General features: G+C 66.8%; 103 protein-coding genes and 2 tRNA genes. 53 read left to right on the top strand and 52 right to left on the bottom strand.

Translation table 11 applies throughout. The features are described 5' to 3' along the window. Nucleotides 1–22: 22 nt before the first annotated feature. From AC13FN_RS13505 to AC13FN_RS13465, 9 genes are all read left to right on the top strand, one after another. Nucleotides 23–1,213 carry an argininosuccinate synthase gene (locus AC13FN_RS13505; RefSeq protein ID WP_049435090.1) on the top strand — a complete coding sequence of 397 codons (1,191 nt, stop codon included), beginning with the start codon at nucleotides 23–25 and terminating at the stop codon, nucleotides 1,211–1,213. A gap of 132 nt (nucleotides 1,214–1,345) precedes the next feature. Then, nucleotides 1,346–2,434 carry an acetylornithine deacetylase gene (locus AC13FN_RS13500; RefSeq protein ID WP_049435089.1) on the top strand — a complete coding sequence of 363 codons (1,089 nt, stop codon included), beginning with the start codon at nucleotides 1,346–1,348 and terminating at the stop codon, nucleotides 2,432–2,434. A 25-nt stretch (nucleotides 2,435–2,459) separates the two neighbouring features. Then, nucleotides 2,460–3,788 (top strand): acetylglutamate kinase, encoded by a 1,329-nt coding sequence (locus AC13FN_RS13495; protein WP_049435088.1) that lies wholly within the window; start codon nucleotides 2,460–2,462, stop codon nucleotides 3,786–3,788. A gap of 3 nt (nucleotides 3,789–3,791) precedes the next feature. After that, nucleotides 3,792–4,394 carry a GNAT family N-acetyltransferase gene (locus AC13FN_RS13490; protein WP_010486646.1) on the top strand — a complete coding sequence of 201 codons (603 nt, stop codon included), beginning with the start codon at nucleotides 3,792–3,794 and terminating at the stop codon, nucleotides 4,392–4,394. Further along, nucleotides 4,391–5,344 (top strand): N-acetyl-gamma-glutamyl-phosphate reductase, encoded by a 954-nt coding sequence (gene argC / locus AC13FN_RS13485; RefSeq protein ID WP_217013810.1) that lies wholly within the window; start codon nucleotides 4,391–4,393, stop codon nucleotides 5,342–5,344. Before AC13FN_RS13490 ends, argC begins: the two co-directional genes overlap by 4 nt. A 20-nt stretch (nucleotides 5,345–5,364) precedes the next feature. Continuing rightward, nucleotides 5,365–6,660, top strand: coding sequence for an argininosuccinate lyase (gene argH / locus AC13FN_RS13480; protein ID WP_482985019.1), 1,296 nt, complete (start codon nucleotides 5,365–5,367; stop codon nucleotides 6,658–6,660). Further along, on the top strand, nucleotides 6,660–6,923 hold the full coding sequence (locus tag AC13FN_RS13475; RefSeq protein ID WP_054172185.1) for a YciI family protein: 264 nt from the start codon (nucleotides 6,660–6,662) through the stop codon (nucleotides 6,921–6,923). The genes argH and AC13FN_RS13475 overlap by 1 nt, the downstream gene beginning before the upstream one ends. A gap of 11 nt (nucleotides 6,924–6,934) precedes the next feature. After that, entirely contained in the window at nucleotides 6,935–8,092 is a 1,158-nt protein-coding gene (proB, locus tag AC13FN_RS13470) for a glutamate 5-kinase (protein ID WP_217013807.1), read from the top strand. Then, nucleotides 8,089–9,360: a glutamate-5-semialdehyde dehydrogenase gene (locus tag AC13FN_RS13465; RefSeq protein WP_482985020.1), complete on the top strand. Its 1,272-nt coding sequence runs from the start codon at nucleotides 8,089–8,091 to the stop codon at nucleotides 9,358–9,360. Before proB ends, AC13FN_RS13465 begins: the two co-directional genes overlap by 4 nt. A gap of 140 nt (nucleotides 9,361–9,500) precedes the next feature. Here AC13FN_RS13465 and pgaD read toward each other — a convergent pair whose 3' ends face one another. The 10 genes from pgaD to AC13FN_RS13415 form a co-directional block, all read right to left on the bottom strand. Beyond that, nucleotides 9,501–9,971 carry a poly-beta-1,6-N-acetyl-D-glucosamine biosynthesis protein PgaD gene (gene pgaD / locus AC13FN_RS13460; RefSeq protein ID WP_054172182.1) on the bottom strand — a complete coding sequence of 157 codons (471 nt, stop codon included), beginning with the start codon at nucleotides 9,969–9,971 and terminating at the stop codon, nucleotides 9,501–9,503. Next, nucleotides 9,968–11,224, bottom strand: coding sequence for a poly-beta-1,6-N-acetyl-D-glucosamine synthase (gene pgaC / locus AC13FN_RS13455; RefSeq protein ID WP_010486660.1), 1,257 nt, complete (start codon nucleotides 11,222–11,224; stop codon nucleotides 9,968–9,970). The genes pgaD and pgaC overlap by 4 nt, the downstream gene beginning before the upstream one ends. A gap of 1 nt (nucleotide 11,225) precedes the next feature. Continuing rightward, on the bottom strand, nucleotides 11,226–13,112 hold the full coding sequence (gene pgaB, locus AC13FN_RS13450; RefSeq protein WP_482985021.1) for a poly-beta-1,6-N-acetyl-D-glucosamine N-deacetylase PgaB: 1,887 nt from the start codon (nucleotides 13,110–13,112) through the stop codon (nucleotides 11,226–11,228). A 1-nt stretch (nucleotide 13,113) separates the two neighbouring features. Continuing rightward, the gene (pgaA, locus tag AC13FN_RS13445; protein ID WP_482985022.1) at nucleotides 13,114–15,141 is read right to left on the bottom strand and encodes a poly-beta-1,6 N-acetyl-D-glucosamine export porin PgaA; all 2,028 of its coding nucleotides are present in this window, start codon (nucleotides 15,139–15,141) and stop codon (nucleotides 13,114–13,116) included. A gap of 342 nt (nucleotides 15,142–15,483) precedes the next feature. Beyond that, nucleotides 15,484–16,689, bottom strand: a complete 1,206-nt coding sequence (locus tag AC13FN_RS13440) for a CynX/NimT family MFS transporter (RefSeq protein ID WP_043400972.1) — start codon at nucleotides 16,687–16,689, stop codon at nucleotides 15,484–15,486. Between the two features lie 222 nt (nucleotides 16,690–16,911). Beyond that, nucleotides 16,912–16,988, bottom strand: a tRNA-Pro gene (locus AC13FN_RS13435). 140 nt (nucleotides 16,989–17,128) lie between these two features. Next, nucleotides 17,129–17,205, bottom strand: a tRNA-Pro gene (locus AC13FN_RS13430). Nucleotides 17,206–17,261: 56 nt separating this feature from the next. Further along, nucleotides 17,262–17,378: a cytochrome bd-I oxidase subunit CydX gene (gene cydX, locus AC13FN_RS13425; RefSeq protein WP_005410354.1), complete on the bottom strand. Its 117-nt coding sequence runs from the start codon at nucleotides 17,376–17,378 to the stop codon at nucleotides 17,262–17,264. Nucleotides 17,379–17,431: 53 nt separating this feature from the next. After that, the gene (gene cydB, locus AC13FN_RS13420; protein WP_217013795.1) at nucleotides 17,432–18,583 is read right to left on the bottom strand and encodes a cytochrome d ubiquinol oxidase subunit II; all 1,152 of its coding nucleotides are present in this window, start codon (nucleotides 18,581–18,583) and stop codon (nucleotides 17,432–17,434) included. Between the two features lie 15 nt (nucleotides 18,584–18,598). After that, complete coding sequence (locus AC13FN_RS13415) at nucleotides 18,599–20,188, bottom strand: cytochrome ubiquinol oxidase subunit I (protein ID WP_197578438.1); 1,590 nt, start codon at nucleotides 20,186–20,188, stop codon at nucleotides 18,599–18,601. Between the two features lie 228 nt (nucleotides 20,189–20,416). Between AC13FN_RS13415 and cydD the strand changes: the two genes are divergently transcribed. Both cydD and cydC read left to right on the top strand, forming a co-directional pair. Next, complete coding sequence (gene cydD / locus AC13FN_RS13410) at nucleotides 20,417–22,162, top strand: thiol reductant ABC exporter subunit CydD (protein WP_217013793.1); 1,746 nt, start codon at nucleotides 20,417–20,419, stop codon at nucleotides 22,160–22,162. Then, nucleotides 22,159–23,832 (top strand): thiol reductant ABC exporter subunit CydC, encoded by a 1,674-nt coding sequence (gene cydC / locus AC13FN_RS13405; RefSeq protein ID WP_043401483.1) that lies wholly within the window; start codon nucleotides 22,159–22,161, stop codon nucleotides 23,830–23,832. Before cydD ends, cydC begins: the two co-directional genes overlap by 4 nt. An 88-nt stretch (nucleotides 23,833–23,920) precedes the next feature. On the opposite strand, the gene AC13FN_RS13400 is transcribed toward cydC, so the two are convergent. The 11 genes from AC13FN_RS13400 to ccmA form a co-directional block, all read right to left on the bottom strand. Further along, on the bottom strand, nucleotides 23,921–24,265 hold the full coding sequence (locus AC13FN_RS13400) for a DUF1294 domain-containing protein (RefSeq protein ID WP_043401485.1): 345 nt from the start codon (nucleotides 24,263–24,265) through the stop codon (nucleotides 23,921–23,923). After that, the gene (gene metX / locus AC13FN_RS13395) at nucleotides 24,266–25,378 is read right to left on the bottom strand and encodes a homoserine O-acetyltransferase MetX (RefSeq protein ID WP_482985023.1); all 1,113 of its coding nucleotides are present in this window, start codon (nucleotides 25,376–25,378) and stop codon (nucleotides 24,266–24,268) included. Between the two features lie 180 nt (nucleotides 25,379–25,558). Continuing rightward, nucleotides 25,559–26,548 carry a tetratricopeptide repeat protein gene (locus AC13FN_RS13390; protein ID WP_054172175.1) on the bottom strand — a complete coding sequence of 330 codons (990 nt, stop codon included), beginning with the start codon at nucleotides 26,546–26,548 and terminating at the stop codon, nucleotides 25,559–25,561. Continuing rightward, nucleotides 26,542–26,991 carry a cytochrome c-type biogenesis protein gene (locus tag AC13FN_RS13385; RefSeq protein WP_049435070.1) on the bottom strand — a complete coding sequence of 150 codons (450 nt, stop codon included), beginning with the start codon at nucleotides 26,989–26,991 and terminating at the stop codon, nucleotides 26,542–26,544. The genes AC13FN_RS13390 and AC13FN_RS13385 overlap by 7 nt, the downstream gene beginning before the upstream one ends. A gap of 4 nt (nucleotides 26,992–26,995) precedes the next feature. After that, the gene (locus AC13FN_RS13380; protein WP_049435069.1) at nucleotides 26,996–27,613 is read right to left on the bottom strand and encodes a DsbE family thiol:disulfide interchange protein; all 618 of its coding nucleotides are present in this window, start codon (nucleotides 27,611–27,613) and stop codon (nucleotides 26,996–26,998) included. Nucleotides 27,614–27,621: 8 nt separating this feature from the next. After that, on the bottom strand, nucleotides 27,622–29,541 hold the full coding sequence (locus AC13FN_RS13375) for a heme lyase CcmF/NrfE family subunit (RefSeq protein ID WP_217013790.1): 1,920 nt from the start codon (nucleotides 29,539–29,541) through the stop codon (nucleotides 27,622–27,624). Continuing rightward, nucleotides 29,542–30,003 carry a cytochrome c maturation protein CcmE gene (gene ccmE, locus AC13FN_RS13370; protein ID WP_054172173.1) on the bottom strand — a complete coding sequence of 154 codons (462 nt, stop codon included), beginning with the start codon at nucleotides 30,001–30,003 and terminating at the stop codon, nucleotides 29,542–29,544. After that, nucleotides 30,000–30,188, bottom strand: coding sequence for a heme exporter protein CcmD (locus tag AC13FN_RS13365; protein WP_019336397.1), 189 nt, complete (start codon nucleotides 30,186–30,188; stop codon nucleotides 30,000–30,002). The genes ccmE and AC13FN_RS13365 overlap by 4 nt, the downstream gene beginning before the upstream one ends. Next, nucleotides 30,185–30,955, bottom strand: coding sequence for a heme ABC transporter permease CcmC (ccmC, locus tag AC13FN_RS13360; RefSeq protein ID WP_010486688.1), 771 nt, complete (start codon nucleotides 30,953–30,955; stop codon nucleotides 30,185–30,187). Before ccmC ends, AC13FN_RS13365 begins: the two co-directional genes overlap by 4 nt. A 43-nt stretch (nucleotides 30,956–30,998) precedes the next feature. Beyond that, complete coding sequence (gene ccmB, locus AC13FN_RS13355; protein WP_006456616.1) at nucleotides 30,999–31,694, bottom strand: heme exporter protein CcmB; 696 nt, start codon at nucleotides 31,692–31,694, stop codon at nucleotides 30,999–31,001. Then, nucleotides 31,691–32,320 carry a heme ABC exporter ATP-binding protein CcmA gene (ccmA, locus tag AC13FN_RS13350; protein WP_049435067.1) on the bottom strand — a complete coding sequence of 210 codons (630 nt, stop codon included), beginning with the start codon at nucleotides 32,318–32,320 and terminating at the stop codon, nucleotides 31,691–31,693. The genes ccmB and ccmA overlap by 4 nt, the downstream gene beginning before the upstream one ends. A gap of 196 nt (nucleotides 32,321–32,516) precedes the next feature. Between ccmA and AC13FN_RS13345 the strand changes: the two genes are divergently transcribed. The 3 genes from AC13FN_RS13345 to AC13FN_RS13335 all read left to right on the top strand — a co-directional run bounded on the left by AC13FN_RS13345 (nucleotide 32,517) and on the right by AC13FN_RS13335 (nucleotide 35,022). Then, complete coding sequence (locus AC13FN_RS13345; protein WP_197644610.1) at nucleotides 32,517–33,665, top strand: pyridoxal phosphate-dependent aminotransferase; 1,149 nt, start codon at nucleotides 32,517–32,519, stop codon at nucleotides 33,663–33,665. A 12-nt stretch (nucleotides 33,666–33,677) separates the two neighbouring features. Then, nucleotides 33,678–34,484 carry an amidohydrolase gene (locus AC13FN_RS13340; RefSeq protein WP_482985024.1) on the top strand — a complete coding sequence of 269 codons (807 nt, stop codon included), beginning with the start codon at nucleotides 33,678–33,680 and terminating at the stop codon, nucleotides 34,482–34,484. A 103-nt stretch (nucleotides 34,485–34,587) separates the two neighbouring features. Further along, nucleotides 34,588–35,022, top strand: coding sequence for a hypothetical protein (locus tag AC13FN_RS13335; RefSeq protein WP_054172169.1), 435 nt, complete (start codon nucleotides 34,588–34,590; stop codon nucleotides 35,020–35,022). On the opposite strand, the gene AC13FN_RS13330 is transcribed toward AC13FN_RS13335, so the two are convergent. Continuing rightward, nucleotides 35,009–35,302, bottom strand: coding sequence for a hypothetical protein (locus tag AC13FN_RS13330; RefSeq protein WP_197578430.1), 294 nt, complete (start codon nucleotides 35,300–35,302; stop codon nucleotides 35,009–35,011). The genes AC13FN_RS13335 and AC13FN_RS13330 overlap by 14 nt on opposite strands. Nucleotides 35,303–35,658: 356 nt before the next feature. Between AC13FN_RS13330 and AC13FN_RS13325 the strand changes: the two genes are divergently transcribed. Then, entirely contained in the window at nucleotides 35,659–36,066 is a 408-nt protein-coding gene (locus tag AC13FN_RS13325; RefSeq protein ID WP_010486702.1) for a hypothetical protein, read from the top strand. Between the two features lie 111 nt (nucleotides 36,067–36,177). Here the strand turns inward: AC13FN_RS13325 and AC13FN_RS13320 are convergent, their stop codons facing one another. Then, entirely contained in the window at nucleotides 36,178–37,305 is a 1,128-nt protein-coding gene (locus tag AC13FN_RS13320) for an MFS transporter (protein WP_217013787.1), read from the bottom strand. A gap of 90 nt (nucleotides 37,306–37,395) precedes the next feature. Here AC13FN_RS13320 and AC13FN_RS13315 point away from each other — a divergent pair, with 90 nt between their 5' ends. Further along, a complete protein-coding gene (locus AC13FN_RS13315; protein ID WP_032129778.1) occupies nucleotides 37,396–38,184 on the top strand; it encodes an AraC family transcriptional regulator in 789 nt (262 codons plus the stop codon). A 116-nt stretch (nucleotides 38,185–38,300) separates the two neighbouring features. On the opposite strand, the gene AC13FN_RS13310 is transcribed toward AC13FN_RS13315, so the two are convergent. From AC13FN_RS13310 to AC13FN_RS13300, 3 genes are read right to left on the bottom strand one after another with little or no spacing between them, the layout of a single operon-like run. Beyond that, nucleotides 38,301–39,935 (bottom strand): pseudouridine synthase, encoded by a 1,635-nt coding sequence (locus tag AC13FN_RS13310; protein WP_049433686.1) that lies wholly within the window; start codon nucleotides 39,933–39,935, stop codon nucleotides 38,301–38,303. Continuing rightward, on the bottom strand, nucleotides 39,928–40,803 hold the full coding sequence (gene scpB, locus AC13FN_RS13305) for an SMC-Scp complex subunit ScpB (protein WP_049433687.1): 876 nt from the start codon (nucleotides 40,801–40,803) through the stop codon (nucleotides 39,928–39,930). Before scpB ends, AC13FN_RS13310 begins: the two co-directional genes overlap by 8 nt. A 13-nt stretch (nucleotides 40,804–40,816) precedes the next feature. Beyond that, entirely contained in the window at nucleotides 40,817–41,731 is a 915-nt protein-coding gene (locus AC13FN_RS13300) for a segregation and condensation protein A (protein ID WP_049433688.1), read from the bottom strand. 375 nt (nucleotides 41,732–42,106) lie between these two features. Between AC13FN_RS13300 and AC13FN_RS13295 the strand changes: the two genes are divergently transcribed. The 10 genes from AC13FN_RS13295 (at nucleotide 42,107) to AC13FN_RS13250 (ending at nucleotide 55,987) form a co-directional block, all read left to right on the top strand. After that, on the top strand, nucleotides 42,107–42,406 hold the full coding sequence (locus AC13FN_RS13295; RefSeq protein WP_032129789.1) for a YciI family protein: 300 nt from the start codon (nucleotides 42,107–42,109) through the stop codon (nucleotides 42,404–42,406). Next, nucleotides 42,403–42,678 carry a BolA family protein gene (locus AC13FN_RS13290; RefSeq protein WP_434060509.1) on the top strand — a complete coding sequence of 92 codons (276 nt, stop codon included), beginning with the start codon at nucleotides 42,403–42,405 and terminating at the stop codon, nucleotides 42,676–42,678. The genes AC13FN_RS13295 and AC13FN_RS13290 overlap by 4 nt, the downstream gene beginning before the upstream one ends. Before the next feature lie 149 nt (nucleotides 42,679–42,827). Continuing rightward, entirely contained in the window at nucleotides 42,828–43,865 is a 1,038-nt protein-coding gene (locus AC13FN_RS13285; RefSeq protein WP_032129774.1) for a LacI family DNA-binding transcriptional regulator, read from the top strand. Nucleotides 43,866–43,941: 76 nt separating this feature from the next. Continuing rightward, nucleotides 43,942–47,022: a TonB-dependent receptor gene (locus AC13FN_RS13280; RefSeq protein ID WP_049433689.1), complete on the top strand. Its 3,081-nt coding sequence runs from the start codon at nucleotides 43,942–43,944 to the stop codon at nucleotides 47,020–47,022. 250 nt (nucleotides 47,023–47,272) lie between these two features. Continuing rightward, on the top strand, nucleotides 47,273–48,877 hold the full coding sequence (locus AC13FN_RS13275; RefSeq protein ID WP_049433690.1) for a glucoamylase family protein: 1,605 nt from the start codon (nucleotides 47,273–47,275) through the stop codon (nucleotides 48,875–48,877). A 4-nt stretch (nucleotides 48,878–48,881) separates the two neighbouring features. Continuing rightward, the gene (locus AC13FN_RS13270; RefSeq protein WP_049433691.1) at nucleotides 48,882–50,222 is read left to right on the top strand and encodes a sugar ABC transporter substrate-binding protein; all 1,341 of its coding nucleotides are present in this window, start codon (nucleotides 48,882–48,884) and stop codon (nucleotides 50,220–50,222) included. Beyond that, nucleotides 50,219–51,100 carry a carbohydrate ABC transporter permease gene (locus tag AC13FN_RS13265; protein ID WP_049433692.1) on the top strand — a complete coding sequence of 294 codons (882 nt, stop codon included), beginning with the start codon at nucleotides 50,219–50,221 and terminating at the stop codon, nucleotides 51,098–51,100. Before AC13FN_RS13270 ends, AC13FN_RS13265 begins: the two co-directional genes overlap by 4 nt. Then, nucleotides 51,097–51,933 carry a carbohydrate ABC transporter permease gene (locus AC13FN_RS13260; RefSeq protein ID WP_006378064.1) on the top strand — a complete coding sequence of 279 codons (837 nt, stop codon included), beginning with the start codon at nucleotides 51,097–51,099 and terminating at the stop codon, nucleotides 51,931–51,933. The genes AC13FN_RS13265 and AC13FN_RS13260 overlap by 4 nt, the downstream gene beginning before the upstream one ends. Continuing rightward, on the top strand, nucleotides 51,930–55,097 hold the full coding sequence (locus tag AC13FN_RS13255; RefSeq protein ID WP_054172166.1) for a discoidin domain-containing protein: 3,168 nt from the start codon (nucleotides 51,930–51,932) through the stop codon (nucleotides 55,095–55,097). Before AC13FN_RS13260 ends, AC13FN_RS13255 begins: the two co-directional genes overlap by 4 nt. A gap of 2 nt (nucleotides 55,098–55,099) precedes the next feature. Continuing rightward, nucleotides 55,100–55,987 (top strand): endonuclease/exonuclease/phosphatase family protein, encoded by an 888-nt coding sequence (locus tag AC13FN_RS13250; protein WP_197644627.1) that lies wholly within the window; start codon nucleotides 55,100–55,102, stop codon nucleotides 55,985–55,987. 266 nt (nucleotides 55,988–56,253) lie between these two features. Here the strand turns inward: AC13FN_RS13250 and rne are convergent, their stop codons facing one another. Then, entirely contained in the window at nucleotides 56,254–59,526 is a 3,273-nt protein-coding gene (rne, locus tag AC13FN_RS13245; RefSeq protein ID WP_217013779.1) for a ribonuclease E, read from the bottom strand. A 407-nt stretch (nucleotides 59,527–59,933) separates the two neighbouring features. Between rne and AC13FN_RS13240 the strand changes: the two genes are divergently transcribed. Next, nucleotides 59,934–60,908: an RluA family pseudouridine synthase gene (locus AC13FN_RS13240; RefSeq protein ID WP_482985025.1), complete on the top strand. Its 975-nt coding sequence runs from the start codon at nucleotides 59,934–59,936 to the stop codon at nucleotides 60,906–60,908. A 406-nt stretch (nucleotides 60,909–61,314) separates the two neighbouring features. On the opposite strand, the gene zupT is transcribed toward AC13FN_RS13240, so the two are convergent. The 3 genes from zupT to AC13FN_RS13225 all read right to left on the bottom strand — a co-directional run bounded on the left by zupT (nucleotide 61,315) and on the right by AC13FN_RS13225 (nucleotide 62,986). Beyond that, on the bottom strand, nucleotides 61,315–62,124 hold the full coding sequence (gene zupT, locus AC13FN_RS13235; protein ID WP_010486740.1) for a zinc transporter ZupT: 810 nt from the start codon (nucleotides 62,122–62,124) through the stop codon (nucleotides 61,315–61,317). Nucleotides 62,125–62,222: 98 nt separating this feature from the next. Next, nucleotides 62,223–62,639: an energy transducer TonB gene (locus tag AC13FN_RS13230; RefSeq protein WP_010486743.1), complete on the bottom strand. Its 417-nt coding sequence runs from the start codon at nucleotides 62,637–62,639 to the stop codon at nucleotides 62,223–62,225. Continuing rightward, nucleotides 62,636–62,986 (bottom strand): 4a-hydroxytetrahydrobiopterin dehydratase, encoded by a 351-nt coding sequence (locus AC13FN_RS13225; RefSeq protein ID WP_005417612.1) that lies wholly within the window; start codon nucleotides 62,984–62,986, stop codon nucleotides 62,636–62,638. The genes AC13FN_RS13230 and AC13FN_RS13225 overlap by 4 nt, the downstream gene beginning before the upstream one ends. 90 nt (nucleotides 62,987–63,076) lie before the next feature. Between AC13FN_RS13225 and AC13FN_RS13220 the strand changes: the two genes are divergently transcribed. Continuing rightward, complete coding sequence (locus tag AC13FN_RS13220) at nucleotides 63,077–63,676, top strand: NfuA family Fe-S biogenesis protein (protein ID WP_010486746.1); 600 nt, start codon at nucleotides 63,077–63,079, stop codon at nucleotides 63,674–63,676. Between the two features lie 10 nt (nucleotides 63,677–63,686). Then, nucleotides 63,687–65,453 (top strand): hypothetical protein, encoded by a 1,767-nt coding sequence (locus AC13FN_RS13215; RefSeq protein ID WP_217013776.1) that lies wholly within the window; start codon nucleotides 63,687–63,689, stop codon nucleotides 65,451–65,453. Between the two features lie 105 nt (nucleotides 65,454–65,558). On the opposite strand, the gene AC13FN_RS13210 is transcribed toward AC13FN_RS13215, so the two are convergent. Together AC13FN_RS13210 and AC13FN_RS13205 are read right to left on the bottom strand one after the other, a co-directional pair. Further along, nucleotides 65,559–65,972, bottom strand: coding sequence for a barstar family protein (locus AC13FN_RS13210; protein WP_049434829.1), 414 nt, complete (start codon nucleotides 65,970–65,972; stop codon nucleotides 65,559–65,561). After that, complete coding sequence (locus AC13FN_RS13205) at nucleotides 65,972–66,424, bottom strand: guanyl-specific ribonuclease (protein WP_043401539.1); 453 nt, start codon at nucleotides 66,422–66,424, stop codon at nucleotides 65,972–65,974. The genes AC13FN_RS13210 and AC13FN_RS13205 overlap by 1 nt, the downstream gene beginning before the upstream one ends. Nucleotides 66,425–66,644: 220 nt before the next feature. Here AC13FN_RS13205 and AC13FN_RS13200 point away from each other — a divergent pair, with 220 nt between their 5' ends. After that, on the top strand, nucleotides 66,645–67,256 hold the full coding sequence (locus AC13FN_RS13200; protein ID WP_005410310.1) for a superoxide dismutase: 612 nt from the start codon (nucleotides 66,645–66,647) through the stop codon (nucleotides 67,254–67,256). Nucleotides 67,257–67,357: 101 nt separating this feature from the next. Here AC13FN_RS13200 and AC13FN_RS13195 read toward each other — a convergent pair whose 3' ends face one another. Next, a complete protein-coding gene (locus tag AC13FN_RS13195) occupies nucleotides 67,358–68,206 on the bottom strand; it encodes an endonuclease/exonuclease/phosphatase family protein (protein WP_197644642.1) in 849 nt (282 codons plus the stop codon). Between the two features lie 162 nt (nucleotides 68,207–68,368). On the opposite strand from AC13FN_RS13195, the gene AC13FN_RS13190 reads away from it, so the two are divergent. Then, complete coding sequence (locus AC13FN_RS13190) at nucleotides 68,369–69,934, top strand: POT-type proton-dependent oligopeptide transporter (protein ID WP_019336733.1); 1,566 nt, start codon at nucleotides 68,369–68,371, stop codon at nucleotides 69,932–69,934. Nucleotides 69,935–69,941: 7 nt separating this feature from the next. Then, a complete protein-coding gene (locus AC13FN_RS13185) occupies nucleotides 69,942–70,568 on the top strand; it encodes a rhomboid family intramembrane serine protease (RefSeq protein ID WP_010486760.1) in 627 nt (208 codons plus the stop codon). A gap of 43 nt (nucleotides 70,569–70,611) precedes the next feature. On the opposite strand, the gene AC13FN_RS13180 is transcribed toward AC13FN_RS13185, so the two are convergent. After that, entirely contained in the window at nucleotides 70,612–70,797 is a 186-nt protein-coding gene (locus AC13FN_RS13180) for a hypothetical protein (protein WP_049453088.1), read from the bottom strand. Between the two features lie 185 nt (nucleotides 70,798–70,982). On the opposite strand from AC13FN_RS13180, the gene AC13FN_RS13175 reads away from it, so the two are divergent. From AC13FN_RS13175 to cfa, 3 genes are read left to right on the top strand one after another with little or no spacing between them, the layout of a single operon-like run. Next, the gene (locus tag AC13FN_RS13175; protein ID WP_006455911.1) at nucleotides 70,983–71,285 is read left to right on the top strand and encodes a GNAT family N-acetyltransferase; all 303 of its coding nucleotides are present in this window, start codon (nucleotides 70,983–70,985) and stop codon (nucleotides 71,283–71,285) included. A gap of 37 nt (nucleotides 71,286–71,322) precedes the next feature. Then, nucleotides 71,323–72,204, top strand: coding sequence for a DUF3298 and DUF4163 domain-containing protein (locus AC13FN_RS13170; RefSeq protein WP_197644649.1), 882 nt, complete (start codon nucleotides 71,323–71,325; stop codon nucleotides 72,202–72,204). Between the two features lie 19 nt (nucleotides 72,205–72,223). After that, a complete protein-coding gene (gene cfa, locus AC13FN_RS13165; RefSeq protein WP_054172157.1) occupies nucleotides 72,224–73,339 on the top strand; it encodes a cyclopropane fatty acyl phospholipid synthase in 1,116 nt (371 codons plus the stop codon). Nucleotides 73,340–73,431: 92 nt separating this feature from the next. On the opposite strand, the gene AC13FN_RS13160 is transcribed toward cfa, so the two are convergent. After that, nucleotides 73,432–75,600: a M3 family metallopeptidase gene (locus tag AC13FN_RS13160; protein ID WP_217013774.1), complete on the bottom strand. Its 2,169-nt coding sequence runs from the start codon at nucleotides 75,598–75,600 to the stop codon at nucleotides 73,432–73,434. 130 nt (nucleotides 75,601–75,730) lie between these two features. Between AC13FN_RS13160 and AC13FN_RS13155 the strand changes: the two genes are divergently transcribed. After that, entirely contained in the window at nucleotides 75,731–76,210 is a 480-nt protein-coding gene (locus AC13FN_RS13155) for a glutathione peroxidase (RefSeq protein ID WP_049434839.1), read from the top strand. 35 nt (nucleotides 76,211–76,245) lie between these two features. Here the strand turns inward: AC13FN_RS13155 and AC13FN_RS13150 are convergent, their stop codons facing one another. The 5 genes from AC13FN_RS13150 to AC13FN_RS13130 form a co-directional block, all read right to left on the bottom strand. After that, on the bottom strand, nucleotides 76,246–76,803 hold the full coding sequence (locus tag AC13FN_RS13150; protein WP_230080607.1) for a TlpA disulfide reductase family protein: 558 nt from the start codon (nucleotides 76,801–76,803) through the stop codon (nucleotides 76,246–76,248). A gap of 111 nt (nucleotides 76,804–76,914) precedes the next feature. Continuing rightward, a complete protein-coding gene (locus tag AC13FN_RS13145) occupies nucleotides 76,915–77,694 on the bottom strand; it encodes a ferredoxin--NADP reductase (RefSeq protein WP_049434844.1) in 780 nt (259 codons plus the stop codon). 79 nt (nucleotides 77,695–77,773) lie between these two features. Beyond that, nucleotides 77,774–79,645, bottom strand: a complete 1,872-nt coding sequence (locus tag AC13FN_RS13140; protein ID WP_197644655.1) for an ABC transporter ATP-binding protein — start codon at nucleotides 79,643–79,645, stop codon at nucleotides 77,774–77,776. Nucleotides 79,646–80,087: 442 nt separating this feature from the next. Further along, nucleotides 80,088–80,537, bottom strand: a complete 450-nt coding sequence (locus AC13FN_RS13135) for a carboxymuconolactone decarboxylase family protein (protein ID WP_054172155.1) — start codon at nucleotides 80,535–80,537, stop codon at nucleotides 80,088–80,090. 36 nt (nucleotides 80,538–80,573) lie between these two features. Then, a complete protein-coding gene (locus AC13FN_RS13130; RefSeq protein ID WP_197644657.1) occupies nucleotides 80,574–81,470 on the bottom strand; it encodes an RNA polymerase sigma-70 factor in 897 nt (298 codons plus the stop codon). Between the two features lie 147 nt (nucleotides 81,471–81,617). Here AC13FN_RS13130 and AC13FN_RS13125 point away from each other — a divergent pair, with 147 nt between their 5' ends. The 4 genes from AC13FN_RS13125 to AC13FN_RS13110 all read left to right on the top strand — a co-directional run bounded on the left by AC13FN_RS13125 (nucleotide 81,618) and on the right by AC13FN_RS13110 (nucleotide 84,753). Next, nucleotides 81,618–83,135: a FumA C-terminus/TtdB family hydratase beta subunit gene (locus tag AC13FN_RS13125; RefSeq protein ID WP_180866331.1), complete on the top strand. Its 1,518-nt coding sequence runs from the start codon at nucleotides 81,618–81,620 to the stop codon at nucleotides 83,133–83,135. 117 nt (nucleotides 83,136–83,252) lie between these two features. Next, the gene (locus tag AC13FN_RS13120; RefSeq protein WP_217013771.1) at nucleotides 83,253–83,648 is read left to right on the top strand and encodes a hypothetical protein; all 396 of its coding nucleotides are present in this window, start codon (nucleotides 83,253–83,255) and stop codon (nucleotides 83,646–83,648) included. 75 nt (nucleotides 83,649–83,723) lie between these two features. After that, entirely contained in the window at nucleotides 83,724–84,059 is a 336-nt protein-coding gene (locus AC13FN_RS13115; protein ID WP_049434852.1) for a hypothetical protein, read from the top strand. A gap of 58 nt (nucleotides 84,060–84,117) precedes the next feature. Continuing rightward, on the top strand, nucleotides 84,118–84,753 hold the full coding sequence (locus AC13FN_RS13110; protein WP_049434853.1) for a glutathione S-transferase family protein: 636 nt from the start codon (nucleotides 84,118–84,120) through the stop codon (nucleotides 84,751–84,753). Between the two features lie 73 nt (nucleotides 84,754–84,826). On the opposite strand, the gene arsC is transcribed toward AC13FN_RS13110, so the two are convergent. From arsC to AC13FN_RS13095, 3 genes are all read right to left on the bottom strand, one after another. After that, on the bottom strand, nucleotides 84,827–85,168 hold the full coding sequence (gene arsC / locus AC13FN_RS13105) for an arsenate reductase (glutaredoxin) (RefSeq protein ID WP_043401582.1): 342 nt from the start codon (nucleotides 85,166–85,168) through the stop codon (nucleotides 84,827–84,829). Next, nucleotides 85,168–86,322 (bottom strand): phospholipase A, encoded by a 1,155-nt coding sequence (locus tag AC13FN_RS13100; RefSeq protein WP_049434855.1) that lies wholly within the window; start codon nucleotides 86,320–86,322, stop codon nucleotides 85,168–85,170. Before AC13FN_RS13100 ends, arsC begins: the two co-directional genes overlap by 1 nt. Before the next feature lie 119 nt (nucleotides 86,323–86,441). Then, nucleotides 86,442–86,927: a DUF456 domain-containing protein gene (locus AC13FN_RS13095; RefSeq protein ID WP_010486801.1), complete on the bottom strand. Its 486-nt coding sequence runs from the start codon at nucleotides 86,925–86,927 to the stop codon at nucleotides 86,442–86,444. 235 nt (nucleotides 86,928–87,162) lie between these two features. Here AC13FN_RS13095 and AC13FN_RS13090 point away from each other — a divergent pair, with 235 nt between their 5' ends. Next, nucleotides 87,163–87,372 carry a cold-shock protein gene (locus tag AC13FN_RS13090; RefSeq protein ID WP_010486802.1) on the top strand — a complete coding sequence of 70 codons (210 nt, stop codon included), beginning with the start codon at nucleotides 87,163–87,165 and terminating at the stop codon, nucleotides 87,370–87,372. Nucleotides 87,373–87,444: 72 nt separating this feature from the next. Here the strand turns inward: AC13FN_RS13090 and AC13FN_RS13085 are convergent, their stop codons facing one another. Both AC13FN_RS13085 and AC13FN_RS13080 read right to left on the bottom strand, forming a co-directional pair. Then, entirely contained in the window at nucleotides 87,445–87,939 is a 495-nt protein-coding gene (locus AC13FN_RS13085; protein WP_010486804.1) for a glycine zipper 2TM domain-containing protein, read from the bottom strand. 136 nt (nucleotides 87,940–88,075) lie between these two features. Beyond that, complete coding sequence (locus AC13FN_RS13080; RefSeq protein WP_054172151.1) at nucleotides 88,076–88,510, bottom strand: hypothetical protein; 435 nt, start codon at nucleotides 88,508–88,510, stop codon at nucleotides 88,076–88,078. Nucleotides 88,511–88,590: 80 nt separating this feature from the next. Between AC13FN_RS13080 and AC13FN_RS13075 the strand changes: the two genes are divergently transcribed. Further along, nucleotides 88,591–89,415: a tRNA threonylcarbamoyladenosine dehydratase gene (locus AC13FN_RS13075; protein WP_010486808.1), complete on the top strand. Its 825-nt coding sequence runs from the start codon at nucleotides 88,591–88,593 to the stop codon at nucleotides 89,413–89,415. Nucleotides 89,416–89,448: 33 nt separating this feature from the next. Here AC13FN_RS13075 and AC13FN_RS13070 read toward each other — a convergent pair whose 3' ends face one another. Then, entirely contained in the window at nucleotides 89,449–90,222 is a 774-nt protein-coding gene (locus AC13FN_RS13070) for a TatD family hydrolase (protein ID WP_217013767.1), read from the bottom strand. After that, nucleotides 90,219–90,437, bottom strand: coding sequence for a DUF6116 family protein (locus tag AC13FN_RS13065; protein WP_010486812.1), 219 nt, complete (start codon nucleotides 90,435–90,437; stop codon nucleotides 90,219–90,221). Before AC13FN_RS13065 ends, AC13FN_RS13070 begins: the two co-directional genes overlap by 4 nt. Before the next feature lie 163 nt (nucleotides 90,438–90,600). On the opposite strand from AC13FN_RS13065, the gene AC13FN_RS13060 reads away from it, so the two are divergent. From AC13FN_RS13060 to AC13FN_RS13010, 11 genes are all read left to right on the top strand, one after another. Further along, nucleotides 90,601–91,443 carry a glycine zipper 2TM domain-containing protein gene (locus AC13FN_RS13060; RefSeq protein ID WP_100447141.1) on the top strand — a complete coding sequence of 281 codons (843 nt, stop codon included), beginning with the start codon at nucleotides 90,601–90,603 and terminating at the stop codon, nucleotides 91,441–91,443. A 124-nt stretch (nucleotides 91,444–91,567) separates the two neighbouring features. Next, complete coding sequence (locus AC13FN_RS13055; RefSeq protein ID WP_049434866.1) at nucleotides 91,568–92,116, top strand: GNAT family N-acetyltransferase; 549 nt, start codon at nucleotides 91,568–91,570, stop codon at nucleotides 92,114–92,116. Nucleotides 92,117–92,271: 155 nt separating this feature from the next. Then, nucleotides 92,272–92,928: a glutathione S-transferase family protein gene (locus AC13FN_RS13050; RefSeq protein WP_043401620.1), complete on the top strand. Its 657-nt coding sequence runs from the start codon at nucleotides 92,272–92,274 to the stop codon at nucleotides 92,926–92,928. Between the two features lie 77 nt (nucleotides 92,929–93,005). Continuing rightward, the gene (locus tag AC13FN_RS13045) at nucleotides 93,006–95,285 is read left to right on the top strand and encodes a thiamine pyrophosphate-dependent enzyme (protein ID WP_217013764.1); all 2,280 of its coding nucleotides are present in this window, start codon (nucleotides 93,006–93,008) and stop codon (nucleotides 95,283–95,285) included. A 3-nt stretch (nucleotides 95,286–95,288) separates the two neighbouring features. Next, a complete protein-coding gene (gene asnB / locus AC13FN_RS13040) occupies nucleotides 95,289–97,232 on the top strand; it encodes an asparagine synthase (glutamine-hydrolyzing) (RefSeq protein ID WP_197644666.1) in 1,944 nt (647 codons plus the stop codon). Between the two features lie 66 nt (nucleotides 97,233–97,298). Continuing rightward, complete coding sequence (locus AC13FN_RS13035) at nucleotides 97,299–97,859, top strand: NADPH-dependent FMN reductase (RefSeq protein ID WP_043401598.1); 561 nt, start codon at nucleotides 97,299–97,301, stop codon at nucleotides 97,857–97,859. 212 nt (nucleotides 97,860–98,071) lie between these two features. After that, nucleotides 98,072–99,502, top strand: a complete 1,431-nt coding sequence (locus AC13FN_RS13030; protein ID WP_010486827.1) for a replicative DNA helicase — start codon at nucleotides 98,072–98,074, stop codon at nucleotides 99,500–99,502. 173 nt (nucleotides 99,503–99,675) lie between these two features. Continuing rightward, nucleotides 99,676–101,919, top strand: a complete 2,244-nt coding sequence (locus AC13FN_RS13025) for a TonB-dependent receptor domain-containing protein (RefSeq protein ID WP_217013761.1) — start codon at nucleotides 99,676–99,678, stop codon at nucleotides 101,917–101,919. Further along, nucleotides 101,919–103,511, top strand: a complete 1,593-nt coding sequence (locus AC13FN_RS13020) for an alkaline phosphatase D family protein (protein WP_482985026.1) — start codon at nucleotides 101,919–101,921, stop codon at nucleotides 103,509–103,511. The genes AC13FN_RS13025 and AC13FN_RS13020 overlap by 1 nt, the downstream gene beginning before the upstream one ends. A gap of 174 nt (nucleotides 103,512–103,685) precedes the next feature. Further along, on the top strand, nucleotides 103,686–103,898 hold the full coding sequence (locus tag AC13FN_RS13015; RefSeq protein WP_010486834.1) for a hypothetical protein: 213 nt from the start codon (nucleotides 103,686–103,688) through the stop codon (nucleotides 103,896–103,898). Beyond that, a complete protein-coding gene (locus AC13FN_RS13010) occupies nucleotides 103,895–104,152 on the top strand; it encodes a hypothetical protein (RefSeq protein WP_197644678.1) in 258 nt (85 codons plus the stop codon). Before AC13FN_RS13015 ends, AC13FN_RS13010 begins: the two co-directional genes overlap by 4 nt. A gap of 153 nt (nucleotides 104,153–104,305) precedes the next feature. Here the strand turns inward: AC13FN_RS13010 and lpdA are convergent, their stop codons facing one another. The 5 genes from lpdA to AC13FN_RS12985 all read right to left on the bottom strand — a co-directional run bounded on the left by lpdA (nucleotide 104,306) and on the right by AC13FN_RS12985 (nucleotide 112,394). Then, complete coding sequence (gene lpdA / locus AC13FN_RS13005; RefSeq protein ID WP_008264626.1) at nucleotides 104,306–105,742, bottom strand: dihydrolipoyl dehydrogenase; 1,437 nt, start codon at nucleotides 105,740–105,742, stop codon at nucleotides 104,306–104,308. Nucleotides 105,743–105,805: 63 nt separating this feature from the next. Next, a complete protein-coding gene (gene sucB, locus AC13FN_RS13000; protein ID WP_482985027.1) occupies nucleotides 105,806–107,008 on the bottom strand; it encodes a dihydrolipoyllysine-residue succinyltransferase in 1,203 nt (400 codons plus the stop codon). A gap of 40 nt (nucleotides 107,009–107,048) precedes the next feature. After that, a complete protein-coding gene (locus tag AC13FN_RS12995; protein ID WP_482985028.1) occupies nucleotides 107,049–109,880 on the bottom strand; it encodes a 2-oxoglutarate dehydrogenase E1 component in 2,832 nt (943 codons plus the stop codon). 186 nt (nucleotides 109,881–110,066) lie between these two features. Further along, nucleotides 110,067–110,963: a GNAT family N-acetyltransferase gene (locus AC13FN_RS12990; RefSeq protein ID WP_197644681.1), complete on the bottom strand. Its 897-nt coding sequence runs from the start codon at nucleotides 110,961–110,963 to the stop codon at nucleotides 110,067–110,069. Nucleotides 110,964–110,972: 9 nt separating this feature from the next. Further along, entirely contained in the window at nucleotides 110,973–112,394 is a 1,422-nt protein-coding gene (locus AC13FN_RS12985; protein ID WP_482985029.1) for a ribosomal protein uL16 3-hydroxylase, read from the bottom strand. Nucleotides 112,395–112,650: the final 256 nt, after the last annotated feature.

Below are 112,650 nucleotides of genomic sequence, written 5' to 3'. Positions count from 1 at the left end.
AACCTGATTGGACATTACCCCCATGAGCAAAGACGTCGTTCTCGCCTTCTCCGGCGGCCTGGATACCAGCTTCTGCGTGCCGTACCTGCAGGAGCGCGGCTACAACGTGCACACCGTGTTCGCCGACACCGGCGGCGTGGATGATGAAGAGCGCGATTTCATCGAAAAGCGCGCCGCCGAGCTGGGCGTGGCCAGCCACGTTACCGTCAACGGTGGCCCGGCCATCTGGGAAGGCTTCGTCAAGCCGTTCGTGTGGGCCGGTGAAGGCTACCAGGGCCAGTACCCGCTGCTGGTCTCGGACCGCTACCTGATCGTCGATGCCGCGCTGAAGCGTGCCGCCGAACTGGGCACCAACATCATCGCCCACGGCTGCACCGGCATGGGCAACGACCAGGTCCGCTTCGACCTGGCCGTGAAGGCCCTGGGCGACTACCAGATCATCGCGCCGATCCGCGAGATCCAGAAGGAACACACCCAGACCCGCGCCTACGAGCAGAAGTACCTGGAAGAGCGTGGCTTCGGCGTGCGCGCCAAGCAGCAGGCCTACACCATCAACGAGAACCTGCTGGGCCTGACCATGTCCGGCGGCGAGATCGACCGTTGGGAAGCCCCGGGCGAGGGCGCCCGTGGCTGGTGCGCACCGCGGAGCGAGTGGCCGGAACAGGCCCTGACCGTGACCCTGAAGTTCGTCGAAGGCGAAGCCGTCGAACTGAACGGCAAGGCGCTGCCGGGTGACCAGATCCTGGCCCAGCTCAACAAGCTGTTCGCTCCGTACGGCGTTGGCCGCGGCGTCTACACCGGCGACACCGTGATCGGCCTGAAGGGTCGCATCGTGTTCGAGGCGCCGGGCCTGGTCTCGCTGCTGGCCGCGCACCGCGCGCTGGAAGACGCCGTGCTGACCAAGCAGCAGAACCGCTTCAAGCCGGACGTGGCACGCAAGTGGGTGGAGCTGGTGTACGAAGGCTTCTACCACGACCCGCTGAAGACCGACATCGAAGCGTTCCTGAAGTCCTCGCAGGCCAAGGTCAACGGTGAAGTGGTGCTGGAAACGCGTGGTGGCCGCGTCGACGCAGTGGCGGTGAAGTCGCCGCACCTGCTCAACACCAAGGGTGCCACCTACGCGCAGTCGGCCGACTGGGGCGTGGAAGAGGCCGAGGGCTTCATCAAGCTGTTCGGCATGAGTTCGACGCTTTACGCGCAAGTCAACCGCTGAGCGGTTGACCACGCATTCCACCTCAACCCTGCGCCGTTGGCGCGCCCCCTTCAACAAGAAGGGGGCTCTCCACCAGACGCATTTCGGTAGCGCCGGGCCATGCCCGGCGGAATCCCACAGGATTGTTGATTCATGCTTGAACAGACGCTCGATCACCTGCAGGCGCTGGTGTCCTTCGACACCCGCAACCCGCCGCGTGCGATCACCACCGGTGGCATCTTCGATTACCTGCGCGCGAACCTGCCCGGCTTCAACGTCGAGGTGATCGACCATGGCGCCGGTGCGGTCAGCCTGTACGCCGTGCGCGGGACGCCGAAGTACCTGTTCAACGTACACCTGGATACCGTGCCCGATTCGCCGCACTGGAGTGCCGACCCGCACGTGATGCGCCGCCTGGACGACCGCGTGGTCGGTCTGGGCGTGTGTGACATCAAAGGCGCGGCCGCCGCACTGGTGGCCGCAGCCAATGCCAGCGACGGTGACGCGGCCTTCCTGTTCTCCAGCGATGAAGAAGCCAACGATCCGCGCTGCATCGCTGCGTTCCTGGCCCGTGGCCTGCCGTATGAAGCGGTGCTGGTGGCCGAGCCGACCATGAGCGAGGCGGTGCTGGCGCACCGTGGCATCAGCTCGGTGCTGATGCAGTTCGCTGGCCGCGCGGGGCATGCCTCGGGCAAGCAGGATGCCGCCGCCAGCGCGCTGCACCAGGCCATGCGCTGGGGCAACCGCGCGCTGGACCATGTGGAATCGCTGGCGTCGGCGCGCTTCGGCGGGCTGACCGGCCTGCGCTTCAATATCGGCCGCGTCGAAGGTGGCATCAAGGCCAACATGATCGCACCCGCTGCCGAAGTGCGCTTCGGTTTCCGTCCGCTGCCGTCGATGGATATCGATGCGTTGCTGGTGACCTTTGCCGGTTTTGCCGAACCGGAAGCGGCGCTGTTCACCGAAACCTTCCGTGGCCCCAGCCTGCCGGCCGGTGACATCGCCGAGGCCGAGAACCGCCGCCTGCTGGCACGCGACGTGGCCGATGCGCTGGAGCTGCCGATCGGCAATGCCGTGGACTTCTGGACCGAGGCCTCGCTGTTCTCGGCCGGTGGCTACACCACGCTGGTGTTCGGCCCGGGTGACATCGCCCAGGCCCACACCGCCGACGAGTTCGTGACGCTGGAGCAGCTGCAGCGCTACACCGACGCCGTGCACCGCATCATCGCCGCCGGCGCCTGATTCTTCCCTTCTTGACGAAACCGAAATGTCTCCTGCCCTCCAGCCCCACCGCCAGACCCGCCAGACCATCGTGCGCCTGCTTTCCAGCATGGCCAGCGCGAAGGAGATCAGCCAGTACCTCAAGCGCTTTTCGCAGCTGGACGCCAAGCGCTTCGCCGTGGTCAAGGTCGGCGGCGCGGTGCTGCGCGACGACCTCGACGCGCTGACCTCCTCGCTGTCGTTCCTGCAGGAGGTCGGGCTGACCCCGATCGTGCTGCACGGCGCCGGCCCGCAGCTGGATGCCGAGTTGTCGGCCGCCGGCATCGAGAAGCAGACCGTGAACGGCCTGCGCGTGACCTCGCCGGAAGCGCTGGCGATCGTGCGCCGGGTGTTCCAGCAGTCCAACCTGCGCCTGGTCGAGGCGCTGCAGCAGAACGGCGCGCGCGCCACCTCGATCACCGGTGGCGTGTTCGAGGCCGAGTACCTGGACGTGGACACCTACGGCCTGGTCGGCGAGGTGAAGAAGGTCAACCTGGCACCGATCGAGGCCAGCCTGCGTGCCGGCTCGATCCCGGTCATCACCAGCCTGGGTGAAACCGCCGGCGGCCAGATCCTCAACGTCAACGCCGACTTTGCCGCCAACGAACTGGTGCAGGAGCTGCAGCCGTACAAGATCATCTTCCTGACCGGCACCGGCGGCCTGCTGGACGAGCAGGGCAATGTGATCGATTCGATCAACCTGTCGACCGAGTACGACCACCTGATCGCGCAGCCGTGGATCCACGGCGGCATGAAGGTGAAGATCGAACAGATCAAGGATCTGCTTGATCGCCTGCCGCTGGAATCGTCGGTGTCGATCACCCGTCCCGCCGACCTGGCCAAGGAACTGTTCACCCACAAGGGCTCGGGCACGCTGGTACGCAAGGGCGAGAAAGTATTGCGCGCCACCGCCTGGGACGAACTGGATCTGCCGCGCCTGAAGGGCCTGATCGAATCCAGTTTCGGCCGCATCCTGGTGCCTGACTATTTCCAGAAGACCAAACTGCTGCGTGCCTATGTCAGCGAGAACTACCGCACCGCGGTGATCCTCACCGACGAGGCAGAGGGCGTGTACCTGGACAAGTTCGCCGTGCTCGACGACGCGCAGGGTGAAGGCCTCGGTCGTGCGGTCTGGAACGTAATGCTGGAGGAAACCCCGCAGCTGTTCTGGCGCTCGCGCCATGGCAACCCGATCAACCACTTCTACTACGCCGAGTCCGATGGCTGCTACAAGCAGGATCAGTGGAAGGTGTTCTGGTTCGGTGCCGATGGCATCGACCGGATCAAGACCTATGTCGATCATTGCGCGCAGCGCACCCCGAGCCTGCAGGGCTGAGCGATGAGCAACCTCGATGCCTGGAACACGGTTCCCACCCTGCGCGGCCAGCACGTAACCCTGCAGCCGCTGCAGATGGAGCACGTGCCGGGCCTGCGCGATGCGCTTGAAGGCAGCGGCCTGGACCAGCTCTGGTACACCCAGGTGCCGTCACCGCAGCGGGTCGAGCACTATGTGCAGGCCGCGCTGCAGGCGCAGGCTGAAGGCAAGGTGCTGCCCTTCGTGATCCGCGATGCGGCGGGTGAGATCATCGGCAGCACGCGCTTCTACGACATGGATGCCGGCGTGCCCAAGCTCAGTCTCGGCTACACCTGGTACGCGCCGCGCGTGCAGCGCACCGGCGCCAACACCGAAGCCAAGCTGTTGCTGCTGCAGCACGCCTTCGAGGCCATGGGCTGCATCAGCGTGGTGCTGGAAACCAGCTGGTTCAACTTCACTTCGCGCACCGCCATCGCCCGCCTCGGCGCCAAGCAGGACGGCGTGCTGCGCAACCACAAGCGGCATGCCGACGGCACGCCGCGCGACACCGTCATCTTCTCCATCATCGATGCGGAATGGCAGGGCGTGAAGCGCCACCTGCAGTACCGCCTGGACAGTCACGCATGAACGATTCGACTTTCACCCTGGGTATCGTCGGTGCCCGCGGCCATACCGGTGCCGAGCTGATCAAGCTGGTGGCCGCCCATCCGCGGCTGAAACTGGCTTTCGTCTCCTCGCGTGAGCGCGCCGGGCAGCGCCTGTCCGATCACCATCCGGAATTCCAGGGTGACCTGCAGTACGAGAACCTGGACGCCGACGCGGTGGCCGCCAAGGGCGTGGATGCGGTGATCCTGGCCCTGCCCAATGGCCTGGCCGCGCCGTTCGTGGCCGCGCTTGAAGCTGCGAAGCCGGACACTGTCATCGTCGACCTGTCGGCCGATTACCGCTTCGACAACAGCTGGTACTACGGCCTGCCGGAGCTGACCCGTGGCCGCTACAACGGCCAGAAGCACATCAGCAACCCGGGCTGCTATGCCACCGCGATGCAGCTGGCGGTGCATCCGCTGCTGGACCTGCTGGCCGGCCCGCCGCAGTGCTTCGGTGTCTCCGGCTACTCCGGTGCCGGTACCACGCCGTCGGACAAGAACAACGTCGAACTGCTGGCCGACAACCTGATGCCGTATGCGCTGACCAACCACGTGCACGAGCGCGAAGTGTCCGTGCAGCTGGGCGTGGCGGTCGAGTTCATGCCGCACGTCGCGCCGCATTTCCGTGGAATCACGCTCACCGCCAATCTATGGCTGAACCGGGTGCAGACCCGCGAGCAGATCGTCGAGCGCTTCCAGCAGGCCTATGCCGGCGAACCCCTGATCGAAGTGGTGGATGAAGCGCCGTGGGTCAGCCGCATTGCCGGTCGCCACGGTGCCCAGGTCGGTGGCTTCACCCTGGCCCCGGGCGGCAAGCGGGTCGTGGTGGTGGCGACGCTGGACAACCTGCTCAAGGGCGCGGCCACCCAGGCCATGCAGAACCTCAACCTCGCGCTGGGCATCGACGAACTGACGTCGATCCCGCACTGAACACGTATTCCGGAGCCCCCATGGCAGACCTTCTTTGGCAGAAGCCCGGCGTCGCCGTCGACGCCCAGATCCAGACCTTCCTCGCCGGCGACGACGTGATCCTTGATCGCGAATTCTTCCTGCACGACATCGCCGCCAGCGCCGCGCATGCACAAGGCCTGCAGCACATCGGCATCCTCAGCGCCGACGAGCTGGCCGGCCTGCTGCGCGAACTGGAGATCCTGGCGCAGGACTTCCGCGAAGGCCGCTTCGTGCTGGATACGCAGTACGAGGATGGCCACTCGGCGATCGAAGCGCGCCTGACCGAACGCCTTGGTGATGCGGGTCGCAAGATCCACACCGGCCGCAGCCGCAACGACCAGATCCTGGTCGCCACCCGCCTGTGGCTTAAGGAGAAGCTGCAGCGCGTGGCGCAGCTCAGCGCCGAGGTGGCCAAGGTCGCGCTGGACCGCGCACAGGCCGAGAAGGATCTGCCGATTCCCGGCTACACCCACATCCAGCGTGCCGTGGTGTCCTCGGCGGGCATGTGGTGGGCCGGCTGGGCCGAGGCCTTCATCGACAATGCCATCCGCGCCCGTGACACCCATGCACTGATCGATGCCAACCCGCTGGGCACCGCCGCCGGTTATGGCGTCAATCTGCCGCTGGACCGCGAACACACCACCGCCGCGCTCGGCTTTGCGCGCATGCAGATTTCGCCGATCTACGCGCAGCTGTCGCGCGGCAAGTTCGAGCTGGCCGCGCTGGAAGCACTGGGTGGTGCCACGCTGGACCTGCGCCGCATTGCCTGGGACCTGTCGCTGTTCACCAGCGCCGAGTTCGGCTTCGTCGCGCTGCCGGCGCAGTACACCACCGGCAGCTCGATCATGCCCAACAAGCGCAACCCGGATGTGATCGAGCTGATGCGCGCCACCCATGCCAGCGTCGCCGCCGCACGCACTGAGATCGAACAGCTGCTGTCGCTGCCGTCGGGCTACCACCGCGACCTGCAGTCGTCCAAGGGCGCCATTTTCCACGGCTTCGGCCGTGGCCTGGCCGCGCTGGAGCTGCTGCCGGCGCTGCTGGCCAATCTGGAGTGGCGTGACGACAGGCTGCGCGCAGCGATCGACTCGGGCATGTATGCCACCGACGTTGCCGTGGAAGCGGCCGTGGCTGGCGTGCCGTTCCGCGAGGCCTACAAGGCCGCTGCGGCCGGTGCCGATAGTGCAGGGCACGGGCGCACGCCGGAAGGCAGCCTGGCCGCCCGTGTGTCGCCGGGTTCGGCAGCCGACCTGCGCCTGGATGAACTGCGCGCGCGCTGGCAGGCGCTGTCCTGATGGCGGGCACGGTCTACCTGGTGCTGGCCATGCGCCGGCCCGATTTCAATGCCGCCGCCGTGCAGCCGCACCGTGACTTCCTCGATGCGTTGCAGGCGCAGGGCAAGCTGCAGCTGACCGGCGGCTTCGCTGATGGCAGCGGTGGCGCCTATGTGCTGTGCAATGTCGAGAGCCTGGCGCAGGCGCAGGCCATCATCGCCACCGATCCGCTGGTGACGATGCAGGCCTCCGACCTGACCGTGCACGAATGGAACACCCGCTGAGAGCCTGACCGATGATCCAGCACGCTGCCCATGTCGCCTCGCCGTTCCCCGAACAAGCGCTGCCACCATGGCGGCGTGCGGTGCTGAAGGTCGGCAGCAGCCTGCTGGCTGCCGATGGCGGTGGCCTGTCGCCACGCCACGCGCTGGGCCTGGCCCAGTTCGTCTCGGCCAATGTACTGGCCGGGCGCGAGGTGGTGATCGTGTCGTCCGGCGCGGTCGCTGCCGGGCGCGCGATCCTGCCGCGGGCCGATGAGCCCGGTGCGGCGATGGCGGCGCGGCAGGCGCTGGCCGCGCTCGGCCAGGCCCAGCTGATCGGGCTCTGGCAGCGCTTCTTCGAGCGCCCGGTGGCGCAGGTGCTGCTGACCCACGACGACCTGCGCAACCGCCGCCGCTACCTCAACGCACGCGCTACGCTGAGCGAACTGCTGCGCCTGGGCGCGTTGCCGGTGGTCAACGAGAACGACACCGTGTCGGTGGACGAGCTCAAGCTCGGCGACAACGACAACCTGGCTGCAACGGTAGCGGCACTGGTCGATGCCGATGCGCTGTTCATCGCCACCGACATCGATGGCCTGTGCAGCGCCGACCCGCGCACCGTGGCCGATGCGCGGCCGTTGCACGACGTGCCGGAACTGAGTGACGAGGTGCTGGCGATGGCGGGCGGCGCCGGCTCGCGTGCCGGTACCGGCGGCATGCGGACCAAGCTGGAAGCGGCGGCCAAAGCCGGTCGCCTCGGTATCGAAACCTATCTGTTCAATGGCCGCAGTGGCGATGTGGTGCGCGCGCTGGCACAGGATCGCCTGTTCGGCACCCGTATCCACGCCGCGCGCAGCCGCGAGGCCGCACGCAAGCACTGGCTGCGGCACGCGCCGCTGGTCGAGGGCGCGATCGTGATCGATGCCGGCGCGGCGCAGGCCATGCGCGAGAAGGGCGCCTCGCTGCTGCCCGGTGGCATCACCGGCGCGGAGGGCGTGTTCCGCCGTGGCGACATGGTGCAGGTGTGCTGGAACGCGCCGCAGGGCCGTGTCTGCGTCGCGCGCGGCGTCAGCCAGTACGCGGCCGATGATGTGCGCCGGATCGCCGGCCGCCATTCGCGCGACATCGAGGCCGTGCTGGGCTACAACTACGGCGGCAGCGTCGTCCATCGCGACGATCTGGTGCTGCCATGACCGGTTTGAAGGACTCCCCGATGAGCGACATCGAAACGCAGGTGCGTGCCTGCCGTGACGCGGCCCAGATCGTTGCCGGCCTCGACAGTGCGGCCCGCCGCACGCTGCTGCTGGCCATGGCACAGGCGCTGGAAGTGAATGCCGGGCTGATCCTTGCCGGTAATGCACGTGACCTCGCCGCCGCGCGCGACAAGGGCGTTGGCAGCGCCATGCTCGACCGCCTGACGCTGGACCCGGCACGCTTGTTCGCGATGGCCGAAGCCGTGCGTGAGGTCGCCGCGCTGCCCGATCCCGTTGGCCAGATCACCCGCGACGATGTGCGTCCAAACGGCATCCGCGTGCAGAAGGTACGCGTGCCGCTGGGTGTGATCGCAATGATCTATGAGGCGCGCCCGAACGTGACCGCCGAAGCGGCTGCGCTGTGCCTGAAGGCCGGCAATGGCGTGATCCTGCGCGGTGGCTCCGAAGCGATCCATTCCAACACAGCCATCGCCCAGGCGTTGGCGGGCGCGCTCAAGGCCAATGGCGTGCCACCGGCGGCGGTGACCGTGCTGACCGACCTGCGCCGCGAAGCAATGCTGGAACTGCTGCAGCTGCATGAACTGATCGATCTGGCGATTCCGCGCGGCGGCGAAGGCCTGATCCGCTTCGTTGCCGAGCATGCGCGGGTGCCGGTGATCAAGCACTACAAGGGTGTCTGCCACCTGTTCGTGGATGCCAGCGCCGACCTCGGCAAAGCCATCGATCTACTGGTGGACGGAAAGTGCAGTCGTCCGTCGGCCTGCAATTCGCTGGAGACCCTGCTGGTGCACCGCGATGTGGCCGAAGCGTTCCTGCCGCGCGTGGCACAGGCGCTCGGCGAGCGCGGCGTGGAGCTGCGCGCCGACGCGGCTGCGCAGCCGTTGCTGCCGGGTAGCACCGCAGCCACCGATGCGGATTACGCCGCCGAGTTCCTGGATCTGGTGCTGGCCGTGCGGGTGGTGGATGACCTCGATGCGGCCATCGCGCACATCCGCCGCTATACCTCCGACCACACCGAAGTGATTGCGACCGAAGACGCGGGCCACGCCGAGCGCTTCGTCAGCGCGCTGCGCTCGGCGGTGGTGATGGTGAATGCCTCATCGCGCTTTTCCGATGGTGGGCAGTTGGGCCTGGGCAGCGAGATCGGTATTTCCACCACGCGCCTGCACGCCTACGGCCCGATGGGCCTGGAGGCACTCACCGTCGAACGATTTGTCGTGCGCGGTGAGGGGCAGACGCGCAAGTAGATCCACGCCATGCATGGATGCTCTTCGCGGTAGACCCCGGTGCCGACCAAGGTCGGCACCCACCAGGCCCAAGCGCCGACCAAGGTCGGCATCTACCAAGGCAAGTTCCGACCAGGGTCGGCACCCACCGGGTTGTCGGGCTACACCACCTCGCGGCGGATGCCGATCGGCCGCGCGTGATCGTCCATGTGCAGCGTGGCGGCCTTGCAGCCGAGCAGGCGCTCGGCCAGGCCGGTGCTGGCCCCCAGGTCGGCGGCCACTTCGTTGAGGCTGGCCAGCGGCCGCGGCAGGCGCCGGTCGTGGCCACGGAAGCGCGCGCGGTTGTACTCGGCCCAGCCGATCAGCAGCACGCTGGCACACAGCAGCATCAGCGGCAGCGCCACCAGCACGTACGGGTCGAACTGGTTCTGTCGTTCGTACAGCTGCCGCCAGGCCAGCTGTCCACCGATCAGCCACGACACCAGGGTCACCAACGGTGCCCACAGGTAGAAGTAGAACCCCCAGAACGCGAGGGTGACGAAGCCCCAGGCGGTGCGCTGGAAGCGTGGTTGGCGATGCGGCTTGCGGATCATCCGCGAGTCGAAGCGGTTGGACGGGCGTTGTGCGTTCATCGGATCCCCCGATCGGGACTGGTCCAGGTGGCGCGCTTGCTGCGACGGCGCAGAAGGGTTTTCGGCAACGCCACCAGGGTGGTGGAAAGGCTGATCAACCAGTACGCCATCGGGTACCAGATGACCCAGAAGTAGTTGCGTCCAATCTGTGTTTCGTAACGACGGTCGATGATCAGGCTGCTGGCGAACTGCAGCAGGCAGACCAGGGCCAGGATCACGCCATGCCATTCCGGCAGCAGGCTGGCGATGTGCAGCTGCGGGGGCAGTTCGATGAACTTGCCCAGCGCCCATAGCACCACGATGAACAACATGGTGTAAGCCCAGATCACGCTCAGCACGTACTCCAGCAGTACGCCCCACATGCGCCGCTCCTTCCAGTGCAGCAGCGAGCGGGCGTGGCGCAGCATCACCTCCACGCCACCCTGGGCCCAGCGCAGCCGCTGCCTCCACAGCCCCTTCAGCGTTTCCGGCATCAGGATGAAGCACAGTGCGTTGGGTTCGTAGCGGATGTCCCAGTGCGCCCGCTGCAGGCGCCAGCTGATGTCGATGTCTTCGGTCACCATGTCGTCCGACCACCAGCCGACCTGGTGCAGCGCGGTACGACGGAAGCCGGCGATCACGCCGGAGATGGTGAATATGCGCCCGTACACCCGCTGCGCGCGCTTGATCATGCCGATGATCGAGGAGAACTCGGCCACCTGCAGGCGCCCGAGCAGCGTGGAGCGGTTGCGGATGCGCGGATTGCCGGTCACCGCGCCGACCCGGTTGCCGCTTACCAGGTGCCAGATCATCCAGTGCAGCGCGTGCTCCTCCAGCATCGCGTCGCCGTCGATGCACACCAGGTACTCCGAACGCGCGGCGAGTGCACCCATGCGCAGTGCATTGGCCTTGCCCAGGTTGCGGTCCAGGTGCAGCACGCGCAGCCGTGGGTGCTTTGCCGCCAGGGCGTCCAGCCGCGCACCGGTGTCGTCGCTGCTGCCGTCGTCGATGGCGATCACTTCGTAGTCGGCCGGGTAGCGCTGCGCCAGCGCCGCGCCGAGCGTGTCGTCGAGGTTCGCGGACTCGTTGTGACAGGGAATCAGCAGGCTCGCGAACGGTGGATCGACCATCAGCGGCGGGTCGTTGCGCGGACGCGAATGGCGTTCGCGCCGGAAGTAGTAATACAGGCCGCCCGACATCCAGAAGAACGCCATCACCATCGGGTAGTAGAAGGCGAACTGGAACAGGACCTGCAGCAGCGGATGCATGTCCATGTCACTTCTCCGGGTACGGGAAGTTGCCGGCGGACATGGCCGCGCGGGCATCATGGGTGGAGGGCTGGTCGGCGATGAAATCATCCGGGTACCAGGCGAAGTGATGCACCCCCTGGGCCTGCAGCTGGCGGATCTGCGCGCGCAGGCGTTCGGCGGGAATTGGCTGGCCGCTGCGCCAATCCACGGTCTGCAGTTCGAACAGGGTGTGCTGCAGCTGGGGGTCATGCGCGCGCACAGCGGCCAGCAGCTGGTCCAGCCAGCGCTCGGGGTGCTTGCTGCCTTCCATCCACGGCATCGCCATCAGCGCGGTCTGGTCGTAGGCCTTGTTGAACAGGTCCAGCCGCTGTGCGAACCAGGCTTCGCTCTGCGGGCGCAGCACCGGCTCGGCATACAGGTTGCGTACCGTCGCCAGCTTCGGTCGCCAGCGCTGCGCACTGTCGCGCAGGGCCAGGGTGAAGTCGATCAGCGCCTGGGTGCGTGCGCTGCCATCACCGCCGGCCGCCAGCGTCGGCAGCTCGGTGTCGCGCAGGTAGCCATCATCATGGAACAGCAGGCCTTCGAAGTAGGAATTGACCGCCAGGTCCTCGTAGATGTCGAGCATGATCTGGCGCGCTTCCGGCTTGGTGAAGTCCAGCCGGTACATGCCGTCATGATCGCCGTTGTGGATCGCCAGCGCTTTGCGCTGCACCGGGTCGGGAAGCTCGAAACCCAGCACCGGCAGCCACGCATACACTTTCACGCCCGCGCGTGATTTCAGCTGCCAGGCGACACGGCTGAACAGGTCCGCGCGCACCGGCATGTGCCGGTTGGGAAAGTACAGTGCGTCGGCGGTGTTGTTGCCGTCCGGGTCGGCGAAGGCCTGCAGATAGACGTGGGTGGGTGAGATGCGCTTGACCCGCTCGACAAGTGCATCGAGGTTGCGCGCCTGCTGTGCCGGGTCCGGGTCATACACATCATCCAGGTCGACCTGCAGCGCACGGATGCCATCGAGTGCAACATCGCGGCGCAGCTCGAAGGCCAGCCCCTCCACGGTCGGGTTGTCGCTTACCAGAAAACGCGCCAGCCCGTGCAGGTCGCTGGCCACCGGTGTGCTGCGGCCTTCCAGATCGAAGGACACCGGCATGCCCAGCTGCTCGGCAATGTCGTTGCTCAGCTGGTTGTAGGCGGCGTAGGGCCAGACGATGGCGCGCGGGCGCACGCCCAGGTGCTGCTGGATGCGCTGCACGCTGCGGCCGAGATCGGCGCGCAGGCGCTGCTCGTACTGTGGCTCGCTTTCGTAGCTGTGCGTGGCCGGGCTGTAGATGCGGGTGACCACCGCCGGCGTCGAGTTGCCCTGTGGATTGGCAAGCACCCCGTGATGCAGATCGTCGGTATGGCTGGCCACCTCGATCAGGCCGCTGTCGTGCATCTGCTTCAGCTGTGCCCAGGTGATGAAGTCGTCGCGGCCGAACGGGCGGTAGCCATAGTCGATGGTGCGGCCCGGTGCCATGTCCACGTAGTCGGTGATCACCGCCACCAGCGCCGGATAGCGGTAGGCCTGCAGCAGCGGGAAGGCCTTGTCGTAGACGCTGCGCAGGCCGTCATCGAAGGTCAGCAGTACCGGTTTCGGAGGCAGCGTGGCGCGTCCCTGGGAGGCGTCGATCACCTGCGACAGCGACACTGGGTGGTAGCCGTGTGCCCCCAGCCAGTCCAGGTGGGCGGCGAAGTTCTGCGTGCTCACCGCATAGGTATCGGCATCCCCCTTGGCTGCGACCTGGTCGCGGATGTCGTGGTAGCTGAGGATCAGCAGGCCGTTGTCGATCGCATCGAGATGCAGGGCCTGCTGCGCGAAGGCCGGCGGCGCAGCCGACAGCAGCAGGAGCACGATCAGGCGCAGGATGCGGGTCATGTCAGTCTCCCCAGCGCAGTGCGGCTTCGAAGCCGATATGGCGTTCGCGATGGCCGTCGTAGACCGGCCGCGACCAGCGCACGCCATACTCGAACACGCGGCCCTGGCCCAGCTGCCACTCGTGCATGTACGACACCGACGGCACCAGCGCACTGCCGAAGCCGTCCTGCCAGTAGTCGCCCAGCGAGACGGTCAGCCGGTGCCGGAAGTGGCGTTCGTAGTGGCGCCACAGCTGCTGGTCGATGCGCAGGCCGATCTCGACCATGCGGTCGCGCTTCGGGTTGAAGTAGGGGGCATCGTCGCGGCTGCCCCGGCTGGTGTAGGCACTGGCCAGGCCATCGATCAGCCACCGTGGGCGGGTCAGCAGGCGCTGTTCAAGGGCGGTGCTGAACAGTTCGCGATGGTTGCCATCGTCGTAACGGAAGCGACTGGCGCCGAACACCCAGTGCGTGCGTTCGCTGCGCCGATAGTCGACCTGCGCACTGACGCTGTCAGCGGTGATGCCGGCCACGCGCGCCTGCATCGATGCTTCCGGATCATTGCGTGCGGCGATCAGTCCGGCATGCCAGTAGTCGTTGAACTGCCAGCCCACGCCGACGCGCAGCCCGGTATCGCCAATGTGGTCGTTGGCGCGCAGTACCGCTGCTTCCGCATCCAGCCGGCTGAAGCGGTAGCGTACGCCCGCGCCCAGCCACAGCGGGTCGATGCGCTGGTCCTGGAAATCGACCGAGCGCCGGTCGGCGAAGGCGAACAGCCGCCAGCGATCGTCGAGTACGGGTGTCTGGACCTCGATGCCATAGCGGCGGTCGTCGTTGCCCAGCGGCGAGGTGCCACCACCGCCGGAACTGCGTCCGATGTCGGTCCATGCCTTCAGCTGCCAACCGCGATGCGCGCGCCAGGCCTGGTCCATGCGTTCGACGGCGGGCTGGGTGGGGTAGCGTGCAAGCAGATCGTCGTGCAGCGGTCGCGCCAGGTCATCGCGCTGCAGAGCGACGTAGGCTTCCTGCATGCCCAGCCGTGGCTCGATGTCGCGCGGGTCCAGCGCATGCGCCATCTGTTGCCGCTGCAGCGCCCTGCGTGGCCAGCCGCGCATCATGTAGACGCTGCCCAGCGCACTCTGCAGGCCGCCGTTGCCCGGTGCGATGTCGACCATCGATTCCAGATCGCGCTGCGCGGTGGGCAGGTCACCGCTGTAAGCGCGCACCATCGCCAGGTTGAGGTCGGCCTCGTAGCGCGACCAGTTTGGATACGGCGACTTTCCGTTGCTCCAGCGCCAGGCAGGTTCCTTGTCGCGCCATGCCTGCAGCAGGTCGACGGCCTTTTCCTGCTGCTCGCTTTCCAGGTAGGCGTAAGCCAGTTCCGAATGCGAGGCGTCGCGCGTTGGATCGCCGGCGACGGCCGCCTGCAGCACCGGAATGGCTTCCTCAGGATGCAGGGTGCCCATCAACGAATCGCCCACTGCGGGCAGCACATAGTCGGGCAGGGCATGGCCTTCGGCCTGCAGTGCGCGGGCTTCCTCGCGCACCTGCGCATGGCGGCCCAGCCGGTTGAGCAGGATCAGCCGGTCCAGGCGGATGCGCAGTGGCGCCTGCGCGGGTGGGGTGCCTTCGGCGCCCAGGTAGCGCTGCATGCGCGCCAGGGTTGATTCGGCCTCTTCCAGCCGGCTGTCTTCGCTGCTGCTGTAGGCCAGGCTCCAGACCACCAGCTTGGCCAGGTAGTCGCCTTCGATGCGCTGCTTCTGTGCAGCGTCGAACAGCTGCGGGCGCTGCTGATACAGCTCCCAGGCGCGCCACGCATTGCCGATGTCGCCCAGGGTCAGTACGCGCAGCTTGAACAGCAGATCGTCGTTGGGCTGCTGCTGGCTGGCGCGCTCGATGGCGCCGAGGGCATCCAGCCAGCGGGCCTGGTCGCGGTAGCGGCCGATCTCGGCCAGGGCCGCCTCGCGGTCGGGCGGGGCAGCACTGCTGGCCCAGGCCAGGGCGGTACAGGCAAGGCCGACGCAGAGCGCCAGCCGGCGGTGGACAACCATTGGGGACCCCCTTGGCTTCCGAACCAGATAACCTGAAAAATGTGACGCACATCACATGCCAGATTTTGGGGTGGCCGTGGCCTGCGTCACTCCCCTCGCGAACTCCCATCCAGCAGGGATGGGCGGAACCAGGACAGCGACCTGCAATGTCTTGTCTGAAACGAGAGTCCCTCGCGCACCGAGTGGTGGCCTGGGCGGCGCTGCCGCCCCCATGCCCGATGCCGGCACGCGGCAAGGATGGGCATTCGTGGGCACTATCCGCCCGGAATTGTCAGCCCGGCGTCAAAATGCGCAAACGGGCTGACGAGCGGTAGGTGGGGCCGGTTGCTGGCCCCATGCGGCTTACCAGAGGTCTTCCAGCTTGCGCGGCTTGCAGGCCACCCAGGAAGCGCACAGCATCAGGGTGGCGCAGCCGAACAGGAAGCTGAACGGGATCGTCCAGCCGTCGCTGACGGTGTGCAGCCAGCCGACCAGGAACGGCCCCAGGCAGCTGAAGCTGTAGCCCACACCCTGCATGAACCCGGACAGCGCCGCCGAGCCGGTGGGGGTGCGGGTGCGCAGGTTGATCAGGGTCAGGGCCAGCGGGAAGGTGGACGGACCGACGCCGAGCAGGCAGGCCCACAGCAGCGGGGCCTTCATCGGTGCCAGCAGCAGGCCGGTGAAGGCGATCACGAACGAGAAGAAGCCGATCAGCACCAGCGGGAACGGGTTCTGCAGGCGCACCGCCATCGACGGGATGACCAGCGACGGTAGCAGGCCCAGTGCCGAGAACACGGCCACCATCACGCCGCCGAACGCGGGCGTGCCACCGGCCTCGACCACGATGCGCGGCAGCCAGGTGAACATCGAGTAGGTCATCAGCGAGGTCATGCCGAACATGAGCGTCATGCTCCAGCCTAGCGACGTGCGCCAGACCTTGCCATGCGGCTGCGCGGTGGGGTCGGTGGCGTCGGCCTGCGGCTTCGGCGCGCGCTTGGCCAGCACCAGCCAGGGCAGTGCGGCGGCCAGTGCCAGCAGCGCCCACATGCCCAGCGACACGCGCCAGCCGGCAGCGTTGGCCATCGGCACCGCGAGCAGCGCCGGCAGCATCGTGCCCAGCTGCAGCACGCTGATGTAGAGCGTACTCATGGTGCCGACCTTGTTGGCGAAGTAACGCTTCACCAGCGGCGGCACCACCACGTTGCCGATGCCCATGCCGGCCAGCGCCAGCACCGAACCCAGCAACAGCGTGCCGACGTTGCCGGCGCTGGAGCGCAGCAGCAGGCCGGCCATCGCCATCACCATCGCCAGCAGGGTGGTGCGCTCCAGGCCGAGGCGCCGCGCCAGTGCCGGCGTGGCCACGCCGAACAGCGCGAACGAGGCGGTCGGCAGCATGCCCAGCACGCCGGTCATGGTGGTGCCGAAGCCGAACTGCTGGCCGAGCACGTCCAGCAGCGGGGTGATCGAGGTGACCGCCGTGCGCAGGTTGACCGCTGCCAGCAGGATCGCGGCAAACGCGAGGACGCGACCGTGCAGCAGCGACGGCGAATCGGAAGTGGAGGAACTCATCGGTGGTCCTTGCAGGTGTCGCACGCCGCAGCAACGGCATGCAGCGCCGGCATCGGTCTACGCCGAAGCGGCAGGTGGGGGTGGGGGCTGCAGGTGGGCCGGCAGCGCGGCCATTGTACGTGCGCTGCCGGGCAAGGTCCCGTCATGCGGGTGGCCCGGCGCTTGGCACAAAAAAACCCGGAGGACAGTGATGTCTTCCAGGCTTCTTGGTGACCACCGAAGTGGTCGGGGAGACAGGATTCGAACCTGCGACCTCTACGTCCCGAACGTAGCGCTCTACCAGACTGAGCTACACCCCGAAGGGAGCCGCCTATTCTAGCGATTCACCCCGATGGCGGCAAGGGGTGAATGCTGTTTTCTTCACACTGCCGAAGCAGTGCCACTTCAGGGAACAAAAAAGCCTGGACGACTTCACCAGGCTTCAATGCGACCACTTGAGTGGTCGGGGAGACAGGATTCGAACCTGCGACCTCTACGTCCCGAACGTAGCGCTCTACCAGACTGAGCTACACCCCGAAGGAGCCGCCTAAGATACCGTGTGAAGGCCAAGGCGGCAAGGTTTTTTTTACAGCTCAGCGACGATTTTCTTTCTCGATACGGTTCTGCTCGCGGGCTTCGAACCACATGCCGTTGAGGATGGCCACCGTCGAGGCGAGGCCGGCGCCGAGAATCCAGGCGAAATACCACATGGTCGATCTCCTTTGTTCAAGGGTGTGCCGGCCGTGGGCCGGCACACCGTCAATCAGTAAGCGTTCGGGTTGTTGCCCATCTCTTCGGTGGTGGTCTTGCCCTTGAGCACGCGGTACACCCAGGTGGTGTAGGCGAGGATGATCGGCAGGAACACCGCCGTGGCCAGCAGCATGATCCACAGGGTCAGGTGGCTGGACGAGGCATCCCACACGGTCAGGCTGGAGGTGGGCTGGCTGGAGGACGGCAGCAGGAACGGGAAGATGGCGAAGCCGACGGTCAGGATGATGCCGGCGATGGCCGCACCGGAGGCGATGAAGGCCAGGCCGCCGCGACGGGCACGCAGCAGTACCGCACTGGCCAGCAGGCCGGCCAGGCCCAGCAGCGGCGCCAGGATCGTGGCCGGCATCGCGCTGTAGTTGCGCATCCAGCCACCGGCAGCGCCGAGTTCGGCAGTCTTCAGCAGCGGATTGGTGGCGCCATCGGTAACCACCTGCGAGGTGATCTGGTAACCCGGCAGGCCGAAGGCCACCCAGGCACCGCCCACCGCGAACAGCACGAAGGCGATGATCGCTGCGATGCTGCCGAAACGTGCCGCACGTTCGGCCACCGGGCCGTCGGTCTTCAGCACCAGCATGGCCGCACCGTGGGCGACCAGCATCGACACGCTGAGCAGGCCGGCCAGCAGCGCGAAGGGCATCAGCAGGCCGAAGAACGAGCCGGTGTAGAAGATGCGCATGCTGTCATCGAAGTGGAACGGCACGCCCAGCACCACGTTGCCCACCGCCACGCCCATGATCAGCGCCGGGATGAAGCCGCCGATGAACAGCGCCCAGTCCCAGGTGTTGCGCCAGCGTTCGCTGGGCATCTTGCTGCGGAACTTGAAGCCGACCGGACGCAGGATCAGGGCGAACAGGATCACGAACATCGCCAGGTAGAACCCGGAGAAGCTGACCGCATACAGCGGCGGCCAGGCGGCGAAGATCGCACCGCCACCGAGCACCAGCCACACCTGGTTGCCTTCCCAGACCGGGCCGATGGTGTTGATCACCAGCCGGCGCTCGGCATCGTTGCGGGCGACGAAGGGCAGCAGGGTGCCGACACCCAGGTCGAAACCATCCATCACGGCAAAACCGATCAGCAGGATGCCGAGCAGCAGCCACCAGATCACGCGCAGCGTGGTGTAGTCCAGAAGAATGAAATCCATCGTGGTTCTCCTGCCTCAGGCCTGGCCGGCGGCGGGCGCCGAGGCATTGTGGGAAGCATGCGGCTGGGGCGACTGCAGCGACGGCAGCACCTCGTCCGGACCCTTGCGGATCGCCTTGAGCATCAGCTTGATCTCGACCACGATCAGCGCGGTGTAGATCGCGGTGAAGCCGGCCAGGGTCAGCACGATTTCATGCAGGGCCAGGCCCGATGCCGCATAGAAGGTCGGCAGCACGCCATCGACCGCCCACGGCTGGCGACCGTACTCGGCCACGAACCAGCCGCACTCGATCGCGATCCACGGTGCCGGCAGCGTCCACAGGGCCACCTTGAGGAACCAGCGCTTGTCCTGGAAGTTGTTGCGGCAGGAGTAGTAGAAGGCCAGGGCGAAGAAGGCGATCAGGTAGAAGCCCAGGCCGGCCATCACGCGGAAGGTCCAGAACAGCGGCATCACGCGCGGCACGGTGTCCATCGCCGCCTGCGAGATCTCCTGCGGGGTGGCGTTGAGGATGTCGTCGCGGTAGCGCTTGAGCAGCAGGCCGTGGCCCAGGTCCTGCCAGTGGCGGTCGAACATCTCGCGTGCTTCAACGTCGTTCTTGTTGGCGCGCAGGCGTTCCAATGCACCGTAGGCCAGCTGGCCGCCACGCACGCGGTGTTCGGCGCGCTCGACCAGTTCCAGGATGCCCGGAATCGGCTGGTTCAACGAGCGGGTGGCGATCAGGCCCATCAGGTAGGGGATCTTCACCGCGTAGTCGTTCTGGTGGGTTTCCTGGTTCGGGATGCCGAAGGCGGTGAAGTCGGCCGGCGCACGCTCGGTCTCCCACATCGCTTCGATCGCGGCCAGCTTCATCTTCTGGTGTTCGCTGGCGGCGTAGCCGCTCTCGTCACCCAGCACCACCACCGACAGTGATGACAGCAGGCCGAACGCCGCGGCCACCGCGAACGAACGACGGGCCAGGTCCTTGTGCTTGTTGCGCAGCAGGAACAGCGCGCTGATCGCCATCACGAACACCGCACCGGTCACGTAGCCGGCGCTGACGGTGTGCACGAACTTGGCCTGCGCCACCGGGTTGAACACCACCGCCATGAAGTCGACCACTTCCATGCGCATGGTTTCCGGGTTGAACACCGCACCGGTCGGGTTCTGCATCCAGCCGTTGGCGATCAGGATCCAGATCGCCGACAGGTTGGTGCCCAGTGCCATCAGCCAGGTCACCATCAGGTGCTTGACCTTGCTCAGGCGGTTCCAGCCGAAGAAGAACAGGCCGACGAAGGTGGCTTCCAGGAAAAATGCCATCAGGCCTTCGATGGCCAGCGGCGCACCGAAGATGTCACCCACGTAGTGGCTGTAGTAGGACCAGTTCATGCCGAACTGGAATTCCATGACGATGCCGGTGGCGACGCCCATGGCGAAGTTGATGCCGAACAGGACGCCCCAGAACAGGGTCATCCTGCGCCAGATCTCCTTGCCGGTCATCACGTACACGCTCTCCATGATGGCCACCATGAAGGACAGGCCGAGGGTGAGTGGTACGAATAGGAAGTGGTACATCGCGGTCAGCGCGAATTGCAGCCGCGACAGCTCTACGACTGTCTGATCAATCATGGCCTGGCTACCTCGTTGGATAGTGCCGTTGCAGGTGGCGGGAAGGGTGGTCTACGACGTGAATGATGTGACCGACTACTTCAAACAGCCTTGATCCAGATCAATGTATGAATGGGTATTCAGGAGGATCGTATGCCAACCCGATGAAGACTGCGACCGCCGGCCGCAGGGGGAGGCTGTTGCCTGCGCCTACAATGCCGTGTCTCCCCTGTTGCCCGTGAAGACCCCTTGAGCGCTGCCGAAACGACCCCTGACGGCCTTTCCCCGGAAGCCGAAACGACCCGCCAGCGGCGTGCCCGCAGCGCTTGGCTGGCCGATCTCGCCCGCTCCGCTCGAGGTCGCCAGAGGCTGGCGGCGCTGTGCATCAGCCTGTCCGGCGCGCTGCTGATCGGCCAGGCGGCTGCCATCGCCTGGCTGGTGCAGCAGGTGCTGGTGGAACGCGCACCGCTGGCGTCGGGCCTGCCGGTGCTCGCTGGGTTGGCCGTGATCCTGGTGCTGCGCACGCTGCTGGGCAGCGCCACCCAGGCGGCCGCAGGCGATGTGGCCGATGCCGCGCGGCTGGCCCTGCGCGAGCGTGTGTTCGCGCGCCTGCTTGGCCATGGGCCGCTGTGGCTGCGCCAGCGCCGCACCGGCGAGCTGGGCGAACTGATGCTGCATCACGGCGATGCGATCGAGAGCTATTACAGCGGTTTCCTGCCGGTGCGCACCGAAGTAGTGGTGGTGCCGCTGCTGATCCTGGCTGCAGTGGCCTGGGTGGACTGGGTGGTGGCACTGATCCTGCTGTTCACCGCGCCGCTGGTGCCGTTCTTCATGATGCTGGTGGGGTGGGGTGCCGAAGCCGCCGGTCGTGCGCAGCTGGGCGAACTGGCGCGGATGAGCGGCCACTTCGCCGACCGCATCAAGGGCCTGGGCCTGCTGCGCCTGTATGGCCGCGGCGAGGCCGAGCTGGAGGGTATCGAGGCGGCCGCCGAAGGTGTGCGCGTGCGTACGCTGAAAGTGCTGCGGATCGCCTTCCTGTCGTCCACGGTGCTGGAGTTCTTTGCCTCGGTCAGCGTGGCGATGGTCGCGCTGTACCTGGGCCTGAGCTATCTGGGCATGATGTCGCTGCATTCGGCGGTGCCGACGCTGGGCGCGGGCCTGTTCTGCCTGCTGCTGGCGCCGGAGTTCTACGCGCCGCTGCGGCGGTTGGCTGCGCACTACCACGACCGCGCCAATGCACTGGCCGCGGCGGCCGAGGTTGAGCGTCTGCTGCAGTCATTGCCGGACGAGCAGGGCCTGATCGAGAACGAGAGTGCGCCGCTGGCTGTGGAACCGGCCGAGGCCGCGTTGCCGCCGCTGCAGGCGCAGGGGCTGGTGCTGCGCCCGTTGGGCGCGCCGCACGACGTGCTGCAGGATCTGGATGTGCTGCTGGAACCGGGCCAGCGGCTGGCCCTGGTCGGCCCCAGTGGATCCGGCAAGAGCACGCTGCTGGAAGCACTGGCGGGCTGGCTGCCACCGCGTGCCGGCAAGCTGCACCTGCGGCCCGGCGTGCAGGTAGCCTATGCCAGCCAGCGGCCGTACCTGTTCCACGGCAGCATCGCCGACAACCTGCGCCTGGCCGATCCCGGCGCCAGCGACGCGCGGTTGCGCGCAGTGGCCGAGGCCTCACAGGTGCTGCAGTTCGCGCAGCGCCTGCCACAGGGACTGGATACGGTGATCGGCGAGCGCGGCTTCGGCCTGTCCGGTGGTGAGGCACGTCGCATCGGCCTGGCCCGCCTGCTGCTGCGCGACCCGCAGGTGCTGCTGCTGGACGAACCCACCGCGTTCCTCGATGCCGATACCGAAGCGGCGCTGCTGCGCAGCCTGGCCGCCTATGCACGCGGCCGCAGCGTGGTGGTCGCCACCCACAGCCCGGCGGTGATCGCCTGGGCCGACCGTTGCCTGTTGTTGCCGGAAGGTCGGTTGGTGGAACCGGCACAGGCGGTGCGCGCATGAGCCGTTCGCCTGATTCGTTGCGTGCGGTGTTCCTGCGCCATCGGCCGCGCCTGCTGCTGACGATCCTGCTGTTGTGGACCACCATGCTGGCCGGCACCGCACTGCTGGGCCTGTCCGGTGGTTTCCTCACCGCAGCTGCATTGGCCGGTGCGGCCGGCCTCGGCCAGGGCTTCAACTTCTTCTCGCCGTCCGCGGGTATCCGCGGGCTGACCATGGCGCGCATCGTGTCGCGCTACTTCGAAAAGCTGGTGGGCCACGACGCCACCCTGCGCATCGCCCGCGACTTGCGCGTGTGGTTCTTCCGCCGCGCGCTGCCGCTGGCACCGGCACGGCTGGGGGCGACGCGCACCGGCGATCTGCTGGCGCGCCTGCTCGGTGACATCGGTGAAGTGGACGGCCTGCTGGTGCGTGCGATCGGGCCGCTGGTGGCGCTGGGTGCGCTGACGCTGGTGGCGGTGGCCTCGGCGGCGCTGATCCTGCCGTCGGCAGCAGTGTTGCTGGCAGTGCTGGCGCTGCTGATCGCTTTCGGCGTGCCGTGGCTGGGTGTGCGCGGTCGTGACGATGAAGAGGCCGACCGTGCCGCGCATCGCGCCGCACTGCGCACCGCCGCCTTTGAAGGGTTGGAGGGCGCGGGCGATCTGGCCGCGCTGCATGCCGATGCGGCGTGGCAGTTGAAGGTACGTGTGGCCGCCAAGCAGCTGGCTTCGCGGGATCGTCGGCGCCGCTGGCGCCTGATCGTGGCCTCGACCCTGCATGGCCTGGTGGCTGGGCTGGGCCTGGTGGCGATGCTGGCATTGGCCCTGCATGCGGCCGAACAGCAGCGCATCGCGCCGGAAATGGCGGCGGGCCTGGTGTTCCTCACCGTCGCGCTGATCGAACTGTGGGCCGGGATGGGCTTGGCGTGGCAGTCACTGCAGTCCGGGCGAATCGCCGCCGATCGGTTGCAGGCCATCGTCGAGCAGCCGCCGACGGTGGAGGATCCCGCAGCGCCACAGCCGGTACCGCAGGCCGCGCGCGTACATTGGGATGACGTGCATTTCCAGTGGCCGGGTGCAGCGCGGCCGGTGCTGTCCGGCCTGCAGCTGACCCTGGCGCCGGGCGAGCGCATCGCGATTCGCGGTGACAGCGGCAGTGGCAAAACCACCCTGTCCAGCCTGCTGCTGCGGCTATGGGATCCGCAGCAGGGACGGCTGACCTACGGTGGCCGCGACCTGCGTGATTTCGCTCAGGCTGAGTGGCACCAGCAACTGGCGTGGCTGCCGCAGAACGCGCCGGTGTTCGCCGGCACCGTTGCCGAGAACCTGCGGTTGGGTGATCCCGATGCCAGCGATGCCGCGTTGTGGGCGGTGCTGCGCCGCGTGCGCCTGGGCGAATGGGCCGAGCGCAATGGTGGCCTGCAGGCCTGGGTGGGCGAGAACGGCGCGACGATGTCGGCTGGCCAGGCGCGGCGCCTGGCGCTGGCGCGGGCGTTGCTGCGCAACGCGCCGATCCTGCTGTTGGATGAACCCACCGAAGGCCTCGACGTGGATACCGCACGCGCGCTGTTGCAGGACCTTTCCGCGCTGCTGGACGGTCGCAGCCTGTTGATGATCACCCACGACGACCTGCCTGAAGGCGTGGTCGATGCGCAGTACCGGTTGCGCGATGGGGCGCTGGTCCGCGAACGTTGACCGATGCACATCCGCGCGTGGCGTGGATCTACTGTAGAGCCGAGCCCATGCTCGGCTGCCTCTGTACGGAGCCGAGCATACAGGTTGGCTATCGCGAAAACTCGCGCAGCATCACCGCGATCGAGGCCACGTTGGCCAGCACGCACAGCCAGAACACCCACTGGAACGAGGCTTTGCGGTGCTTGTGGCGGAACATCGCCTGGCCCAGCAGCGCGCCGGGCCAACCGCCGGCAAAGGCCAGCAGCTGCAATGTACGCTCCGGAATACGCCACTGCTTTCTCTGCGCCGCGCGCTTGTCGTGCCCGTACAGTCCGAAGGACACCGCGCTGGCCAGCATGCACCACCCACCCAGCCACAGCGGCAGCACGCCGCTGACCGTCAGCGCGATCAACGCGCCGAACGCGGCCAGCGCGAGATTACGCCGCCATGCCACCTACAGCGCGTCGAGAAAGCCGCGCACGGCCGGGCCGAAACGCTCGAAATCGACGAGGAAGGCGTCGTGGCCCTGTGGCGATTCCAGGCCGATGAAGCGCGCATCGGCGCCGCCGGCGCGCAGGCCGTCGGCGACCTGTTGCTGCTGCTGCACCGGGAACAGGATGTCGGTATTGGCGCCGATCGCCAGCGCCTTTTCCACCCGGATCTTCGCCAGCCCGGCCAGCACGTCGCCGTCGGCATACTCAGCCAGGTCGAACCAGTCCATCGAGCGGCTCAGGTACAGGTAGCAGTTCGGATCGAAGAAACGCACGAAGCGCCGTGCGTGGCCTTCCAGATAGCTTTCCACCTGGAATTCCAGGCCGAACGGATCGTCGTCGGTCTGGTCCGAATCCAGCCGCACGCGGCCGAAACGGCCGTCCCATTCCAGTGCCGAGCGATAGGTGATCACGCCCAGCTTGCGTGCCATGCGCATGCCGGACTCGGGGTATTCGGCATCGTCGTAGTGTCCACCATTCCAGCGCGGATCGAGGCGGATCGCCTCGCGCTGCAGCGAACGGATCGCGATCGAGAACGGCAGCGCCTGCGCACTGCCGGAAATGTTGACGTGGCTGCGCGCGATGCCCGGCTGCAGCATCAGCACGGCCAGTGCGGTCATGCCGCCCATTGAATTGCCGACCACGCAGGCCAGCTGTTCGATGCCCAGGGCACGCACGACTTCGATCGCGGCGCGCGCGCCGTCTTCGATCGATAGCTCGGGGAAGTCGAGGCGATACGGTTCGCCCGTGGCCGGGTTGAGCGAGGCCGGACCGGTCGAACCCTTGCAGCTGCCCAGCGAGTTCACGCAGACCACGAACCAGCGGTTGGTATCGATCGGCTTGCCGGGGCCGACCATGCCTTCCCACCAGCCCGCAGCCGGGTTTGCGTCATTGGCCGCGGCATGCGCATCCGGCGAGAGGCCGGTGACGATCAGGATCGCATTGCTGGCGTCGGCCGCCAGTGTTCCCCAGGTTTCGTAGGCCACGCGCGCGCCGTGCAGGGCGCCGCCGCGCTTGAACGGGAACGGCGAGAGAAGGGCGTGGAAGCGGGTGCCGGGCGGGATGAATTCGGTCATGCAGCCATTCTAGCGGGGCCGCATGTGGAGCTGGCGACACGCTGGTTTCCAGCAGCGGGTGGACGCGGACCGGACCGTCGTATCCACGCATGGCGTGGATCTGCTGTAGAGCCGAGCCGATGCTCGGCTGGAGGGCGCCGGCAACCCAATCGCAGCCGAGCGTGGGCTCGGCTCTACAGGTCAGGGAAACCGCAGCTCAACCACGCCGTCATGCGGCAGCGTCACCCGCACCACGTCGCTTTGCAGGTCGCCCTCGCTTCGATTGGCGCTACCAGTACGCGAGATGCGTGCCAGCACTTCCACGTCGCGATGTGCCGACAGCGGCGCGGTCGGCATCGGGCTGTCAGCGTCGCCCAGCCCGACCGTGGCCGGGAAACCGGCCAGCGGCAGCTTGCGTGCGGCCACCGGCATCGGCGGTCCACCCACGGCGCGGGCCAGCACGAATACCTGGGTGCTGGCCGGCCACTCGGTGTTCTTCAGCGCAGGCAGCTGCACGCGCACCTGCAGCAGCGCCTCTGGTGCCGCAGGAGCGGCATCGGGTGCCAGGCCGGCCGCTTCGCGGGCGATGGCGATCTGCGCCTGCAGCGCCTGCGCGGCGCCGGGCTCAAGCCGTGGCAGCAGGCCGCTCCACACATCCGCGGCCTCGGCATTCTTTCCGCGCTGGCGCAGGGCGATGCCCAGCAGCCAGCTGGCGCGCTCGGCATCGGGTGCCTGTGCACGCGCCTGCTGCAACCAGGCCATCGCGGTGTCATCGAACTGCTTGCCGGCATCGGCCTGCGCACGTGCCTGCGCCGCTTCCACCAGTACGCCGGGGTCTTCCGGAGCGAGAGCGGCGGCACGTGCGAAGGCGTCCGCCGAGGCTGCGGCGTTGCCCAGTTCGGCTTGCGACCGGCCCAGCAGCGCCCAGCCATCGGCCCGCTGTGGGTCACGCTTCAGTGCATCCTGCAGGGCCTGCACGCCATCGCGCAGGGTGGCTACCGACGGCGTCGGTTGTACCTGTGCTGCACGCGGATCACCGACCAGCAGATACAGGCAGGCACCGGCCACGCCCAGCGCGAGCACACCCACCACGAAACCGCGGCGACCGTGGTGGCGCAGCGGCCACAGCACCAGCGCCGCCATCAGTGCGGCCACCAGCCCGGCCAGCATCGGCAGCCAATGGCTCACCATCCGTCTCCTTCATCGGTCTTGCTGGCGGGGGCGGCAGCGACCGTGCGGCCACGGCGGCGGACGATGCCCAGTACCACCAGCGCGCCGGCGCCCAGCACCAGCAGCGGACCGCCCCACAGCAGCCAGGTGCCCGGCTGCAACGGTGGCTGGTAGAGCACGAACTCACCGTAGCGGGAGACCAGGAACTGCTTGATCTGTGCGTCGTCGTGGCCCTGCTGCATCAGCTGCAGCACCTCGCGGCGCAGATCCTGCGCGATCTGCGCGTTGGAATCGGCCAGCGACTGGTTCTGGCACTGCACGCAGCGCAGCTGCGCGGCCAGGTCATGGAAGCGGCGTTCTTCGGCGCCATCGCGGAACTGCAGCGGCTGCGGATCGTGCAGCGGCTGCTGTGCCACCGCAGCCAGCGGCAGCATCAGAAGCAGCAACGCCAGCAGCCAGCGCATGGGCTCAGGGCGCCGTGTGCAGCGTGCTGCCGGCATTGCCCTGGGCCTTCTCGACCTTTTCCAATGCCGGGATCAGCTTCTCGTCGACCACGCGCTGGGTCATCGCACCGCTGTACTTCCAGCGCACGATGCCACTGCCGTCGACCAGGAAGGTCTCCGGTGCAGCGGTCACGCCCCAGTCGATCGCGGTGCGGCCTTCAACATCACTGAGCACGACCATGAACGGGTTGCCCAGCTGCTCCAGCCAGTGCAGGGCATCGGTCGGCTCGTCCTTCCAGTTGTAGCCGATCACGCGCACGCGCTTGCTCTCGGCGAAACGGGTCAGCACCGGGTGTTCCTCGCGGCAGGCTGCGCACCAGCTGCCCCACACGTTCAACAGGTAAGGCGCGCCGCGCAGTTCGTCGCTGTGCACGATCATTTCCGGGTCGTGCAGCACCGGCAGCGCGAACGCTGGCGCCGGCTTGTCGATCAGCGCCGAGGGCAGCACGTCGCGCTGCGGATCACCCGATTTCATCACCCCGTAGATCATCAGCCCGAGCAGGCCGAAGAAGAACAGCACGCCGATCACGATGGCTACCGGCGGCAGCGGGCGGGAGGGGCGCGGGGCGGGGGATTCGGACATGGAAACTCCTACGGACGACGGAAACGGCGGTCGGCGGCGGTGATGAATCCGCCCAGGGCCATCAACAGCGCGCCCAGCCAGATCCAGCGCACGAACGGCTTGATGTGCACCCGGACCGCCCATGCATTGTTGCCCAGCGGCTCGCCCAATGCCACGTAGACATCGCCGTCGAAGCGTGCATCGATGCCGGCCTCGGTCATCACCTGGCCGCCACTGGCGTACTGGCGCTTCTCCGGATGCAGCAGGGCCTGTTCGCGGCCGTTGCGGAACACCCGCAGATGGCCACGGTCGGCGATGAAGTTGGGGCCTTCGCGGTGGTCCACGCCCTCGAAGCGCACTTCGTAACGGCCGACCACCAGTTGCTGGCCAGGTGCCAGCGCCACTTCGCGCTGCACGTTCAGGGCTTCCACCAGCAACGCACCGGCCAGGAACACGGCGATGCCGGCGTGGGCGACGATCATGCCGAGCATTTCGGCGGTGAAGCGGCCGTTGCCGCGCAGTCGCTGCCAGACGAAGCGTGCGGTACCGAAGCCGACCCAGGCCGCGGCGGCGACACCGAGACCGGCCTTCCAGCCGTTCTGCGGCGCCTTCCACCAGGCCAGCGCGCCCAGCAGCACTGCCAGACCCAGCCAGGGTGCCAGCAGCGCGAACGAGCGCGAGGGCTGGTCGCGCTGCCACTTCACCAGCGGGCCGAACGGCAGCAGCAGGATCATCGGCGCCATCAGCAGCAGGAACAGGCTGCCGAAGTAGGGCGGGCCGACCGAGATCTTGCCCAGCGACAGCGCATCGGCCAGCAACGGATACAGCGTGCCGAGCAGCACCATCGCGCAGGCGGTGGCCAGCAGCAGGTTGTTGGCCAGCAGCAGGGTCTCGCGCGAGGTGGCGGTGAAGCCACGGCGCGGATCGTCGGCGTCCACGCTCAGCTGGCTGGCGCGCAGCGCGTACAGCAGCAGGCTGCCGCCGACCAGCACCGACAGGAACACCAGGATGAACAGGCCGCGCGACGGATCTGCAGCGAACGAATGCACGCTGGTCAGCACACCGGAGCGCACCAGGAAGGTCCCGAGCAGCGACAGCGCGAAGGCGGCAATCGCCAGCAGCAGTGTCCAGCTGCCGAACGTGCCGCGCTTTTCGGTGACGGCCTGCGAATGGATCAATGCAGCACCGACCAGCCACGGCATGAAGCTGGCATTTTCCACCGGGTCCCAGAACCACCAGCCGCCCCAGCCCAGCTCGTAATAGGCCCACCAGCTGCCCAGTGCGATGCCCAGGGTCAGGAAGCCCCAGGCGACGTTGGTCCACGGCCGCGTCCAGCGCAGCCAGCGCGCATCGATGCGCCCCTCCAGCAGGGCCGCCACCGCGAATGCGAACGGAACGGCAAAGCCCACGTATCCGATGTACAGCATCGGCGGATGGATGATCAGCCCCGGGTCCTGCAGCAGCGGGTTGAGGTCGCGGCCTTCCAGCGGCGCCGGGTTCAGGCGCAGGAACGGATTGGAGGTGAAGATCAGGAAGGCGAGGAAGCCGACGCTGATCACGCCCATCACCGCCAGCACGCGCGCCTGTACCGGTGCCGGCAGGTGCCGCGAGAACAGCGCCACCGCGCCGGTCCACAGTGCCAGCACCAGCGCCCACATCAGCAGCGAGCCCTCGTGCGCACCCCAGACCGCGGAGTAGCGGTAGATCATCGGCAGCAACGAATTGGAGTTCTCGGCCACGTAGCGCACCGAGAAGTCCTGCTGCACGAACGCGGCGGTGAGCACCGCGAAGGCGCCGGCGAGCAGCAGCAGCTGTGCGAAGGCGGACGGCCGTGCCACCGCCATCCATGCCGTGTTGCTGCGATGCGCGCCCACCAGCGGCAGGCCGGCCTGCAGCAGCGAGGCCAGCAACGCGCACAACAACAGGATCTGACCCAGTTCGGGCAGCACTCAGCGCACCTCGGGTGCCGTCACCGGCACGTCGTGCTTGCGATGGGCGTCGCCCATCTTGTCGGCCACTTCCTTCGGCACGTACTTCTCATCGTGCTTGGCCAGCACTTCGTCGGCGACGAAGACACCCTCCTGCAGGCGGCCACTGGCGACCACCGCGGTGCCTTCGGCGAACATGTCCGGCAGGATCCGCGACGTGGTCACCGCCAGCTGGGCATCGCCGTCGGTCACTTCGAAACGCGCTTCCAGCGAACCGACCGGGCGGTTGAAGGAGCCCTTCACCACCATGCCGCCCAGGCGGAACCGCGACTGTGCATCGACATCCCCGCGCAGCACCTCTGCGGGCGTGTAGAGGTAGGCGATGTTGCGCTCCAGCGCCATCGCCACCAGTGCGGTGGCCAGCCCGGAGGCGAGCAGGGCCAGCAGTACCCAGGCCAGGCGGCGGCGTTGTACTGGCGTCATCGTTCCAGCTCCGTTGACAGCGGCGCCGCAGCATCCTGTTTGACGGCACGGGTCTGCTGCCGCTGCTGGCGTGCCAGCGCCAACCGGCGCGCCATGCGCAGGCGCAGCCACGAACCGATGGCATCGGCGCCGAGCACCAGCACGAACACGGCGTAGGCGCCGATCACATAGGGCAGGTGGGTCATGGCTGGGCCTCCCCGGCCGCGCGTGCGGCATCGACCCGGCCACCGACCCAGGCCTTGCCGGCCTCGCGGTCGAGATTGTCGGCGCGGGCCTTGGCCAGCACCGAACCGGCGAACCAGAACTTGGTGCCGATGACCATCCACCACAGTGGCGCGATCATCGCGCTGCTGATCGCCGATTCACCGAACACGTTGATCGACTGGCGCTGGTGCAGGCCGCCCCACCAGTCCACCGAATAGCGGATCACCGGCAGCAGGCTGACACCGACGATGGCCAGCAGGCCGGCCGCGCGCGCGGCGCTGCGGCGGTCCTCGATGGCGTGGTACAGGCCGATCACGCCCAGGTACAGGAACAGCAGCACCAGTTCGCTGGTCATGCGCGGGTCCCAGTCCCACCAGGTACCCCAGGTACCCTTGCCCCAGATGCTGCCGGTCAGCAGGGTGATCAGGGTGAAGCCGGCGCCCATCGGCGCACAGGCCATGGCCAGGATCTCGCAGACCTTGATCCGCCAGATCAGGGCGATGGCGGCATACAGCGCCATCAGCGCGAACACGAACAGGCTCATCCAGGCACTGGGCACGTGGATGTAGAGGATGCGGAAGCTGTCCAGCTGCTTGGCTTCCGGCGGCACCACCAGCAGCGCCTGCCACATGCCGACCAGCAGCACCGGCACCGCCGCGAGGTAGAACACCCGCGACCAGCGGGCAGCGAATCGGTCGAACGTGGGGGGCGAACCGAGTTGGTGGAACCAGCGGACAATCGGATTCATGCGTGGCGGCTATCCAGCAGGGGTGGATTGGCTCTCAGCTCGGTCAACTCAGAGAAATACGTATTGCAGCGGCGGTGGCCAACGGCGCCAGCACCAGCGCGACCAGCAGGCCGGCGCCCAGCATCAGCAGCGCACCGACCGGATCCTGTCCGCGTCCGGCTGCCGCCAGACTGCCGGCGCCGAACACCAGCACCGGCACGTACAGCGGCAGCGACAGCAACGCCACGAGAATACCAGAGCGTCGGATGCCTACGGTCAGCGCGGCGACCACGCCACCAATCAGGCTCAGCAACGGCGTTCCCAGCAGCAACGATGCCAGCAACATCGGCAGCTGGTCATGCGGCAGATGCAGCATTTCGGCCAGCAGCGGGCTGACCACGATCAGCGGCAGCGCGGTGGTCGCCCAGTGCAGCAGCACGCGCACCAGCACCAGCCAGGCCAGCGGCACCGGCGCCAGCAGCCATTGTTCCAGCGAGCCGTCTTCGGCATCGGAGCGGAACAGTGAATCCAGCGACAGCTGCCCGGCCAGCAGCACCGCAAGCCACAGCACCGCGCCTGCGGTGGCGGCCAGCAGTTGTGGCTCACGACCCTGCGCCAGCGCGAACAGCACCACCACCAGCACCGCGAACAGCAGCGGCTGCAGCGCATCGCCGCGACGGCGCCAGAGCAGGCGCAGGTCACGCTTGAGCAGGGCGCCTGCGGTCTGCCACAGGCCCGGTTCGGTGCCTGGCGCGATCATGCGGCACCGCCGAGGTCGAGTTGGCGGGTGCGCACTGGCGGCGCGGCATAGGCGCCATGGGTGGTGACCAACGCCGCGCCGCCGGCGCGCAGGTGCGCGGAAATCATCCGGTTGACCAGGGTGATGCCCTCCAGGTCGAGGTTGGCATAGGGTTCGTCGAGCAGCCACAGCGGCGCCGGCGACAGCCAGATGCGTGCCAGTGCCAGCCGCCGCTTCTGCCCGGCGGACAGATGCCTAACAAGGGTGTCCTCATAACCGGCCAGGCCGACGATGGCCAGCGCGTTGCCCGGCATCTGGCGCGCGCGGCGCCCGTGCAGGCCGCACAGGAAGTGCAGGTTCTCCAGCGTGTCCAGATCGGGCTTCAATGCGGGCAGGTGGCTGAGGTAGGCGACGTAGCGCGCGCGCTCGGCATTGCCGGCCGGCCGGCCATCGATCTGCACCTGCCCGGCACCGGGCAGGGCCAGGCCCGCCAACACGCGCAGCAGGGTGGTCTTGCCGGCGCCGTTGCCGCCCTGCACCAGCAGGGCTTCGCCGGCGTCCACATGGAAGTCCAGCGGGCCGAACACCGGCTCGTCATTGCGGGAGAAGCTCAGGCCGCTGGCGGCCAGCAATGCAGGGGTGTTCAAGGGGCAGGGGTCTTCATGCCGGAGTGCGGCGGCAATTGCTGGTGTCAATCCCGCCGGGTGTGCGCGGGGCCTGGCCCGGGGGCCGCAGGGCATATGCAAAGAGCCGCCGGGCATGACCCGGCGCTACCGGCTGAACCCACAGTCGCAGCGTGGATTTCGTACACTTCTGGGCCTCGTTCCCCCAGACTCCAGGCCGATGCAACCCAACACCAAGCTGCCCAAGGTCGGTACCACGATCTTCACCGTGATGTCCCAGCTCGCCGCCGAACACGGCGCAGTCAACCTGGGCCAGGGTTTCCCGGACTTTTCCGCGCCGCAGCGCCTGATCGATGAGACGGCCAAGGCGATGGCCGCCGGGCTGAACCAGTACCCGCCGATGACCGGTGTGGCGCCGCTGCGCCAGGCCATCGCGCAGAAGGCGCTGGACTGCTACGGCGCGCAGGTCGATGCGGACAGCGAGATCACCGTCACCAGTGGCGGTACCGAGGCCATCTTCAACGCCATCCACGCCGTGGTGCGTGCCGGCGAGGAAGTGATCGTGCTCGACCCGGCGTATGACTGCTATGAGCCGGCGATCGACCTGGCCGGCGCCAAGGCCGTGCATGTGTCGCTGGATCCGCAGACCTTTGCCGTCGACTGGGACCGCGTGCGTGCGGCGATCACCCCGCGCACCCGCATGCTGATCGTCAACACCCCGCACAACCCGTCCGGCGCGATGCTGTCGGCGCAGGACATGCTGGCACTGGCCGAGCTGCTGCGTGGCACGCAGATCTACCTGATCTCCGATGAGGTGTATGAGCACATCATCTATGACGGCCGTCGCCATGAATCGGCGCTGCGCTACCCGGAGCTGCGCGAGCGCGCGTTCGTCATCTCCAGCTTCGGCAAGACTTACCACTGCACCGGCTGGAAGATCGGATACGCAATCGCGCCGCCGGCGCTGACCGCCGAGTTCCGCAAGGTGCACCAGTACAACACTTTCACCAGCTTCGGCCCGGCACAGTACGGCTTCGCTGCGATGATCCGCGATGAGCCCGAACACCACCTCGAGCTGGGCGCGTTCTACCAGGCCAAGCGCGACCGTTTCCGCGAGCAGCTGGCCAGCACCCGCCTGAAGGCGCTGCCGGTCCCGGGTGGCTACTTCCAGCTGGTCGATTACTCGGCCATCAGCGACCTGCCGGACCACGAGTTCGTGAAGTGGCTGACCATCCAGAAGGGCGTCACTGCCATCCCGCTGTCGCCGTTCTACGAGAACCCGCCGGCTGGCCAGCGCCTGGTGCGCCTGTGCTTCGCCAAGAATGAAGCGACCATGGACGCGGCGATCGAACGCCTGCGCCTGCTCTGAGCGGAGGTGGACATGCAGGACCTGCGTATTTCCCTCGTCCAGGGCGACACCCGCTGGCATGACCCGGCGGGCAACCGTGAGTACTACGGCGCGCTGATGGCACCGCTGGCCGGCACCACCGATCTGGTAATCCTGCCGGAGACCTTCACCAGTGGCTTCTCCAATGAAGCCATCGCCCAGGCCGAAGGCATGGACGGCCCGACCGTGGCCTGGGTGCGCGAGCAGGCCAGGGCCTTGAACGCGGCGGTGATGGGCAGCGTGCAGTTGCGTGATGGCGAAGGCGTCTACAACCGCCTGCTGTTCGCCACGCCCGATGGCAACCTGGAGTACTACGACAAGCGCCACCTGTTCCGCTACGGCGGCGAGCACGAGCGTTATGCTGCCGGCCGCGACCGCCTGAGCGTGGAATGGAAGGGCTGGCGGATCAATCCGCAGGTCTGCTACGACCTGCGTTTCCCGGTGTTCTGCCGCAACCGCTACAACGTAGAGCGTCCGCAGCAGCTGGATTTCGACCTGCAGATCTTCGTCGCCAACTGGCCGTCGGCCCGTGCCTATGCGTGGAAGACCCTGCTGCGTGCGCGCGCGATCGAGAACCTGTGCTTCGTGGCGGCAGTGAATCGCGTGGGCGTCGATGGCAACCAGCTGCATTACGCCGGCGACAGCGCGGTGCTGGATTTCCTCGGTCAGCCGCAGGTGGAGATCCGCGAACGCGAACAGGTGGTCACCACCACCATCTCGGCCGAGGCGCTGGCAGCACACCGCGCGCGCTTCCCGGCCATGCTTGATGCCGATGCCTTCCACCTGGACGAGCAGGCCTGAGCGACGGCCTGAACGCTGCCGCACCAGCGCGCGCGCCTGCATTCAACGTGCACGCGCGCGCTGTTAGATTCGCCGCCAGTCCGACCGAACTGGAAGTCCCGCCATGAACACGTCCTTCGCCCTGCTACTGGCGCTGTCCGCCGCATCGTTGGCCCCGGCCGCGCACGCCGCTGGCAACCTCGATTGCGAGCTGCGCTACAACCTCTCCGGCTGGTCGCTGATCTACAAGACCGCATCCGGCAATGGCACGGTCACCTGCAGCAATGGCGCCAGCATGCCGGTGCGCATCCAGATGAAGGGCGGCGGCCTGACCGTCGGCAAGTCGAAGATCACCAACGGGCGTGGCAGCTTCACCGGTGCGGTCAGCGTCGACGAGTTGCTGGGCACTTACGCCTCGGTCGGCGCGCATGCCGGTGCGGTGAAGTCCAGCAACGCGCAGGTGATGACCAAGGGCGACATCTCGCTGGCCCTGTCCGGTACCGGCAAGGGCTGGGACCTGGGCGTGGACGGCACCGCGTTCACCCTCAGCCGGCGCTGAGGCGCGACGGCGCGGCAGTTCCCCAGTTGATGCGGATGTAATGCTGTTCGGAATCGCTCAACAATCGTTCAACACCGAAACCATTCTTCAGCAGCTGTGCGACCACGTCTTCGACGAGCTGCTCGCTGGCCATCACCTGGCTGAAGCCGAACACGATGTAGCGGCGGCCATTTTCCGAGCCGATCTGGATGGCATTGTCGAGGTCGCGGTAGAACAGTTCGATCGGGCGCTTGGCGGCATCGGCGTTGGCGCGGGCCTGTTCGGCGGTGATGGTGATCATGGGCATCATCTGCCTTGTGTGGGAGAGCGCGCACGATAGCCAGCGCCCTGATGTGAATTCCGGGCGTGGCGCACAATGCTCCGTGTTTGCAGCAATTCCTAACATGAGCTGTGAACGTCGAGACGCAACGGAAAAGTGCCGCGCGCCGGTGAGCATCCTGCATCGACATGAAGTCATCGGGAAGGGATGGGAGCCAACCGCACTGGAGGCGTGCAACGCACCGCCCAGAGCGGGTCCTGCAGCTATCCGATGCTGTGGGCGCGCAGTGCATTTACGTTTCCTTGACCCTGCAGTAACCCCGCAATGCCTAACAGGGACGTCCCAGCGATTCTGCTGGGATCATTGGAGACGCTGGAATGGAGTTCAGAACGTCCGTGCTGCTCGTGGCCCTCATCGCCACGCCCGCCATCGCCCACGCCGAGGTCTGCCTGTCTGACAGTGGACTCGTTGTGCCGTGTCCTAGCCTGTTGCCGCATCCGGTAACAGCAAGATTCGAGATCGGCACCCTGCCACGTGTGGCTGGCTCGCCGTCGGAAATCTACATCACAGGCGGCGGCCAGGTGGATGGAACGAGTAATTTCTCGGTCTATGCCAATGGTCAGTTCCTGTGCCGTACCAATGACAATTACGACGGTGGCAACACCACGCCCATCCGCCATTGCACCGCGACCATCGCAACACCCGGGACCTATGTGATCTCGGCGTCGCGTAACAGTCCTGGCAACTTCCTCGCGCCGATGGACGAAGTGATCAACGTCCAGTAACCGGCTGTTCGCTGATCCAGGCCCCGGGGCAGGGACCCCGGGGCCCCGCTGACCACATGGCAGCAGGAAGGGGGCCTTCTTCGCCGTGATCCATGACCCGGTCTTCCCTCTTCAGCTGACCGGGTCCCGCTGCCGCTGCAGCCACAAGGCCAGCAGGCCACACGCGATGAGGGTCGGTGCCAGCAGCTGCACTGCACCGACCAGCGCCATTGCCGCACCGATCAACAGGTAGTAGAGCAGGCCGAACAGCGCGCCTGCGCTGCCGAGGCAGTGTGGATAGCCGCGCAGGGCCTGGCCGAGCACATTGGGGATGGCAAGACCGAAGCCCATCACCACCGGTACCATCGCCGCGACCAGGGCAGGGTGATCATGCAGCAGCGCGGCCAGCAGGCCTCCCGTCAGAACCAGTCCTGCGGCGATGCGGATGCGCGTGGTTGAGGCAACGCCTGCACGCAGCAGGCGGCCATTGCCCCACGCGCCCAGTGCCGAGCCCAGTGCCAGCACCGCGCCGCTGGCGCCGAACCAGGTGGCTGGCCAGTGCAGGCGCGCAAACACGAAGGGGCCGAGCACATACCAGCTGTACATCGCCACGTTGAAGGCCATCACCAGCAACGCGTGTGACCAGATCCAGCGATCGCGCAGCAGTTCCCGCAGCAGCGGCAGCATGGGCGTGTGCGGGATCTGTGCAGGACGGCTTTCGCGCAGGCCAGCCAGGCATGCGACCGCCAGCAGGGCAGTTATCAGCAGCAGGCCGGACTGTACGCCGGCATAGCCATTGGCGGCGACCAGCAGCGTGCCCAGTGCAAGACTGATGGCCGGGCTCAGGGCCAGGGCCATGCCGATCCAAGAGAATGCCTGCGCCAACGCTGGCCCCTGCAGATGGTCGCGCAGCACGGTCTGGGTCACCACCGAAGCGGCGGCGGCGCCGACTGCGGCCAACGCCTGGGCCAGCAGCACCTGGCCGAAGCTGCCAGCCATCAGCCCGCCCAGTGCAGCCACTGCGAAGACGCCGAGGCCACAGAGAAGGGCGGGGCGACGACCGATACGATCGGCCAGGCGCCCCCACAGCAGCACGCCTGCAGCGAAGCCTAACAGGTACAGGCTCATGGCCTGGCTGGCGGCACTCGGCGGCAGGGCGAAGCGTTCGGCCAGATCGGCCAGGGCCGGGCTGTACAGGGTCTGTGCCAGCTGCGGAAACATCAGCAGTGCAATGGCGAGCAACAACAGGCGGCGCGACATGCGGGCGCTCCAGGAACAGGGCCGCGCATTGTGGTCGCGTCCGCAATGGCGCACTCTGTCTATCCTGTCATCAGATATATGAAATCAGACATGGCCTGGTTGCAGCCGGATGCGCACTTCGACGCCGATGCCTGGGGCGCTCCGGTGTTGGGGATCGCGGCCTCACTGGCGGATCACGACTCGGGTTGGCACCAACATGCACGCGCGCAGCTGCTGTACACCCGGCAGGGCTGTACGCGCCTGACCTACGGTGATCGCGTCAGCCTGCTGCCGCCCGCGCGCGCGGCGTGGATTCCGGGTGGCCTGCGCCATCGTGCGCAGATGCGCCAGGCAGTCGACTACCGTTCGTTGTACTTCGACGCCACCCTGTCGGCCCAGCTGCCCCGGCAGCCGGCGATCATCGGCGTCGGTCCGCTGCTGCAGGCCTTGCTGGAGCCGATCGCGCAGGCGCCGTTCGACCATGACTGGCAGTCGCCGCGCGCGCACCATCAACTGGCGTTGTGCGTGCTGGAAATCGCCGCTGCACCGGTGGCGCCGATGGACCTGCCTTTACCGCGTGATCCGCGGATCGCACGTTGCCTGCCGCTGGCCGAGCAGCTGCCGCCCGAACTGGGGGAGCTGGCCGCGCGCACGGGCCTGAGCGCGCGTACCGTCGGCCGGTTGATGCAGCGTGATACCGGCATGAGCTATCAGGCCTGGCGCCAGCAATGGCGCCTGATGCGGGCCATGGAGTTGCTGCTGCTGGGTCATCGCGTCGCGCATGTGGCGCAGGACACCGGCTTCTCCGCCGAGAGCCCGTTCATCGCCTTCTTCCGCAGCATGACCGGCACCACTCCCGCCGCTTTCCAGCGCCACGCAAAAGGGGACGGAGGGGATTAAGTCGCTTTCGCCCCTTCGACACACACCGTGGCAAAAACGACTTAATCCCCTCCGTCCCCTTTTCAACGAAAAATCCCGGCCTGCGCCGGGGTTTCTCATTTCATGCGTGTCAGCGATCAGCCGCCGCGCGGGCCGCTGCGGCGCGGGCCGCCCGGACCGCGGTTGCCGCCGGGGCCACCCGGGCCACGGTTGCCACCCGGACCACCCGGGCCGCGATTACCGCCTGGACCGCGGTTGCCGCCGCCCGGACCGCGACTGCCCGGACGGGCGCCCTGTGCCGGCTTCGGGCTGCCATAAGGGTTGAAGCCCGGGGTGGCGTGGTCGGACGGGAAGCTCGGGGCATTGCCCGGATGGCCGTACGGGTGCTTGTTGCCCTGGCCCTGCGAGCGGTTGCCCGCACCGGCCGAACGACCCTGGCCGCCTGCGCCGCCACGGCCTTCACCGCCGAAACCGCCACGGCCCTGGCCGCCACCGGCGCCTGCGCCCGGACCCTTCGGCTTGCCGTACGGACGGCCCTGGCCGCCCGCACCCGGACCACGGGCACCGGGGCCACGTGCGCCAGGACCGGCATTGCGATGGCCGCTCGGGCCGGTGCTCACGCCATCCGGCACGTACCAGGTGCGGAACGCGGCCGGGTTGCCTTCCGGCAGCGAGCGGTCGTTCTTCTGGGCACGCTGCTTGAACGGCTTCTGCGACTGCTTGGCCGCCGCTTCACCGCTGACCGTCAGGCCACCCTTGAAGCCGCCGCCCTTGCCACCGCGGCCACGGCCGCGGTCTTCGCGGACGTTGTCGAAACGACGCAGCTCGCGGCCTTCGTCGGCGGTGTTATGGCCGTTGACGTAGGCATTGCCGCGGCCACCTTCGCGCACGCGCACGGTGGTCTTGGCGGCACGGCGCTGGCCGATCACCGGCTGCAGGGTCAGCGCCGACGGCGCGCCTTCTTCCAGCTTCAGCTGCGCACGCAGGGCTTCCACCTGGGTGGTGCCCAGTTCCACCGAATGGCCACGGGCCAGTTCGCGCGGCAGGCTCACCTTGCCGTAGCGGGTGCGCTTCAGGCGGCTGACCTGGCAGCCCTGCGATTCCCACAGGCGGCGCACTTCGCGGTTGCGGCCTTCCTTCACCACGACGCGGAACCAGTCGTGCGAATCGGTACCGCCGATGCGTTCGATCTCGTCGAATTTGGCCGGGCCGTCTTCCAGTGCCACGCCACGGGTGAGGCGGTCGACGATGGCGTCGGAGACCTTTTCCTCGCCTTCCGGCGCACGCACGCGGACCACGTATTCGCGCTCGACCTCGAACGACGGGTGCATCATGGCGTTGGCCAGTTCACCGTCGGTGGTGGCCAGCAGCAGGCCGGTGGTGTTGATGTCCAGGCGGCCGATCGCGATCCAGCGCGCGCCCTTCAGCGGCGGCAGCGATTCGAACACGGTCGGGCGGCCTTCCGGATCATCGCGGGTGGTCACTTCGCCTTCCGGCTTGTTGTAGACCAGCACGCGCGACGGCTCGGCCAGGGCGGTGGCGACGAAGCCACGGCCATCCAGCTCGATCTTGTCGCCACTCTTGACCGACATGCCGGTCTGCGCGACTTCACCGTTGACCTTGACCAGGCCTTCGGCGATGCGCTGTTCCAGCGCGCGGCGCGAGCCGAGGCCGGCCTGGGCCAGCACCTTGTGCAGGCGCTCTTCCAGCTTGAACTGTTCGGAGGTGGCTTCGCGCTTCAGCGAGAGCTTGTTACGGGGGGTGTCACTCATCAGTTTTGCTCCGGCCGACGGTTTCGAGGTCGGCCTCTGGTTCGGAATCGGCTTGGTCAACAGCCACGGTCGTCATCGCGACGGCGTTGTCTTCGCGTTCGTTCACTGGCACCGCGCGCTCGCCCGGCGCGGAATCGGGGTGCCCATCATCGAGGGGCGAAGGTGCTTGCTCATCGGTAGCCGCTGCAGGAGCTGCGTCGGCGGAATCGGGGGTGTCACTACCGGCCAGGCCGGCATCATCGTTCGCGGCAGCGCCTTCGTCGCCGGCCGAGATGTCAGGACCGTCGGCGCTTGCTGCTGCGGGCACATCGCGGTCCAGGGACAGCTGGGGTTCCAGCTCGCCCAGGTCCTTCAGTTCCGACAGGGGCGGCAGCTCATCCAATCGCTTCAGGCCGAAATAATCCAGAAAGCCCTTGGTGGTGCCGAACAGCGCCGGCTTGCCGGGCACATCGCGGTGGCCGACCACGCGGATCCACTCGCGTTCTTCCAGCGCCTGGATGATGTTGCTGCTGACCGCCACGCCTCGCACCTGCTCGATCTCGCCGCGGGTGATCGGTTGCCGGTAGGCGATCAGCGCCAGGGTTTCCAGGGTGGCACGGGTGTAACGGGTCTTGCGTTCGGTCCACAGCCGGCTGATCCAGCCATGCACTTCGCCGGTCACCTGGTAGCGGAAGCCGGAGGCGACCTCGACCAGTTCCACGCCGCGGCCTTCGCAGGCCTCGCGCAGGCGTTCCAGCGCGCGTTCGATGCTGCCCGGCGGTGCCGGTTCCTCTTCCGGGAACAGGTCCTTCAGCTGGGCCAGGGTGAGCGGCTGGCTGGAGGCCAGCAGGGCACCCTCGACAATGCGGTTGATCAGCGATTGATCCATCGGCAGTCAGCGCTCACTCGTCTGCATTGGCATTGGCGTCGTCGTCGTTGTCGTCGAACTCGCTGCTGAACTGCAGCGGGGCGTTGGTGTTGCCGGCGGCCAGCGATTTCACGTAGATCGGCGCCAGCGGTTCTTCCTGGACGATGTCCAGCAGCTGTTCCTTGGCCAGTTCCAGCACCGCCAGGAACGTGACCAGCACACCCAGCTTGCCTTCTTCAGCAGTGAACAACCCTTCAAAACGATAGAACTTGCCATCTTCCAGGCGTCCCAGCACTTCGCCCATGCGTTGCCGGACGCTCAGTGCCTCACGCTTGATGGCGTGGCCGCTGAACAGCTCGGCGCGCTTGAGCACGTCGTGCAGGGCCAGCAGCATTTCCTTCAGGTCCACCGGCGGCGGCAGCTTCACCGTGGCGCGTTCGGGCATGAAGGCGTGTGCCAGGCTGGTATCGCGGTCCTGGCGGGGCAGGGCGTCGATGTCCTCGGCGGCCTGCTTGAAGCGTTCATACTCCTGCAGCCGGCGCACCAGCTCGGCGCGCGGGTCGGCCTCATCGCCTTCCTCGCTGACCGGGCGCGGCAGCAGCATCCGCGACTTCACTTCGGCCAGAATCGCCGCCATCACCAGGTACTCGGCGGCCAGCTCGAAGCGCAGCTCGCGCATCACGGTGATGTATTCCACATACTGCCGGGTGATCTCGGCCACGGGAATGTCCAGCACGTCCAGGTTCTGCCGGCGGATCAGGTACAGCAGCAGGTCCAGCGGGCCTTCGAAGGCATCCAGGATGACTTCCAGCGCGTCCGGCGGGATGTACAGGTCCTGCGGAATCTGCAGGACCGGTTGCCCATGCACCACGGCCAGCGGCATTTCCTGCTGCTGTGGGGCGGGCGGCCGGGTTGGCGGGTTCGCGTCGAGCGCGAGTTCGGAAGTCATCTAATGGACATCAGGATTGCAACGGACCAGTCGCGGCACCGGGTTCGCCGGGCCAACGCCACGGAGCCCCAGGGCACCAGACACGCCGGGATCGGCGCGATTCCACACATATCAAACAGCAGGACGCGCCGCAGGAAACGGCGGCGACGGAACTACGGGGAGGTCGTCTACGTGGCCCGGCCAGGTTGACCGGTTTGAAGCAGCGGGACGGTCGTCGGGGGCTGCGTTGGCCGCAAAAACCGACGGGCTGCTGCATCCAGCCACGTGCAATGGAGTCTAGGGTAAGCCTTTGTTGCGCCAGTGTCCAGCCGGGCCGGGGCAGGGGCCGCATTGGCTAGAATCTGCGGACCCGACAACGCAAGCGAGGAAATGCCGGTGTGGTATGTGATCGAAGGGTATGACGGCCAGGATGTGCTGGCGCAGCGGCTGCAGGCGCGGCCGGAACACCTGGCGCGGTTGCACGCGCTGCGCGACGAGGGACGCCTGCTGCTGGCCGGCCCGTGCCCGGCGGTGGACAGTGAAGACCCGGGCCCGGCCGGTTTCAGCGGTTCGGTGGTGATCGCGCAGTTCGAGTCGCTGCTGCAGGCCCAGGCCTGGGCCGACGCCGACCCGTACGTGGCGGCCGGCGTCTACACCCGCGTGCAGGTGCGACCGTTCCGCAAGGTGTTGCCGTGAACGCGGAACGGATCTCGCGAATGCGTGATGCGCTGCAGCATGCACTGGCGCCGAGCGTGCTCGAGATCGAAGACGACAGCCATCGCCACGCCGGCCATGCCGGTGCGCGCGATGGCCGCGGCCATTTCAACGTGCATGTGGTCAGTGAACGCTTCGCCGGACTGGGCCCGCTGGCCCGGCATCGCGCGGTGTACGCCGCGCTGGGGACGATGATGGAGACCGATATCCACGCGTTGTCCATCCGCGCGCAGACCCCGTCAGAACAGGGCTGAGCCCTTGTCCCACGCTGTCCTGGCGGGTCCCTGCGGGGGCTCGCTGCAGACAGATTTCCATGTCCATTTCGGGACATTCGCCTAACGGACTGTTTACAAGCCCAGATGGAAACGCTTACATTCCGCGCCAATGCTGGTAGGTCCAAGCCGTGGAGGGCGGCTTCGTGAACAAGGCAGCTATCACAATCAAAGACGTCGCACGCGAAGCCCGGGTCTCCGTGGCCACGGTTTCCCGCGCGCTCAACGGGCATGAAAATGTCGCCGAACCGGTCCGCCAGCTTGTGCTGGAGGTGGCCGCACGGCTGCGTTACACCCCGCACGCCGCCGCCCGCAGCCTGAGCAGCCGCCGCACCAATACGGTGGGCGTGGTGCTGCCGGACCTGTACGGCGAATTCTTCTCCGAACTGATGCGTGGCATCGACAATGTCGCCCGTAGCCGCCGCCAGCACCTGCTGGTGTCCAGCTACCACGGTGACCAGGAGCAGCAGGGTGCGGCCCTGCGCGCCATGCGCGGCCGCGTCGATGGCCTGCTGGTGCTCTCGCCCTATGCCGAGAGCCCCGGTTTCCTGACCGACAACCTGCCGCAGTCGCTGCCGACGGTGTTGATCAACACCTATCTGCCCGGGCAGGACCACCCGGTGCTGAGCATCGATGACCACGCCGGTGCGATGGCGATGACCCGCCATCTGCTCGACGCTGGCCACCGTCGCATCGCTTTCATTTCTGGCCCGGATCTCAACTTCGACGCGCGCGAGCGCCTGCGCGGCTTCCGTGACGCGCTGGCGGCTTTTGGCGGTGGCGCCGAGGGCATCGAGCTGCCCGGTGATTTCGACGAAGCTTCCGGCCATCGCGCCGGTCAGGAGTTGCTGGCAGCCGGAGCGCTGCCTGATGCCGTGTTCGCCGCCAACGACATGATGGCCCTGGGATGCCTGTACGCGTTCACGCAGGCCGGTGTCCGTGTTCCGACCGATGTCGCCCTGGCGGGCTTCGATGACATTCCACTGGCGCGTTTCGTCCACCCGTCGCTGACCACCATGCAGGTCAGCATCGCCGAGCTCGGCGACCGGGCCATGACGCGCCTGCTGCAGTTGATGGACGGCACCTCCACGGATGGGACAGGGGACAAGCAGACCCTGGTTCCCCGCTTGATAGTTCGCGATTCCACTACTCCGCCATCGGGCCATTGAAGCCAGAGGCGTTCCTTCTTTTTTGATTGATCGCAGGGACCGCGCGAGCGGTTACCGTCACCCGGAGATTGAGTTGATGATGCACACCACCTTCCGCACGCCGGCGCGCCGGCTGCTGAGCACCGCACTGGTCAGCTGCCTGATGCTGGCCGCCGCCCCGAACGTCATGGCGCAGTCGGCCAATGCCAGCCTGCGCGGCCAGGTGTCCGGCGCCCAGGCCGGCGCCGAAGTCACCGCCACCAACGTCGCCACCGGTACCGTCCGTCGCGGCACCGTCCGTGCCGATGGCAGCTACACGCTGATGGGCCTGGACCCGGGCACCTACGACGTGGTCGCCAACGGCCAGTCGCAGAAGGTCACCGTCACCGTGGCCTCGACCGCTACGCTGAACTTTGCCGGCGCTGCCAGCAGCACCCCGGGTTCGACCGCGGCCACCAACCTGGACACCGTCAACGTCGTCGCGCCGACCCTGCTGCAGGAAGTGCGCACGTCCGAAGTCGGCAAGACCGTCAGCCTGCAGCAGATCCAGACCACCCCGCAGGTCTCGCGCAATTTCCTGGAGTTCGCCGACGCGGTGCCGGGCATGATCTTCACCCGCGATGCCAAGGGCAACACCTCGCTGCGTGGCGGTGCCACCAACTCCGATGGCACCAACGTCTACATCGACGGCGTGGGCCAGAAGAGCTACGTCAAGGGTGGCGGCATTTCCGGCCAGTCCGGCAGCGCGGGTAATCCGTTCCCGCAGCTGGCCATCGGTGAGTACAAGGTCATCACCGGCAACTACAAGGCCGAGTACGGCCAGGTGTCCAGCGCCGCGATCACCGCCGCGACCAAGTCCGGTACCAACGAGTTCAAGGGTGAGACCTTCTACCGTTATACCAACGAAAGCATGCGTGCGATGACCCCGGCCGAACGCCAGCCGGGCAAGAGCAAGGAAGACTCGGCCGAGAAGGAGTACGGCTTCGCGCTGGGTGGCCCGATCATCAAGGACAAGGCCCACTTCTTCGTCACCTATGAAGCCAAGCGCTTCGACCTGCCAGTGACCATCGCGCCGGACGGTGCAGTGAGCTCGGCGGCCGCCAAACTGCCTGCCGATGGTCTCGCGGGTCTCGGCCCGGCCAGCCAGCCGTTCCAGCAGGACCTGATCTTCGCCAAGATCGACTTCGAGCCGACCGACAACGATCGTATCGAACTGACCTTCCAGGACCGCGACGAAACCCAGCAGCAGTTCAGTGACCAGACCGCCAAGGTGCACGGCAAGGTGGTGGACAACACCGACCGCCGCTACGCCCTGCGCTGGAACCACAGCGGCGAGCGGTTCTACAACGAGCTGATGGTCACCCATGAGGAGGCGTTCAACAATCCGCTGCCGCTGACCTACGGCAACGGTATCGTCTACACCGCGCCGGACTTTGGTGACAAGAACCGGAACACCCCGCAGGAAAAGACCCTCGTCCAGATCGGCGCAGCCGATGCGTTCGCCTCGCAGGTGAAGGGCCAGAAGGGCTGGGCGATCGAGGACAACCTGACCCTGGACGGCCTGCAGTGGGCCGGCGACCACACCATCAAGATGGGTGCCAAGTACAAGCAGATTGATCTGTACGCCTCGGATGCGGCGCAGATCAATCCGCAGTTCTTCTACACCATCGACAACCCTGCCTTCTCCTCCGGCACCCCCTACAAGGCTCAGTTCACCAAGGCCAGTACTGGTGTCACCGGCGTGCAGTCCGAGGTGCGCGCCAAGGTCAAGCAGATTGGTCTGTTCATCCAGGATGACTGGCAGGTCAACGATCATCTGCAGCTGAACATCGGCCTGCGCTGGGATTACGAAAAGAACCCGGTCTATACCGATTTCGTGACCCCGCCAGAGGTTGTGAACGCATTGTTCTCGCAGGACAGGCATGCGCCTCCGGGCCAGACCTATGCGCAGACGCTGGCGCTCAGTGGTTTGAACGTCAACGACTACATCAGCACCGGCCACAATCGCAAGAATTTCAAGAATGCCTGGCAGCCGCGCCTGGGCTTCTCGTATGACGTAAACGCCGATGAGCAGCACGTGTTCCATGGTGGTGCCGGCCGGTCCTATGATCGCGACCTGTTCGACAACCTGGCACTGGAAACCACGAAGCTGGCACTGCCGCAGCCGACCGTGTTCTTCCGCAACCCGGCCACCGGCAGCTGCATGTACGGGCAGACCCCGTGCTTTGACTGGAATCCGAACCTGATGAACGGCATCGAGAACGTGCAGGCACTGCTGGGTTCCACCAGCAATGAAGGCATGGAAGTCGATCTGCTGAATAACAACATGAAGGTGCCGTACTCCGACCAGTTCAGCCTCGGCATGAGCAACCAGATCGGCGAGTGGCTGACCGATGCCACGATTTCACGCACGCTGACCTACGATGGCTTCGCCTACACGTTGGGCAACCGTTTCAACAACGGCAATTTCTTCGATAACCAGATGCTGTGCGGCGCTGACGAGCCGACCTACGGGCAGCCGTGGGGCTGCAGCATTCCGGGCTTCGGCAGCCTGATCATCGGCCAGCAGGGCATCAAGACCCGCTCCACCCAGATCCTGCTGTCGGCGCAGAAGCCGTACAGCAAGGAGAGCGGCTGGGGCACCTCGATCGCCTATACCTGGACCAATGCACGCCACAACCGCAATATCAACGAGCACTATTCGTTCGATCGCGGCACCATCGGTGAGTATCCGACCATCAAGTCCAACGGCGCGCCGCGTCACCGCTTGGTGGTCACCGGCTCGTATGACGGTTTCTGGGGCATCACTTTCGGTGGCAAGCTGACCCTGGCCACGCCGACCCCGGGTAACGACTGGTCCTGCATCGCGCAGGCCGGCAACTCGAACTGCATGCCGACCCCGGCTGCCGGTACACCGTCGGGCAATGGCCACTTCCTGCTCGGCGGCAAGATCTTCGGCTACCGCTCGTTGGATCTGCAGGCGACCAAGACCTTCAAGCTGGCCGGCGATACCGAGCTGTATGCTCGCATCGACATCATCAACGTGCTCAACTTCGACAACTTCTCCAAGCTGAACTACGTGAAGAGCGACGGCAAGCTGCTGGTCAGCTACAACGAGACCGGCGACATCATTGGTACTCCGCGCCAGATCAAGGCCGAAGTGGGCTTCCGCTTCTAAGCGGAACCGCCTGATGCAGCACCCCGATGCCGCCGTTCCGCCGGCGGCATCGGCTGCTTGAAAGCGGCAATGGCCGGCCCCGTGCCGGTCCATTGCCCATGCCGCTGCCGGCCAGGGGGCAGCGGCATGGGCAATGATCGCGGTGTCAAACCACGTTTTTCGTGGTTTTTTCAGAACGCATCTTGTAAACGATTTCAGATCATTGGACGGTATGCTTTCCCATCGATCAGACCACCGGAGAAATCGCGCCATGCAGGCACGCCATCTGTTGTCCGCCGCAGCGTTGAGCCTGGCCGTGGCCGCCTGCCAGCCGGCCCAGCAGGAACCTGCCAAGCCGCGGCCGCCGGTGATCCTGATCGAGGCCGATGCACCGCCGCGGCCGATGAAGCCGGTGCTGCCGCCGCTGTTCGATGACATCGAGCGTCGTACCTTCCAGTTCTTCTGGGATACCACCAACGAGATCAACGGTCTGACCCCGGACCGCTATCCGTCGCGGCCGTTCGCCAGCATCGCCTCGGTCGGCTTCGCGCTGACCGCCTATCCGATCGGCATCGAGAACGGCTGGGTCAGCCGCAACCAGGCGATCGACCGCACCCTGACCACGCTGAAGTTCTTCCGCGACGTGCCGATGGGCCCGCAGCGCACCGGCAAGGCCGGCTACAAGGGCTTCTACTACCACTTCCTGGACATGCAGGAAGGGCGTCGCTACGACAGCTGGGTTGAACTGTCCTCGGTGGATACCGCGCTGCTGATGATGGGCGTGCTGTTCGCGCAGTCGTACTACGACGGCGACGATCCGCGGGAGAAGGAGATCCGCCAGATCGCCGACACGTTGTACAAGAAGGTCGACTGGCCCTGGCTGCAGCAGCGTACACCGCTGATCTCGATGGGCTGGTTCCCCGAGAGCGGCTTCATCGACCACGACTGGATGGGCTACAACGAGGCGATGATGGTCTACATCCTTGCCCTGGGCTCGCCGACGCACCCGGTCAGCCCGGATGCGTGGACGGTGTGGACGCGTACCTATGACAACGACTGGGGCGTCTACCAGGGCCAGGAATACCTGTCCTTCGGCCCGTTGTTCGGCCACCAGTACAGCCACGTCTGGATCGACTTCCGCGACATCCAGGACGCGTACATGCGCGAGCGCGGCAGCACCTACTTCCTCAACAGCCGCTCGGCCGCACTGGCCCAGCGCGAGTACGCCATCGCCAACCCGATGCAGTGGAAGGAGTATGGCGAGAATGTGTGGGGTTTGACCGCCAGCGACGGACCACAGAACACCACCCAGGACTATCGCGGCGAGCAGCGCCAGTTCCGCCATTACTCCTCGCGCGGCGCCGGCCTGCGCGAGAACTTCGATGACGGCACCATCGCTCCCACCGCTGCGATCGCGTCGGTGGTGTTCGCCCCCGAGCAGGTGATCCCGGCCACGCTGGAGATGCACAAGCGCTTTGGCGATTACATCTATTCCAGCTACGGCTTCCTGGATTCGTTCAACCCCAGCTTCAACTACGACATCCCGATCAAGACCGGCCGCCTGGTGCCGGATCGCGGTTGGGTCGCCAGCGACTACATCGCCATCGACCAGGGCCCGATCCTGACCATGATCGCCAACTACCGCGATGACTTCGTCTGGGAAGTGATGAAGAAGAACCCGTACATCCGCAAGGGCCTGGAACGGGCCGGGTTCAGTGGTGGCTGGCTGGCACCGGAAGGTTCGTTCCAGCCGCTGGAACTGCAGAAAGACGAAAAGGCCGCGGCGGCACGCGCGGTGGGTATCGCCGAATCACGCGCGGCTGCCGCGCAGGAACAGAAGAACAATGCCAACCGCACCACAGGCCAGGGCAAGTAACCCGATGCCGAACTGGATCGACCGCCTGCGCCGCTGGGCGCTGCCTGCCCTGGCCGCATTGGCCGTGGCCGGCTGCGCCCGTACCGATCCGGGCACCACCACCGTACGTTTCTGGGCGATGGGCCGCGAGGCGGAGGTGGTCAGCGAGCTGATCCATGAGTTCGAGGCCGAGAATCCGGGCATCAAGGTGGATGTGCAGAACATCCCGTGGACTGCCGCGCACGAGAAGCTGCTGACCGCGTTCGCCGCCGACGGTCTGCCAGACGTGTGCCAGCTGGGCAACACCTGGGTGCCGGAGTTCGCCGAACTCGACGCGCTGACGCCGCTGCAGCCGTTCGTGCAGCGTTCGGCCGTGGTCGACCCGAAGGACTACTTCCAGGGTATCTGGGATACCAACGTGATCCACGGCGAGCTGGTGGGCGTGCCGTGGTACGTCGATACCCGCCTGATCTACTACCGCAAGGACCTGCTGGCCAAGGCCGGTTACGACCACCCGCCGCGCACGTGGCAGGAGTGGGACGAACAGATGGCGGCGATCAAGCGCATGCAGGGCCCGAACCGCTATGCGGTGCTGATGCCGATCAACGAGTTCGAGCAGCAGCTGTCGCTGGCGCTGCAGCAGCCCGATCCGCTGCTGCGTGACGATGACACCCGCGGCAATTTCGCCAGCCCGGGGTTCCGCCGCACGCTGGCCTTCTACGCCAACATGTTCGAGCAGGGCTGGGCGCCGAAGATGTCCGAGACGCAGATCTCCAACGTCTGGGACGAGTTTTTCCGTGGCTTCAATGTGTTCTACATCTCCGGCCCCTGGAACATCCGCGAGTTCAAGAAGCTGCAGCCCAAGGAGCTGGAAGGGCAGTGGGGCACCGCCGCGCTGCCGGGGCCGGACGGTCCGGGCGCGGGCATCGCCGGTGGCACCAGCCTGGTGATCTTCCGCAAGTCGCAGCAGAAGGAGGCGTCCTGGAAGCTGATTGAATTCCTGTCGCGCCCGGAAATCCAGGCCCGCTTCCATTCGATCATCGGCGACCTGCCGCCGCGCCGCAGTACCTGGAACGCGCCGTCGTTGGCCAACGATCCGCTGGCCGCTGCGTTCCGTGACCAGCTGGAGCGGGTCAAGCCGACGCCGAAGGTGCTTGAGTGGGAGCGTATCGTGCAGGAAATGCGCATCGTCACCGAGAAGGTGGTGCGTGGTGGCCTGGCGCAGGACAAGGCCGTGGAAGAGCTGGACCAGCGCGTGGACAAGGTGCTGGCCAAGCGCCGCTGGATGCATGAACAACAACGCCTGCAGCAGCGCGTGCCGTCGCCGCAATCGAGCAGTGCCGTGGCCGCCGGGAGCGCGCAATGAAACGTACTTCACTTGCCGGCTGGATCTTTGCCGGTCCCTCGCTGATCGTGCTGGGCATGTTCTTCGGCCTACCGGTCGCCTCGGCGCTGGCGCTGAGCGTGACCGACTTCGACCTGTATGCCCTGGCTGACGGCGGCAACCTGCGCTTCGTCGGCCTCGGCAACTACATCGACCTGCTGCAGACGCCGATGTTCTGGAAGTCGCTGTGGAACACCACCTACTTCGTGTTGATCGGCGTGCCGTTGTCGATTGGCGTGTCGCTGGGTGCGGCGATGCTGCTGAATGCACCGGCCGCACGCTTCAAGGCGCTGTTCCGCACCGCGCTGTTCGCGCCGGTGGTGACCACGCTGGTGGCGGTGGCGGTGATCTGGCGCTACCTGTTCCACACCAGCTACGGCCTGGTGAACTACGGCCTGGGCCATCTGGGCATCAGCCCGATCGACTGGCTGGGCGATCCCAACTGGGCGATGCCGACCATCATGCTGTTCGCGGTGTGGAAGAACTTCGGCTACAACATGGTGATCTTCCTGGCCGGCCTGCAGGCCATCCCGCATGACCTGTACGAGGCTGCCCGTATCGACGGTGCCTCGCGCTGGAAGCAGTTCCTGCACATCACCCTGCCGATGCTCGGCCCGGTGCTGCTGGTGGTCGGCGTGATCACCGTGTCGGGCTACTTCCAGCTGTTCGCCGAACCGTACGTGATGACCCGCGGCGACCCACTGCAGAGCACCGTCAGCGTGCTGTATTTCATGTTCGAGGAAGGCTTCAAGTGGTGGAACCTGGGGCGCGCCTCCGCGGTGGCGTTCCTGCTGTTCCTGATCATCCTGGCGGTGACCACCGTGATGCTGCGTTTTGGCCGCAAGAGGCAGTTGGTATGAGTCGTGAAATCGGCCAGTCGCGCTGGTACCCGTGGTTGATCAATGGTGCGTTGCTGGTGCTGGCCCTGGTCAGCCTGGCACCGCTGCTGTGGATGCTCTCGGTCTCGTTCATGCCGCAGGGCGAGGCGACCCACTTCCCGCCGCCGCTGCTGCCATCGAGCATCACCACGCGCAACTACCATGAGTTGTTCGCGCGCACCGGCATGGGCGGCAACTTCGCCAACAGCCTGCTGGTGTCGGTCGGCATCACCCTGGGTTCGCTGCTGCTCAACACGATGGCCGGCTATGCCTTCGCCAAGCTGAATTTCGTCGGCCGCGAGCGCCTGTTCCAGGTGCTGATGGCGGCGCTGGTGATTCCGGCGCAGGTGGCGATGCTACCGCTGTTCCTGCTGATGAAGCAGCTGGGCCTGGTCAACAGCTTCGGTGGCGTGATCGTGCCGGCGCTGGCCAGCGTGTTCGGCATTTTCCTGGTGCGCCAGTACGCGCGTTCGATTCCGGACGAACTGCTGGAAGCGGCCCGCATCGACGGGGCAGGGGAGCTGCGCATCTTCTTCCAGATCGTGCTGCCGATGCTCAAGCCGGTGCTGGTGACCCTGGCGATCTTCACCTTCATGGGTGCATGGAACGATTTCATGTGGCCGTTGATCGTGTTGACCGATCAGGAGCACTACACTTTGCCGGTGGCGCTGGCCACCCTCTCGCGCGAGCACATCATGGACGTGGAAATGATGATGGCCGGCGCGGTGGTCACCGTGGTTCCGGTGCTGGCGCTGTTCCTGGTGCTGCAGCGGTACTACATCCAAGGTCTGTTGCTGGGGAGCGTCAAGGGATGAAGCGAGCGATCGCCGTTGGACTGGGCCTGTTGTGGACCTCCCTGGCGATCGCCGCGCCACCGGCGCTGCCGGCACCGAAGGTGCTGGACGACTTCGACGACATCGCCGCCTGGAAGCTGGTGCTGTCCGACCAGGTCAGCGGTTCGCTGCGGCCGGTCAGCGGCGCCGGAGGTGGCCGCGCGTTGTGCCTGGACTATGACTTCCACGATGTCTCCGGCTACGTCGGCATCCGCCGCGCGCTGGATATCGAATACCCGGTCAATTACCGCTTCGGTTTCCAGCTGCGCGGCGAATCGCCGGGCAACGACCTGCAGTTCAAGCTGATCGATGCCAGCGGCGACAACGTCTGGTGGGTCAACCGGCCCGGCTACAGCTTCCCCAAGGCGTGGACGCCGGTCGAGTACCGCCGCCGCCAGATCGACAAGGCGTGGGGTCCCTCGCCCGAGAAGGAAATGGCACGCAGTGCTGCGGTCGAGTTCACGATCTACAGCAAGGTCGGCGGCCGCGGCACGGTGTGCTTCGACAAGCTGACCCTTCAGGGCCTGCCAGCACAGGATGACTCGGCGCTGGTGCCGTCGGTGATTGCCGATACCGCCACCGCGCTGCAGGACCGCATGATCGACGGCAAGAGCGATACGTTCTGGATCAGTGGTGGCGTCAAGCAGCAGACCATCAGCCTGGACCTGCACAAGAGCCGCGAGATCGGCGGTGCGGTGATCGACTGGCTGCCGAATCTGGAAGCCCGCCGCTATACCGTACGCACCTCCGAGGATGGCCGTGACTGGCGCACCGTGCGTGAAGTGACCAGCGGTGCCGGTGGTCGCGACTGGCTGGCGCTGCCGGACACCGATGCGCGCTACCTGCGCTTCGATCTGCAGGACGGCCCGAACTGGCGCTATGGCATCCGTGACATCACGCTCAAGACACTGGCCTTTGCCGCCACCCCGAACGCTTTCCTGTCCTCGGTCGCCGCCGACCTGCCACGCGGCTCGCTGCCACGTGCCTACGTGGGCGAGCAGCCGTACTGGACCCTGCTCGGCCTCGATGGCGGCCAGGAACAGGCGCTGATCAGCGAGGACGGCGCACTGGAGCCGGCCAAGGGCAGCTTCAGCATCGAACCGTTCATCCGCCTCGATGGCAAGCTGCTGGACTGGTCGAAGGTGGCCATCACCCAGTCGCTGCAGGATCATTACCTGCCGATCGCCAACGTCGATTGGGTGCATGAAAAAGTCGGCCTGGCGGTGACCGGCTTCGTGCAGGGCACGCCGGAGCGTGCGCAGCTGATCGGCCGCTACCGGCTGAGCAATCCGGACAAGGTCGCACACGAATACACCCTGGCACTGGCGATCCGTCCGTGGCAGGTCAATCCGCCCACGCAGTTCCTCAACACCGTCGGTGGCTTCAGCCGCATCGATGCACTGGATGTGGGCGAGCAGCTGGTGCGGGTCAACGGTGAGCCGCGCATCTACCCGCTGCAGGTGCCGGACGCGCGCTTTGCCAGTACGTTCGATGGCAAGCTCGATGCGATGCATCTGGAAAGCGGCACGTATCCGGCGACCACGGCGGTGAAGGACAGCACCGGCATGGCGTCGGGTGCGCTGATGTACACGATCAAGCTGGAGCCCGGCCAGAGCCGTGAAGTGGCGGTGGTGCTGCCACAGACCGGTGGCTGGGCGCCGCAGGCGCTGGACGTGGCCAAGGCGCAGGCGCAGGTGGCCGAACAATGGCGCAAGAAGCTGGGCGTGGTCTCGCTGCAGGTGCCCGCTGCAGGCCAACCGCTGGTCGACACCCTGCGCACGGCGGTCGCGCACATGCTGATCTCGCGGGTCGGGCCGCGGCTGCAGCCGGGCACGCGTTCGTATGCGCGCAGCTGGATCCGCGATGGCGCGATGATTTCCGAAGGCCTGCTGCGCATGGGCCGCAGCGATGCGGTGCGCGATTACATCAACTGGTATGCGCCGTACCAGTTCGAGAACGGCAAGGTGCCGTGCTGCGTCGATGCGCGCGGCAGTGATCCGGTGCCGGAGAACGACAGCCATGGCGAGCTGATCTACAGCATCGCCGAGTATGGGCGTTACACCGGCGACAGCACCTTCACCGAGCTGATGTGGCCGCACGTGCAGGGTGCTTACACCTACATGGAGCAGTTGCGCGCCAGCGAGCGCACCGAAGAGAACCGCGCGCGCAACCCGGCGTTCTACGGGATGATGCCGGCCTCGATCAGCCACGAAGGCTATTCGGCCAAGCCGATGCACTCGTACTGGGACAACTTCTGGGCGTTGCGCGGCTACAAGGACGCGGCGCTGCTGGCGACCCAGCTGGGCAAGGTCGAGGCGATGCAGATTGCCGAATCGCGCGACCAGTTCCGGGATGACCTGCAGGCCTCGTTGCAGTCGGCGATGCAGCAGCACCGCATTGACTACCTGCCGGGCTCGGCCGAGCTGGGTGACTTCGACGCGACGTCGACCACCATCGCACTGGCCCCGGGCGGCGAGCAGGGCAGGCTGCCGCAGCAGGCACTGGAGGCGACCTTCGAACGCTACTGGAACGAGTTCGTCGCGCGGCGCGATGGCAAGCGCGAGTGGAAGGACTACACCCCGTACGAGTGGCGCAACGTGGCCGCGTTCGTGCGCCTGGGCTGGCGCGACCGCGCCTGGCAGGCCACCGAGTTCTTCTTCAAGGACCGCGCACCGCAGGCCTGGAACCAGTGGGCCGAAGTGGTCTCGCGCACGCCGCGCAAGCCGTTCTTCGTCGGTGACCTGCCGCATGCCTGGGTGGCCTCGGACTTCGTGCGCTCGGCCCTGGACATGTTCGCCTACAACCGTGACATGGACGATGCGCTGGTGCTGGCCGCCGGCGTACCGAGTGCGTGGCTGCAGGGCGAGGGTGTCGCGGTGCAGGGCTTGCGTACCCCACAGGGCCAGCTCAATTACCGCCTGCAGCGCAGCGACAAGCAGCTGGTGCTGGAGGTGCAGCCGGGCCTGGTGCCGCCGGTGGGGGGCGTGGTGCTGCCATGGCCGTACGCGGGTGATCCGGGCGAGGCGACGGTCAACGGCGAAGCCGCCGAGTGGATCAACAAGGAACTGCACGTGCACCAGCTGCCGGCGCGGATCGAGATCGAAGTGCCGAGCGCGGTGCGCCGCGCCGAGCGCAAGGGACAGTAACGATGAAGCAGCAGGGGGCGAGGGTGCGCACATCGGTGCGTGCCCTGGGGCTGGCCATTGCATTGGCATTGCCGGGCGCGGTGATGGCGGCCGAACCGGCTGCCACGACCGCGGCGCCCGACGTTGCCAGCGCGCCGGGCATGAGCATGGTCACCTTCAACCTGCATCATGACCGCGAAGACTGGCCGAGCCGGCGCCGCACCATCCTGGCCGAGCTCAAGCGCCTGCAGCCGGATGCAGTTGCCCTGCAGGAGGTGATCCAGCGCCGCAATGTGCGCAACCAGGCGCAATGGCTGGCCAGCCAACTCGGCTACAGGTACGTGTTCGTGTCCACCGATCCGGTTGGGGCGCCCAAGCGCTACGGCAATGCACTGCTGACCCGGCGGCCGATCCTCGCCCAGGGGGATCATCTGCTGCAGCCGTTGGACGACTACCGCACGGTTGCTCACCTGCGCATCGACGTCGACGGCACGCCGGTGAACGTCTACGCCACGCATCTGAACGAGCGCAGTGACGAGAGCGGGCAACGCATCCGCCGCAGCCAGGTCGAGGACCTGCTGCGCTTCATCACTGCAACGTCGGCCGGTGCTCCGGTGGTGATCGCCGGCGACTTCAATGCGCTGGTGGATGCTGGTGACCTGAGCGAGCTGCGCAGCCACTACGGCGACAGCTACGGCAGCGTGCACGTCAACACTGACCTGGCCGGGGTCAGCACGCTCAACCGCCACTATTACCAGGCGCCGTCGCGGATCGACCACATCTTCTTCCAGCAGGACGAGATGGTCGCGCGCGAGGCGAAGCTGCTGTTCGACCAGCCCGATGACAGCGGTCGCTGGGCATCCGATCACTACGGCGTGTGGGCCCGCCTGCAGTTCGCGCCGAAACCCTGACGGAGCACGCTCCTGGTAGGTGCCAACCTTGGTTGGCACGAACAACGGCACCGACCAAGGTCGGCAACCGCCACTGCGGTGCCCGTGCTGTCGGCGGCGTCCGTGTCCCTGCTTTGGTAGGTGCCAACCTTGGTCGGCACGGACGTATCCGCGTGCGTTGAATCAATGCCGCCGACCAAGGTCGGCAACCACCACGGCACGGCACAAACAAAAACGGCGGGGATCATTGATCCCCGCCGTTTCGATTTCATGCGATCAAAGAGCGATCAGTTCGCCGGCGGCGTGCGCTTGGCGGCCTCTTCGTCTTCTTCATCGGCCTTGGCTTCTGCAGCCTGGGCTGCGGCGTCGGCATGGCCATCGGCGACCGGGTCGATCGACGGCGTCACCACCGCTTCGGCGACCGGTGCAGCGGCTTCGATCGGCGCGGTTTCCACCGCCACCGGAGCAACCGGCTGTTCGGCGGCCACGACGGGCTCGACGACCGGCTTGGCTTCAACCACCGGCGCAGCCTCAACGGCCTCCGGATTGGCTTCGACCACCGGCGCGGCTACAACGATCTCCGGCTTCGCTTCAGCCACCGGAGCAGCCTCGACCGCCGCCGGCTTCGCTTCGATCACCGGAGCGGCTTCAACCATCGGAGCTGCTTCAACCGCGACCGGCTGTGCTTCGGTCACCGGCGCAATGGCTTCGATCACCGGCGCGGCAGCGGCTACCGGCTGGGCCGGGGTCGCAGCGTCGATGGCATCGAGCATGCTGGTCTGCACCGGCGAGGACACCGCTTCGGTCTTCGCAGCAGCTTCGACCGGGGCCTGCACTTCAGCCACGCCCGGGGCGGCGGCTTCGACCACGGCGCTGCTCACCACGGCAACCGGTGCGGCGGCAACGGCGGCGGCAGCACGGACCGGCTTCGCGGCGTCGGCAACGACCGGCTCGGCTTCGTCATCGAAGTCGAACTCCGGCTGCGAACGGGCCGGCTGCGCAACAGCGACCGGCGCAGTGCCAGCAGTACTGTCGACGTTCGGCTCGGCGCCGTCGGCGTCATCACCGTCATCACCCTCGTCCTGGTCATCACCCAGAGCGTCGCTGCCGGCGGCGTTCTCGGCGCCACCGCGACGACGACGACGGCCACCACGACGGCCACGACGACGGCGGGTCGCGCCTTCGCCTGCCTGCTCGCCATTGGCGTCGGTTGCGGCCTCTTCACCGGCAACGGCAACCACCTCGGCCTCGCTGGCAGCGTTGGCAGTGGTCTCGACCGGTACTGCGGCGTCCACAGGAGCGGCGGCCACCGGGGCAACCGGTGCAGTGGCTTCCTGCGCGGTCACCCCATTGGCGGCGACGGCGGTGGCGGCCACGGCTGCTGCGGCGGTCACGGCTTCGGCCGGTGCATCGGCGGCACCGCGCTGCGGCTTCTCGGCCGGCTTGTCACCGTCCTGCTGCTGCGGACGCGGCTGCTTGGGCTGCTTCAGCTTCGGCTGCTGCTGGTTCTGGTTCTGGCCCTGCTGCTCGTTGCGCGGCTTGTTCTGCTGCTGAGGCTGCTGCTGGCCATCCTTCTGCTGCGGCTCCTTCTGCTTGCCCTGCTGCGGCTGCTGCTGGGCATTGCCGTTGTTGCCGTTGCGGCCGTCCTTGCGCTGCTCACCGCGGTCCTTGCGGTTGCCGCCGTCCTTCTGCTGCTGCGCGTTGCCGTTGCCGCCGTTGCCACGATTGTCGTCGCGACGGTCCTTGCGGTCCTTGTTGCGATCCTTGTTGCGGTCCTTGCGGCCACCATCCTGCGACTGCCGCGCTGCCGGAGCAACCGGCGCCGGCGCGGGTGCCGGTTCGCCACCGAATACGCGCTTGAGCCAACCGATCACGCCGCCGCTCGGGGCCGGCGCCACCGGCGCTGCCGCGACCGGGGCCGGAGCAGCTGCGGCCGGCTCCACTTCCTCGCGCACCGGGGCGGGGGAGGTGTGCTTGACCTGGGTCACCGCCGGCGGCGGGATGTTCAGCTGGCCCTTGGTCAGGGCGTGCACCGGCAGCTTGCGCGGGGTGCCGCGCTGGTAGCTGGGCTTGTTGCTCTCTTCACCCAGCTCGTTCTCGCGCAGGCGGGTGACGGTGTAGTGCGGGGTGTGCAGCTGCTCGTCGGCGACGATCACGATCGGCGCCTCGTGGCGCTGCTCGATCTCGCGCAGGGCGCTGCGCTTTTCGTTCAACAGGTAATTGGCGATCTCCACCGGGGCCTGGACCAGCACCTGCCCGGTGTTCTCCTTCATCGCATGCTCTTCGGCGACGCGGATGATCGACAGCGACAGCGACTCGACGCTGCGCATGCGGCCGTGGCCGTCGCAACGCGGGCAGACGATCTGGCTGGACTCGCCCAGGCTCGGGCGCAGGCGCTGGCGGCTCATTTCAAGCAGGCCGAAGCGCGAGATGCGGCCGACCTGGACGCGGGCGCGGTCGTACTTCAGCGCGTTGGCGAGGCGGTTCTCGACCTCGCGCTGGTGCTTGTTGGAGGCCATGTCGATGAAGTCGATGACCACCAGGCCACCCAGGTCGCGCAGGCGCAGCTGGCGGGCCACTTCCTCGGCCGCTTCCAGGTTGGTCTGGAACGCGGTGTCCTCGATGTCGCTGCCCTTGGTGGCGCGCGAGGAGTTCACGTCGACGGCGGTCAACGCTTCGGTCTGGTCGACCACGATCGAGCCGCCCGACGGCAGGCGCACGTTGCGCTCGTAGGCGCCTTCGATCTGCGATTCGATCTGGAAGCGGTTGAACAGCGGGATGTCGTCCTTGTAATGCTTGAGCTTGCGCAGGGTCTGCGGCATCACCTGCTGCATGAACTCGCGGGCGTGCTCGTACATCTCCTCGGTGTCCACCAGGATCTCGCCGATGTCGGCGCGCAGGTAGTCACGCAGGGCGCGCACGATCAGGCGCGATTCCTGGTAGATCAGGAACGGGGCCGGCTTGCTCAGCGCGGCTTCGGCGATGGCACGCCAGACGTTGAGCAGGTAGTCCAGATCCCACTGCAGCTCTTCCGCATCGCGGCCGACGCCGGCGGTACGGATGATCACGCCCATTTCGTCAGGGATGTTCAGCTTGTCCAGGGCGTCCTTCAGGGCGGCCCGGTCTTCGCCCTCGATGCGACGGGAGACACCGCCGGCGCTGGGCGAGTTCGGCATCAGCACCATGTAACGGCCGGCCAGCGAGATGAACGTGGTCAGGGCGGCGCCCTTGTTGCCACGTTCTTCCTTGTCGACCTGGACAACGATCTCCTGGCCTTCCTTCAGCAGTTCGCGGATGCCGGCCTTGTTGTGGTCGACACCGGCCTGGAAGTAGTCGCGGGAGATTTCCTTCAGCGGCAGGAAGCCATGGCGGCCACCACCGTATTCAACGAAGGCCGCTTCCAGCGAGGGCTCGATGCGGAAGATCCGGCCCTTGTAGATGTTGGACTTCTTCTGTTCCTTCGACGGCTGTTCGATGTCGATGTCATACAACGACTGGCCATCCACGATGGCAACACGCAGCTCTTCGGCCTGCGTGGCGTTGATCAGCATTCGCTTCATTGTTGCGTTCCTCGCAAGCGGCTACCGCGCGGAACGCCATGGGGTTTCGCCTCTGGACACGGTTCGCCGCCCATTCGCGCAAGCGCGGGGAGGGCGGCTTGGGTTTCCAGCGCTACGACACCACGGCAGGCCGCGGGAGCGCTTCACTCTTATGGGTTTTGGGGTGTTACAGGCCGCAGGCAGCTGTCAGCCAGGCTGGAGCGCCACGCGGGACATGTTCAGCACGGTTGCGTGTCAGGCATCCGGCGATGGCCGGGAAGGCCGGTGAGCCGCTAACATGGCCGCCCCGCGGGCGGTGGTCGCGCACTGTGCCGGATTCGTCGGAAGCTGGGCTTCTGGCCCTGAGTAACTTCCAACGAAATCAATCCCTTATCTCGCCCCCCGAGTGTAACAGAATAAACAGCCTGATGACCGCCCAAGACCCGACCAAACCCGCCGGCGACAAGCCTTTCGTGCGCATGATCACCGTTCCCGCCGACCGCGCCGGCCAGCGCCTGGACAACTTCCTGCTCGGCCAGCTGAAGGGCGCCCCGCGCAGCCTGGTCTACAAGCTGGTACGCAGCGGCCAGGTGCGGGTGAACGGCGGCCGTGCCAAGGCCGAGCGCAAGCTGGAGGCGGGCGATGAGGTGCGCGTGCCGCCGGTTCGTCTCAGTGAAGGAGGAGACAAGGCCGGCCCGCCGGAGGCGTTCATGCGCCGCTTGGAGCAGGCCATCGTCTTCGAGGACGCCCGCCTGCTGGCCCTGAACAAGCCCACCGGCGTGGCCAGCCACGGCGGCAGCGGCATCAGCTTCGGCGCCATCGAGACCCTGCGCGCGCTGCGCCCGGGGCAGACCCTGGAACTGGTCCACCGGCTGGATCGCGACACCTCGGGCCTGCTGATCGTCGCCAAGAAGCGCTCGGCGCTGAGCGAACTGCAGGCGCTGCTGCGTGAAGACCACGGTGCCGGCATCCGCAAGCGCTACCTGACCCTGTTGGCCGGACGCATGCCCGACGGCGTGATGACGGTCGACGCGCCGCTGCACGTGGGCCTGCGCCAGGGCGGCGAGCGCCATGTGCAGGTGAACGCGATCGGCAAGGAATCGATCAGCCACTTCCGTGTGCTGGAGCGTCGCGGCGGCCATTCGTACTGTGAGGTGCGCATCGAGACCGGCCGTACCCACCAGATCCGCGTGCATGCCCAGCATCTGGGGCATCCAGTGGCCGGTGACGACAAATACGGCGATCCGGCGGTCAACAAGCGGCTTCGTGAGCAGATCGGCCTGAAACGCCTGTTCCTGCACGCGGCGTCGCTGGAGTTCGCGCTGGACGACGGCAAGAGCCCGTATGTGCTGAACGCGCCGCTGGCCGATGAGCTGGTTGAGGCGCTGGACCGGCTGCGCTGACGGCGGTTCGGCGGCGCCGGGTGCTTGGTCGGCGCCGTGGCTTCCCTGCGATGAGTGGGCTTGTCACTTTCTTTGCTCGTGCACCGCGCTGCAGGAGCAACGCGGAACGGCGCAGCCGGCCCGCAGGGTGGCGCACATGGATGTGTGCCATCAAGAAAGTAACCAAAGAAACACGCCGCCGTCCGCGAGCCGGCGCTGCGCGCCGGTACCCTGCACTCCTCGGTCCGCCGAGGGGCGGCGCGGAACTCGCTGCGCTCAGACACCCGCGCCTCTTCGCCCTCGCCGGACCTGCGGTGCTCGGCTCGCTACAAGGCGGACCCGGACATCCGCAGAGTAGGCCCGTGACCGCTCGATACTGTGGAATGCGCCAGCCGCGAGGGGGCTCAGCCCGTTGGCTGCAAACCCCTCACCACTTGAACAACACCAGGCTGATCGCCAGGGTGCCCATGCCGGCCACCAGGCCATACACGGTTTCGTGGCCCTTGGCATAACGCTTGGCCGCCGGCAGCAGCTCATCCAGCGCAAGGAACACCATCACGCCGGCGATCAGTCCGAACACCCAGCCAAACGTGGCGTGCGACAGCGATCCTGACAGCAGCCAGTAGCCCAGCGCCGCGCCCACCGGCTCGGCCAGGCCGGACAGCAGGCTGGCACTGAACGCATAGAACTTGTTCTGGGTGGCGAAGTACACCGGCACCGCGATCGCGATGCCCTCGGGAATGTTGTGGATGGCGATGGCGAAGGCCAGTGGCATGCCCACCGATGGGCTTTCCAGCGTCGCGAAGAAGGTCGCCAGCCCTTCCGGGAAATTGTGCGCGGTGATCGCGACCGAGGTCAGCAGCGCGACCCGCTTCAGGTACTCGCGGCTGTTCTCGCGGAACGCGGGGTCCTGCTTGTCCAGGCTGTCGTGCGGGTTGGGGATGAAGTGGTCGATCAGCACGATCACGATCACGCCCAGCAGGAAGGCCAGGGTGCCGTAGGTGAAGCCGGTGCGCTCGCCATAGGCCAGTGCGAACGAAGCAATGGACTTGTTGAGGATCTCCGACAGCGACACATAGACCATCGCGCCGCCAGCGAAGGCCAGGCCGAACGCCAGCAGGCGCGGGTTGGGGCGTCGTGAGAACAGCACCAGCAGGCTGCCGATGGCGGTGGCGAGGCCGGCCGCAAGAGTGACCGCCAGTGCGATCCAGATGTTTTCGGGAGGAATCTGCAACATGTACCGACGCGGTCCTGGTCAATAGACAACCGCCCCGGGCAAGGCCGGGGCGGCGAGGGCGAGGCGGGGGTCGGCTGGCCTCGTCGGGGCGCGGGCGATCAGCCGCCGCGGCGCAGGCGTTCTTCGATGGCGAAGCACTGGTCCGGCTTCGGCTGCGGCGGGTTGAAGCTGACCGGTACCTGGATGGTGGCCGGCACTGCAGCGCCGTTGCGGGTGGCAGCCTTGAACTGCCAGCCCTGCACGGCGGTCCTGGCCAGTTCGTCCAGCTGCGGGTTGCCGGCCCCGGTCAACAGCGCGACCTCGCTCGGCTTGCCGTCGGCGCCGATGGTCACCTTGAAGGTGCTGGTGCCGCCCACGCCCATGCAGGCCAGCTCAAGCGGGTACTGCGGCGGCGGCGTCTTCACCGCGGCCACTTCGGTCGGCGGCGGCGGTGGCGGTGCCGGTGGTTCGGACGGGCCACAGCCGGCCAGGCCGGTCGCAGCGATCAGGGACAGGCTCAGCAAACGTACGTTCATGGCAGTTGCTCCGTCAGGGCCGAAGTCTTTGCCGCGCAGATGAAGTCGTTCTCGCTCAGGCCGCCCACATCGTGGGTGGAGAAGCGCACGACCGCGCGGTCGTAGTGCACGCCCAGGTCCGGATGGTGGTCCTCGTGATGGGCGATCCAGGCCAGCGCGTTCACGAAGGCCATGGTGGCGTAGTAATCCTTGAAGCGGAAGGTGCGCGTCAGGGCCTGCCCGCCCTCGCTCAGCTCCCAGCCGGGAACCTGCGGCAGCAGTTCGGCCAGGCGGGCCTCGCCAAGCTTGTGGTCGCTGCCTTTGCGCGGCACGCAACGGGCCTGGGCCAGTGGAATCAGGTCGGCCATGGGAATCTCCACCTCGTGTTGACTGAACAATGCGCCGGACGGTGTATAAACCGAATGAGCGGCTGACGCTTACTTGGCTAGAATAGCCTGATGATCCAGATCTCCGACACTGCCCAGACCCATTTCCGCAAGCTGATCGAACGCGAGGGCGTGCCCGGCATGGGCGTGCGCCTGAGCGCGGTCGACCCCGGTACCCCGCGCGCCGATGCCCGGCTGGAATTCGCCGAACCGACCGACCTGCTCGGTGACGAGTGGGCGGTGGACTGCGATGGCTTCACCCTCTACGTCGATGCGAGCAGCGTCGGCTGGCTCGACGGTGCCGAGATCGACATCGTCGCCGGCACCGCCGGTACCCAGCAGCTGACCATCAAGGCACCGCGCATCAAGGGCGAGGCCCCCGGTGATGCCGCGTCGCTGGTCGAGCGCGTGCACTGGGTGGTGGAGAACGAAGTCAATCCGCAGCTGGCCTCGCACGGCGGCAAGGTGGCCGTGCAGGAAGTTTCGGCCGACGGCGTGGTGCTGCTGCGCTTCGGTGGTGGCTGCCAGGGCTGTGGCATGGCCGACGTGACGCTCAAGCAGGGTATCGAGAAGACCCTGATGGGCCGCGTGCCGGGCGTGACCGCCGTGCGCGACGCGACCGACCACGACAGCGGCCACGCGCCGTACATCCCGCGCGGCAACGTCGCCTGATCGCTGACGCGTGCCTCTGACCCGGGCCGAGCAACTCATCGAACTGCTGCTGGCCCGCCAGCAGCCACGCGCCGTCCTCGAGAAGTCCACGCGCCTGCCCTATGGCTGGGCGCTGTGGCTGCGCTCGCTGGGCCCGCTGCCGCGGCCCTTCCACGCCCGCGAAGTGATTGCAGTATTGCTGCCGCGCCCGCTGCCTGGACCGCCGGGTCAATCGCCCCGGCTGTCACCGTGGCAGTCGCTGCGCCGGTTGTTCTGGCAGGACTGGGACGCTGCGCCGCGCGATCAGCGCTGGATGCGCTGGACCTCGGCGTTTGCCAGCGCGCTGCTGCACCTGCTGTTCTTCATGCTGCTGCTGTGGGTTGCGGTGATCCGCACCACGGCACCGGAAGCAGAGGGCGCCGAAGGCGAGCGTGTGCAGGTGGAATTCGTCGGTCGCGCCAGCCAGGAAGGTGGTGGCGATCAGCCGGGTGCCGAAGCGGCTGCGGCTGCACCGGCGGGTCAGGTTGCCGCCGGCCAGGAAGCAGGGGCAGCGACGGCACCTGAGCCGCGTCCTGCGGCCGCGTCGGCGCCTGCGCCCGCACCGGCTCCAGCACCGACAGCCAGCGTGCCGTCGCCGCCGGCCGAAGCCGAGCCGGCCCCGCTTGCGGCCCCGCCACCCTCGCCGGTGCAGGCCACCGAAGTAGCGCAGGCCAGTACGGATTTCGTGGTACCGCCGGTCAGCGTGCCGCGCACCGAGGTCAGCATCGTGCCGCGCGACACCACGCCCACAGTGCGCGAGCGCAGCGTGCAGCCGGTGCAGGCGCCGCCAACCCCAACCGCACTGCGTGCGCCGGAGATAGCGGTGCGGGCGCCGCAGCTGCGTGACATCCAGGTGCAGGAGCGCGAGGTCAGTACGGTCGATGCACCGGCGGTGTCGCAGCCGCTGCGCACGGCCGATGTGCAGGTGCGCGTGCCGCAGCGCGACGTGCAGGTGCGCGAGCGTGAAGTGCAGGCGGTGGTCGATCCGCAGGTGCGGATGGCAACCGTTGCCGGTCGTGATCCGGCGGTGCGTGCGCCGGCGGGTCGTGACGTACAGGTGCGCGAGCGCGAAGTAGCCTCGGCACCGGCCGCAGCCCCTTCGTCTTCCAGTGGCAATGCACCCGCGGCAACACCCGCGCCGGCAGCCAATGGCAGCGCGACGCAGGCGAGCAGCAGCACTGCGCGGCCTGCTGCATCCAGCACGACCCCGGCTCAGGCTGGAGCGCGCCCGGCCCCCAATCCGGGCAACTGGGCCACGCCCGCCAAGGGTGATGACTGGGGTGCATCGAGCCGCAACGATGACGGCGCCGACAAGGGCGCCCGCCAGGCCAGCACCACCGGCAAGGGCAGTGGCCTGTTCAATGCCGATGGCAGCGTCCGCGTGCCGGGCCAGGAAGGCGAGGGTCGTGCCGAGCGCGGTGCGCCCGGTGGCGCCAACGATGGCTGGAGCAAGGAACGCATCGCGCAATCGGGCACCTGGTTGAAGCGACCGCCTTACGACTACACGCCCACTTCGTTCGACAAGTACTGGGTCCCTCAGGAATCGCTGCTGGCCGAGTGGGTGCGCAAGGGGGTCAAGGCAATGGAGATTCCGTTGCCGGGTACCAGTACGAAGATCTCCTGCGTGATCTCGATCCTGCAGGCCGGTGGTGGCTGCGGCCTGACCAATCCGAACATGCAGGACCAGCCGGCCGTGGCACGGCCGCCGCCGGACATCCCGTTCAAGAAGGAACTGCAGGAAGATAACGGGAGCCGCTAGCCAAGACCGGCGCGCCACACGCTGGCCGGCTCGCGCTTGGGTAGGTGCCAACCTTGGTTGGCACAGAGGCGCCGACCAAGGTCGGCCTCTACCAGGGCACTGACTTTACGCGCTCTGCGACAGGAACACCCAGAACGGCACGTCGCGGCCGACCCAGTCGCGGCTGGCTTCGTCCATCACGTCCAGCAGGGTGTTGAAATCCTTCTGCGTGGAGGCGCGCAACGTGTCCACGTCGGCCAGGAACAGCGCGTAGCCGTTGGCGGGCAGCCACTGCAGGTCGCGCAGGTTGTCCGACAGCGCATCCCAGTTGCCGCCGAAGCCGGCCGGGAAATCCAGTTGCGCGGCCAGCCGGGCGAGCAGGGTGCGCTTGTCGCCCACGCCTTCCAGATCGATGCGGATCACCTTCAGCCCGGCATCGCGCATCGCTGCGGCCAGTGCGCCGATGTCGTCGCTGTCGATGGCGTAGACGCCAGCATTGTTGATGTCATGCAGGCCGAGGCCGAAATCATCGTGGCTCATCACTGCGCTCCCTGGGCCGGTACGGTGAAGCTGCGGAACGATTCGTAGTGGTCGTCGGTGTAGTACCACGCCTCCGGCGGATCGCCGCCGGTGACGATGCGGCGCGTGCCACGGGTGCGCGCGCCGGGGGTATCGACGGTGTATTCGCGGTAGTAGCCGCGCGGGCGCTGCGGCAGCTGCTGCTCGCGGTTGCCGAACGTGCTGCCGTCCTGGCGGTGGGGGAACGGGCCGCCACGCTGGATCAGGGCGATGGTCTGCCGGGCTTCAGCGGGCAGGAACGCGGGAAGTCCGCTGTCCTTGCCGGGCGAGGCGGTGGCCGGCGCGCGCGCGGCAGGCGCACCCTGCAGGTCCGGCGCGAACTGCGGCGCCGGCGGGCGCTGCATGAAATGGTTGACGACCAAGCCCAGCAGTAGCAGGGCGATGGCGGTGATCAGCAGCCGGGGGTTGCGCATGGGCAAGGAGCGGGCGAGGGCAGTGCAGGCACTGTAGCGCCTGTGCGCTGCACGGTGCATGAGGATGGCATCGCGTCACTGCTGCGTAACAATTGCCGTCGTGCTCACTGGCAGGACGCAATTTCCTTTACATCCCCCTTGGTAATCTGGCGGTCTGTCCCCATCATTCACCGCGCAACGCCCGACACCGTCGGGTGCCCTCGCAATCAGGAGATGCATCATGGCCTATACCCTGCCCAAGCTGTCCTACGCCTACGACGCGCTGGAACCGCATATCGATGCGGCGACGATGGAAATCCATCACACCAAGCATCACCAGACCTACATCAACAACGTCAACGCGGCGCTGGAAGGCACCGAGTACGCTGACCTGCCGGTCGAAGAACTGGTGAAGAAGCTCAAGTCGCTGCCGGAGAACCTGCAGGGTCCGGTGCGCAACAACGGTGGCGGCCATGCCAACCACTCGCTGTTCTGGACCGTGATGGCTCCGAATGCTGGCGGCAACCCGGTGGGCGACGTGGCCAAGGCCATCGACAAGGACCTGGGCGGCTTCGACAAGTTCAAGGACGCCTTCACCAAGGCTGCGCTGACCCGTTTCGGCAGCGGCTGGGCGTGGCTGAGCGTGACCCCGGACAAGAAGGTCGTGGTCGAGAGCACCGGCAACCAGGACAGCCCGCTGATGGAAGGCAACACCCCCATCCTCGGCCTGGACGTGTGGGAACATGCGTACTACCTGAAGTACCAGAACCGCCGTCCGGAATACATCGGCGCGTTCTTCAACGTCATCGACTGGAACGAGGTCGAGCGCCGTTACCAGGAAGCGATCGCCTGACTGAGTGACGGAATGAAATGAGAAGGCCGGGGGAGACCCCGGCCTTTTTGTTTGCCAGCTTCTGGACGTCGGGCAGGACCTGGTGGGGGCCGAAGGCGGGGTTATTCGGCGGTGGCCATATCACCCTGCAGGCGCAGGGTGGCCATCACGCCCAGGCGCAGGCCGGGCAGGTCGCCGTCGGCCGGCAGCAGGATCGGCTGCTGGCGGATGCCGCCGAAGTGCTTGACCTGGAACAGCACATCCAGGCCATGACCGCTGCTGCCGCCACCACTGGCCGCAGGCGCCTCGACGCGACCGCCGGGATTGCGCCGGGCGGGCTGGAACCCCGGGGTGCTGCGCACGAGCTCGACGGTGGTTGCCGAGAAATCGCCGGCGATCAGGCTGGGCATCCCCTCGGCGGTGGCGCCGATCCAGGTCATCAGGTCGCTGGTCTGATGCTGGCGGGCGGTGGCCTCGTCCGGGTCCGGGCGCAGCCGTGCCACATAGATGTTGACCAGTGCCTCACCCAGCTTCAGCCGCATCATGCCGGCGGCGCTGAAAGTGCCGGGTGGGTGCAGCAGGGTCACGCCATCCTCGCTGACCGGCAGCCGGGTCAGCATCGCGTTGCCATGCCTCAACGGCTGGCTGGGTGGATCGGCGGTAACGAAGTCGCAGCTGTAGCGCAGCCGGCTGGCCAGCCAGCAGGCCGGGTTGCGGCCCTGTTGCTGCAGCACCTGCTGCACCGAGATCACGTCCGGCTGCAGGTCGGTCAGCAGCTGCGCGACCTGCTCGCGGCGCTGTTTCCATTGCGTGTCATCGCGGCTGGGCAGTTCCAGTGCGGCCACGGTCAGCTGGCGGGGCTCGCTTTCGCTGGCCGTTGTGGCCGGTGCCTGCGGCCGCGCCTGCGCCTGCAACGCCATCAGCAGCACCAGGCAACTGAGCAGGAGACGGGCGGGGACGAGGGGGCGCATAACGATAAGTTTACGCTTTTGTCGTGCAGGTGCCGTGACTTCCGGCATGGCATGCGGTGTCTGCCATGGATTGGCACCGTTGTCATGCAGCCCTGCAGCGTGCTTCGCAAGCCCTGCTTCCGGTAATCTTGCGCCTTTCGCTTTGCAGGATTGCCTTACAGGATGAGCCACGACGCAGTTGCCCCCATCGCCGGCCAGGGAAAGATGCCGCGCCAGATCCCGTACATCATCGGCAATGAGGCCTGCGAGCGGTTCAGTTTCTACGGGATGCGCAACATCCTGGTGCAGTTCCTGATCACCTCGCTGCTGCTGCAGGAAATCACTGCGGAAGGCCGTGCCGGTGAAGCCAAGGACATCATGCACAGCTTCATGATCGGCGTGTATTTCTTCCCGCTGCTCGGAGGCTGGCTGGCCGACAGGTTCTTCGGCAAGTACCACACCATTCTCTGGTTCAGCCTGGTCTACTGCGCCGGCCACCTGTGCCTGGCGTTGTTCGAGAACAGCCGCGAGGGCTTCTTCCTCGGCCTGGGCCTGATCGCGCTCGGTGCCGGCGGCATCAAGCCGCTGGTGGCCTCGTTCATGGGTGATCAGTTCGACCAGAGCAACAAGCACCTGGCCAAGATCGTCTTCGACGCCTTCTACTGGATCATCAACTTCGGCTCGCTGTTCGCCTCGCTGCTGATCCCGCTGGTGCTGAAGAACTGGGGCCCGCAGTGGGCGTTCGGTATCCCGGGCATCCTGATGTTCATCGCCACCTTCGTGTTCTGGCTGGGCCGCAAGCGCTACGTGCTGGTGCCGCTGCCGCCGAAGGATCCGCATTCGTTCGCCAACGTGGTGCGCACCGCGCTGACTGCGCGCGTGGCAGGCCAGGGCCGTCCGGGCCTGGTGATCGCGGTGCTCGGCCTGGTGCTGGCAGTGGCCTCGTTCGGCCTGGTCGGCTCGCTTGGCATTGTCATCTGCCTGTGCCTGGCGCTGGTGTCGATCCTGGCGGGCATCGGCGGCGGCACCTGGCTGCAGCTGGAGCGCGCCCGTGGCCAGCATCCGGCCGAAGCCGTGGAAGGCGTGCGCTCGGTGCTGCGCGTGCTGGTGATCTTCGCCCTGACCACGCCGTTCTTCTCGTTGTTCGACCAGAAGGCCTCGACCTGGGTCCTGCAGGGCCAGCAGATGCAGATGCCGAGCTGGTTCACCGCCTCGCAGATGCAGGCGCTGAACCCGCTGCTGGTAATGATCCTGATCCCGTTCAACAACCTGGTGCTGTACCCGGCCCTGCGCCGCTTCGGCTTCGAGCCGACCGCACTGCGCCGCATGACCGCCGGCATCGCCTTCAGTGGCCTGGCCTGGATCGTGGTCGGCGGCATCCAGGTGGTGATGGATGGTGGCAACGCCATGTCGATCTTCTGGCAGATGCTGCCGTACGCGCTGCTGACCTTCGGTGAGGTGCTGGTCTCGGCCACCGGCCTGGAGTTCGCCTACAGCCAGGCGCCGCAGGCGATGAAGGGCGTGGTCATGAGCTTCTGGAACCTGACCACCACCATCGGCAACCTGTGGGTGCTGCTGTCCAATGCCGCCGTGCGCAACGATGCCGTGACCCACAAGATCGCCAGTACCGGCCTGAGCGAGGCGGCATTCCTGATGTTCTTCTTCGCCGGTTTCGCCTTCGTCGCGGCGTTGGCCTTCGGTTGGTATGCGAAACGCTATCGTATGGTCGACAACTACCGTAGCGCCTGAGCCTGACATGACCCCCGTCAATCTGCTGTTGATCGCCATCACCGCCATCCTGTCGTGGATGGCGTTCAACAACCGCAAGCTGGCCGACCGCCTGATCCTGTGGCCGCCGGCCATCGACCGTCACCGCCAGTACGACCGGCTGGTGACCTATGGCTTCATCCATGCCGACTGGTCGCACCTGATCTTCAACATGATCACCCTGTTCTTCTTCGGGGGATTCATCGAGAGCGTGATGGTGCAGCTGACCGGCAGCTACCTGACCTACCCGGCGTTCTACATCGGTGCGCTGCTGGTCTCGATCCTGCCCAGCTACCTGAAGAACCAGAAGAACCCGAACTACCTCAGCCTGGGTGCGTCCGGGGCGGTGTCGGCGGTGCTGTTCGCCTTCATCCTGATCAAGCCGTGGTCGATCATCCTGGTGTTCTTCATCCCGGCGCCGGCCATCGTCTATGCCGCGTTCTACGTCGGCTACAGCATCTGGATGGACAAGCGCGGCGGTGACCGCATCAACCACAGCGCCCACCTGGCGGGCGCGGCGTTCGGCGTGATCTTCATGCTGGCCATGCAGCCGAGCATCTTCACCCACTTCCTGCGCGAGCTCTCCAACCCGACCTTCCGCCTCGGCGGCGGTTGATGGCGGGAGCGGGGCGGATCGGCAGCGATCCGCCCCGGCAGGCTCAGATCGCGGTCTGCTGGCCGTAGGTGTCCAGCAGGCGGGCGAACACTTCCTCGCCGATGCGCTGGAAATCCTGGTCTTCGGTCTGCCCTTCCACCGCCAGTTGCAGCAGGCCCTCCAGCAGGGCGCGGTCGGTGTCGGAATGGGGATCGCTGGGGTGCATCGGTGCCTCCGCGGTGGTGCGCATGATCAACGGTCGCAAGGGCCGTGCCAGCCTGGCCGTACCCCTCCACAGGCGATAGCGGCCGCCGGCCCTCCAGCTTGAGGGTCGAAAACTGACGTGAACGGACTGGACTTGCCCCTGTTCAGGCTTCACGCGATCATGGCGCCAGGCTGCGCACCATCCACGCAGTCGCCGCAGGAGACAGTTCCATGGCTTCGGTCACGCCCCCCGGTCTGGCCTACGAGGTCGAACACGACCTGGCCAACCATCGCTTTACCGCCCGTGTGCGCGGACAGCTGGCGGTGCTGGATTACCAGATCAAACGCAGGCGCATGGTCATCACGCATACCGAGGTGCCCGAGCCGATCGCCGGCCGGGGCATCGCCGGTGAGCTGACCCGTGTGGCGCTGCGTTTCGCCCGCGAGCAGAAATACAAGGTGGTGCCGGCGTGCTCCTACGCCGAGGCCTTCCTGCAGCGGCATGAGGAGTACCACGACCTGCTCGTTGGCTGAATGCCAGCGGGCCACGCTTCAGCCATGGCAGGCGATGATGTACAAACATGAACAGGGGATCCCGATGAAGATTGGAAACAACCGGCCATTGCACGGCAGCGTGCTGGCCGGCGTGGTGGGCGTGCTGTTGCTGGCCGGTTGCCAGCGTGAAAGCGAACCGGCACCGGTGGCCGACGGGGCACCTGCCGCCGAGACCACCGCCGCAGGCGAAACGCCGGCCACGGAAGCGCCGCTGGACCTGCGCGACGTGATCGAGAACAACGAACGCGAAGTGGTGGGCATCAGCTACCCGGCCGGCATCGACCGCTACCCGGGCCTGGCCCGCGCGCTGCAGGACTATGCCACCAGCGCTCGCAGCGACCTGCAGCAGGCACTGGACGGGCTGGGCAATGACAAGCCGACCATGCCCTACGAGCTCTCGCTGAGCTTCGAGAAGCTGCTGGAAACGCCACAGCTGGTGGTGGTCAGTGCCGATGGCAGCCGCTATACCGGTGGCGCCCACGGCGAGCCGCTGGTGGCGCGTTTCGTATGGCTGCCGGCGCAGCAGCAGATGCTCAGCGCCGACAAGCTGGTGGCCGATGCCAAGGGTTGGAAGGCGATCAGTGATTTCGTTGCCGACCAGCTGCGCGAACGCGTGGCCACCCGCCTGAGCGGCGAGGACATGGACCCGGCCCATCTGCAGGAATCGCTGCGCAACGCATCGCGCATGATCGCCGACGGTACCGGCCCGCAGGCCGACAATTTCAGCCAGTTCCAGCCGCTGACCGACGACAAGGGGCATATCACGGCGCTGCGCTTTGTTTTCCCGCCCTACCAGGTGGGTCCATACTCGGACGGCACCCAGACCGCCGATGTCCCGGCGGCGGTGCTGTTGCCGCACGTGGCCAAGGACTACGTGGAGCTGTTCGCACGCGGTTGACCGCAGTCGAGGAGGTGGCGTGGATACAGGGTTGCAGGAGCGGGTCGCCGGCCTGCTGCAGGAAGCCGGGGTCCGCATCGGCGGTACCCAGCCACAGGATATCCAGGTGCATGACCCGCGCTTCTTCGCGCGGGTCATGGCGCACGGCTCGCTCGGCCTCGGCGAGAGCTACATGGAGGGTTGGTGGGATGCCAACGTCCTGGATGATTTCCTTGTCCACCTGATGCAGGCGCACCTGGACGAACGGGTGCACGGTTGGCGCGAAGTGGCCGATGCGCTGAAGGCGCGCCTGTTCAACCTGCAGGTGGGGCAGGGCAGCTACGAAGTCGGCCGCCGCCACTACGACCTCGGCAACGATCTCTACCAGGCCATGCTCGGCCAGCGCCTGGTCTACAGCTGTGGCTACTGGCGCAATGCCGACGATCTCGACACCGCGCAGGAAGCCAAGCTCGACCTGGTGTGCCGCAAGCTGGGGCTGCGCCCGGGCCAGCGTGTGCTGGACATCGGCTGTGGCTGGGGCGAAGCCCTGAAGTTCGCTGCCGAGCGCTACGGCGTCAGCGGCGTCGGCGTGACCATTTCGCAGGAACAGGCCGAGTTTGCCCGCGAGCTGTGCGCGGGGCTGCCGATTGAAATCCGTCTGCAGGACTACCGGGAACTGGACGAACCGTTCGATGCGATTTTCTCGATCGGCATGTTCGAGCACGTCGGCGACAAGAACTACGCCAGCTTCTTCGAAGTGGCCAAACGCTGCCTGTCGCCGCGTGGCCTGCTGCTGCTGCATACCATCGGCACCAACATCTCGCGGCATCGCACCGATCCGTGGATCGCGCGCTACATCTTCCCCAACTCGATGCTGCCGTCGGCAGTGCAGATCACCCGGGCGTTCGAAGGCCGTTTCGTGCTGGAGGACTGGCACAACTTCGGCACCGATTACGACCTGACCCTGCAAGCCTGGCGGCGCAACGTGGAAGCGGCATGGCCACGGCTGGATGCGCGTTACGACGAGCATTTCCGCCGCATGTGGCGGTTCTACCTGGCCGGATCGATGGCCACCTTCCGCTGCCGGCATGCGCAGTTGTGGCAGCTGGTGCTGTCGCCGGAAGGCGTGCCGGGCGGGTACGTGGCGCCACGCTGATCTGCAAGAGCATCCACGCCATGCGTGGATGACCCAACAAAAAACCGCCCGGTTTCCCGGGCGGTTTTCGTTTCAGGCTGCCGCAGCGGCGATCAGTTGCCGGCGCCGGTCAGGCCACGCTTTTCCAGCAGCGGTTCGATCTGCGGCTCGTGGCCGGCGAAATCGCGGAACAGCTGCATGGCATCCACGCTGCCACCCTTGGACAGCAGCGTGGCGCGGAAGTGGTCGCCGTTCTTGCGGCTCAGGCCGCCGTTGTCCTTGAACCACTTCTGGGTGTTGGCGTCGAGCACTTCCGACCAGATGTAGGCGTAGTAGCCGGCCGAGTAGCCACCCATGATGTGGCTGAAGTACGGGGTCTTGTAGCGCGGCGGAACCGGCGCGTAGTAGATGCCGTCCTTCTCCAGCGCGGCGCGCTCGAAGGCCATCACGTCCTTGGCGGCCGGCACCTGGTCGGCGCCGATCTGGTGCCAGCGCTGATCAAGCATGGCTGCACCCAGGTACTCGGTGGTGGCAAAGCCCTGGTTGAACTTGGCCGCCGCCAGCACCTTGTCCAGCAGCGCCTGCGGCATCGCCGAACCGTTCTGGTAGTGCTTGGCGTAGTTCTTCAGGATGACCGGGTTGTCGGCCCACATCTCGTTCACCTGCGAGGGGAACTCGACGAAGTCACGCGGCACCGAGGTGCCCGAGAAGTACGGGTACTTCACGTTGGAGAACATGCCGTGCAGGGCGTGGCCGAACTCGTGGAAGGTGGTGTTCACCTCGTCCCAGGTCAGCAGGGTCGGCTGGCCGGCCGGCGGCTTCGGGATGTTCAGGTGGTTGGCGACCACCGGCTTGAAGCCGGTCAGCTTGGACTGCGAGACGTAGGAGTTCATCCACGCACCACCGCGCTTGGAGGCGCGTGCATACGGGTCGAAGATGAAGATCGCCAGCTGGCTGCCGTCGGCGTCGAACACGTCATAGACGGTGACGTCATCGTGGTAGACCGGCAGGTCGGTGCGCTGCTTGAAGGTCAGGCCGAATTCCTGGCCCGCGGCGTAGAACACGCCGTTCTCCAGCACGTTCTTCATTTCGAAGTACGGCTTCAGCTGCGACTCGTCGAAGTTGTACTTGGCCTGGCGCACCTTCTCGCTGTAGAAGGCCCAGTCCCACGGTTCCAGCTGGAAGGTTGGCTTGCGCGCGGCCTTCTGTTCCTTGTCGATCATCGCCTGCAGGTCGGCGGCTTCGCGCTTGGCGTTGGCCACGGCGGCCGGGGCCAGCTTGCCCAGCATCGCATTGACCGCTTCCGGGGTCTTGGCGGTCTGGTTGGTCAGGTTGTAGGCGGCGAAGTTCGGGAAGCCCATCAGCTTGGCCTTGTCGGCACGCAGCTGCATGATGCGCGAGACCAGCGCGGTGTTGTCGAACTCACCGCCGCGGCTGCCGCGGGTGGTCGAGGCTTCGTAGATCTTCTGGCGCAGGGCGCGGTTGGCCAGGTTGGTCAGCGGCGGCTGGCCGGTGGTGTTGAGCAGGGTGATCACGTACTTGCCGTCCAGGCCACGGGCCTTGGCGGCTTCGGCGGCGGCGGCGATCTGCTCCTTGGACAGGCCGTCCAGCTCCTTGACGTCGTCGACGGTGATCGCCGAAGCGTTCACTTCCGACTGCACGTTCTGGCTGAACTTGGTGCCCAGGTTGGCCAGCTCGGCGTTCATTTCCTTCAGCTTGGCCTTGTCGGCGTCGGACAGCTTGGCGCCGGCGCGCACGTAGTTGTCGTAGTACTTCTCGACCAGGCGCACGCCTTCGGCGTCCAGGCCCAGCTGCCTGCGGGTGTCGTACAGCGCCTGGATGCGGGCGAACAGCTTGCCGTTCAGCGCGATCGCATCGCTGTGCGCGGCGAACTTGGCCGAGTAGTCGGCCTGCAGCTTCTTGCGGGTGTCGTTGGTGTCGGCGCCGACCAGGCTGAAGAACACGGTAGTCGCGCGGTCGAGGACATCACCGCTCTTTTCCAGGGCGATGATGGTGTTGTCAAAGGTCGGCTTGGCCTTGTTGTTGGCGATCGCTTCCACTTCCTTCAGCTGCTGCGCCATGCCGGCGTCGAAGGCCGGGGCGAAGTCGCTGTCCTTGATCTTGTCGAACTGCGGGAAATGCAGCGGCAGCGGGCTTTCGGCGAAGAACGGGTTGGCCTGCTGCGCGGCGGTGCTGGCAGCCGGGGTGGCGGCACCGGCCGAGTAGGCGGGCAGGGCAAGGCCGAGGGTCATGGCCACGGCAAGGGCAAGGCGAGTGGTCAAGGTAGTAGCTCCGGTAAGGCAAACAAGGGCCCGAGGGTAACCCGGTCCGGCGCGGCTGCACTTGTGTCAAAAGGCATGTTGCCGGGGCCGGGCGCGGGTACCATGCATCCACCGCCCACGGCCCGCTGCCATGACCACTGCCTACGATTTCAGCTTCCGCGACCTCGACGGCCAGCCGCAGGCCCTGGCCCGTTATCAGGGCCACCCGTTGCTGCTGGTGAACGTCGCCAGCCGCTGTGGCTTCACCCCGCAGTACACCGGGCTGGAACAGTTGTGGCAGGACTACCGTGAGCGTGGCCTGGTGGTGATCGGCTTCCCGTGCAACCAGTTCGGCGCGCAGGAGCCCGGCGACGCCGCGCAGATCCGCCAGTTCTGTTCGCTGGATTATCCGGTCAGCTTCCCGCTGTCGGAGAAGATCGAGGTCAACGGCGAGGGGGCTGATCCGTTGTGGGCCTGGCTGTCACGCGAGAAGCGCGGCCTGCTGGGCAGTGCCCGTATCAAGTGGAATTTCAGCAAGTTCCTGGTCGATCGCCAGGGGCGGGTGGTGTCGCGTCATGCGCCCACCACCAAGCCGGAGCAGCTGCGCGACGAGATCGAAGCGGTGTTGTAACACGCCCTTGTTCGCGCTGGAGGCGATGTACGGCGTCAGTGCCCCAGCGGCGCCGCCCCTGCCTCGCGGTTGCGCACCTCTTCGGGCAGTGCATCGATCACCTGTTGCATGATCTGCGGCAGGCTGGCCTCGCTGTAGCCGCGGTGGGCATGGGCGATGGTGCCGTCGCGGCCGACGATGAACATGTGGGGTACTGCGACGATGCCGAATTGCTCGGCCAGCGCGCCGCTGGGATCATGCAGGTACTCCAGCTTCGGCCAGTCGCGCTGACGGATCAGACGGCTGACTTCCAGTCGGGGTTCGCCCCAGTTGACCGCGTAGACCTTCAACGCGTCCTCGCCGACCACCTGTTGCAGATGGGCCAGGATCGGAAGTTCCTTGCGGCAGGGGCCGCACCAGGAGGCCCAGAAGGTCACGATCACGACCTTGCCGCGCTGCTCGGCCAGATTGACCGGATTGCCCTTGCGGTCGCTGCCCAGTGCCTGCGGCGGCACGTCGCCACGGGCGGGCGGCGCAGCCCACGCCGGAGCCGCCGCCAGCAGAAGACCGGCAATCGCCCACGCCCGCATCCGGTGCGGGATCCATGTGTCCATCATCCGTGTATTCCCCAGGAGGGCCATCGGCCCGTGTGTGGCGGACCATGCCGGCAATGCGCAGGGCATGCAACAGGTCGGGTGCAGAGGCGGGGGGCGGTGCCCCGCGCTTTACTTCTCGACGAACGCGCGCTCGAACACGTAGTGGCCCGGCTGGCCGATGCGCGGCGAGACCTGGAAGCCACGCGCGTCGAGCACGGTGCGCAGGTCGGCCAGCATCTGCGGGCTGCCGCAGATCATCGCGCGGTCGTTTTCCGGGCTCAGCTCCGGCAGGCCGAGGGTGCGCTGCATCTCGCCGCTCTCCATCAGCTGGGTCAGGCGGCCCTGGTTGGCGAACGGTTCACGGGTGACGGCCGGGTAGTACAGCAGCTTGTCGCCGATCATCTCGCCCAGGAACTCATGCTCACGCAGTTCCTTCTCGAAGTAATCGCGGTAGGCCAGGTCCTTTTCGTAGCGCACGCCGTGGCAGAGGATCACCTTCTCGAAGCGCTCGTAGGTTTCCGGGTCCTTGATCACCGACAGCCACGGCGCCATGCCGGTGCCGGTGCCCAGCAGGTACAGGTTCTTGCCCGGGTGCAGGTCGCTGATCAGCAGGGTGCCGGTGGGCTTCTTGCCAACCAGCACCTTGTCGCCCGGCTTGATGTGCTGCAGGCGCGAGGTCAGCGGGCCGTCCTGCACCTTGATGCTGAAGAACTCCAGATGCTCTTCCCAGTTGGCGCTGGCGATGGAATAGGCGCGCAGCAACGGCCGCGCCTCGGTTTCCAGGCCGATCATCACAAACTGGCCGTTCTCGAAGCGGAAGCCGCTGTCGCGGGTGAGGGTGAAGCTGAAGTAGGCGTCGGTCCAGTGACGGACCTCAAGCACCGTTTCGGCGCCGAAAGCGGAGGACATGGGCGTATCTATCGAAAGTCGTCGGGGTGATTCTATCTCAAATGAGACAGGTTCTCATTAGGCGGAACGAGAGGCGTTCTCAGCGGTAACCCGCTGCCTGCAGCTCGAACAGCTCGGCGTACCGTCCTCCCTGGGCCATCAGCTGCTCATGGGTGCCGCTGGCCTCGATGCGGCCATCGGCCAGCACCAGGATGCGATCGGCCATGCGTACCGAGGAAAAACGGTGGGAAATCAATACTGCGGTGCGATTATCCGCCAGTTCCCTGAACCGCTGGAACACTTCAAACTCACTTCGGGCATCCAGCGCTGCGGTTGGCTCATCCAGGATCATCACCTGCGCATTGCGCATCCACGCGCGGGCAATGGCGATCTTCTGCCATTGGCCACCAGACAGGTCCACGCCCTGCTTGAAGCGGCGGCCGATCAGCTGGTCGTAGCCGCCGGGCAGGTCGTCGATCACTTCCTCGGCCATGCCGCGCCGCGCGGCATCGGCGATGCGTGCCTGGTCATCCATCGCCTCGACCTGGCCGACGCCGATGTTCTCGCCGGCGCTGAGGTTGTAGCGCACGAAGTCCTGGAAGATCACCCCGAGGTTGGCGCGCAGGTCGTCCAGATCGTAGTCGCGCAGGTCGCGGCCATCGAGCAGGATGCGGCCCTCGTCCGGTTCGTACAGCCGCGCCAGCAGTTTCACCAGGGTGGTCTTGCCCGCTCCGTTCTCGCCGACCAGTGCCAGCACTTCACCGGCGTGCAGCTGGAAATCCAGATGGCGCACCGCCCATTGCTCGGCATCGGGATAGCGGAAGCCGACGTTCTCGAACACGAAGCCCTGGCGGATCGGCTGCGGCACGCGCACCGCACCTTCACGCGAGTGGATTTCCGGCTCGATCTGGAAGAACGAGAACAGGTCATCCAGGTACAGCGCCTGGCTGGCCACCTGCGAGAAGCCGATCAGCAGGCCTTCCAGCAGCTGGCGCAGGCGCAGGAAGCTGCCGGCGAGGAAGGTCAGGTCGCCGATCGAAAAGTCGCCGCGCACCGTGCGCCAGGCAATGTAGGCGTAGGCGGTGTAATACCCCAGGGTGCCCAGTGCAGCCAGCAGCGTGCCCCAGAACGCGCGGCGGCGGGCCAGCGCCCGGTTGGCCTGGAACAGCGCCACCGACAGGCGCCGGTAGCGCTCCACCAGGAAGCGGTGCAGGTTGTAGATCTTCACTTCCTTGGCCGTTTCCACGCTGGCACCCAACTGGCGCAGGTAGTCGAGCTGGCGGCGCTCGGGCGTCCACTGGAAGTTGAGGCTGTAGCCGGCCGCGTTGAAGTGCGATTCGCCGATGAAGGCCGGCACCAGTGCCAGCGCCAGCAGCAGGATCAGCCACGGCGCGTAGACCAGCAGGCCAACGGCGAGGCTGGCCACGGTGATCGCGTCCTGCACCTGGCCGAACAGCTGGCTCATCAGGTTCATCCGGCCCATGGTCTGGCGCCGCGCACGGTCCAGCTTGTCCTGCAGGTCCGGGTCCTCGAAATCCTCCAGGTCCAGCGTTGCCGCGTGTTCCATCAGGCGGATGCTGGTGACGTTGGCGAACAGTTCGGAAAGCAGGGCGTCGGCGTAGCTGACCAACCGGCCGAGCAGGTCCGAGGCGATGGCCAGGCCGAACTCCAGCGCCAGCAGGCCCAGCAGTGGATTGAGCACGCCGCTGGACAGCGCCTCCCCCAGCGGCGGGAAACCGGCATCGTGCTGGCTCAGGTGCAGGGCACTGTCGATGATCAGCTTGCCGACGTAGAGCATCGCCACCGGCAGCAGCGCGCGGATCAGGCGCAGCCCCAGGCTGGCCAGGGTGAGCGCGGGGCTGGTCTTCCAGACCATGCGCAGGAACGGCGGCAGGTTGCGCATGGCCCTGAAGCGCTGGCGCAGGCTGGGTTTCTTCGTGGCGGCAGCGCCAGCGGTGGGGGTAGCAGGCATGCGCGTATTGTGCGCGCCTGATACGTGCAGATGGGGTCAGTGCAGCCGTGTGGCCGGCACCGGGATCAGATCCCTTTGCAAAGCGAAGGGATCCGGCCCTCCCGCATCCACGCACGGCGTGGATCTGCCGTGTCGACCAAGGTCGACACCTACCAACAGCAGTAGAAGTCTGTCGAGGGCGGGGTGGGTCAGGTCGCAGGGGCGTGAGCCGCATGGGCACGAGGCATGCCTCGGGCGGGTTGGGCAGGACGCCCAACCCCGGTGTTGCCGTGTGCGCAGGACAGCGCACACGAGCAAGCGGCGACCGAGCTTACATGGACGTACTTGCAGCGTCCCCTGCGACCTGACCCGCCCCGCCAACCCACAGTAGCGCCGGCTTTTGATGTTGCTCTGGTTGTTGCCTCTGCGGGTGCCGGGCGGCAGCCCGGCCAACAAAAGCCTCTTACGGCAGCGGCGGCAGCAGGCCCGCACCCAGCCGGTTCCAGGCATTGATCACCGCAATGCCCATGCTCAGGTCACTGATGCCCTTCTCGTCGAAGTGCGGCGCCAACGCATCGAACGCCGCCTGCGACGGCGCACCGTCGGTCAGCCGGGTCAGTGCCTCGGCCCAGCCCAGCGCCGCGCGTTCGCGGGCATCGAAGAAGCGGCTTTCGTGCCAGGCGGGCAGGGTGTCCAGCTTGCGTGGCTCGATGCCGCCCTTGCGCAGCGTGGTGGCGTGCATGTCCATGCAGTAGCCGCAGCCATTGAGCTGGGAAACACGCAGGAACAGCAGCTCCATCAACGTCGGGTCGATCGAGCTTTCGTGCACCGCCTTGCTGGTGGCCAGCAGGCCCTTGAAGGCCTCGGCGGCCAGGCGGGTGTAGGGGACGCGGGGAGAGGTGTGGTCGGACATTTTCGGCTCCACGGCGGCCAAGATGGCCGCCTTTCATTACAAGGACGCCGTGCCGTCACCGCGCGTGACAACGACCGGCAGCTTTTCCGGATTCAACACGCTGTACACATTGGCGATGCGGCCATCGACCACTTCGATGGTGGTGACCGAGTGCAGCCGATCGCCATGGAAGCGCAGGATCGCCGGTTCGCCGTTGACGTAACCCAGCTGCGCCGGGTGCGCGGCACCACGGCGGGCGATCGCCCAGAACAGGCGGCCGATGCGCTCGGCGCCAAGCAGCGGGCGGATTGCTGCGGTAACCACGCCGCCACCGTCGGAGACCAGCTGCGCGTTGGCGTGCAGCAGGGCCTGGATCGCCTCGCTGTCGCCGCGCTGCGAGGCATCCATGAAGCGCGCCAGCAGCTGCCGGTGCTGGCTGGCATCGGCGTTGAAGCGCGGTCGTCCGGCCTGCAACCGCTGCCGGGCGCGATGCACCAGTTGCCGGCAGTTGGCCTCGCTGTGGCCGATCAGGTCGGCGATCTCGCGGTAGTCGTGGTCGAACGCCTCCTTCAGCAGAAAGGCGGCGCGTTCCTCGGGGCCGAGCCGTTCGAGCAGGGTCAGGAAGGCCACCGAGACATCGTCGGTCAGCGCATGCAGCTGCGCCGGGCCGGGCGCCGGGTCGGGCTCCAGGGTGACCGCCAGCGGCTCGGCCAGCCACGGGCCGACGTAGTGGACGCGCTCGCGCTTGGCCGCGCGCAGCCGGTCCAGGCCGAGCCGGGTGGTGGTGGTGACCAGCCAGGCTTCGGGGTCGCGGACGGCCGCCGGATCGGCGCCGGACCAGCGCAGCCAGGCATCCTGGACCAGGTCTTCGGCGTCGGCGCGGCTGCCGAGCAGGCGGTAGGCCAGGGCCATCAGGCGCGGGCGGTGGGTCTGGAAAGCGGTTTCGGCGTTCATGTGGGCAAGGACGCCGCAGCGGTGCGTGGCGTGACAGAGGGCTTGCGCGGATATTGCCGGCCGGCAGCCGGCACTACCACCCCGCGGCCGGGGGAGGGGGTAAAATGGGCGGATTACCCCCGCCAGCCTCGAGCAAGCGAGCAAGACGTGACATCGATCAAGCAGGAAGACCTCATCCAGTCCATCGCCGACGCGCTGCAGTACATCTCGTACTACCACCCGGTCGACTACATCAAGAACCTTGCCGCCGCCTACGAGCGCGAGGAGTCGCCGGCCGCGAAGGAAGCGATGGCGCAGATCCTGATCAATTCGCGGATGTGCGCCGAAGGCCACCGTCCGATCTGCCAGGACACCGGCATCGTCACCGTGTTCCTGGAAATCGGCATGGACGTGCGTTGGGATGACGCCACCATGGGCGTGGAGGACATGGCCAATGAAGGCGTGCGCCGCGCCTACATGCACCCGGACAACAAGCTGCGCGCTTCGGTGCTGGCTGATCCGGCCGGCAAGCGCATCAACACCAGGGACAACACCCCGGGCGTGGTCAACGTGAAGGTGGTGCCGGGCAACACCGTCGACGTGATCGTCGCCGCCAAGGGCGGTGGCTCGGAAGCCAAGACCAAATTCGCCATGCTCAACCCGTCCGACTCGATCGTCGACTGGGTGCTGAAGACCGTGCCGACCATGGGCGCCGGCTGGTGCCCGCCGGGCATGCTCGGCATCGGCATCGGCGGTACCGCCGAGAAGGCGATGCTGCTGGCCAAGGAAGCGCTGATGGAACCGATCGACATCACCGAGCTGCAGGCCCGCGGTGCGTCCAACCGCATCGAAGAGCTGCGTCTGGAGCTGTACGAGAAGGTCAACGCCTTGGGCATCGGTGCGCAGGGCCTGGGCGGCCTGACCACCGTGCTCGACATCAAGATCAACGATTACCCGACCCATGCGGCCAACCTGCCGGTGGCGATGATCCCGAATTGCGCGGCCACCCGCCACGCGCACTTCACCCTGGACGGCAGCGGCCCGGTGATGCTGGACCCGCCGTCGCTGGAGGACTGGCCGAAGCTGACCTACGATTCGTCCAAGGGCACCCGCGTGGACCTGGACACGATCACGCCGGAAGACGTGGCCAGCTGGAAGCCGGGCCAGACTCTGCTGCTCAACGGCAAGCTGCTGACCGGGCGCGACGCCGCGCACAAGCGCATGGTCGACATGCTCAACAAGGGCGAGGCGCTGCCGGTCGATCTGAAGGGTCGCTTCATCTACTACGTCGGCCCGGTCGATCCGGTGCGCGACGAGGTGGTGGGGCCGGCCGGCCCGACCACGGCGACCCGCATGGACAAGTTCACCCGTCAGGTGCTGGAGCAGACCGGCCTGCTGGGCATGGTCGGCAAGGCCGAGCGCGGCCCGGCGGCGATCGAGGCGATCCGTGACAACAAGTCGGCCTACCTGATGGCCGTCGGTGGTTCGGCGTACCTGGTGTCCAAGGCGATCAAGGCCGCCAAAGTGGTCGGTTTCGCCGACCTGGGCATGGAAGCGATCTACGAGTTCACCGTGCAGGATATGCCGGTGACCGTGGCAGTGGATTCCACCGGCGAATCGGTACACAAGACCGGCCCGCGCGAATGGCAGGCCCGCATCGGCAAGATTCCGGTGGTGGTGGAGTAATCCTTCCACCCAGTGTCCAGACAGCGGCGCCCGTGTGGCGCCGTTGTTGTGTGCAGCCTGCCCGTGCGCGGCCTGCTCTGCTAACGTACTGGCCGGCGTACTGAAAGGGAGTCCATCGTGCTGCAGTGGTCGCGTGTTTCCGTGTTGCTGATCGCTACGCTGGCGTGCAGCGCCTGCGGGCCACGTTATTTCGTCGAACCACCCACCCACGAAGCGGGGAGGATCTGCGCGTCGGTCTGCGAGAGCCAGAAGGCGACATGCGACTTCCACAACCGCGCCCGTGCCGAGTCGGACCAGCGCAGCTGCGAAAGCGAGAAGAGCCGGATCATCAGCGGTTGCAGTGGTATCGCCGACGACAAGCAGCGGCACAACTGCGAAGGGGGCAACGGTGCCGGCAACTACTGCGGTCCCCCAGCGCTTCCTTCATGCAGTGCCCCGTACGCCCAGTGCCTGCTCTCCTGCGGCGGTACCGTGAATGAAGTCCGCACCGACACCGGTATTCCCGTGTACTGATCGCGGCACGCGTCGGTGCCTGCACGAGTAACCGTAGTCTGCTAGGGTCGGCACATCCCTGCACTGGATGTGCCCATGCGCCTGCATCGATCCGTCGCGGCTGTGTTCCTGCTGGTCCTGGCCGGCTGCAGCACAACGTCATCCTATGAAGGTGCGGATTTCTCCGCCTCCTCGCAGTGCCGCATGCAGTGCCAGGCCGACTATCGCAGCTGCATGGCGCGGGGCAGTATCGGCAGCAGCGACTTCAGCTGCGAGCAGCAGGCGGTGCCCGCGCCGGACAAGCGCTGCAAGGATGTCGCCAACCCCGAGCTGCGCCGTGCCTGCGAGCTGAAGGCGCATGACTGCACGATGCGCGCGCCGATGATGTCCTGTGGCGAACGCCGGGATTCCTGCATGAGCAGCTGCGGCTGAGCAACGATCGCGCGCGCGGGCGCATAATCGGCGGATCCACCTGCACAGGATCTTCCGCATGAGCACCACGCTGTATGGTTCGACCAGCACCGCCGCCCTCGTGGTGCATTGGCTGTTGATCGAGCTGGGCATCGAGCACGAGTTGGTGCTGCTGGATTTCGACGCGCGCGAGCACAAGTCGGCGGAGTACCTGGCGCTGAATCCGGCCGGTGTGGTGCCGACGCTGCTGATCGATGGCTTGGTACTGACCGAAGCGGCGGCCATTGCGTTGTACCTGGCTGATCGCCATCCGGACGCCAACCTGCTGCCCCCGGTGGGTACGCCACAGCGTGCCGATGCCTACCGGTGGATGTTCTGGTGTGCCAATACGCTGCAGCCCGCCTATCGCGCCTGGTTCTACCCGCATGAAATGGCGGGGGAGGCGAATATCGAGGCGAGCCGCGAGATGGCCCGTCAGCGCCTTGAAGCCGCCTGGCAGCATGTCGCCACGCACCTGCAGGTGCATGGTCCCTACCTGCTGGGCGCCACGCCCTGCGTGGTCGATTACATGCTGGTGATGCTGATGCGCTGGTCGCGCAACATGCCAAAGCCCAGCGACACCTGGCCGGTGCTGAAGGCGCATGCCACGTCGATGAAGGCGCGCCCGGCGTTTGCCGAGGTGTATCGCCGCGAGGGCATCACCGACTGGCGATAACCGAAAAAGGGGACGGAGGGAATTAAGTCGTTTGTGCACAAACGACTTAATTCCCTCCGTCCCCTTTTTCGGGCTAGAGGATCTCCAGCACCGTTTCCGGTGGGCGGCACAGCCGGGTGCCCTTGGGCGTGCGCACCACGGGGCGGTTGATCAGGCGCGGGTGTTCGGCCATCGAGGCCAGCAACGTGGCCTCGTCCGCATCTTCCAGGCCCAGTTCGGCGAACTGCGCTTCCTTGCTGCGCACCAGATCACGCGCGTCCAGCCCGGATTCGGCCAGCACCTGGCGCAGCGCGGCCACGTCCGGCGGGTTGCCCAGATACTCGATCACCACTGGATCGAAGCCCGCATCGCGGATCAGCTTCAGTGCGCCGCGCGAGTTGCTGCAGGCCGGGTTGTGCCAGATCGTCACGTCCATCAGAACCACTCCAGCAGCGACACGCCCACACCCACGTAGGTGGCTTTGTGGTTGTAGTCGATCAGGCTTTCGCCATAGCCATCGAAGACCTGCACATGGCCGCGCAGCAGGTTGCTGATCGGGAAGCCGTAATCCAGCTGCAGGGCGCCGTGCGAGCGGCTGCCGGTACGCAGCGAATGACGTGCCATCAGCGAGACTTCATGGCCGTTGCGGTTCCAGGTCAGGGTCGCGTCACCGCGGCCCATGTAGTCCTCGATGTCCGGATTGTTGTCGTCGCTGCGGGTCTCGGGAATGCGGTACCAGGGGCGCAGCACCAGCGCCCAGTTCTCACGGTCCAGGCCGATGTTGAGCATCACCCGGTTCCAGCTGCGCGACAGCGGATCAGCGCGGCCGTTGGACTGATGGTTCAGTGCGATGCCGGTCATGCGCCCGCGCCAGCCACCGATCGAGTAGCCGTTGCGGAATACCATCATCACTTCCGGCTCGTAATTGGTTTCGCGGAACGGGCGCGAATCCTCGCCATTGTAGGCCTGCCAGCGCGAACTCTGGGTGTAGCCGGCCCAGATATCGCCGTTGTCGCCGAACAGGTTCTCGGCGATCTTGGTCTTGAAGCTGATCTGGAACTTCAGTTCGGCACTGTCGAGCACCTGCGGGGTGGTGACCGTGTTGGCCGGGTTCGGCGAATGCGGCGTGGTGTTGCGGTCGCTGGTCCAGAACGCCGGCAGCAGGTACACCGGCTTGTAGGCACGCAGCTGGAATGGGCCCAGCTTGGAGTCCTCGGCCAGTTCCCAGCGGCTGTCCAGCAGCGAACCGCGGCCGGCGTTGGCCAGCGCGCTGTCCGGTGCCGCCGGACGGAACAGGTCGCTGACCCGTTCGCGCAGTTTCTCTTCGCCCTGGCTCACGCGTGCGGTCTGGCGCTCTTCGCGACGGGCCTGCGCGGCTGCCTCGGCAGCGGCGTCGGCAGCGGCCGTGGCCTGCGGGGTGTGCGCGAACAGGCGGTCATAGCAGGCCAGGCGCGCGGCGTCGGTGGTGATGGCGGCACACGCCGCCGGCGAGGTGTCGGTGCTGGGCACGAACTCCTGCGCGGCCAGCGGCGCACTGGCCAGGGCCAGCGCCAGCGGCGCGAGGCGGGGAAGCAGCGGGGGGAGGGTCATTCCAGCAGGCCCTTCGGTGAATACGGGAATCGCACAGTGTGGCGGCTGTACCGGATCGCGGCCAGCCCCCACGGTTTATGCACGGCCACTGCGTGCGTGTAGCGTGAAGGCTGCGCCGGTCACAGGAACCAGGCGAAGGCGAACAGCCCCAGCATCGCGATCACCACCGCCAGCTTCAGCGCCAGGCCGAGCAGGATGCCGAGCCAGGTGGCCAGGCCGACCTTTGTCGAGCGGCCCAGCTCGCGGGTGTGCCAGTACTCGCCGAGCAGGGCGCCGATCAACGGGCCGGCGAACAGGCCGATCGGCATGAAGAACAGGCCGACGATGCTGCCGACGAACGTGCCCCATAGCGCCTTCCGGCTGGCGCCCACCCGTTGTGCGCCCACCACCGTGGCCAGCACGTCCGCCAACAGCGAGAGCACGGTCAGTACACCCAGTGCGACCAGGGTTGGCCAGCCCACATGGGCGAAGCCGTCGGCCCAGGCCGCCAGCAGCAGTCCGATGAATACCAGCGGGATGCCGGGAAGGGCTGGCAGGATGATTCCGGCGATGCCGACCAGGACAAAAATGACCGCTAGCAGATATAAGATGAATGAGAGTCCCATGCTGTCCCGTATGGTGGCCGTTTTGGGGTTGACAGTGAAAGATTTTGCCAGTTGCTTTTTCGTTTTGGGCGGGTTAAGTTGCAGTCGCTGAGCTTGGCAAGGTCACCGTGGATCGTGGCCTGATGAAGCAAGATCTTCCCGATCCGCTGCATCGATGCACCTCGCTTCCCCCTTGCTTGTCAGCCGCCCACCAGGCGTTTCCAACAACAAGAGAGAGTCAAAGGGAGTTAGTGAGATGGCTGATCGCGAGACCGGTACCGTAAAGTGGTTCAATGATGCGAAGGGCTTCGGCTTCATCAGCCGGCAGAATGGCGAGGACGTGTTCGTGCACTTCCGCGCCATCGAGACCCAGGGCTTCAAGAGCCTCAAGGAAGGCCAGACTGTGAGCTTCGAAGTCGTGCAGGGCCAGAAGGGTCTGCAGGCTGACAAGGTGCAGCCGGTGTAATACCCGCCGCCTGTCGGCATGAAAAAGGCCCGCGCAAGCGGGCCTTTTTCGTTGCGCTTGGCCCGGTGCGGATCAGCGCAGGATGACCTTGCCGTTGACCACGCGCACGTAGGTGTTCTCGCGGATGCCGCCGAGGTCACGCTGGTTGACCACGATGGTGCGGCCATCGTCCATGCGCACGCTGATGTCGTAGGTATCGCTGGTCACGTTCTTCTGGATCTGGTTGCCGGCGAGCGCGCCACCGACCGCGCCTGCAGCGGCGGCGATGTTCTTGTTGCCGCGGCTGCCGCCGGTGTGGTCGGAGATCTCATGGCCGGCCACGGCGCCGACGATGCCGCCGAGGATGGCACCGGTCGCGCTGGGCGCGGTACGGCCGGACTGCACGGTGTTGATGCGGGTGACGATGCCGCAGTCGGCGCAGCGGCCCTGGTTGTAGCCACCATTGTTGCCGTAGCCGCCATTGTTGTAGCCGTTGTTGTAACCACCACCGCCGTAGCCGGGCGAGGTGGCACAGCCTGCCAGGGCGAGGGTAGCGATGGCGCTGGCGGCAATGAGCTGGATCTTCATGGGGCGTCTCCTGGCCGTGAAGGCGGGTGTCTGGGGTGGTACTGCGTCATGCAGCAGGGTGGACGAATCGTCCCCTTTTGAACGTGAACGACGCGCCAACCGTGCGTGCCTTGCCCGGCTGCAGGATGAATGCGGCTCAGCGGAAGTCCTGGTGGCAGACGCGGCAGTCGGCCTGCACGGTTTCCACCACTTGGGCCAGGGCCGTGCAGTCGCTGGGCGGCGCGGCCAGGGCGGCGTTGAGGTTGCCGCGCAGCTGGCTGGCGTGCTGCTGGAACTGCGCGTTGTCCTTCAGCCCGGGAAAGGCCAGATCGAGGTCGTTGGACAGCAGGCGCAGGGCCTGCAGGCGCGGCACGCTGTCGGCCAGGCTGCAGCGGTTCTGCTGCTGGGCCTGCTGCAGCAGCTGCGATTGCCGTTGCATCACCTGCATCAGGCTGTCCGGGAAGGGGTCGCGGCGCGCCTGCAGGGCGCGGCCCACCATCACCGTGGCGATCAGGCCGATCAACAGTCCCAGGCCGAGCACGAACAGATAGCGGTAGGCGGTGGACGGGCGGCGGGGTGGGCTGGCGTTCATGGCGGGCTCTCCGGGCGTGCAACGGTGGGTTCGATGCTGGCGCGCTGCAGGCGCTGGCGCCTGCACGTTAAAATAGCGGGATGAACGAACAGGTCAAACAACGCTTCGCCGGCATCGAACGGCTGTATGGCGTGGGTGCGCTCGAGCGCCTGCAGGGCAGTCGCGTGGCGGTGGTGGGCATGGGCGGCGTCGGCTCATGGGTGGTGGAAGCGCTGGCCCGCTCGGCGGTCGGCCACCTGACCCTGATCGATGCCGATGACATCTGCGTCTCCAACACCAACCGGCAGCTGCCGGCGATGGAAGGCAACTACGGCCGCAACAAGGCCGAGGCGATGGCCGAGCGCTGCCGTGCGATCAACCCGGACATCGAGGTCGATGCCGTGCAGGCGTTCCTGACCGTGTCCAACATGGCCGAGCTGCTGGACCGGGGCTTCGATCTGGTGATCGACGCCTGTGACAGCTTCCGGGTCAAGGTCGAGACGATTGCCTGGTGCCGCCGCCGCAAGCTGCCGCTGCTGACCGTCGGTGCCGCCGGTGGCCGTACCGATCCGACCCTGGTGCGCATCCGCGACGTCTCGCGCACCGAGCACGACGCCATGCTGGCGCTGATCCGCAAGAAGCTGCGCAGCGAGTTCAATTTCCCGAAGAACGCCAAGCGCTATTTCGGTGTGCCGGCAGTGTATTCGCTGGAGAACGTGAAGTATCCGCAGGCCGATGGCAGCGTCTGCGGCATCCGCCCGAACCTCGGCGCCGATGCGGCGTTGAAGCTGGACTGCGGCGCCGGCCTGGGTGCGGCGACCCATATCACTGGCGCGTTCGCGTTCGCGGCGGTGGGCAAGGCGCTGGAAATGCTGCTGGAGCCGAAGAAAGTGAAGGCCGAAGCGGTAGAGGCCAGCGAGGTGTGATGGATCGTGCCGGCCAACGGCCGGCACCTACCGTTACATTGCCGGCAGCGCGAACAGGCGTCGTGCGTTCTCCGTCGTGGCCTGGGCCACTGCGTCCAGCTCCATCCCGCGCAGCGCGGCCACGTGGCGGGCGATGACCGCCAGCCGTGCCGGTTCGTTGCGCTGGCCGCGGATGCCGGCGTCAGGCTGGTCGGGCGCGTCGGTCTCCAGCAGCAGCTGTTCCAGCGGCATGTCGCGCACCAGCCGCTGCAGGCGCTGCGCGCGTTCGTAGGTCAACGGGCCGCCGAGCCCGAGCAGGAAGCCCTGCCGGTGCAGTTGTGCCGCCTGTTCCGGGCTGCCGGAAAAGCTGTGCACCACGCCGCGCAGGCCGCCGATGCGACGGATCGCGGCGATCACCACGTCCACTGCGCGCCGTGCATGCACGATCACCGGCAGCTCGAACTCACGGGCCAGTTGCAGTTGGCCAATGAAGTACGCCTGCTGCGCCTCTGCATCCAGGCCTTCGACAAAGAAGTCCAGGCCGCATTCGCCGATCGCGCAGGGGCGTTCGCGCTCGATCCACTCGCGCAGCAGCGGCAGGTGGCCGGGCCGGTGCTCGGACAGGAACATCGGGTGCAGGCCGTAGGCCGGGTAAAGCCCCGGCGCCTGCTGGCAGACCTCGCGCAGCTTCGGCCAGCTGGCCGCGGTCACCGCCGGCACCACCTGCAGGCGCACGCCAGCGGCCTGCGCGCGTGCGATCACGGCGGCGCGGTCACTTTCGAACTCGCCGGCATCGAGGTGGCAGTGGCTGTCGACCAGCAGGCTCAACGCTGTTCCAGCGACGGCGGCGCCGTGGCGGTGTTGCGGCTTTTCCAGTTGGCCAGCAGCAGGGTGCCGAAGCCGAGCACCAGTTCATCGACGAACGGGATCGGGTCGGGGATGAACAGGGTCAGTACGAACAGGCCTGCGGTGAGCTTGAACAGGGTGGGGTAGCGCAGCCGGCGCGCCCATTGCAGTACCGGCAGCAGCATCGGGTTGGCCATGGCGGGGGTCCTCCTGGGGAATATGCAAACGCTACCACGGGCCCAGCATTTCCCGATGCTGAATGGGTTACGGGAATGAGCAGGAAATGTGGAGATTCCGTTCAGGCAGCGCATGCTGCAATCTGGTCCGAGAACGTTGCGGATGGTCCGCAAGGAGCAGGTCATGAAAAGCACAACTACAACTGTCCTGGTCGCAGCGGGCGCGCTGCTGGTCGGTGGTATCGCCACCGCCGCCTTCATGAAGAGCGGCGACACGTCGCCTGATTCCATCAGCGCCGGAACCCCCAATGGCGAATCGCGCCTGGTCGATGGCAACGCCACTGACGATGGCGCGCGTGGTGACACGCTCGACCCGTCGGCACCGCGTGGGCTGGAATATGCCGATGTGCTGAAGGTCGACCCGATCACCGAAAAGCAGAAGGCCTACGCCACCGTGATCGGCACCGATGCGGTGCGCGAGACCTCCACGACCCAGACCCCGCATGAAGTCTGCCAGGACGTGACCGTGCAGGAGCGCCTGCCGGAGCGTGACGGCAACGTCGGCGGCACCGTGGTCGGCGCGGTGGTCGGCGGCCTGCTCGGCAACCAGGTTGGCGGTGGTAACGGCAAGAAGGCCGCGACCGCGGCCGGAGCCGTGGCCGGTGGCTTCATCGGCAACCAGATCGACAAGCGCCATGTGGGTGGCCGCGTGGTCAACCGCACCGAGCGCCAGTGCCACACCGAGACCGCGACCTCCGAGTCGAGCCGCGTTACCGGCTACAACGTGACCTACCGCAACGAGGACGGCACCACCGGCACCATGCGCATGGCCAGCAAGCCGGGCAACCGCATCGCCATGGGCACCAACGACGTGGTGAAGGGCTACAACGTGACCTACCGCTACGACGGCGCCGAGAAGACCGTGCGCATGGACAACAAGCCGGCCAGCGATCGCCTGCCGGTGGTCGATGGCCAGCTGGTCACGCAGACCGCTGCTGCCGGCGCCACTGCGGCCACGCGCCAGTAATCCAGAACACCCTGCTGTACCCGACGGGCCGGCTCATGCCGGCCCGTTCTTTTGTGAGCGCGGGCATTCATCCGTGTGGACGCGGAATCCACCATCATGGTGGCCCCTTCGACATGGAGTCGGCATGAGCATCTTCGACCTGCGCATCGAAACAGAGCGCCTGATCCTGCGCCCGCTGCTGCGCGAGGACTACGAACCTTACCTGGCGTTCTGCGCCGACGAGGAAACGATGCGCACCCTCGGTGGCGTGCAGCCGCCTTCGGTGGCCTGGCGTGGCTTCTGCAGCCTGGCTGGCGCCTGGCAGCTGTTCGGCTTCTCGATGTTCAGCGTGATCGAGAAATCCAGCGGTGACTGGATCGGGCGCATGGGTCCCTGGCAACCGCAGGACTGGCCCGGTACCGAGGTTGGCTGGGGCATCCGCCATGCCAGCTGGGGCAGGGGCTATGCGCCGGAAGCTGCGGTCGCCGCGATCGACTGGGCGTTCGACACGCTCGGGTGGGATGAGGTGATCCACACCATCGCCGAGAACAACGACAACTCGCGGGCGGTCGCGCGCAAGCTCGGCAGCACGATGCTGCGCATGGGGGAGTTGCCAGCGCCGTACAACGACAAGCCGATGCAGATCTGGGGCCAGTCGCGCGAGCAATGGCGGCAGCGCCGTTCGCCATTGTAGAGCCGAGCCCATGCTCGGCTGCATCTGGCGCACAGCAGCCGAGCATGGGCTCGGCTCTACAGATTGTCCGCATGCTGCACCCGCGCTTGGCATTCACCGGCGTGCTTGCCAGACTGCACGCAACCGGCCGCCGGCCGGACGTGATGGAGCAGGCAATGGTGGAAGAGCGCGTCCCGCTGACGGTGCATGGCATGTCGGTCTCGGGCAATTGCCACAAGGTCCGCCTGCTGCTGGAGCAACTCGGCAGTCGTTACCGCTGGGTGGAAGTGGACAGTGCCCACGGCCAGACCCATACCCCCGAATTCCTGGCGCTCAACCCGAATGCCAAGGTGCCGCTGATCGTCCGCGACGATGGCCGCGTGCTGACCGAATCCAACGCGATCCTGTTCTGGCTGGCCGAAGGCACGCCGTACCTGCCCACTGATGGTTGGGAGCGCGCGCAGGCGTTGAGCTGGATGTTCTTCGAGCAGTACACGCACGAGCCGTGCGTGGCAGTGGCGCGCTTCATCCGCGGCTGGACCGCGCCCGAATCGCCGCGCCGCGCCGAACTGCCACGTCTGCACGAGCGCGCCGCCACCGCGCTGGCGGTGATGGAGCAGCACCTGCGCCAGGCGCAGTGGTTCACCGGAAGCGGATACGGCATCGCCGATATCGCCCTGTTTGCCTATACCGATGTGGCGGGCGAGGGCGGCATCAGCCTGGAACCATTCCCGGAAGTTCGCGCCTGGCTGCAGCGCGTGCGTGAGCAGCCGCGCTTCCTTCCGATGCCGGCGGTGACCGCCGAAGTGCGCTCGCGATTCGAGGCCGCGTGACTCTCGCCAAGGTGACCCCCACAGGGTAGCGCCGGGCCATGCCCGGCGGAATGCAACAACGACACGGAGGGTGTTCGATGTTCGCTGTGGTTCCAGATCCGATTCCCGCACGCATGCGCGTGCTCAACCGCGCCGAAGTGTGCGACGTCAACTTCCTCGATGCGGTGCGTGGCTGGCGCGGCACCCCGCGCCCGCGCCCGGCACCGGATGCGCCGATCCTGCCGGGCAGCACGCTCACCGGCGCTGCTTTCGGCGAACTGTTCGACTCGCAGCTGGCCAGCCGCCAGCTGGACCTGATGGCACGCGTGCTGCGCGTGCAGAACAAGGTCTTCTACACCATCGGTTCCTCCGGCCATGAAGGCAATGCACTGCTGGCGCGGGCCTGCCGGCATACCGATCCCGCCTTCCTGCACTATCGCTCCGGTGCCTTCATGGCTGAGCGTTCGCGCCAGGTGCCGGGTATCGACCCGCTGCGCGATGCCGCTCTGTCCTTCGCCGCCAGCGCGGATGATCCGGCCAGCGGTGGCCGCCACAAGGTGTGGGGCAGCAAGCCATTGTGGGTGCTGCCGCAGACCTCGACGATTGCTTCGCACCTGCCGAAGGCGCTGGGCACCGCGCTGGCCATCGAAAGCGGCAAGCGGCTGGGGCAGGCGCTGCCGGTTCCCACCGACAGCATCGTGCTGTGCTCGTTCGGCGATGCCTCGGCCAACCATGCCACCGCGCAGACCGCCTTCAATACCGCGATGTGGTCGGCCTACCAGAAGCTGCCTGCACCGATCCTGTTCGTCTGCGAGGACAACGGTCTGGGCATTTCGGTGAAGACGCCGGACGGCTGGATTGCCGAGCGCTTCAGCCGGCAGCCGGGGCTCGACTATTTCTTCGCCGATGGCCTGGACCTGGCCACCGGGCACGCCCAGGTGCAGGCCGCGGTGGAACATTGTCGGCGCACGCGGCGGCCGACCTTCCTGCATCTGCGTACCACGCGCCTGATGGGCCATGCCGGCACTGACTTTGAAGTGGAATGGCGCGCGCTGCCGGAGCTGTGCGCGGCCGAGGCGCAGGATCCGCTGCTGCGCTCGGCGCAGATCGCGATGGAATCGGGCTGGATGGATGCAGCCGCCATCGAAGTGGCCTACGAAACGATGCGCGCGCGCTGCATGGCGGCGGCCGCCGACGCCGAAGGCCACCCGACGCTGCAGTCGCTGCAGGAAGTGATGGCGCCGCTGGCGCCGTACACACCGGCGGCGGTGCAGGCCGAAGCGCGGCGCGAGGTGTCTGCCGAGACGCGCGAAGCGCTGTATGGCGGTGCGGAGACCCTGCCTGAGCGGCAGGCGCCACGGCACCTCGCCATCCAGATCAACCACGGCCTGCAGGAGCTGCTGGCGAAGTATCCGCAGAGCCTGCTGTTCGGCGAGGACGTCGCGCAGAAGGGCGGTGTCTACACCGTCACCAAGGATCTGCTGCGCCGCTTCGGCCCACGTCGGGTGTTCAACACCCTGCTGGACGAGACCATGATCCTGGGCATGGCGCAGGGCCTGGCCAACATGGGCATGCTGCCGATTCCGGAGATCCAGTACCTGGCCTACCTGCACAACGCCATCGACCAGGTGCGCGGCGAAGCGTGTTCGTTGCAGTTCTTCTCCAATGACCAGTACCGCAATCCGATGCTGGTGCGGGTGGCAGGGCTGGGGTACCAGAAGGGCTTCGGTGGCCACTTCCACAACGACAATTCAATCACGGCGCTGCGCGACATTCCCGGCCTGGTGGTCGGTTGCCCGTCGCGTGGCGACGATGCGGTGATGATGCTGCGCACGCTGGCGGCGCTGGCCCGGGTGGATGGACGTGTGGCGGTGTTCCTGGAGCCCATCGCACTGTACATGAGCAAGGACCTGCATGAGCCGGGCGATGGCCAGTGGCTGTTCGACTACCCGGACCAGGGCCAGGCGCTGGTACCGGGTGAAGGCCGGGTCTATGCGCCGGAGGCAGGCGACCTGGTGGTCTACACCTATGGCAACGGCGTGCCGATGGCGCTGCGCGCGGCGCGGGCGATCGAGCAGCAGCTGGGTTGGCAGGTGCGGGTGGTCGACCTGCGCTGGCTGGTGCCGCTGGATGCCGGCTTCATCGCCAGCCAGGCCGCCAGTGCACGGCGGGTGCTGGTGCTGGACGAGGGCCGCCACAGTGGCGGGGTGGGCGAGGGCGTGGTCACGGCACTGGTCGAGGCCGGTTTCGGCCACCTGCCGCTGCGCCGGGTCTGCGGTGCCGATACCTATACCCCGCTGGCGGGGGCAGCAATGTTCGGGCTTCCAAGCGACAATGCGGTGATTGGCGCCGCCCTTGAACTGGCGCAGGAACCTTGATGCATGTGTGGATTGGCGGGAATGTTGTTGCCGGCGCCTGTGGCGTCGGCCGAAGTGCTGCAGGCGCAGGTTCTGGCCATGGGCGAGGCGCTTCACCACCGCGGGCCGGATGATGGCGGCAGCTGGGCCGATGCCGGGGCAGGCATCGCGCTGGCGCACCGTCGGCTGAGCATTCTCGACCTGTCGCCGCTGGGCCACCAGCCGATGGCCTCATCCGATGGTCGCTACGTGATGGCCTACAACGGCGAGGTCTACAACTTCGCCGCCCTGCGTGCCGAACTGGAGCCGCTGGGGCATGCCTTCCGTGGCCACTCCGACACCGAGGTGCTGCTGGCAGCGATCCTGCAGTGGGGCATCGAGGACACCCTGCAGCGCTGCAACGGCATGTTCGCCATCGCGCTGTGGGACCGCCAGCAGCAGTGCCTGTGGCTGGCCCGCGATCGTGTTGGCAAGAAGCCGCTGTACTACGGCTGGGCCGGTGACACCCTGGTGTTCGGTTCCGAACTGAAGGCGCTGTGGCAGCACCCGGCCTTCGACAACGACATCGATCGCGACGCACTGACCCTGTTGCTGCGGTTGGACTACATTCCGGCCCCGCACAGCATCCACCAGCGCTGCTACAAGCTGATGCCGGGGCGCGTGCTGCGCCTGGATGCCGAAGCCGTCGCGGCGGGGGCATCGGCGCACCGCCCGGAGCAGGCGCAGCGCCCCTACTGGGATGCGCGAGCACGCATGCAGGCGGCGCTGGCTGCGCCGTTCCAGGGCCGCATCGAGGAGGCCGAGGAACAGCTGGACGGGCTGCTGCGCGACGCAGTGGCGCTGCGCATGGTGGCCGACGTGCCGGTGGGCGTGTTCCTGTCCGGCGGCACCGATTCATCGCTGGTGGCCGCGCTGATGCAGGCACAGAGCGGTCAGCCGGTGCACAGCTTCAGTATCGGCTTCACCGGTTCGGGCCACGACGAGGCGCCGCTGGCCAAGGAACTGGCCGCGCATCTGGGCTGTGACCACACCGAACTCTACGTCAGCGGTGCCGATGCACTGGCGGTGGTGCCGCAGTTGCCGGCGATGTTCGACGAACCCTTCGCTGATGCCTCGCAGGTGCCGACCGCGCTGGTCGCCCGCTTGGCGCGGCAGGGCGTAACCGTCGCGCTGTCCGGCGATGGTGGTGACGAGCTGTTCTTCGGCTATACCCGCTATGTGCGAGCGCTGCGCAACTGGCAGATGCTGGGCCGCGTGCCGGGGCCGCTGCGGCGCTGGATGGGCGCGCGCTCCCAGCAGCAGGGCGAGGCCTCGCGTACCGGCGGCCTGGCCGCGCTGTTGGCCGAGTCCGGCGCGCGTGGCATCGGTGACGTGTACCGCAACCGCATCTCGCGCTGGCGCGACCCGACGGCGGCAGTGCCGGGCGCACAGGCTGCCGGCAGCTTCTACGACCTGGCCGATCCGTTGCACGGCGCCGGCACACCGGCCGACGCGATGATGCTGGCCGATTACGTGACCTACCTGCCGGATGACCTGCTGTGCAAGGTCGACCGCACCTCGATGGCAGTCAGCCTGGAGGCACGCGCGCCGCTGCTGGACTGGCGCGTGGCCGAGTTCGCCTGGTCGCTGCCGCTGGGCTTCAAGCGCAGCGAAACCACCAGCAAGGTGCTGCTCAAGCGCGTTCTTGGCCGCTACGTGCCGCAGTCGATGGTGCACCGGCCCAAGCGCGGATTCGGTGCGCCGGTCAGCGACTGGCTGAAGGGCGACCTGCGGCCGTGGGCCGAAGACCTGCTGCAGCCCGCACGGCTGGAGCAGGAGGGCGTGTTGTCGGCGGCGGCGGTGCAGCCGCTGTGGCAGCAGTTCCTCGGCGGCCAGCGCAAGTGGCATACCCATCTGTGGAACGTGCTGATGTTCCAGGCCTGGCAGGCACATTGGCGGCAGGTGCGCGCGGGCGTGACCGGCGGCTGATCTTCACCGGACGGCACGGACCCGGCGTCTAGGCTGGGCCTCCCGCACCGTGAGGAGAAAATCCCGATGTCCGTCCCCACCATCGCCGTGTTCGTCGGCAGCCTGCGCAAGGATTCCTGCAACCGCAAACTGGCCCATGCGCTGGAGAAGATTGCCGGTGACCGTGCGCGCTTCCAGTACGTGCAGATCGGTGATCTGCCGTTGTACGACCAGGACTTCGATGGGCACTATCCGGCGCAGGGTACCCGGCTGAAGGACCAGGTCCGTGCCGCCGACGCGGTGCTGTTCGTGACCCCCGAATACAACCGGTCGGTGCCGGGCGTGCTGAAGAACGCCATCGATATCGGCTCGCGCCCGTATGGCGACAGCGCGTTTGCCGGCAAGCCGGCGGCGGTGATCGGCGCCTCCATCGGCCAGATCGGCACCGCCGTGGCCCAGCAGCACCTGCGCAACAGCCTGGCCTTCCTGGACATGCACGTGCTCGGCCAGCCCGAGGCGTTCATTCATTTCAAGGACGGCCTGATCGATGCCGATGGCTCGATCCACAACGAAGGCACGCAGAAGTTCCTGCAGGGCTATGTGGACCGGTTCCTGGCGCTGATCGCGGTTCACGTCAAGGGCGATTGACGCCAGCGGTTGCCACCCCCATCTGCGATAATGCCCGCTCGGGTGCCGCAACGGCGCCCGTCGCAGGCAGTGCGACGCCCCCACGCCAATCTGGCCAGGCACCGGCGGATATCCCCCGTTTCTCCACGGCTTATCCACAGGCTTGTCCATGGCCGCCGGGGTCGGCGCATGCCTACACTCGTCCGGCCCACTTTTGCAGGAAACACCGCAGCATGTCCGCTCGCCCCGGCTTCCGTTCCAACCGCAGAGAGCGCGGTGATGGCTTCGATCGCGATCGCGACGAGTCGCGCATCGACCAGTTGCGGGTACCGCCCCATTCGGTGGAAGCCGAGCAGGCGGTGCTGGGTGGCCTGATGCTGGCTCCGGAGGCCTATGACCGGGTCAATGACCAGCTGACCGAAGGCGATTTCTACCGCCGCGACCACCAGATGATCTATCGCGCGATCCGTGAGCTGTCCGAGCGCGAGCGGCCGTTCGATGCGGTGACCCTGGGCGAGTGGTTCGAATCGCAGGGCAAGATGGAACTGGTGGGCGATGGTGCCTATCTGATCGAGCTGGCGAGTACCACGCCGTCGGCGGCCAACATCGTGGCCTACGCCGAGATCGTGCGTGACAAGGCAGTGCTGCGGCAGCTGATCCAGGTTGGCACCGACATCGTCAACGATGGTTTCCAGCCCGAGGGCCGTGAGAGCAGCGAGCTGCTGGCATCGGCGGAAAAGAGCGTGTTCGCCATCGCCGAACAGGGCGCACGCGGCCGTACCGATTTCGTGGCGATGCCCGGTGCACTGAAGGATGCCTTCGAAGAGCTGCGCAGCCGCTTCGAGAACGGCGGCAACATCACCGGCCTGCCGACCGGCTACAACGATTTCGATGCGATGACCTCCGGCCTGCAGCCGACCGACCTGATCATCCTGGCTGCGCGCCCGGCCATGGGCAAGACCACCTTCGCGCTGAACATCGCCGAGTACGCGGCGATCAAGTCGAAGAAGGGCGTGGCGGTGTTCTCGATGGAAATGTCGGCATCGCAGCTGGCGATGCGCCTGATTTCCTCCAATGGCCGCATCAACGCGCAGCGCCTGCGTACCGGCCAGCTGGAAGACGAGGACTGGAGCCGCGTCACCAGCGCGATCAAGATGCTGAAGGAAACCAAGATCTTCATCGACGATACGCCGGGCGTGTCGCCGGAGGTGCTGCGTTCCAAGTGCCGCCGCCTCAAGCGCGAGCATGACCTGGGCCTGGTGGTGATCGACTACCTGCAGCTGATGAGCGTGCCGGGCAACAGTGAAAACCGCGCGACCGAAATCTCGGAGATCTCGCGTTCGCTGAAGGGCCTGGCCAAGGAACTGCACGTGCCGGTGATCGCGCTGTCGCAGCTCAACCGCTCGCTGGAAACACGCACCGACAAGCGCCCGGTGATGGCCGACCTTCGCGAATCGGGCGCAATCGAGCAGGATGCGGACATGATCGTCTTCATCTACCGCGACGATTACTACAACAAGGAAAATTCGCCGGACAAGGGCCTGGCCGAGATCATCATCGGCAAGCACCGTGGTGGCCCGACCGGTTCGTGCAAGCTGAAGTTCTTCGGCGAATACACCCGCTTCGACAACCTGGCCCACGATTCGGTCGGCTCGTTCGAGTAACAGGCGTGCCGGCCGCTGTCCGGCAACCTCCTCCTGGCCGACAAACCATTCGAAACACCAAACGTCCGTATGTGGCGTGTAAATGACATGTAACGCGACGCTTCTACGATTCCGCCGCTGCTGCCCTTCGACGCCGCCCTTCGGCGTCCAGCGTGCCCGAGGAATCCGCCCCCATGCCGTCCCACGCTCCGCTCCGCCGCAATCTGCTGGCCCTGCTGGTCTGTGCTTCGCTGCCGTCGCTGGCTGTCGCTGAAACCGCCCCCGCGACCGACGCGCCGTCGGCCACCACCCTCGATTCGATCTCGGTGATCGGCCGCGGCGAAGCCCGCCAGGTGCAGCGTGTGACCGCCGAGGACATGAAGATCCTGCCGCCGGGTGCCAACCCGCTGAAGCTGCTGGCCAGCAAGCCGGGCGTGCACTTCGAATCGGCCGATGCCACCGGCGCCTACGAATGGTCCACCAGCATCAGCCTGCGTGGTTTCAACCAGAACCGCCTGGGCTACACCCTCGATGGCATCCCGCTGGGCAACATGGCCTACGGCAACAGCAACGGCCTGCACATCAGCCGCGCGGTGATCAGCGAGAACCTGGGCGGTGCCGAAGTCTCCACCGGCATCGGTGCGCTGGGTACGCCGTCCACCAGCAACCTTGGCGGCGTGTTCCAGTTCTACTCGATCGATCCGTCCACCGAATATGGCGTGGTTCTGGCACAGGGCTTTGGCAGCGACAACGCGCGCCGCAGCTATGCGCGCCTCGATACCGGCGAGCACCAGGGCTTTGCGGCCTACCTGTCCGGCGCATACTCGGAAGGCGACAAGTGGAAGGGCAAAGGCTCGCAGGAGCTGAAGCAGTTCAACGGCAAGGCCACCTACAACTTCGGAACGGATAGCAGGATTACCGCGCTGTTCAACGCCTCGCGCCGCGTCGAGGCCGATTACCAGGACCTGTCGCTGGAGATGATCGATCGTCTCGGCTGGGACTGGGACAACTACGCGCCGGACTGGAACCGTGCCGTGGCCGCGGCACGCGGCAAGTTCAGCGGCGGCGTCAACAGCCCATGGGATGCGTACTACTCCGGCCACGGCCTGCGCAACGACGACCTGTCCAGCATCGCCGGCGATTTCGGCCTGAACGAGTCGATGCGGTTGAAGGTCAACGTCTACAATCACAGCAACCGCGGCCAGGGCCACTGGTTCAGCCCGTCCAATCCGTCCAACCCGGGTACCAGCCGCGAGATCCCGATCTCGATCCGCACCACCGAGTACGCGATCGACCGCACCGGTGTGACCTCGGCGTTCACCTGGAGCGTGGCGGGCCACGAGCTGGAAGCGGGCCTGTGGTACGAGGACAACGGCCACAGCGTGCAGCGCAACTTCTATTACATCGACGGCCCGATCACCGACGATTTCTTCCTGCGCAATCCGGACCAGCGCGTGTGGCACCAGCGCTACACCACCATCACCCGCCAGTTCTATGTGCAGGACCGTTTCCGCCTGTTCGATGACCGCCTGACCATCGACATCGGTGCGAAGTCGCCGCACACCCGCACCAGCGTGCGCACGCCGCTGGGCAGCTATGCCAACAACAGCAGCCTGACCTCGAAGAAGGGTCTGCTGCCGCAGGCCGGCTTCAACTTCAAGCTCAACGAAGGCAACGAGATCTTCGGTTCGTTCGCCAAGAACGTGGCCGCGTACGCGCTGGGCGTGGGCAGCCCGTTCAACGTGCCGCAGGCCGCGTTCGATGCCAGCGCGAAGAGCCTGAAGCCGGAACAGTCGCGCACCCTCGAACTGGGCTGGCGCGGCTATGGCCAGGGCTATGAAGCGTCGGTGGCGGTGTATGACGTGAAGTTCGACAACCGCCTGCTGGCCATCGCGCAGTGCGTGGGCATCCTCGGTTGCCCGGCGCTGTTCTCCAACGTCGGTTCGGTGACCAGCCGCGGTGCCGAGGCGACCCTGCAGTTGAAGCCGATGCAGGACCTGATCTGGTCCAATGCGCTGTCGTGGAATGACAGTACCTACGACAACGACTACGTGAACAACGGCGTGGTGCCGACCCGCGGCAAGACGACCGTCGACACACCGGAGTGGATGTTCGCCAGCACCCTGGCCTGGACCCCGGGCCCGTGGGACCTGCGACTGGCCGCCAACCATGTCGGCAAGCGTTACGTGACCTATACCAACGATGTGTCGGTGCCGAGCTACTGGCTGGTCAATGCGTCGGTGGCCTATGACTTCGGCACGCTCGGCCCGGCACAGAACCTGACCGTGGCGCTTAACCTGACCAACCTGACCGACAAGCGTTACCTGTCTTCGATCAACACCAACGGCACCTACGCCGCCGACCCGACCCGCAGCTTGGCGACCATGCAGGTCGGCGCGCCGCGGCAGGTGATGGCCACCGCCACCGTGCACTTCTGATGCGCGGGCCTGTCGATCCGGAAAGCCGTCGTCGCCTGTTGCGCATGGCGTGGCAGGGCGCGGGGGCGGCGATCGCACTGGCGGCGATGCCGGGGCTGGCCACGGCCGGCCCACGGCCGCGGCTGGGGCGTGATCCGTTCACCCTCGGTATCGCCGCCGGTGATCCGGATCCGCAGGGTGCAGTGCTGTGGACGCGGCTCGCGCCGGACCCGCTCAACGGCGGCGGCATGCCGTCGCGGGCGGTGCCCGTGCGCTGGTTCATGGCCGAAGACCCTGGCATGCGCCGGCTGGTGCAGCGGGGCGTTGCTGCGGCTGTGCCGGAGCTGGCCCATTCGGTACATGTGGAGGTCAACGGCCTGCGTCCCGGCCGCGATTATTACTATCGTTTCGCCTGCGACGGCGATGAGGAAAGCGTGGTCGGCCACTTCCGCACCGCGCCGCTGCTGGACACGCAGTTGCAGCAGTTGCGGTTGGCGCTGTGTACCTGCCAGGCGTGGAACAGCGGCTACTACCCGGTGCTGCGTGACATCGCGCAGAGTGATGTCGACCTGGTGCTGCATGCCGGCGACTACCTGTATGAATACAGCCCGCTGCAGAACGCGCGTGGCAGCACGCTGGATGCGGCGCGGTTCAGTGGCGAGACGGTGAGCCTGGAACGTTACCGTGACCAGTACGCGCTGTACAAACTCGATCCCGACCTGCAGGCCGCGCACGCCGCACACGCGTTCGCGGTGATCTGGGATGACCACGAAGTGCAGAACGATTACTCCGGCATCCACCCGGAGAAGCCCGGCGTCTCAACCGAAGACTTCATCGTGCGGCGTGCGGCGGCGTACCGTGCGTTCTACGAACACCTGCCGATGCGCAGCACGCCTGCAGGCAATGGTGGCCTGCGAGTACACCGGCGGCTGCGCTATGGCGATCTGGCACAGCTGACGCTGCTGGACTGCCGCCAGTTCCGCCCGGCCAATCCCTGCGGTGTAGGCGAGTCACCACGTTGCGAGGCGGCACTGGATCCACGCATGAGCATGCTCGGCACGGGCCAGGAGGCGTGGTTCGCGCAGTCGATGGCTGCCGCGCGGGGCACGCGCTGGAACGTGGTGGTACAGCAGCTGCTGATGGCGCAGCTGCGGCTGGACGGTGGCACACCGCGCGAGCGCTTCTGGAACGACGCCTGGGATGGCTATCCTGCCGCACGCAACCGGCTGCTGCAGGCCTTGCAGACGGGCGGGCAGGGCAATGCCATCATCCTCGGTGGTGACTGGCATTCCACCTTCGTCAACGACCTGAAGCTGGATTTCGACGCGGCCCGTGCGCCGGTCGTGGCCACCGAATTCATCGCTCCGGCGATCAGCAGTGGCGGCGACGGTACGCCGTACGGTCCGTACTACGGACCGTCGATACCGCAGAACCCGCATATCCGTTACTTCGACGGCGACCGCCGCGGCTGGTGGAAGCTGCAGCTGAACCGGCAGACCGTGGATGCAGAGCTGCGCTTCGCCGACAGCGTGCTGCGCGCGGATGCGCCGGTGCGCACTGCGGCGCGCTTCCAGGTCATCCACGGCCACCCGGGCGCATCGCAGCTTCTGTAGAGCCGAGCCCACGCTCGGCTGCTTCTGGAAAGCCGAGCGCAGGCTCGGCTCTACAACGGCGGTGGACCGGTTTCATCGCCCCCAGCCCGGTTTCGTCGCAAACCGTTTGTGCGTGGCAAGGGCAGGGCGCCAAGGTGTTCGCAGGCGGCAAGGTGCCGCCACAAGGAGACCGTGATGAAGACCCTGTTCGCGCTCGGTGTGTGGTGCCTGCTGTTCGTACTGTGCTGGCCGCTGGCGATCCTCGCCCTGATCGCCTGGCCGTTCGTCTGGCTGCTGAGCCTGCCGTTCCGCTTGGTCGGCATCACCTTTTCGGCGCTGTTCGCCTTCCTGCGCGCGCTGTTCATGCTGCCGGCGCGGTTGCTGGGTGGCCGGGCGGTGGCCGCATGAGGGCCGTGTTGCTGATGGGTCTGGTCCTGTTGCCAGGCCCGGTGCTGGCAACACCGCCCGCGCCGCCATCGGCGTGGCTGGAGCGCCAGCAGGCAGCCGGTGCCGATGAAGCGAATGCGGCGGGGGCGACGGCTTCGAAGGTGCCGGAGGCCAAGGCGCACTGCCGGGTCACGAAGGAATGGAAGGTTGGCGAGACGGTGGTGCAGCACAGGGTCTGTGACGATCCGCCGAAGAAGCCTGCTGAAAAGGTGTAGAGCCGAGCCGATGCTCGGCGGGCTTTGGCAGGGCAGCCGAGCGTGGGCTCGGCTCTACACCGGCGCAGCCAACAAAAAACCCCGCCGAGGCGGGGTTTTTCGTTTGCAGTTCAGTGCCGACCAACGGTCGGCACCCACCCCGAAGACGAACGATCAGTTCGCCTTGTGGATGGCGCGCTTGCTGACCGCCATCGCCGCGTCGTGGATCACTTCCGACAGCGACGGGTGGGCGTGGCAGATGCGGGCCAGGTCATCGGCCGAGCCGCTGAACTCCATGGTCAGCACACCTTCGTGCACCAGCTCGGAGACATTGGCGCCGACCAGGTGCATGCCGAGGATGCGATCGGTTTCGGCATGGGCCAGGATCTTGACGAAGCCTGCCGGCTCGATCATCGCCACGGCACGGCCGTTGGCGGCGAACGGGAAGCTGCCGGCCTTGTACGGAATGCCCTCGGCCTTCAGCTGGGCCTCGGTCTTGCCGACCCACGCCAGTTCCGGCTCGGTGTAGATGACCCACGGGATGGTGTCGAAGTTGACGTGGCCCGGCAGGCCGGCGATCAGCTCAGCCACCGCGATGCCTTCCTCGAAGCCCTTGTGCGCCAGCATCGGGCCGCGCACGCAGTCGCCGACCGCCCACACGCCGTTGACGCCGGTGTGGCAGTGCGCGTCGACTTCGATCTGGCCGCGCTCGTTGATCTTGACGCCGGTGCCTTCAGCCAGCAGGCCCTTGGTGGCGGCGCGACGGCCGACGGCCACCAGCAGCTTGTCCACGGTCAGGGTCTTCTCGCCTTCGCTGTCGGTGTAGGTGACAACGACTTCCTTCTTCTTGCCCTTGCCGGTGATCTCGGTCTTGGAGACCTTGGCACCGAGGCGGATGTCCAGGCCCTGCTTCTTGAATTCCTTGGCAGCGGTCTTGGCCACTTCGGCGTCGGCCACGGCCAGGAACTCCGGCAGTGCTTCCAGGATGGTGACTTCAGCGCCCAGGCGCTTCCACACGCTGCCCAGTTCCAGGCCGATCACGCCGGCGCCGATCACCGCTAGGCGGTTCGGCACTTCGGTGAAGTCCAGGCCGCCGACGTTGTCGACGATGGTCTCGCCGTCGAACTTGGCGAACGGCAGTTCGATCGAATCCGAACCGGCCGCGATGATGACGTTGGTACCCTTCAGCTCGACGATGGAACCGTCATGCTGGGTGACCTTGACCACGTTGCCCGGCTGCAGCTCGCCGAAGCCGTAGTAGGCAGCGACCTTGTTGGCCTTGAACAGCATGCCGATGCCGCCGGTGAACTGCTTGACGATCTTGTCCTTGCGGCCAACCATCGCCTCGACGTCGATCTTGGCATCCTTGAAGCTGATGCCGTGGTCGCCAAAGATGTGGCCCATGTTCCAGAACTGGCGCGAGGAATCCAGCAGCGCCTTGGACGGAATGCAGCCCACGCGCAGGCAGGTGCCGCCGAGGGCCGGCTTGCCGTCCTTGCCCAGCGCTGCGTCGATGCAGGCGGTCTTCAGGCCCAGCTGGGCCGCGCGGATGGCAGCGTGGTAACCGGCCGGGCCGGCACCGATGACGACGACGTCGAATTGTTCAGCCATTGAATTATTCCTTGATGCATTACCAGAACCCCTCCGCGCAGGCGCGGAGGGGCGGGAGGTTTCTTACAGGCCGAACAGCATGCGGCCCGGGTTTTCCAGCTGGTTCTTGATGTCCGCCAGGAACTGCACCGAATCCTTGCCGTCGATGATGCGGTGGTCGTACGACAGCGCCAGGTACATCATCGGCGCGATCACGACCTGGCCGTTCTGGGCGATCGGACGCTCCTTGATGGCGTGCATGCCCAGGATGGCGCTCTGCGGCGGGTTGATGATCGGGGTCGACAGCAGCGAACCGAAGGTGCCGCCGTTGGTCACGGTGAAGGTGCCGCCCTGCAGTTCTTCCAGGCTCAGCTTGCCGTCACGGGCCTTCTTGGCGTAGTCGGCGATGGTCTTCTCGATGTCGGCGAACGACATGCGCTCGACGTTGCGCAGGACCGGGGTGACCAGGCCCTTCTCCGTCGAGACGGCGATCGAGATGTCCGAGTAGCCGTGGTAGATGATGTCGTCGCCGTCGATCGAGGCGTTGACCAGCGGGAAGCGCTGCAGCGCGTTGGCCGCGGCCTTCACGAAGAAGCTCATGAAGCCCAGCTTGATGCCGTGGGCCTTGACGAACTCGTCCTGCAGTTCCTTGCGCGCAGCCGAGACCTTGGACAGGTCGACTTCGTTGAAGGTGGTCAGCATGGCGGTGGAGTTCTTCGACTCCATCAGGCGCTCGGCGATGCGCTTGCGGATGCGGGTCATCGGCACGCGTTCTTCCGGACGTGCACCACCGGCCTTGCCGGCGCCGCCGTTGCGGGCGAAGTTGACGATGTCTTCCTTGGTCACCGCGCCGCGACGGCCGGTGCCGTCGACGTCGGCCGGGTTCACGCCTTCGGTGATGGCGGTGAAGCGGGCGCCCGGCGGCAGGGTGTCGGCGGCCGACTTGGCAGCCGGGGCCGGAGCGGCGGCAGCGGCCGGAGCAGCGGCGGCCGGGGCAGCGGCAGCAGCCGGAGCGGCTTCAGCAGCCGGAGCCGGGGCAGCAGCCACGGCGCCTTCTTCGATGATCGCCACGACCTGGCTGGAGGTCACGGTCGAGCCTTCGGCGAACTTGATTTCCTTCAGCACGCCGTCGACCGGCGACGGCACTTCCAGGACGACCTTGTCGGTTTCCAGGTCAAGCAGGTTTTCGTCGCGCTTGACGGCGTCGCCCACCTTCTTGTGCCAGGTGGCGATGGTGCCGTCGGCGACGGATTCGGGCAGTACCGGGGCTTTGACTTCGGTGGCCATTGCGGGAGCTTCCTGGTTTGTCTTCTAAATAGGGGGAGGATTATTCAGCGAACGAGTCGTTGAACGGGTTGACCAGCGCGTCGGCGACCAGCTGCTGCTGTTCGCGGACGTGGTCAGCCATGTGACCGGCAGCCGGCGAAGCCGAACGTGCGCGACCGGCGTAGTGCAGGTTCTGGCCATCGGCCAGGCAGAACTGCAGGTGGTGGCGGATCTGGTACCACGCACCCTGGTTCTGCGGTTCTTCCTGCGTCCACACCACGTCGGTGACCTTGCCGTACTTCTTCAGTTCGGCGGCCAGCAGCGCACGCGGGAACGGGTACAGCTGCTCCACGCGGATGATCGCCACGTCGTCCTGGCCACGCTTGGTCTGGTCTTCCAGCAGGTCGTAGTAGACCTTGCCCGAGCACAGCACCACGCGCTTGACCTTCTTGGCGTCCGCGTTGGCGTCGCCGATCAGGTGCTGGAACTCGCCGTTGGCCAGTTCGTCCAGGGTCGACACGGCCAGCTTGTGGCGCAACAGCGACTTCGGCGACATCACCACCAGCGGCTTGCGGGTGGTCAGGTGCTGCTGGCGGCGCAGCATGTGGAAGGCCTGCGCCGGGGTCGACGGCACCACCACCAGCATGTTCTCCAGCGCGCACAGCTGCAGGAAGCGCTCCAGGCGCGCCGAGCTGTGTTCCGGGCCCTGGCCTTCATAGCCATGCGGCAGCAGCAGGGTCAGGCCGGAAATGCGGCCCCACTTGGCTTCGCCGGCGGCGATGAACTGGTCGATGACGACCTGGGCACCGTTGGCGAAGTCGCCGAACTGGCCTTCCCAGATGCACAGCGTGTTCGGATCGGTGGTGGAGAAGCCGTACTCGTAGGCCATCACCGCTTCTTCGCTCAGCAGCGAATCGATGACGGTGGCCTTCTCCGGCGAATCCACCAGCTGCCGCAGCGGCATGTAGTAGTTGTCGGTCTTCTGGTCGTGCAGGATCGCGTGGCGGTGCGTGAACGTACCGCGGCCGACGTCCTGGCCGACCAGGCGCAGTGCATTGCCTTCGTCGAGCAGGGTGGCGTAGGCCAGGTTCTCGGCAAAGCCCCAGTCGCCCGGAATCTCGCCGGCGGCCATCTTGCGGCGGTCGTCGTAGACCTTGGCCACGCGCGAGTGCAGCTGCACGTCTTCGGGAATGGTGTTGATCAGCTTGGCCAGCTCGACCAGCTTGTTCTTCTCGACCTTGGTCGAGATCGGATCGGACAGCTTGCCTTCCAGCAGCTTCGGCCAATCGACGAACAGCGGGCTGGTCGGCGGGGTCTTCTCGACCTTGGCCAGCTCGGTGGTCACTTCACCGGCATCGAGCTTCTCGCGGTAGGCATCGACCATCGCCTTGCCAGCGCCGGCGGCGATCACGCCCGCCTTTTCCAGCTGCTCGGCATACATCTCGCGGGTGGTGGCGTGCTTGCGGATCACCTGGTACATCAGCGGCTGGGTGATCGCCGGTTCGTCGGCCTCGTTGTGGCCCCAACGGCGGTAGCACATCAGGTCGATGACCACGTCCTTGGCGAACTTCTGGCGGAACTCGAAGGCCAGCTGCGCGGCGAACACCACCGCTTCCGGATCATCGCCGTTCACGTGCAGCACCGGGGCGGCGATCATCTTCGCCACGTCGGTGGCGTAGCGCGTGGAACGCGTATCCAGCGGGTTCGAGGTGGTGAAGCCAACCTGGTTGTTGACCACGATGTGCACGGTGCCGCCGACGGCGAAGCCGCGGGCCTGCGACATCTGGAACAGCTCCATGACCACGCCCTGGCCGGAGAAGGCGGCGTCGCCGTGGATCAGGATCGGCATGACCTGCTTGCGTGCGGTGTCCTTGCGGCGCTCCTGGCGCGACCGCACGGAACCGGCCACGACCGGGTCGGCGATTTCCAGGTGCGACGGGTTGAACGCCAGCGCCAGGTGCACCGGGCCGCCGTCGGTGGCGACGTCGGCCGAGAAGCCCATGTGGTACTTCACGTCACCGGCCGAGGCGTGCTCGTCGTGCTCGAACTTGCCTTCGAACTCGTCGAACAGCTTGCGCGGGTTCTTGCCCAGGGTGTTGACCAGCACGTTCAGGCGGCCGCGGTGGGCCATGCCGATCACCACGTCCTTGACGCCATCCTTGCCGGCGCTGCGGATGATGGTGTCCATCATCGGGATCAGCGAGTCGCCGCCTTCCAGCGAGAAGCGCTTCTGGCCGACGTACTTGGTGTGCAGGTAGCGCTCCAGGCCTTCGGCCGCGGTCAGGCGCTCCAGGGTGCGGCGCTGGGTGTCAGCGTCCAGCTGGTAGTTGCCCCCGGCCGCTTCCAGCTTCTTGTAGATCCACTGGCGCTGCTCGACCTCGGAGATGTGCATGAACTCCGCACCGATCGAGCCGGTGTAGGTCGCCTTCAGGCGTGCAAGCAGGTCGCGCAGCTTCATGCGCGGCTGGCCGCCGACGCCGCCGGTGCTGAACTCGCTGTTGAGGTCGGCATCGGACAGGCTGTGGAACGGCAGGCCCAGGTCCGGGGTGTTGACCGGTGCGGCCAGCCCCAGCGGATCAAGGCGCGCGTCCAGGTGACCACGGGAGCGGTAGGCGGTGATCAGGCGACCGACATTGCGCTCACGCTCGTCGCCCGCACCGCTACCGGTGCCGGCTTTCAGCGCATCCTTGGCCGCGTCCGCGATGTGGGAGATGACAGCCGAGTGCGGGATGTCACCTGCTTCGCGGCCCTTGAAGCCGTCGAAGTAGGTTTTCCATTTGGGATCGACACTATCCGGGGAGACCAGGTACTGCTCGTACAGGTCCTCGACATAGGAGGCGTTGCCGCCGGCGAGTTGCGAAGATTGCGCAAACTGCTTCAGTTGATTGTCCACGATGGAGGGTGCTGATTCGCTTTGTGGGGTATGGCTTCAGAAGGACCCGGCACGAAGATGAATAGCCATGCACGGGCGCGTTCAAACAGCCAAATTGTACCCCCAACCGGACACGAAGGGGCACCACCAGAGGCATCGGGCGTCCCCCGGTGCCGCTTCCAGACAGGTTGGCGCGGTGGCGCGCGCTCAGATGCCGAGCGCGCGCAGTTCGCTGCAATCGCGCGAACGGTCCCAGACACGCTGCAATTGCTGCTCGAACGGCTGCGAACGTGCAGGCAGCGCGATGCCGGCTTCGCCGTCGAGGCGATGCCCGATCAGACGAAAGTAGAAGTCGCCGGCATCGTTGAGCAGGCAGGCCGAGGCCAGCGCACGGTCGACCGGGTCGGTGACCTCGCGGAACTGGATCACGCTTGGCAGGCGCTGGGCCAACGCCAGCAGCGGTGCCCCGGCAGCGGCAATGGCAGCCGCATCGTGCACGATCACCCGCAGCTGCTTGTCGTGGCGGGCGGTGACGAAGCGGCGCAGGGCGGCCTGCACCTGCGGTGCGTCAAGCAGGCCGGGGTCCAGCTGGCGGCTGTGCAGCCACAGCTGGCGGCGGGCGCGGTGGATGATGGCGGTGGTGATGGCCACCGCTTCGGCACGACTGTCGATGGCGCGGGCCGCGCCCAGCCGGCGACGCATCTGCTGGTGGCCGATGCCGGCCTCCTCGAACACCTCGCCCTCGGGCAGGAAGCCCTGGCGGGCATAGAAGTCACGGGCCCGCAGCTGCGCGTGCAGGTGCAGTTCGGCCAGGCCGAGCCGGCGCCCGGCCTCGACCAGTGCCTCCAGCAGGGCTTCACCGACGCCGCGGCTGCGATGGCTGGCCAGCACCGCCATGCGGCCGATGCGTCCATCCGGGGCCAGTCGGCCGGTGCCGACCGGTTCGCCGTCGGCGTCCAGCGCCAGTACATGGGCGCTGACCGGGTCCAGCGCGTCGCGCTCCAGTTCGGCGGCGATGCCCTGTTCCTGCACGAACACCCGCTGCCGCACGTCGTGGATGGCGACGTGGGCGTCGGCGTGGCTGACCTGCTGGACCCGGACCATGGCGGCGACTCAGGCGCGGCCGACGTCGCTGTCGTCTTCCTCGTCGTCCTCGAAGTTGACGATGACCTCGATGCCGTCGTCGTGCACGGTCACGGAGTGGACATCGTCGGACACCGCATCGGCGTCGATCGCATCCACGCGGTCACGGCCTTCGACGACCTCGCCGAGCACCGCGGCATCTTCGCCGTCGTCCTCGTCCTCGTCTTCGGCCTCGTATACCTCATTCGGGTCGATCAGCTGGAACACCCCGCCGACCAGCAGCTGCTGGACCACGGCACGGCCCTTGTCGGACAGGCCGCGATAGGCGGCGGCATCGAGCTGTTCGGCGCCGGCCAGACGCTGGGCGTCCTTCACCGGCAGCGCGAAGTCCTGGCCGCTGACGTACAGGCTGGCGCCGCGCTTGGCCCGGCGCCAGGCCAGGCGCGCCCACGGGTGGCGCTGCAGCAGCAGGCCCGACGCCAGGGCCTGGACCACTTCCTCCGGTGCCGGTGCTGCCTGGTGGGCCATCACTTCGCCCGCTGCACGGTAGGTGGTGATGAATCGGCCGAACCAGTCACCCAGCTTGTCCGGGTCGTTCATGCGGATGGCGTTGAGCGCGGTGATCACCCGCGCCATCGCCACCGTGTCGATCTCGTTCGGGTCGGCCGGCACCTTGAGGTCGGCATCCTGGTAGCGGATGTTCTCGTCGGCATCGGCGATGAGGGTGTCCAGGTAGTCGCTGATCAGCTCGGCCGAGGACGGCGCGCGCATGCCGAAGGAGAAGGTCAGGCACGGATCTTCGGCGACGCCGTGGTGCGGCACGTTCGGCGGCAGGTACAGCATGTCGCCCGGCGCCAGCACCCAGTCGTGGGTCGGCTTGAACACCTTCAGCAGCTTCAGCTCCACGTCCGGGCGGAAGCCCAGCGGCGGCTGCTTGCCCTTGATCGATTCGCTGGCATCGATCTGCCAGCGGCGATGGCCGTGGGCCTGCAGCAGGAACACGTCGTACTGGTCGACGTGGGCGCCGACCGAGCCGCCGGTAGCGGCGAAGCTGATCATCACGTCATCCATGCGCCAGCGCGGCAGGAAGCTGAAGTGCTCGATCAGGGCGCGCACGTCCGGGTCCCACTTGTCCACGTCCTGCACCAGCAGGGTCCAGTCGTGGTCGGGCAGGGCGGGGAACACGTCTTCCTGGAACGGGCCGGTGCGCACGCGCCAGCCATCCTGGGCCTTGTCGTGCTCGATCAGGCGCGCCAGCACGCCTTCCTCGCAGGCCAGCCCGGCCAGGTCTTCCGGCTGCACCGGGGTCTGGAAGTCGGGGAAGGCGTTGCGGATCAGCAGTGGGCGCTTCTGCCAGAAGTCGCGCAGGAAGGTGGCCGGCGCCATGCCCAGCGGCTGGCCGGGGCGGGCGGTGACTTCGATGAGCGGAGCGGAGGACTTGCGGGCGGCCATGGGGGAATCCTTGCAGCGGAAAGCGGGAGGGGCGGCGCGGCGGGCCGCCAAGGTCTCCATTGTCCGACGTTCGTTGGGATTGCGCACGTGCGGTGGTTTGTCGCGGGGTTCCGGCCAACGGCGGAGCCCCTCGTGGCGGTGTGGGTTCACAAGCAAAAGCCGCGCTTGGCCGGGCGGGTGGGCTGCGCGGGGGACGCTGCAAGTACGTCCATGTAAGCTCGATCGCCGCATCCATGCGGCTCACGCCCCCGCGCAG

The sequence above is a fragment of the Stenotrophomonas sp. 115C5 genome, assembly GCF_056861055.1.
This window is presented reverse-complemented; position numbering and strand designations above follow the sequence as displayed.

Coding starts and splice junctions, on each gene's coding strand:
- argH (WP_482985019.1), top strand. CDS start 5,365: ATGGCAGACCTTCTTTGGCAGAAGCCCGGCGTCGCCGTCGACGCCCAG.
- AC13FN_RS13475 (WP_054172185.1), top strand. CDS start 6,660: ATGGCGGGCACGGTCTACCTGGTGCTGGCCATGCGCCGGCCCGATTTC.
- AC13FN_RS13170 (WP_197644649.1), top strand. CDS start 71,323: ATGTACAAACATGAACAGGGGATCCCGATGAAGATTGGAAACAACCGG.
- AC13FN_RS13500 (WP_049435089.1), top strand. CDS start 1,346: ATGCTTGAACAGACGCTCGATCACCTGCAGGCGCTGGTGTCCTTCGAC.
- AC13FN_RS13385 (WP_049435070.1), bottom strand. CDS start 26,991: ATGCGCTGGCTGCTGGCGTTGCTGCTTCTGATGCTGCCGCTGGCTGCG.
- AC13FN_RS13240 (WP_482985025.1), top strand. CDS start 59,934: ATGACCGCCCAAGACCCGACCAAACCCGCCGGCGACAAGCCTTTCGTG.
- AC13FN_RS13230 (WP_010486743.1), bottom strand. CDS start 62,639: ATGAACGTACGTTTGCTGAGCCTGTCCCTGATCGCTGCGACCGGCCTG.
- AC13FN_RS13115 (WP_049434852.1), top strand. CDS start 83,724: ATGCGCCTGCATCGATCCGTCGCGGCTGTGTTCCTGCTGGTCCTGGCC.
- AC13FN_RS13150 (WP_230080607.1), bottom strand. CDS start 76,803: ATGGACACATGGATCCCGCACCGGATGCGGGCGTGGGCGATTGCCGGT.
- AC13FN_RS12990 (WP_197644681.1), bottom strand. CDS start 110,963: ATGGTCCGGGTCCAGCAGGTCAGCCACGCCGACGCCCACGTCGCCATC.
- arsC (WP_043401582.1), bottom strand. CDS start 85,168: ATGGACGTGACGATCTGGCACAACCCGGCCTGCAGCAACTCGCGCGGC.
- AC13FN_RS13265 (WP_049433692.1), top strand. CDS start 50,219: ATGAAACGTACTTCACTTGCCGGCTGGATCTTTGCCGGTCCCTCGCTG.
- AC13FN_RS13380 (WP_049435069.1), bottom strand. CDS start 27,613: ATGTCCGAATCCCCCGCCCCGCGCCCCTCCCGCCCGCTGCCGCCGGTA.
- AC13FN_RS13270 (WP_049433691.1), top strand. CDS start 48,882: ATGCCGAACTGGATCGACCGCCTGCGCCGCTGGGCGCTGCCTGCCCTG.
- AC13FN_RS13110 (WP_049434853.1), top strand. CDS start 84,118: ATGAGCACCACGCTGTATGGTTCGACCAGCACCGCCGCCCTCGTGGTG.
- AC13FN_RS13260 (WP_006378064.1), top strand. CDS start 51,097: ATGAGTCGTGAAATCGGCCAGTCGCGCTGGTACCCGTGGTTGATCAAT.
- proB (WP_217013807.1), top strand. CDS start 6,935: ATGATCCAGCACGCTGCCCATGTCGCCTCGCCGTTCCCCGAACAAGCG.
- AC13FN_RS13090 (WP_010486802.1), top strand. CDS start 87,163: ATGGCTGATCGCGAGACCGGTACCGTAAAGTGGTTCAATGATGCGAAG.
- AC13FN_RS13255 (WP_054172166.1), top strand. CDS start 51,930: ATGAAGCGAGCGATCGCCGTTGGACTGGGCCTGTTGTGGACCTCCCTG.
- AC13FN_RS13490 (WP_010486646.1), top strand. CDS start 3,792: ATGAGCAACCTCGATGCCTGGAACACGGTTCCCACCCTGCGCGGCCAG.
- AC13FN_RS13280 (WP_049433689.1), top strand. CDS start 43,942: ATGATGCACACCACCTTCCGCACGCCGGCGCGCCGGCTGCTGAGCACC.
- AC13FN_RS13465 (WP_482985020.1), top strand. CDS start 8,089: ATGACCGGTTTGAAGGACTCCCCGATGAGCGACATCGAAACGCAGGTG.
- AC13FN_RS13200 (WP_005410310.1), top strand. CDS start 66,645: ATGGCCTATACCCTGCCCAAGCTGTCCTACGCCTACGACGCGCTGGAA.
- zupT (WP_010486740.1), bottom strand. CDS start 62,124: ATGTTGCAGATTCCTCCCGAAAACATCTGGATCGCACTGGCGGTCACT.
- AC13FN_RS13145 (WP_049434844.1), bottom strand. CDS start 77,694: ATGTCCTCCGCTTTCGGCGCCGAAACGGTGCTTGAGGTCCGTCACTGG.
- AC13FN_RS13340 (WP_482985024.1), top strand. CDS start 33,678: ATGCAGGACCTGCGTATTTCCCTCGTCCAGGGCGACACCCGCTGGCAT.
- AC13FN_RS13175 (WP_006455911.1), top strand. CDS start 70,983: ATGGCTTCGGTCACGCCCCCCGGTCTGGCCTACGAGGTCGAACACGAC.
- AC13FN_RS13325 (WP_010486702.1), top strand. CDS start 35,659: ATGGAGTTCAGAACGTCCGTGCTGCTCGTGGCCCTCATCGCCACGCCC.
- AC13FN_RS13035 (WP_043401598.1), top strand. CDS start 97,299: ATGTCCGTCCCCACCATCGCCGTGTTCGTCGGCAGCCTGCGCAAGGAT.
- AC13FN_RS13330 (WP_197578430.1), bottom strand. CDS start 35,302: ATGATCACCATCACCGCCGAACAGGCCCGCGCCAACGCCGATGCCGCC.
- AC13FN_RS13365 (WP_019336397.1), bottom strand. CDS start 30,188: ATGACCCACCTGCCCTATGTGATCGGCGCCTACGCCGTGTTCGTGCTG.
- AC13FN_RS13065 (WP_010486812.1), bottom strand. CDS start 90,437: ATGGCCAACCCGATGCTGCTGCCGGTACTGCAATGGGCGCGCCGGCTG.
- AC13FN_RS13345 (WP_197644610.1), top strand. CDS start 32,517: ATGCAACCCAACACCAAGCTGCCCAAGGTCGGTACCACGATCTTCACC.
- AC13FN_RS13045 (WP_217013764.1), top strand. CDS start 93,006: ATGTTCGCTGTGGTTCCAGATCCGATTCCCGCACGCATGCGCGTGCTC.
- cydX (WP_005410354.1), bottom strand. CDS start 17,378: ATGTGGTATTTCGCCTGGATTCTCGGCGCCGGCCTCGCCTCGACGGTG.
- AC13FN_RS13180 (WP_049453088.1), bottom strand. CDS start 70,797: ATGCGCACCACCGCGGAGGCACCGATGCACCCCAGCGATCCCCATTCC.
- AC13FN_RS13185 (WP_010486760.1), top strand. CDS start 69,942: ATGACCCCCGTCAATCTGCTGTTGATCGCCATCACCGCCATCCTGTCG.
- AC13FN_RS13155 (WP_049434839.1), top strand. CDS start 75,731: ATGACCACTGCCTACGATTTCAGCTTCCGCGACCTCGACGGCCAGCCG.
- AC13FN_RS13010 (WP_197644678.1), top strand. CDS start 103,895: ATGAGGGCCGTGTTGCTGATGGGTCTGGTCCTGTTGCCAGGCCCGGTG.
- rne (WP_217013779.1), bottom strand. CDS start 59,526: ATGAAGCGAATGCTGATCAACGCCACGCAGGCCGAAGAGCTGCGTGTT.
- AC13FN_RS13055 (WP_049434866.1), top strand. CDS start 91,568: ATGAGCATCTTCGACCTGCGCATCGAAACAGAGCGCCTGATCCTGCGC.
- AC13FN_RS13415 (WP_197578438.1), bottom strand. CDS start 20,188: ATGATTGATCAGACAGTCGTAGAGCTGTCGCGGCTGCAATTCGCGCTG.
- AC13FN_RS13140 (WP_197644655.1), bottom strand. CDS start 79,645: ATGCCTGCTACCCCCACCGCTGGCGCTGCCGCCACGAAGAAACCCAGC.
- AC13FN_RS13130 (WP_197644657.1), bottom strand. CDS start 81,470: ATGAACGCCGAAACCGCTTTCCAGACCCACCGCCCGCGCCTGATGGCC.
- ccmB (WP_006456616.1), bottom strand. CDS start 31,694: ATGATCGCGCCAGGCACCGAACCGGGCCTGTGGCAGACCGCAGGCGCC.
- pgaB (WP_482985021.1), bottom strand. CDS start 13,112: ATGACCCGCATCCTGCGCCTGATCGTGCTCCTGCTGCTGTCGGCTGCG.
- AC13FN_RS13250 (WP_197644627.1), top strand. CDS start 55,100: ATGAAGCAGCAGGGGGCGAGGGTGCGCACATCGGTGCGTGCCCTGGGG.
- AC13FN_RS13220 (WP_010486746.1), top strand. CDS start 63,077: ATGATCCAGATCTCCGACACTGCCCAGACCCATTTCCGCAAGCTGATC.
- AC13FN_RS12985 (WP_482985029.1), bottom strand. CDS start 112,394: ATGGCCGCCCGCAAGTCCTCCGCTCCGCTCATCGAAGTCACCGCCCGC.
- cydB (WP_217013795.1), bottom strand. CDS start 18,583: ATGGATTTCATTCTTCTGGACTACACCACGCTGCGCGTGATCTGGTGG.
- pgaC (WP_010486660.1), bottom strand. CDS start 11,224: ATGGACATGCATCCGCTGCTGCAGGTCCTGTTCCAGTTCGCCTTCTAC.
- ccmE (WP_054172173.1), bottom strand. CDS start 30,003: ATGACGCCAGTACAACGCCGCCGCCTGGCCTGGGTACTGCTGGCCCTG.
- AC13FN_RS13300 (WP_049433688.1), bottom strand. CDS start 41,731: ATGACTTCCGAACTCGCGCTCGACGCGAACCCGCCAACCCGGCCGCCC.
- AC13FN_RS13080 (WP_054172151.1), bottom strand. CDS start 88,510: ATGAACGCCAGCCCACCCCGCCGCCCGTCCACCGCCTACCGCTATCTG.
- AC13FN_RS13025 (WP_217013761.1), top strand. CDS start 99,676: ATGCCGTCCCACGCTCCGCTCCGCCGCAATCTGCTGGCCCTGCTGGTC.
- ccmC (WP_010486688.1), bottom strand. CDS start 30,955: ATGAATCCGATTGTCCGCTGGTTCCACCAACTCGGTTCGCCCCCCACG.
- AC13FN_RS13275 (WP_049433690.1), top strand. CDS start 47,273: ATGCAGGCACGCCATCTGTTGTCCGCCGCAGCGTTGAGCCTGGCCGTG.
- AC13FN_RS13060 (WP_100447141.1), top strand. CDS start 90,601: ATGAAAAGCACAACTACAACTGTCCTGGTCGCAGCGGGCGCGCTGCTG.
- cydC (WP_043401483.1), top strand. CDS start 22,159: ATGAGCCGTTCGCCTGATTCGTTGCGTGCGGTGTTCCTGCGCCATCGG.
- AC13FN_RS13100 (WP_049434855.1), bottom strand. CDS start 86,322: ATGACCCTCCCCCCGCTGCTTCCCCGCCTCGCGCCGCTGGCGCTGGCC.
- AC13FN_RS13020 (WP_482985026.1), top strand. CDS start 101,919: ATGCGCGGGCCTGTCGATCCGGAAAGCCGTCGTCGCCTGTTGCGCATG.
- AC13FN_RS13210 (WP_049434829.1), bottom strand. CDS start 65,972: ATGAGCCACGATGATTTCGGCCTCGGCCTGCATGACATCAACAATGCT.
- AC13FN_RS13095 (WP_010486801.1), bottom strand. CDS start 86,927: ATGGGACTCTCATTCATCTTATATCTGCTAGCGGTCATTTTTGTCCTG.
- asnB (WP_197644666.1), top strand. CDS start 95,289: ATGTGTGGATTGGCGGGAATGTTGTTGCCGGCGCCTGTGGCGTCGGCC.
- AC13FN_RS13505 (WP_049435090.1), top strand. CDS start 23: ATGAGCAAAGACGTCGTTCTCGCCTTCTCCGGCGGCCTGGATACCAGC.
- pgaD (WP_054172182.1), bottom strand. CDS start 9,971: ATGAACGCACAACGCCCGTCCAACCGCTTCGACTCGCGGATGATCCGC.
- AC13FN_RS13315 (WP_032129778.1), top strand. CDS start 37,396: ATGGCCTGGTTGCAGCCGGATGCGCACTTCGACGCCGATGCCTGGGGC.
- AC13FN_RS13190 (WP_019336733.1), top strand. CDS start 68,369: ATGAGCCACGACGCAGTTGCCCCCATCGCCGGCCAGGGAAAGATGCCG.
- AC13FN_RS13495 (WP_049435088.1), top strand. CDS start 2,460: ATGTCTCCTGCCCTCCAGCCCCACCGCCAGACCCGCCAGACCATCGTG.
- AC13FN_RS13320 (WP_217013787.1), bottom strand. CDS start 37,305: ATGTCGCGCCGCCTGTTGTTGCTCGCCATTGCACTGCTGATGTTTCCG.
- AC13FN_RS13075 (WP_010486808.1), top strand. CDS start 88,591: ATGAACGAACAGGTCAAACAACGCTTCGCCGGCATCGAACGGCTGTAT.
- AC13FN_RS13205 (WP_043401539.1), bottom strand. CDS start 66,424: ATGCGCAACCCCCGGCTGCTGATCACCGCCATCGCCCTGCTACTGCTG.
- argC (WP_217013810.1), top strand. CDS start 4,391: ATGAACGATTCGACTTTCACCCTGGGTATCGTCGGTGCCCGCGGCCAT.
- AC13FN_RS13390 (WP_054172175.1), bottom strand. CDS start 26,548: ATGGTGAGCCATTGGCTGCCGATGCTGGCCGGGCTGGTGGCCGCACTG.
- AC13FN_RS13030 (WP_010486827.1), top strand. CDS start 98,072: ATGTCCGCTCGCCCCGGCTTCCGTTCCAACCGCAGAGAGCGCGGTGAT.
- sucB (WP_482985027.1), bottom strand. CDS start 107,008: ATGGCCACCGAAGTCAAAGCCCCGGTACTGCCCGAATCCGTCGCCGAC.
- AC13FN_RS13135 (WP_054172155.1), bottom strand. CDS start 80,537: ATGTCCGACCACACCTCTCCCCGCGTCCCCTACACCCGCCTGGCCGCC.
- AC13FN_RS13335 (WP_054172169.1), top strand. CDS start 34,588: ATGAACACGTCCTTCGCCCTGCTACTGGCGCTGTCCGCCGCATCGTTG.
- AC13FN_RS13085 (WP_010486804.1), bottom strand. CDS start 87,939: ATGAAGATCCAGCTCATTGCCGCCAGCGCCATCGCTACCCTCGCCCTG.
- AC13FN_RS13225 (WP_005417612.1), bottom strand. CDS start 62,986: ATGGCCGACCTGATTCCACTGGCCCAGGCCCGTTGCGTGCCGCGCAAA.
- AC13FN_RS13440 (WP_043400972.1), bottom strand. CDS start 16,689: ATGAGTTCCTCCACTTCCGATTCGCCGTCGCTGCTGCACGGTCGCGTC.
- AC13FN_RS13050 (WP_043401620.1), top strand. CDS start 92,272: ATGGTGGAAGAGCGCGTCCCGCTGACGGTGCATGGCATGTCGGTCTCG.
- pgaA (WP_482985022.1), bottom strand. CDS start 15,141: ATGGTTGTCCACCGCCGGCTGGCGCTCTGCGTCGGCCTTGCCTGTACC.
- AC13FN_RS13015 (WP_010486834.1), top strand. CDS start 103,686: ATGAAGACCCTGTTCGCGCTCGGTGTGTGGTGCCTGCTGTTCGTACTG.
- metX (WP_482985023.1), bottom strand. CDS start 25,378: ATGACCGAATTCATCCCGCCCGGCACCCGCTTCCACGCCCTTCTCTCG.
- scpB (WP_049433687.1), bottom strand. CDS start 40,803: ATGGATCAATCGCTGATCAACCGCATTGTCGAGGGTGCCCTGCTGGCC.
- AC13FN_RS13310 (WP_049433686.1), bottom strand. CDS start 39,935: ATGAGTGACACCCCCCGTAACAAGCTCTCGCTGAAGCGCGAAGCCACC.
- lpdA (WP_008264626.1), bottom strand. CDS start 105,742: ATGGCTGAACAATTCGACGTCGTCGTCATCGGTGCCGGCCCGGCCGGT.
- AC13FN_RS13195 (WP_197644642.1), bottom strand. CDS start 68,206: ATGCGCCCCCTCGTCCCCGCCCGTCTCCTGCTCAGTTGCCTGGTGCTG.